The organism is Sphingobacterium sp. Ag1 (genome assembly GCF_000988325.1).
Taxonomy (GTDB): Bacteria; Bacteroidota; Bacteroidia; order Sphingobacteriales; family Sphingobacteriaceae; genus Sphingobacterium.
This window is the reverse complement of sequence record NZ_LBGU01000040.1, coordinates 115,344-230,686: the sequence shown is the minus strand read 5'-3', so window position 1 is coordinate 230,686 and position 115,343 is coordinate 115,344. Positions and strand designations below refer to the sequence as shown.

The 115,343-nt window shown below is 41.9% G+C and carries 101 protein-coding genes (2 of these 101 cut by a window edge); 58 read left to right on the top strand and 43 right to left on the bottom strand.

Going from position 1 to position 115,343, the window contains the following annotated elements; all coding sequences use genetic code 11:
• The 10 genes from AAW12_RS14525 to AAW12_RS25620 form a co-directional block, all read left to right on the top strand.
• On the top strand, positions 1–1,283 hold the 3' portion of the coding sequence (locus AAW12_RS14525; RefSeq protein WP_046674326.1) for an RHS repeat domain-containing protein. It extends 2,713 nt beyond the left edge of the window; 1,283 of the gene's 3,996 nt are visible here — the last part of the coding sequence; its start codon lies off the left edge, out of view; it ends in the stop codon at positions 1,281–1,283.
• A gap of 5 nt (positions 1,284–1,288) precedes the next feature.
• Positions 1,289–1,711 (top strand): hypothetical protein, encoded by a 423-nt coding sequence (locus tag AAW12_RS14520; protein ID WP_046674325.1) that lies wholly within the window; start codon positions 1,289–1,291, stop codon positions 1,709–1,711.
• 439 nt (positions 1,712–2,150) lie between these two features.
• Positions 2,151–2,567 carry a type IV pilin protein gene (locus AAW12_RS14515; protein WP_046674324.1) on the top strand — a complete coding sequence of 139 codons (417 nt, stop codon included), beginning with the start codon at positions 2,151–2,153 and terminating at the stop codon, positions 2,565–2,567.
• Between the two features lies 1 nt (position 2,568).
• Entirely contained in the window at positions 2,569–3,072 is a 504-nt protein-coding gene (locus AAW12_RS14510; protein WP_046674323.1) for a hypothetical protein, read from the top strand.
• A 38-nt stretch (positions 3,073–3,110) separates the two neighbouring features.
• The gene (locus AAW12_RS14505; protein ID WP_231585274.1) at positions 3,111–4,538 is read left to right on the top strand and encodes a GspE/PulE family protein; all 1,428 of its coding nucleotides are present in this window, start codon (positions 3,111–3,113) and stop codon (positions 4,536–4,538) included.
• Between the two features lie 32 nt (positions 4,539–4,570).
• Positions 4,571–6,505, top strand: coding sequence for a secretin and TonB N-terminal domain-containing protein (locus tag AAW12_RS14500; RefSeq protein WP_231585273.1), 1,935 nt, complete (start codon positions 4,571–4,573; stop codon positions 6,503–6,505).
• Between the two features lie 3 nt (positions 6,506–6,508).
• The gene (locus AAW12_RS14495; protein ID WP_046674322.1) at positions 6,509–7,744 is read left to right on the top strand and encodes a hypothetical protein; all 1,236 of its coding nucleotides are present in this window, start codon (positions 6,509–6,511) and stop codon (positions 7,742–7,744) included.
• The gene (locus AAW12_RS14490; RefSeq protein WP_046674321.1) at positions 7,722–8,264 is read left to right on the top strand and encodes a hypothetical protein; all 543 of its coding nucleotides are present in this window, start codon (positions 7,722–7,724) and stop codon (positions 8,262–8,264) included. Before AAW12_RS14495 ends, AAW12_RS14490 begins: the two co-directional genes overlap by 23 nt.
• A 66-nt stretch (positions 8,265–8,330) precedes the next feature.
• Positions 8,331–8,990: a hypothetical protein gene (locus AAW12_RS25625; RefSeq protein ID WP_053003723.1), complete on the top strand. Its 660-nt coding sequence runs from the start codon at positions 8,331–8,333 to the stop codon at positions 8,988–8,990.
• A gap of 32 nt (positions 8,991–9,022) precedes the next feature.
• Positions 9,023–9,937 (top strand): hypothetical protein, encoded by a 915-nt coding sequence (locus AAW12_RS25620; protein WP_053003722.1) that lies wholly within the window; start codon positions 9,023–9,025, stop codon positions 9,935–9,937.
• Between the two features lie 159 nt (positions 9,938–10,096).
• Here AAW12_RS25620 and AAW12_RS25615 read toward each other — a convergent pair whose 3' ends face one another.
• Genes AAW12_RS25615 through AAW12_RS14435 form a run of 9 tightly spaced genes read right to left on the bottom strand, consistent with a single transcriptional unit; the run spans position 10,097 to position 16,822 of the window.
• Positions 10,097–11,023: a hypothetical protein gene (locus tag AAW12_RS25615; protein WP_053003721.1), complete on the bottom strand. Its 927-nt coding sequence runs from the start codon at positions 11,021–11,023 to the stop codon at positions 10,097–10,099.
• Positions 11,024–11,071: 48 nt separating this feature from the next.
• On the bottom strand, positions 11,072–12,016 hold the full coding sequence (locus AAW12_RS25610) for a hypothetical protein (protein WP_053003720.1): 945 nt from the start codon (positions 12,014–12,016) through the stop codon (positions 11,072–11,074).
• An 18-nt stretch (positions 12,017–12,034) separates the two neighbouring features.
• Positions 12,035–13,186 carry a type II secretion system F family protein gene (locus AAW12_RS14465; protein ID WP_046674415.1) on the bottom strand — a complete coding sequence of 384 codons (1,152 nt, stop codon included), beginning with the start codon at positions 13,184–13,186 and terminating at the stop codon, positions 12,035–12,037.
• Between the two features lie 11 nt (positions 13,187–13,197).
• Positions 13,198–13,692, bottom strand: coding sequence for a type II secretion system protein J (locus AAW12_RS14460; protein WP_046674320.1), 495 nt, complete (start codon positions 13,690–13,692; stop codon positions 13,198–13,200).
• Entirely contained in the window at positions 13,689–14,066 is a 378-nt protein-coding gene (locus AAW12_RS14455; RefSeq protein WP_046674319.1) for a hypothetical protein, read from the bottom strand. The genes AAW12_RS14460 and AAW12_RS14455 overlap by 4 nt, the downstream gene beginning before the upstream one ends.
• On the bottom strand, positions 14,056–15,306 hold the full coding sequence (locus tag AAW12_RS14450; protein ID WP_046674318.1) for a hypothetical protein: 1,251 nt from the start codon (positions 15,304–15,306) through the stop codon (positions 14,056–14,058). The genes AAW12_RS14455 and AAW12_RS14450 overlap by 11 nt, the downstream gene beginning before the upstream one ends.
• A 4-nt stretch (positions 15,307–15,310) precedes the next feature.
• The gene (locus AAW12_RS25605; RefSeq protein WP_053003719.1) at positions 15,311–15,955 is read right to left on the bottom strand and encodes a toxin-antitoxin system YwqK family antitoxin; all 645 of its coding nucleotides are present in this window, start codon (positions 15,953–15,955) and stop codon (positions 15,311–15,313) included.
• A complete protein-coding gene (locus AAW12_RS14440; protein WP_046674317.1) occupies positions 15,945–16,451 on the bottom strand; it encodes a hypothetical protein in 507 nt (168 codons plus the stop codon). Before AAW12_RS14440 ends, AAW12_RS25605 begins: the two co-directional genes overlap by 11 nt.
• Before the next feature lie 2 nt (positions 16,452–16,453).
• On the bottom strand, positions 16,454–16,822 hold the full coding sequence (locus AAW12_RS14435; protein WP_046674316.1) for a hypothetical protein: 369 nt from the start codon (positions 16,820–16,822) through the stop codon (positions 16,454–16,456).
• A 350-nt stretch (positions 16,823–17,172) separates the two neighbouring features.
• On the opposite strand from AAW12_RS14435, the gene AAW12_RS25600 reads away from it, so the two are divergent.
• The 11 genes from AAW12_RS25600 to AAW12_RS25550 all read left to right on the top strand — a co-directional run bounded on the left by AAW12_RS25600 (position 17,173) and on the right by AAW12_RS25550 (position 26,466).
• Positions 17,173–17,982 carry a hypothetical protein gene (locus AAW12_RS25600; protein ID WP_053003718.1) on the top strand — a complete coding sequence of 270 codons (810 nt, stop codon included), beginning with the start codon at positions 17,173–17,175 and terminating at the stop codon, positions 17,980–17,982.
• A 196-nt stretch (positions 17,983–18,178) separates the two neighbouring features.
• Positions 18,179–19,057, top strand: a complete 879-nt coding sequence (locus AAW12_RS25595; protein ID WP_156167656.1) for a hypothetical protein — start codon at positions 18,179–18,181, stop codon at positions 19,055–19,057.
• Positions 19,058–19,115: 58 nt separating this feature from the next.
• Positions 19,116–19,832: a hypothetical protein gene (locus tag AAW12_RS25590; protein ID WP_053003716.1), complete on the top strand. Its 717-nt coding sequence runs from the start codon at positions 19,116–19,118 to the stop codon at positions 19,830–19,832.
• Between the two features lie 50 nt (positions 19,833–19,882).
• A complete protein-coding gene (locus AAW12_RS25585) occupies positions 19,883–20,533 on the top strand; it encodes a hypothetical protein (RefSeq protein WP_053003715.1) in 651 nt (216 codons plus the stop codon).
• A 121-nt stretch (positions 20,534–20,654) separates the two neighbouring features.
• A complete protein-coding gene (locus AAW12_RS25580) occupies positions 20,655–21,563 on the top strand; it encodes a hypothetical protein (protein WP_156167655.1) in 909 nt (302 codons plus the stop codon).
• 3 nt (positions 21,564–21,566) lie between these two features.
• A complete protein-coding gene (locus tag AAW12_RS25575) occupies positions 21,567–22,442 on the top strand; it encodes a hypothetical protein (protein ID WP_053003713.1) in 876 nt (291 codons plus the stop codon).
• Between the two features lie 10 nt (positions 22,443–22,452).
• Entirely contained in the window at positions 22,453–23,214 is a 762-nt protein-coding gene (locus AAW12_RS25570; protein ID WP_053003712.1) for a tail fiber protein, read from the top strand.
• A gap of 1 nt (position 23,215) precedes the next feature.
• Complete coding sequence (locus tag AAW12_RS25565) at positions 23,216–23,992, top strand: hypothetical protein (protein ID WP_053003711.1); 777 nt, start codon at positions 23,216–23,218, stop codon at positions 23,990–23,992.
• A 5-nt stretch (positions 23,993–23,997) separates the two neighbouring features.
• Positions 23,998–24,744, top strand: a complete 747-nt coding sequence (locus tag AAW12_RS25560; RefSeq protein ID WP_053003710.1) for a hypothetical protein — start codon at positions 23,998–24,000, stop codon at positions 24,742–24,744.
• 4 nt (positions 24,745–24,748) lie between these two features.
• Positions 24,749–25,672 carry a hypothetical protein gene (locus AAW12_RS25555; protein ID WP_053003709.1) on the top strand — a complete coding sequence of 308 codons (924 nt, stop codon included), beginning with the start codon at positions 24,749–24,751 and terminating at the stop codon, positions 25,670–25,672.
• Between the two features lie 11 nt (positions 25,673–25,683).
• Positions 25,684–26,466, top strand: coding sequence for a hypothetical protein (locus AAW12_RS25550; RefSeq protein ID WP_053003708.1), 783 nt, complete (start codon positions 25,684–25,686; stop codon positions 26,464–26,466).
• A 281-nt stretch (positions 26,467–26,747) separates the two neighbouring features.
• Here the strand turns inward: AAW12_RS25550 and AAW12_RS14375 are convergent, their stop codons facing one another.
• A complete protein-coding gene (locus tag AAW12_RS14375) occupies positions 26,748–26,984 on the bottom strand; it encodes a hypothetical protein (protein ID WP_046674315.1) in 237 nt (78 codons plus the stop codon).
• 500 nt (positions 26,985–27,484) lie between these two features.
• Between AAW12_RS14375 and AAW12_RS25545 the strand changes: the two genes are divergently transcribed.
• The 7 genes from AAW12_RS25545 to AAW12_RS14340 all read left to right on the top strand — a co-directional run bounded on the left by AAW12_RS25545 (position 27,485) and on the right by AAW12_RS14340 (position 40,573).
• Positions 27,485–28,321, top strand: coding sequence for a hypothetical protein (locus AAW12_RS25545; protein ID WP_053003707.1), 837 nt, complete (start codon positions 27,485–27,487; stop codon positions 28,319–28,321).
• Between the two features lie 47 nt (positions 28,322–28,368).
• On the top strand, positions 28,369–29,325 hold the full coding sequence (locus tag AAW12_RS25540; protein WP_053003706.1) for a hypothetical protein: 957 nt from the start codon (positions 28,369–28,371) through the stop codon (positions 29,323–29,325).
• A 284-nt stretch (positions 29,326–29,609) separates the two neighbouring features.
• The gene (locus AAW12_RS14360; protein WP_046674314.1) at positions 29,610–30,110 is read left to right on the top strand and encodes an OmpH family outer membrane protein; all 501 of its coding nucleotides are present in this window, start codon (positions 29,610–29,612) and stop codon (positions 30,108–30,110) included.
• A gap of 128 nt (positions 30,111–30,238) precedes the next feature.
• The gene (locus tag AAW12_RS14355) at positions 30,239–30,673 is read left to right on the top strand and encodes a hypothetical protein (RefSeq protein ID WP_156167654.1); all 435 of its coding nucleotides are present in this window, start codon (positions 30,239–30,241) and stop codon (positions 30,671–30,673) included.
• A 12-nt stretch (positions 30,674–30,685) separates the two neighbouring features.
• Entirely contained in the window at positions 30,686–36,163 is a 5,478-nt protein-coding gene (locus tag AAW12_RS14350) for a DUF5977 domain-containing protein (RefSeq protein ID WP_046674312.1), read from the top strand.
• 13 nt (positions 36,164–36,176) lie between these two features.
• Positions 36,177–40,148 (top strand): RHS repeat domain-containing protein, encoded by a 3,972-nt coding sequence (locus AAW12_RS14345; protein ID WP_046674311.1) that lies wholly within the window; start codon positions 36,177–36,179, stop codon positions 40,146–40,148.
• Between the two features lie 2 nt (positions 40,149–40,150).
• The gene (locus AAW12_RS14340) at positions 40,151–40,573 is read left to right on the top strand and encodes a hypothetical protein (protein WP_046674310.1); all 423 of its coding nucleotides are present in this window, start codon (positions 40,151–40,153) and stop codon (positions 40,571–40,573) included.
• A gap of 77 nt (positions 40,574–40,650) precedes the next feature.
• Here the strand turns inward: AAW12_RS14340 and AAW12_RS14335 are convergent, their stop codons facing one another.
• The 8 genes from AAW12_RS14335 to AAW12_RS14300 form a co-directional block, all read right to left on the bottom strand.
• Positions 40,651–41,685 (bottom strand): leucine-rich repeat domain-containing protein, encoded by a 1,035-nt coding sequence (locus AAW12_RS14335; protein WP_046674309.1) that lies wholly within the window; start codon positions 41,683–41,685, stop codon positions 40,651–40,653.
• 246 nt (positions 41,686–41,931) lie between these two features.
• Positions 41,932–43,329, bottom strand: coding sequence for an alpha-L-fucosidase (locus tag AAW12_RS14330; protein WP_046674308.1), 1,398 nt, complete (start codon positions 43,327–43,329; stop codon positions 41,932–41,934).
• A gap of 17 nt (positions 43,330–43,346) precedes the next feature.
• Positions 43,347–44,804 carry a hypothetical protein gene (locus tag AAW12_RS14325; protein ID WP_156167653.1) on the bottom strand — a complete coding sequence of 486 codons (1,458 nt, stop codon included), beginning with the start codon at positions 44,802–44,804 and terminating at the stop codon, positions 43,347–43,349.
• A gap of 273 nt (positions 44,805–45,077) precedes the next feature.
• A complete protein-coding gene (locus AAW12_RS14320) occupies positions 45,078–45,431 on the bottom strand; it encodes an Ig-like domain-containing protein (RefSeq protein ID WP_084823191.1) in 354 nt (117 codons plus the stop codon).
• Positions 45,432–45,455: 24 nt separating this feature from the next.
• A complete protein-coding gene (locus tag AAW12_RS14315) occupies positions 45,456–47,411 on the bottom strand; it encodes a RagB/SusD family nutrient uptake outer membrane protein (RefSeq protein ID WP_046674306.1) in 1,956 nt (651 codons plus the stop codon).
• An 11-nt stretch (positions 47,412–47,422) separates the two neighbouring features.
• Complete coding sequence (locus AAW12_RS14310; RefSeq protein ID WP_084823190.1) at positions 47,423–50,950, bottom strand: TonB-dependent receptor; 3,528 nt, start codon at positions 50,948–50,950, stop codon at positions 47,423–47,425.
• A gap of 155 nt (positions 50,951–51,105) precedes the next feature.
• Positions 51,106–52,299: a FecR family protein gene (locus tag AAW12_RS14305; RefSeq protein ID WP_084823189.1), complete on the bottom strand. Its 1,194-nt coding sequence runs from the start codon at positions 52,297–52,299 to the stop codon at positions 51,106–51,108.
• Positions 52,300–52,379: 80 nt separating this feature from the next.
• Positions 52,380–52,919: an RNA polymerase sigma-70 factor gene (locus AAW12_RS14300; protein WP_197084045.1), complete on the bottom strand. Its 540-nt coding sequence runs from the start codon at positions 52,917–52,919 to the stop codon at positions 52,380–52,382.
• 320 nt (positions 52,920–53,239) lie between these two features.
• Between AAW12_RS14300 and AAW12_RS14295 the strand changes: the two genes are divergently transcribed.
• Entirely contained in the window at positions 53,240–53,629 is a 390-nt protein-coding gene (locus tag AAW12_RS14295) for a membrane protein (protein ID WP_046674303.1), read from the top strand.
• Positions 53,630–53,783: 154 nt separating this feature from the next.
• Here the strand turns inward: AAW12_RS14295 and AAW12_RS14290 are convergent, their stop codons facing one another.
• The 5 genes from AAW12_RS14290 to AAW12_RS14270 form a co-directional block, all read right to left on the bottom strand.
• Positions 53,784–54,722, bottom strand: a complete 939-nt coding sequence (locus AAW12_RS14290) for an ABC transporter permease (protein ID WP_046674398.1) — start codon at positions 54,720–54,722, stop codon at positions 53,784–53,786.
• 5 nt (positions 54,723–54,727) lie between these two features.
• The gene (locus AAW12_RS14285) at positions 54,728–55,678 is read right to left on the bottom strand and encodes an ABC transporter ATP-binding protein (RefSeq protein WP_046674302.1); all 951 of its coding nucleotides are present in this window, start codon (positions 55,676–55,678) and stop codon (positions 54,728–54,730) included.
• A 32-nt stretch (positions 55,679–55,710) separates the two neighbouring features.
• Positions 55,711–56,493 (bottom strand): NEW3 domain-containing protein, encoded by a 783-nt coding sequence (locus tag AAW12_RS14280; protein WP_197084044.1) that lies wholly within the window; start codon positions 56,491–56,493, stop codon positions 55,711–55,713.
• A 291-nt stretch (positions 56,494–56,784) separates the two neighbouring features.
• The gene (locus tag AAW12_RS14275; RefSeq protein WP_046674301.1) at positions 56,785–57,078 is read right to left on the bottom strand and encodes a hypothetical protein; all 294 of its coding nucleotides are present in this window, start codon (positions 57,076–57,078) and stop codon (positions 56,785–56,787) included.
• A 78-nt stretch (positions 57,079–57,156) separates the two neighbouring features.
• Positions 57,157–57,603, bottom strand: a complete 447-nt coding sequence (locus AAW12_RS14270; protein ID WP_046674300.1) for an Hsp20/alpha crystallin family protein — start codon at positions 57,601–57,603, stop codon at positions 57,157–57,159.
• A 660-nt stretch (positions 57,604–58,263) separates the two neighbouring features.
• Here AAW12_RS14270 and AAW12_RS14265 point away from each other — a divergent pair.
• The 9 genes from AAW12_RS14265 (at position 58,264) to AAW12_RS25530 (ending at position 69,920) form a co-directional block, all read left to right on the top strand.
• On the top strand, positions 58,264–58,515 hold the full coding sequence (locus AAW12_RS14265) for a hypothetical protein (protein WP_046674299.1): 252 nt from the start codon (positions 58,264–58,266) through the stop codon (positions 58,513–58,515).
• A gap of 56 nt (positions 58,516–58,571) precedes the next feature.
• Complete coding sequence (locus tag AAW12_RS14260) at positions 58,572–59,174, top strand: hypothetical protein (RefSeq protein WP_046674298.1); 603 nt, start codon at positions 58,572–58,574, stop codon at positions 59,172–59,174.
• 277 nt (positions 59,175–59,451) lie between these two features.
• Positions 59,452–60,018, top strand: a complete 567-nt coding sequence (locus tag AAW12_RS14255; protein ID WP_046674297.1) for a sigma-70 family RNA polymerase sigma factor — start codon at positions 59,452–59,454, stop codon at positions 60,016–60,018.
• Between the two features lie 69 nt (positions 60,019–60,087).
• Complete coding sequence (locus AAW12_RS25535; RefSeq protein ID WP_197084043.1) at positions 60,088–61,206, top strand: FecR family protein; 1,119 nt, start codon at positions 60,088–60,090, stop codon at positions 61,204–61,206.
• Positions 61,207–61,236: 30 nt separating this feature from the next.
• Positions 61,237–64,644: a SusC/RagA family TonB-linked outer membrane protein gene (locus AAW12_RS14245; RefSeq protein WP_046674296.1), complete on the top strand. Its 3,408-nt coding sequence runs from the start codon at positions 61,237–61,239 to the stop codon at positions 64,642–64,644.
• A 3-nt stretch (positions 64,645–64,647) separates the two neighbouring features.
• Positions 64,648–66,135, top strand: a complete 1,488-nt coding sequence (locus AAW12_RS14240; protein WP_046674295.1) for a RagB/SusD family nutrient uptake outer membrane protein — start codon at positions 64,648–64,650, stop codon at positions 66,133–66,135.
• Positions 66,136–66,140: 5 nt separating this feature from the next.
• Complete coding sequence (locus tag AAW12_RS14235) at positions 66,141–66,911, top strand: DUF4843 domain-containing protein (protein ID WP_046674294.1); 771 nt, start codon at positions 66,141–66,143, stop codon at positions 66,909–66,911.
• A gap of 11 nt (positions 66,912–66,922) precedes the next feature.
• Positions 66,923–68,392 carry a PKD-like family lipoprotein gene (locus tag AAW12_RS14230; RefSeq protein WP_197084042.1) on the top strand — a complete coding sequence of 490 codons (1,470 nt, stop codon included), beginning with the start codon at positions 66,923–66,925 and terminating at the stop codon, positions 68,390–68,392.
• 58 nt (positions 68,393–68,450) lie between these two features.
• Positions 68,451–69,920 (top strand): TlpA disulfide reductase family protein, encoded by a 1,470-nt coding sequence (locus AAW12_RS25530; protein ID WP_053003701.1) that lies wholly within the window; start codon positions 68,451–68,453, stop codon positions 69,918–69,920.
• A gap of 120 nt (positions 69,921–70,040) precedes the next feature.
• Here AAW12_RS25530 and AAW12_RS14220 read toward each other — a convergent pair whose 3' ends face one another.
• Entirely contained in the window at positions 70,041–70,430 is a 390-nt protein-coding gene (locus tag AAW12_RS14220) for a VOC family protein (protein WP_046674292.1), read from the bottom strand.
• Positions 70,431–70,504: 74 nt separating this feature from the next.
• Here AAW12_RS14220 and AAW12_RS14215 point away from each other — a divergent pair, with 74 nt between their 5' ends.
• Positions 70,505–71,689, top strand: a complete 1,185-nt coding sequence (locus tag AAW12_RS14215; protein WP_046674291.1) for an MFS transporter — start codon at positions 70,505–70,507, stop codon at positions 71,687–71,689.
• 4 nt (positions 71,690–71,693) lie between these two features.
• Positions 71,694–72,443, top strand: coding sequence for a DeoR/GlpR family DNA-binding transcription regulator (locus AAW12_RS14210; protein ID WP_046674290.1), 750 nt, complete (start codon positions 71,694–71,696; stop codon positions 72,441–72,443).
• A 91-nt stretch (positions 72,444–72,534) separates the two neighbouring features.
• On the opposite strand, the gene AAW12_RS14205 is transcribed toward AAW12_RS14210, so the two are convergent.
• A complete protein-coding gene (locus AAW12_RS14205; RefSeq protein WP_046674394.1) occupies positions 72,535–73,089 on the bottom strand; it encodes an SMI1/KNR4 family protein in 555 nt (184 codons plus the stop codon).
• Between the two features lie 232 nt (positions 73,090–73,321).
• Here AAW12_RS14205 and AAW12_RS14200 point away from each other — a divergent pair, with 232 nt between their 5' ends.
• Positions 73,322–73,846 (top strand): hypothetical protein, encoded by a 525-nt coding sequence (locus AAW12_RS14200; protein WP_046674289.1) that lies wholly within the window; start codon positions 73,322–73,324, stop codon positions 73,844–73,846.
• An 11-nt stretch (positions 73,847–73,857) separates the two neighbouring features.
• On the opposite strand, the gene AAW12_RS14195 is transcribed toward AAW12_RS14200, so the two are convergent.
• Together AAW12_RS14195 and AAW12_RS14190 are read right to left on the bottom strand one after the other, a co-directional pair.
• A complete protein-coding gene (locus AAW12_RS14195; protein WP_046674288.1) occupies positions 73,858–74,772 on the bottom strand; it encodes a helix-turn-helix domain-containing protein in 915 nt (304 codons plus the stop codon).
• 83 nt (positions 74,773–74,855) lie between these two features.
• A complete protein-coding gene (locus AAW12_RS14190) occupies positions 74,856–75,695 on the bottom strand; it encodes an SDR family NAD(P)-dependent oxidoreductase (protein WP_046674287.1) in 840 nt (279 codons plus the stop codon).
• Between the two features lie 211 nt (positions 75,696–75,906).
• On the opposite strand from AAW12_RS14190, the gene AAW12_RS14185 reads away from it, so the two are divergent.
• The 3 genes from AAW12_RS14185 to AAW12_RS14175 all read left to right on the top strand — a co-directional run bounded on the left by AAW12_RS14185 (position 75,907) and on the right by AAW12_RS14175 (position 77,937).
• The gene (locus AAW12_RS14185; RefSeq protein WP_046674286.1) at positions 75,907–76,368 is read left to right on the top strand and encodes a redoxin domain-containing protein; all 462 of its coding nucleotides are present in this window, start codon (positions 75,907–75,909) and stop codon (positions 76,366–76,368) included.
• A 2-nt stretch (positions 76,369–76,370) separates the two neighbouring features.
• Entirely contained in the window at positions 76,371–76,880 is a 510-nt protein-coding gene (locus tag AAW12_RS14180) for a DsbA family protein (protein ID WP_046674285.1), read from the top strand.
• Between the two features lie 235 nt (positions 76,881–77,115).
• On the top strand, positions 77,116–77,937 hold the full coding sequence (locus AAW12_RS14175) for an alpha/beta fold hydrolase (RefSeq protein WP_046674284.1): 822 nt from the start codon (positions 77,116–77,118) through the stop codon (positions 77,935–77,937).
• Positions 77,938–78,012: 75 nt separating this feature from the next.
• On the opposite strand, the gene AAW12_RS25525 is transcribed toward AAW12_RS14175, so the two are convergent.
• From AAW12_RS25525 to AAW12_RS14120, 12 genes are all read right to left on the bottom strand, one after another.
• Positions 78,013–79,644 carry a sigma-54 interaction domain-containing protein gene (locus AAW12_RS25525; RefSeq protein WP_053003699.1) on the bottom strand — a complete coding sequence of 544 codons (1,632 nt, stop codon included), beginning with the start codon at positions 79,642–79,644 and terminating at the stop codon, positions 78,013–78,015.
• Positions 79,645–79,658: 14 nt separating this feature from the next.
• On the bottom strand, positions 79,659–81,035 hold the full coding sequence (locus tag AAW12_RS14165) for a sigma-54-dependent transcriptional regulator (protein ID WP_046674283.1): 1,377 nt from the start codon (positions 81,033–81,035) through the stop codon (positions 79,659–79,661).
• Between the two features lie 10 nt (positions 81,036–81,045).
• On the bottom strand, positions 81,046–83,268 hold the full coding sequence (locus AAW12_RS25520) for a histidine kinase dimerization/phosphoacceptor domain -containing protein (protein ID WP_053003698.1): 2,223 nt from the start codon (positions 83,266–83,268) through the stop codon (positions 81,046–81,048).
• Between the two features lie 81 nt (positions 83,269–83,349).
• On the bottom strand, positions 83,350–84,015 hold the full coding sequence (locus tag AAW12_RS14155) for a YoaK family protein (protein WP_046674282.1): 666 nt from the start codon (positions 84,013–84,015) through the stop codon (positions 83,350–83,352).
• Positions 84,016–84,019: 4 nt separating this feature from the next.
• The gene (locus AAW12_RS14150; protein WP_046674281.1) at positions 84,020–84,493 is read right to left on the bottom strand and encodes a Dps family protein; all 474 of its coding nucleotides are present in this window, start codon (positions 84,491–84,493) and stop codon (positions 84,020–84,022) included.
• A 4-nt stretch (positions 84,494–84,497) separates the two neighbouring features.
• On the bottom strand, positions 84,498–84,932 hold the full coding sequence (locus AAW12_RS14145) for a DoxX family protein (RefSeq protein WP_046674280.1): 435 nt from the start codon (positions 84,930–84,932) through the stop codon (positions 84,498–84,500).
• A 12-nt stretch (positions 84,933–84,944) separates the two neighbouring features.
• On the bottom strand, positions 84,945–86,828 hold the full coding sequence (locus AAW12_RS14140; protein ID WP_046674279.1) for an amidohydrolase: 1,884 nt from the start codon (positions 86,826–86,828) through the stop codon (positions 84,945–84,947).
• Positions 86,829–86,839: 11 nt separating this feature from the next.
• Entirely contained in the window at positions 86,840–87,604 is a 765-nt protein-coding gene (locus AAW12_RS14135) for a M17 family peptidase N-terminal domain-containing protein (RefSeq protein WP_053003729.1), read from the bottom strand.
• A gap of 4 nt (positions 87,605–87,608) precedes the next feature.
• A complete protein-coding gene (locus AAW12_RS14130) occupies positions 87,609–89,006 on the bottom strand; it encodes an alginate export family protein (RefSeq protein WP_053003697.1) in 1,398 nt (465 codons plus the stop codon).
• 37 nt (positions 89,007–89,043) lie between these two features.
• The gene (locus tag AAW12_RS14125; protein WP_046674278.1) at positions 89,044–89,679 is read right to left on the bottom strand and encodes a hydrolase; all 636 of its coding nucleotides are present in this window, start codon (positions 89,677–89,679) and stop codon (positions 89,044–89,046) included.
• 102 nt (positions 89,680–89,781) lie between these two features.
• Positions 89,782–89,937 carry a hypothetical protein gene (locus tag AAW12_RS26275; protein ID WP_156167652.1) on the bottom strand — a complete coding sequence of 52 codons (156 nt, stop codon included), beginning with the start codon at positions 89,935–89,937 and terminating at the stop codon, positions 89,782–89,784.
• Positions 89,938–90,311: 374 nt separating this feature from the next.
• On the bottom strand, positions 90,312–91,721 hold the full coding sequence (locus tag AAW12_RS14120) for an alpha-L-fucosidase (protein ID WP_084823185.1): 1,410 nt from the start codon (positions 91,719–91,721) through the stop codon (positions 90,312–90,314).
• A 130-nt stretch (positions 91,722–91,851) separates the two neighbouring features.
• Between AAW12_RS14120 and AAW12_RS14115 the strand changes: the two genes are divergently transcribed.
• The 4 genes from AAW12_RS14115 (at position 91,852) to AAW12_RS14100 (ending at position 95,650) form a co-directional block, all read left to right on the top strand.
• Positions 91,852–93,273 carry a sensor histidine kinase gene (locus tag AAW12_RS14115; RefSeq protein WP_046674277.1) on the top strand — a complete coding sequence of 474 codons (1,422 nt, stop codon included), beginning with the start codon at positions 91,852–91,854 and terminating at the stop codon, positions 93,271–93,273.
• Positions 93,254–93,964: a response regulator transcription factor gene (locus AAW12_RS14110; RefSeq protein ID WP_046674276.1), complete on the top strand. Its 711-nt coding sequence runs from the start codon at positions 93,254–93,256 to the stop codon at positions 93,962–93,964. Before AAW12_RS14115 ends, AAW12_RS14110 begins: the two co-directional genes overlap by 20 nt.
• A gap of 25 nt (positions 93,965–93,989) precedes the next feature.
• Positions 93,990–94,574: a Crp/Fnr family transcriptional regulator gene (locus tag AAW12_RS14105; RefSeq protein WP_046674275.1), complete on the top strand. Its 585-nt coding sequence runs from the start codon at positions 93,990–93,992 to the stop codon at positions 94,572–94,574.
• Between the two features lie 266 nt (positions 94,575–94,840).
• A complete protein-coding gene (locus AAW12_RS14100) occupies positions 94,841–95,650 on the top strand; it encodes a helix-turn-helix domain-containing protein (protein WP_046674274.1) in 810 nt (269 codons plus the stop codon).
• A 2-nt stretch (positions 95,651–95,652) separates the two neighbouring features.
• Here the strand turns inward: AAW12_RS14100 and AAW12_RS14095 are convergent, their stop codons facing one another.
• Positions 95,653–96,777, bottom strand: coding sequence for an MBL fold metallo-hydrolase (locus tag AAW12_RS14095; RefSeq protein WP_046674273.1), 1,125 nt, complete (start codon positions 96,775–96,777; stop codon positions 95,653–95,655).
• A gap of 383 nt (positions 96,778–97,160) precedes the next feature.
• On the opposite strand from AAW12_RS14095, the gene AAW12_RS14090 reads away from it, so the two are divergent.
• The 7 genes from AAW12_RS14090 (at position 97,161) to AAW12_RS14060 (ending at position 107,669) form a co-directional block, all read left to right on the top strand.
• Positions 97,161–97,721 carry an RNA polymerase sigma-70 factor gene (locus AAW12_RS14090; RefSeq protein ID WP_046674272.1) on the top strand — a complete coding sequence of 187 codons (561 nt, stop codon included), beginning with the start codon at positions 97,161–97,163 and terminating at the stop codon, positions 97,719–97,721.
• Positions 97,722–97,786: 65 nt separating this feature from the next.
• Positions 97,787–98,746 (top strand): FecR family protein, encoded by a 960-nt coding sequence (locus AAW12_RS14085; RefSeq protein ID WP_197084041.1) that lies wholly within the window; start codon positions 97,787–97,789, stop codon positions 98,744–98,746.
• A 252-nt stretch (positions 98,747–98,998) separates the two neighbouring features.
• Entirely contained in the window at positions 98,999–102,412 is a 3,414-nt protein-coding gene (locus tag AAW12_RS14080) for a SusC/RagA family TonB-linked outer membrane protein (RefSeq protein ID WP_046674388.1), read from the top strand.
• A gap of 11 nt (positions 102,413–102,423) precedes the next feature.
• The gene (locus tag AAW12_RS14075; protein WP_046674270.1) at positions 102,424–103,917 is read left to right on the top strand and encodes a RagB/SusD family nutrient uptake outer membrane protein; all 1,494 of its coding nucleotides are present in this window, start codon (positions 102,424–102,426) and stop codon (positions 103,915–103,917) included.
• A gap of 5 nt (positions 103,918–103,922) precedes the next feature.
• Entirely contained in the window at positions 103,923–104,660 is a 738-nt protein-coding gene (locus tag AAW12_RS14070) for a DUF4843 domain-containing protein (RefSeq protein ID WP_084823183.1), read from the top strand.
• A gap of 10 nt (positions 104,661–104,670) precedes the next feature.
• Positions 104,671–106,182, top strand: a complete 1,512-nt coding sequence (locus tag AAW12_RS14065) for a PKD-like family lipoprotein (protein ID WP_046674268.1) — start codon at positions 104,671–104,673, stop codon at positions 106,180–106,182.
• Between the two features lie 17 nt (positions 106,183–106,199).
• Complete coding sequence (locus tag AAW12_RS14060) at positions 106,200–107,669, top strand: TlpA family protein disulfide reductase (protein WP_046674267.1); 1,470 nt, start codon at positions 106,200–106,202, stop codon at positions 107,667–107,669.
• 63 nt (positions 107,670–107,732) lie between these two features.
• On the opposite strand, the gene AAW12_RS14055 is transcribed toward AAW12_RS14060, so the two are convergent.
• The gene (locus tag AAW12_RS14055) at positions 107,733–109,334 is read right to left on the bottom strand and encodes a sulfatase (protein ID WP_231585272.1); all 1,602 of its coding nucleotides are present in this window, start codon (positions 109,332–109,334) and stop codon (positions 107,733–107,735) included.
• 33 nt (positions 109,335–109,367) lie between these two features.
• Positions 109,368–111,197 (bottom strand): right-handed parallel beta-helix repeat-containing protein, encoded by a 1,830-nt coding sequence (locus AAW12_RS14050; RefSeq protein WP_053003695.1) that lies wholly within the window; start codon positions 111,195–111,197, stop codon positions 109,368–109,370.
• Between the two features lie 121 nt (positions 111,198–111,318).
• Between AAW12_RS14050 and AAW12_RS14045 the strand changes: the two genes are divergently transcribed.
• Positions 111,319–111,513, top strand: a complete 195-nt coding sequence (locus AAW12_RS14045; protein ID WP_046674265.1) for a hypothetical protein — start codon at positions 111,319–111,321, stop codon at positions 111,511–111,513.
• Positions 111,514–111,610: 97 nt separating this feature from the next.
• Positions 111,611–113,866, top strand: coding sequence for a GH92 family glycosyl hydrolase (locus AAW12_RS14040; protein ID WP_084823182.1), 2,256 nt, complete (start codon positions 111,611–111,613; stop codon positions 113,864–113,866).
• Between the two features lie 251 nt (positions 113,867–114,117).
• On the opposite strand, the gene AAW12_RS26270 is transcribed toward AAW12_RS14040, so the two are convergent.
• Positions 114,118–114,321, bottom strand: a complete 204-nt coding sequence (locus AAW12_RS26270; protein ID WP_197084040.1) for a hypothetical protein — start codon at positions 114,319–114,321, stop codon at positions 114,118–114,120.
• A gap of 428 nt (positions 114,322–114,749) precedes the next feature.
• Between AAW12_RS26270 and AAW12_RS14030 the strand changes: the two genes are divergently transcribed.
• A protein-coding gene (locus AAW12_RS14030) for a SusC/RagA family TonB-linked outer membrane protein (RefSeq protein WP_046674262.1) crosses the window boundary here: on the top strand, positions 114,750–115,343 show its 5' portion. Its footprint extends 2,520 nt past the window's final position; the window shows 594 of its 3,114 coding nt (coding positions 1–594); its start codon is at positions 114,750–114,752; its stop codon lies beyond the right edge, outside the window.

Here is a 115,343-nt window from a genome sequence, read left to right as displayed (position 1 = left end):
ATTATGATGTTACCGGTAAGGTAACGTTCATTTATAGCGATGCGACTAAGTCTACGATAATGCTTAGCTTTGTTTATGACAACGGTGGTAATCGAATTATGAAAAAAGATCATCGCACCAATGCGGTTACTTGGTACAGTTATGATGTTTCAGGTACATTGATGGCCGTTTTTGAAGGAACGAGTGGCTCATCGTTACAATTGACCGAGCAGCCGACATATGGTATGGGAAGATTGGGCATGTTAAATAGGTTGGGAAATAGCTATAGTTATTCCTTGACTGATCATCTTGGCAATGTACGGGCGATCATTAATCGCAATAAGGCGTCTGCTACCCTTGCGGAAGTACTCTACTATGCAGATTATTATCCCTATGGAATGGAGGTGCGTTCGGGCGGGATAAACAGCAGGTATGGTTACCAGGGTTTATATGCGGAAAAAGACAAAGAAACGGGCTGGAACAATTTTGACTTGCGTAATTATGATGCTGGAATTGGCCGCTGGCTGAACGTTGACCCTAAGGGACAGCATGCCTCGCCGTTTATTGGTATGAGGAATAATCCGATTAGTACGATTGACCCCGATGGTGGTTGGGATTATTTAACAGCCTCATTCAAAAGGATGGCCGCAGTTATTGCTGGTAAAAATCCGAGTGAGATTATAAAGTATTCAAGTGGACAATATGGTTATAGTGTCGTTTCCGATGACCTGACAATAAATGCCTATGGGGGTAGCTCAAAAAGTGGGAATTTTTCAACAAGTTTTGCTAATATGGCTGCAAATCAGTCGAAGGTATCTCAAAAACAATCTCAATCATGGTTCGAAAGAGCATATAATTCATTTAGAGATTATGGGGTTGACCACCCGTATTTTCATGCCCCCAGTAGTGGGCAATATGGTCCTTATATACCGGATGGGATCGGAGTATCTGGAAATGTTATGATGGGAGGATTTACAGTCGGATTGAGCTTGGTTATTGATGAAAAAAACAATATTGGCTTATTCCTTTCCGCGTCGGGACAGATGGGATATACTGGTGTATTAGGAGCGGGATTGACATTGGATCTTTATGAGAACAACGGAGTTGGAAAGACTGTTTTAGATGGAGTAGCTGGCGAAACTCAGGACTTCTCTTTTGGAACTGGAATTATGGGAACTTATTCAAGGCCAATAAAGGCCGACGGCAGAATAGATCCTGTTGGAGTACATAAGGTTTCTCTCGGGGAAGGAATTGGTGCAGGTTATGGTAAAACTACGACCATCTCGTTATTTCAAACAAAATAATAAAAATGAAAGCAATTTATAGTATCCTAGCTTTATTAGTTATTGGATGTAGTGATCCAAATAAATGTGAAGAAGTTAAACAATATGCTGAAAGTCCCGAGGCTAATATTATTCTGCTAAAAGAACCTAAGATTAAGTATAAAGATTTTATCCTTATTGGAGTTGATCCTATTACCAAAAGGGATACCGTGCAGTTGCTGCCCGGTAGGTGGTTTTTCCAAGTGACCTCTTTTTGTGATATAGGTGATACCATTGTTAAACGGAAAGGCATTCCCATAATTGAAGTTCATAAAACAAAAATGAAATATGATACCACGCGATTTGACATAGAGGTAACTTGCGACAGTTATCTCATCAATGGAAAGACGATAAGACGATGGAAAGAACTTCTGGAAAGTTATGATAATAATAAGTATAATTCACAGTAAGAACTAATCCTTATAAACCCTTATCTATTTTGGGTAGGGGCCTTGTTTACTTAACTATAATTAATGGTGGCTTTGTAAGTATAAATTTCGTTAAAACTGTGTTATGAGATGTCGCTTTTATTGTACTTTTAAGCTGTTTTAGGCTTGCAATTTTTTCTTTTGTTTTTATGTCTGCACATAAATAGATGAGATGTGAAGAAAATGATACATTATGTTTTTAAAAATAACTATAATGTATCATCTGTTATTTCAAAGCGTAAAAAATTATTTTATAAAGGTTAACCCAAATGCGTAAAATCTTTTTTTATTTCCACTATTTAATCCGTTTTAAAAATTAAAAGTTTAGAAGAATTTCCAATAGTGGATAAGAAGTACTGTCAGAGTTAAACGAAAATATTTATATTAGCGCTGATTAAATTAACTTGGGAAAGAAATTGTTATGAAAAGATTCTACAAAAAGCGGTTAAAGGCCTATAGTCTCACGGAAATCCTTGTGGTTATGGTGATTATCGGTATCTTGGTGTTGTTGGCGTTACCTAACCTGATGCCATTGATTACCAAAGCCAAAAGCACCGAAGCCAAAGTACAGCTTCAACATTTGCAGACTCTGGAGAAAAATTATTTTTTCGAAAAGTCCAAATACAGTGGCAACCTGGATGAAATCGGTTTTGTACAGGAAAAATTAAGTACCGACGGGAAAGACGGAAAAGCCAATTACCGCGTCGAAATTGTGCGCGCCGATCAGAACACTTTTCTAGGAAGAGCAACTGCCGTAGTGGATTTCAATGGCGACGGCAAGTTTAATGTGTGGGAAATAGACCAAGATAAAAACCTAAAAGAGGTTACCGCAGATTAAGATGTGGTGGACCATATCCATTGCTGTTCTTTTAATCAGTATAGCTTATCAGGATTTTAAACAACGTGCTGTAAGCATTGTTCTCTTTCTTTTACTAGCGATACTGCTTTTGGGACTTAAGTTGACAGAAAATTATTGGGAGGACTCTTATCCGGATATCTTGGCCAATATCTTGTTTTTGACTTTTCAGATGGGTGCCATTCTGGTCTATTTCAGAATCAAAAAAGGGCAATGGGGACGGATCATAGATCGAAAGCTGGGCTGGGGGGATATTGCATTTTTGCTCTGCATATTGTTGTATATGCCCTTTCTGAACTTTTTTCTTTTCCACATCGTCAGTTTAATCATCGCATTGTTGGTTGCTATGGTCAACAAAAATTGGCGGGATCCGCAAAAAGGTATTCCACTGGCTGGTTGCCAGGCATTACTTTTTTTAATGTATTTTATTGCCGAACGGATGAATTGGATTGATTGGGATTTGATCGGTCAATCGTTTATGTCATAGCATAGAAAAGTATAACAAATTATTAACAAAGAAGCATTGTGGGGACAGGTTATCATTTTTCAACAGATATACTGCATGCAATCTCCCGGGATATCGCATGGCACTACCGTATTATTCCATTTGACCGGAATAGTAAGGAAATTCATTTTTATACAGATCGGTCCACGGACCTATCCGGGCTGGAGAATGAGTTGGCTATCCTCTTTGACGAGCATATTATCTTGGAGATTACTTCATCGGCCCAGATCGAAGAGTGGCTCAATAAACATTACTTTGGCGAAAAACAGTCGGAAGGAAATGAAGCTGTCAAAAACTTGGTCTTCAATGCAGATTTTCTTGATAATTTGATCTACGAAGCAAAACAGCTCAAAAGCAGTGATATTCATATCGAAACTTATGAAAACCGCTGCCGTGTCCGCGTTCGTATCGATGGAATGATGGTAGAGCGTTATGTGCTGAAAAGAGAGGACTATCCGGCTTTGATCAATAAGATCAAAATCATGTCCAATCTGGATATTGCCGAAAAACGCCTGCCACAAGATGGACGTATCCATTACAGACGTAATCAGGATCAGTTTGATATTCGGGTATCTGTACTTCCTACGCTCCATGGGGAAAAGGTCGTGCTGCGTCTGCTGAACAATAATGCCACCAATATCCAACTGGATAAATTGGGGATGTCTCCGGAGGATTATGAAAATTACCTTCACGGTGTGAAAAAGCCCAATGGTATTTTGCTGATCAGCGGACCGACTGGTTCGGGTAAGACAACAACTCTGTACGCTACACTAAAACACTTAAATAAGACCACAAATAATATTTTGACCATCGAAGATCCTATCGAGTATACGCTGGAGGGTATCAACCAGGTGCAGCTCAAGGAAAATATCGGGCTGAGCTTCGGTGCTGCACTGCGTACGTTCTTGCGTCAGGATCCGGATATTATTATGGTGGGGGAGATCCGTGATCCCGATACCGCCAATATGGCCATACGGGCAGCTCTAACGGGACACTTGGTATTGTCTACCATCCACACGAATTCGGCATGGGGAACGGTATCGCGTTTGATCGATATGGGGATTCCCAATTTTTTGATTGCCAATACCCTGAATACTTCCGTCGCTCAGCGTTTGGTGCGCACGCTTTGCCCCAACTGTAAACGGGAGGAGGAGCTAACTGCTGATCTTTATCCAAGACAATTTAAACCTTATTTTACGGTGCATAGGCATGCGGTTGCCGTGGGTTGCGCATCATGTTATTTTACGGGTTTTAAAGGGCGAAAAGCGGTCTATGAAATTATTCCGATGGATCAGGGGCTGGTGGACGAGATCAAAAAAGGGAATATGCGGGTGGACGAGCACCTGAAAGAACGAAAAATAAAAACACTTGGCGAAAATGCATTTGAGCTTTTCGCTGCCGGGGAAACAACGATAGAGGAAATCTATCCATTACTATTCAATTATTGATGATGAGTTTGAGAACATTATATTTAACCTTTTTGCTATTACTATCTTTTAGCATCAGCACTTTTGCTCAAAATGCGACAGAAAACTATGCGCGCGTGGAACAACGGCTGGAAGCGTTGGCAGGAACAGTGCCTGGACTACAAAAGAAGGTGAAACTTTCCGTTTCGGGCGTTACGGCACAGGAATTTCTACGTGCCCTAGCGCAGTCCAATGATTTGAATATCAATGTGGACCCTACGTTGAGTTTTTCCATTGTCAATAACTTTACAGGCGAAACTGCTAAAAACGTACTGCTATTTCTAGCGAAAACATATGGCCTGGATATCGATGTGATCGGTTCGATTATGACGATCAAAAAATTACCGGAACCCCAACCTGTTCAGATCGAAAAGGATATCAAGGTACAGTACAATACCTCAAGCGATGGACTAGGCTATGAGCTGCAGAATGATCCCTTGGGTAAGGTGGCTCAAAAAATCAGTTCACTATCGGGCAAAAACTTGATCGTACCAACACCCTTGCTCCAGAAGACCGTGACGGGATTTATGGCTGAAGCGCCATTTGAAACGGCATTGGAAAAGTTGGCCTATGTGAACGGATTGAAATACCGCAAGACCAATGACAATGTGTATGTATTTGAGTCCTTGATCCCCGGAGAGGAACTGTTTATCAATGACGATCGGCAAACGGATGTGCGCTTTAGACCGGACAATGCAAGTAATCCTGCAAATGGAGCGAATGGAATGAATCCGGGCATGGGGGGCGGGCAACCGGGTAACTATGCACTTTACGGAAAAACGGAAGCGGGTGGCGGAAAGCGTTTTACGATACAAGCAACCAATACACCAATTATCGAATTGATCAAGCGTGCTTCAGAAGAAGCTAATGTCAATTATTTTATCTATAGCCAGATTGACGGGAATATTACGACCAATGTAAAGGATATTTCTTTTGACCAGTTCCTAACCTCTATTTTTCAGGGAACACCGTATACCTTCCGGATGGATAACAATACTTATCTGATCGGTAACCGTCGCAATGAAGGGTTACGAGATAATAGAATTGTCCAGTTACAGCATCGTTCTATAGATACCATTATGATGATGATTCCGATGGATTGGCGGAAAGATGTCGAGATCAAAGAATTTAAGGAGCAGAATATGTTGCTGCTTTCGGGATCGGGACCACAGATCCGTGAAATTGAAACTTATGTGAAGCAGCTGGATAAATTGGTGCCGATGGTATTGATTGAAGTGACTATGCTCGATATACAGAAAGGAAACACCATTAAGACAGGAATCAAAATGGGGGTCGACTCCATTTCTCCTAAAGTGGGGGGAAGCCTTTCCGATGGTTTTACCTTTGGATCCGGATCTATTAACCGTTTTCTTTCACAGCTCGGAAAGAACAATTCCTTTAATCTCGGGCGTGTAACCCCTAATTTTTATGTGCGTCTACAGGCCTTGGAGGAGAACAAGAATGTGGAGATGAGATCTGTTCCTAAGCTTTCTACATTAAACGGCCATAAAGCGGTCTTGAGTATTGGAAGTAAACGCTATTACAAGATTGAAACACAAAATGTATATCCGGGGCTGACAAATACCAATGTTTTCACTACACAGTACAAGGATGTGGATGCGGATATGAAAATCGAAGTTATACCAGTTGTTTCAGGCGATGACCAAATTACCATGAAAATCAAGGTGGATATTTCGGATTTTATAGGAACGGTTGGAAAAAATGAGCCACCACCAACATCAAATAGTAAGTTTGAGTCCATCATCCGTGCCCGTAACGAAGATATGATTGTATTAGGTGGAATAGAGCGTACCGAAAACAGTAATAGTGGGAGAGGGTTACCACTTTTATCCCGTATTCCTATTTTGAAATGGCTATTTAGCAGCCGGGAGAAAAGTACACAGAAAGTCGTCTCAGTCGTCTTTATTAAACCAACGATATTGTATTAGTCCATGTTGAATAGGATCAAGGAAAAATATCGATTAAATACTTGCGTCGGCGTTTCTCTTCGACAGGATTCTGCCGGTCTTTCCATTCGTTGTTGCAAGGTCAAGTTGGAAAAAGACCAACTTGAAATTGAAGATACCTGGGAGGTAGACGACTGGGAACTTATCACAAACAACAAGTACAAAGATACACCTGTTGCACTTCACCTTGATTCGAGACAGATCCTTATCAAAGAGACTACACCGATGGATCTGGATGAGGAGCGGTTGAAGTCTATATTCCCCAGCTATGATGCGGATCGTTTTTATCATGGGCAGTTGCAAGGGGAATCAAAGCAATGGGTGGCTTTTGTGCGAAAGGATTATATTGTGGAGATGATCGACAGATTTGCTGTCAGCGGATATCAGGTTATCAAAGTGTTTATCGGTCCCTTTGTGCTCGACGCGATACTTGGTCAGATCAATAGTTACGGTGATGCCTACACTTTTGACGGACATTCCATACGGATCAGTGCCGAAAACAAACAATGGCAAGAATATCGGTATGGGCAGGAGTTCGAGAGCCGATTTGCCTTAAAGATTGGCGACCATCCGATTAAAGCGCAGTATGTGACCGCTTATGCAACAGCTTTTTCAACTTTGATGGCCGATTATATCCCAGAGTATGGGCTGTTTAGTCCCAAAGTGGAGGAACAGCGTCAAAGCTGGCTCGAAAAACAAAAGTTCAAAGTGAACTTGGTGATACTAGTTGCTGTTTTTTTTATTTTGCTGTTGGTGAACACGGTTTTATTTAGTCATTATTATCAGGAAAATATGGTCTTGCGAGACCGGGTAAGCAGTCAACAGAGCACGGTGCAGGATTTAGGAAAGTTAGAAGGAGGAATAAAGAACAATGAGCAATTATTGGCTGAACTGGGATGGAATGGTGGTGTTTCCAAAGCCTGGCTGCTGGATCAGATCGGTTACTCCATCCGACAGTTTACGCAGATCAGCCTGGCACAGATCCAGGTCAACCCGCAATCAAAAGGACTGGGAAATACAGTGATCCAACAGGCTGACCAGATTATAATCAAAGGGAATAGTCCAACTTTGGAAATGCTCAATCTATGGCTGCGTGAACTCAAGAATAATCCCTGGATCGCAAAGGTCAGTATCGAGGAATATGGCAACAAGCAACAGGATGAAACGATGGATGCCTTTACCATAAAGATAAACTACAATGATAAAGTGGAAGGAAATTGACTATAAAAAACGCAACAAGCTATTGTTTGTAGGTGCCGGGATTCTCCTAGTGCTTGCTTGGTTTTTGGCCTTCCAAAAGACCTATCTGGCCTATCGTGAAAATACGCGTCTGAATGGATTGATCGGTAATGATATCAGCAATAGTACACAGTTTGATTTTACACGGAAGAGTAAAGTTTTGGATAGCCTGAGTAAAGTTTATCAAAGTGACTCGGCAACCTGGAACGATAATTTCCTTTCGGAAGCTAGCCGTGCAATTAATTCGCCCCGTATTCAGGTCTATTTTAATAATCTCCCTAAGAATGCTATGCAGGTGGATAGTGCTGCTGTTAAATTTAAGAGCTTAACCTTAAAGGGAGACTATCGATCTATAGTCGCATCCGTTGCCGAACTGGAAAAAATCAATACATTGGGATATCTGAGCACAGTGACCTTGAAGTTTGACAATAGGAGAGTATCGGCCAACGAGCGTAAAGTAATTGAAGGAGAAGTGGGGTTTAAGGTGAAGTTGGAGAGGTAGAAGAAAATATAAGTTAACGGAGCTGAATAGCTGAATAATAGCTGGATATTTTACTAAATAAATAATATGAAAAGAAATTTTGTAGCAACGTTATTATTAGCCTTGCCAATTGCACTATCGGCACAATCATCTGATCCAAATATAGAGCTCAGCTTAAATGAACCTGCATTTGGAGTGAACATCAAAACCAATTTTCCAGGTGGAAATGGAATATGGGCTAGAGGTTACCGCGTTTCTAATCAAAACGGTAGTGAGAATTTTATACAGCTCGGTTCTTATGGTTACACCACAAATGGTGTGACGAAACAAACTTATTCTTTTATCGGTTTGGGTTATGATCAGACTTTTCTCTCCTTTTTACCGACGGGTAATGTAGGGATCGGAACTATTTCACCGAAAGAAAAGTTGTCTGTAAACGGAAAAATTCGAGCTCATGAAATAAAAGTCGAAACCACTAATTGGCCAGACTATGTATTTACCGATGGGTATCAGTTACCAACTCTGAAAGAAACAGCAGAATTTATTGAGAAGAACAAGCACCTGCCGGGTGTACCCAAAGCTACTGAGGTTGAGGAAAATGGACTTTCTCTAGGCGAAATGAATAAGATCTTAATGCAAAAAGTGGAGGAATTGACTTTGCATCTGATAGAAAAGGATAAGAAAATTGAAAGGCAAGATGAAATCCTGAACGGTGTGCTTGAGCGTTTGAAAAAACTGGAGAAATAACTATATTTATATTAACCTATTATAAATTGATTATGGAATACCGAAATACCTATTCTGAAAATTCGGGAAGAATTATCGAATTTTCTAAACTTGTTTTCATTATACTATCATTTGCTTTGACGAATATATCTCAAAGCCAAGCGCAGGTTTATCCAGATATTGTTCGTTATATGACGAGCACTACTCCCGTAAATGGTCTGAAAATTAAAACAAATATTCCCTTTGTAGCTGCGTCGGATATGGTTTCTTTGGAGATAAAGGGATATAGTTACGGCATCACTTCTGCCTTGGATCTGCATCTCTGTTTTTATATTTATTATAATGCGAACGGTCCTTATGTATATTATCCTGTAATTTCATCTTCCGGTGCGCATACGCCAGACATTAAGATAGCGAACGAAAATAATCTAGTGGTGATCTATTTTACGGATAAAGTATACCATCAGAAAATATTCGTGAATGCTTTTTCAGGAATGAATAAGCCTGTGACATATTATCAAGGCTGGACAATTGTAGATGAGCCTTTTACTGGTACGATGGTGGCGGATGCCATTTATAAAAATAGCTTTAGGGGAGAGATTACACTTCCTGGAGGAAAATGGACGTCTGCGGGCAATGTGGGCATTGGAACAGATGCTCCAACAGAGAAATTGTCTGTTAAAGGAAAGATACGCGCACAGGAAATTAAAGTGGAAACAGCCAATTGGCCAGATTATGTATTTGCCGAAAGTTATCAATTGCCAACACTAAAGGAAACTGCCGCATTTATCGAAAAGAATAAGCACCTACCTGGGGTGCCAAAGGCTACTGAGGTTGAAGAAAATGGACTCTCTTTAGGGGAAATGAATAGAATTTTGCTTCAAAAGATTGAGGAACTGACTCTTCATATGATCGATAAGGATAAGCGAATAGATGCTTTGGAGAAGAAGCTAAGTGGAATTCAGTAAATCTACTTGTACTTAAGAAGTATAAGCAATTACAGTTATGGCATCTCTACAGATTAAACGCTTAGGATAAATCAATATTGCCTATGGATTTTTTAGGTCTCAATAGAAAGAGCGAATACTAATATTCTTCTATTCGCTCTTTTTTATTTGTCATGTAAATTAACGTCGTTGCGCTTTTAAAGCCTGAACTTCATTTTTCAAACTTTTGATTTCTCTGCTTTGATCAATTAAATACAAAGTCATCTCTTCAATTTTCTGAAGTAGCTGGCGGTTTAGCTCTCCTAAAGCAACACCATTTTCTTCGACTGATTTTGCAGGAGCTATATTGGGTAAATGCTTATTTTCTTTTACAAAACTTGCAAGTGAATCCAAGGGCATCAGCTGATGATCATCATTGAAGACATAGTCAGGCCATGGATTCGCTTCGACCTTGATTTCTTTTGCCCGAATTGTTCCGCTTACGGCTAGTTTTTCCGTAGGATTGGCTGTACCTATGCCAACATTGCCGTTGGAAGCAGCCTTGATGGCTAGAATACCTTCTGAAGACATATAATTGTTGCCCACAATGAGATCCCAATCATATGTCATGGGAAGCAATTTTATAGCATTGGGTTCATTTCCGTAAATAGGTGTCGCATATTTATTATACCCCAAATTGAAATTGACAGAACGGATTTTTACAGACACATTTAACGCGGTTTCAATACCCAATGTATTTATAGCTCTTATCCTAAAAGCCTTGGTATTTGGGTTGTGATCAACGGTGAAATTCACGCCGCCGCTTGTGTAAACATTGTTGTTTATACGTCCTGCTTCTTGCCATCTTGAACTATTGGCATGCGTTGAAGAGGCTATGTGTGTTGCAGCAGCTGCCACATTATTTCTTGTGTAGGCAATGGATATTTCAAAATAGCCTGAAGCTCCGACGGCAATCGGCTTGGCGGAGGCAAATTCAATATAATCGCCTATTTTGAAATCTACTGGAAAGACGACGACCGTTTCCAAATAATCATTTGCATTTTGTGCCTTTACAGTATAGCCAAATCCTGATAAAATCAGAATAATGAATAAATTAAATTTGTTCATAAAATATACTTTAATTGTGGTTAAAAAACTGGACTTAACAGAGGTATTTTATCGGTTCATTTTTAATACATCAATTTCTTTTCTTAAACTTTCAATTTCTTGGTTGAGCGTTTTCATGCCCTTATTTTGTTGAATCAGGTACAAAGTCATTTCCTCAATTTTCTGTAGTAGCTTGCGATTCATCTCCCCTAAGGCGACACCATTTTCCTCGACTGATTTTGCAGGAGCTATATTTGGTAGATGTTTGTTTTCTTTTACAAAACTTGCAAGTGAATCCAAGGGCATCAGTTGATGATCTTCATTGAAGACAAAGTCCGGCCAGTCCGCAGCAGCAGTCGTCACCTTGATCTCGTGCGCGCGTATTTTACCGTTAACCGATAGTTTGTCCAATGGGGCGCTAGTTCCAATACCGACGTTACCGTTGTTAGCGGCATGTATGGCAAGGATACCGGGGATGCTTTCAATGGTATTTCCTACAACTAAACTCCAATTGAATGTCATGGGCAAAAGTCCTATTGCGTTTGGCTCATTGCCAGTTGTAATATAACTGTTGTAACCAGTGTTAAAATTAATAGAACGAATTTTTACATCCACAGCCAAAGGTGTCGCTACTCCTAAGGTATTAGTTGCTCTAATGCGAAATGCTTTTGTACCCGTATTATGATCAATCGTAAAATTCACGCCTCCAGATGTGTATACGTTATTATTTATACGAGCAGCTTCAAGCCATCTCGTAGGATTGGAGTGTGTGGAAGAAACGATATGTGTGGCTGCAGACGCTACGTTACCCCTCGTGTAAGCTATTGAAACTTCATAATAACCTGACGCACCTACTGCGATCGGTTTGGCTGAAGCGAATTCTATAAAATCGCCAACCTTGAAATCTGCAGGAAAAGTAACTGTAGTCTGGAAATAGTCATTCGCATTTTGCGCTTTGGCACAGTAGCTATATCCTAAAAGGAGCAGGACAATTGAAAAAATAAGCTTGTTCATAAAATATATTTTTTGTGGTTAAAAACTATTGCTCATTTGGAACATCGGGAGGTACATGGCGATGAGGATCAATCCAACGACCAAGCCCAAGAAGATAATAATAAAAGGTTCAAGCAAACTGGAGAGCGTAGAGGTCTTGTATTCGACTTCTTCCGTCAACTGCGTGGCAATCTTTTCAAAGAAAAAATCCAGCCGGTTAACCTCCTCGCCAACACGGATAAGCTGGACGGTCTTGGCCGGATAAAAAGGATATTTGGAAAGTGCTGCGTGCAGAGATTCGCCCTGTAGGATTTCTTTTTCGGCTCCTTCCAAAGAATGTGCTATCGGGTAAAAGTCGGTCATCTGCTGCACCAATTGGATAGACTGCAACAGCGGCGTATTGGTGCTGACCAATAGACGCATGGTATTAGCGAAACGCGCCAAATGGACCTTGCGAATAATATCGCCAAATAGTGGAAGTCGCAACATAATCCTGGAAGACCACTTCCGCCACCACAGCTGCTTCTGGTTGAAACGGATAAATACAATAAGACCGACAAGGACTAATACACCCCACCAGAACGTACGGTCCATAAATTGGGAGACTTTTAAAATAAACGCTGTAATGGCCGGTAGTTCGCCACCGAAACGTTTGAAAATATCCGAAAACATCGGCACCACAAACTTGAGCATAAACAGTACCGCCCCCATCGAGGTGCTTAACACAATGACGGGATAGGTGAGTGCTGAAATAATCTTGCGACGCTGCCCAATCTTGCTTTTATAGAAAGAGGCCAATTCTTTCATGACCTCGCCAAGTTTCCCGGTCTCTTCCCCAATCCGTAAACTGAAAAACTCGTAATTGCTGAATTTTCCACTTTTACGGATGGCATCTGAAAGGCTATCGCCTACGAGGACATTGCTCTTGATTTCTTGGAACAATTTGTTGTCCTTGCTGTTTTTCTGATCCAAAAGGACGAGATCAAAAGCTGTTTTAAGGTCAACTCCAGATAAGAGCAGGGTGCTGAATTCGACATAGAACTCTTCTTTTTTCTTGTCGGGAAGCTGGCCGTTGCCAAAGCTGATGTCTTTGTTCAGAAAGGCCAAAATATCGCCAGCCCCTTCTTTTTTCTTAGGGGAAGTTGGCTGTTCGGGCTTCTTCTTATATTTTGAGATATCAATTGAAGGCATAGACGAATACATTAATTAGTGATCCCCGATTCAAGCTGTAAAAGTTGCTGAGCCGAATAGATCTTATGGTAATCAAATTGATGTTCTTTATTTTCAAACCGGATATTCAGGTTAATATGGTCTGTCAGTTCTTCCGATGGAAGATGCTGTATCCTTGGCGTCATATCCAGATTGACAGTTTGAATTAGAAAAGTATCTTTATGCACGATGTTATGATTTCTCACAATGAATTTAGGTGAAAACTCATAACTGATATTTCCAAATTCATTTTCGCAGATCAGACCATTTTCGCTTGTTTTTAACCAAACCGATCTATTGATGTCCTGTTCCAGCAGATGTTTGAAGAGGCTGTAGGAGAAGCGCTCCTGTCGTTGCTTTTGCTGCCGTAGGAAGAGCTGTTGAAAATATTGAAACATATAGAAAGCCATACCGATACTGATGGCTGAAATCAGCATGGCAATGGTAAGTTCCATGAGGGTAAAAGCCTTTAACTTTTGTTTTCTCATTGCTGACCTCCTACGGTTGTTTTATTTTCAATATAGCGTATCAGGCTATCGATTACTTTTCCTTCCTCAGAGATCGCATAAACAGCTAGACGCGAACGGTCGGGATGCCGTTCAGCTTCCCTGAGCTGGTAGCCCAATTTTATACTATCCTGCAAGCTTTCCCCCTCGGTGTTACCATCAAACCCATTGGCTTCTAGCTGGCGGCTCCAAAGCATCATCTGCTCCGTTGTGCTCTTTCGTGTTTCACTTCTGGAGGCTTTGGTCAGGTTGACGAAAATCAACATGCCGATTCCAAATATGATCAGGATAATGACCATGGATACAAGTGTTTCCACCAGGGAGGAGGCTTTGAGCCGAATCATTTTATCCCCCATAGCTATACCACTTTAAAGGTTTATTAACCTGTTTTTTTTGATCCGCTATCTGTAAATAGGAACTCAGGAAGTGGGGGGATAGCTTGCTGCGGTCAAATTTGATATTGACTAAAAAATTCTCGTACATAGACGAAGGGCTTTTGTACAGAAACCGGTAACAAGCTGTTCGCCCTATGACCTGTAGACCTTTGCTATAGTCCAGAAGACCATATACAATAAGGTCTCCCTGAATAGTGCAGTCTTTTCCAAGGCTCGCAGCTGATGGCATATCGGAGCGTTTGGGCTCGTATAAGAGTACTGTTCCGGCAACGTTGCAATTGTTGCCTATTCTCAAGCTAGTTCGTTTACCTTCGGCACCGATAACTGCTGCGGTCGATGGATACTGAAGGGAAACATTATCTTCCAATATCAATGAGTCGGTGGCAAAGAACTGCGCAGCGCCTTTAAATCCTTTTTCAATACGAATACAGGGGGCAATCACTAAGATATCTTGTAAAAATGCTGTCGCAGGAATGATGATTGTTGTGTCCGATAGCAATTGAATATTACCCATCAGACTATCACTGATCTGTCCCTGACCTGCAAGGAGATGATAGCGCAAAGTGCGCTGATGAAAGGGATTTTTGTTTGTGGTACCCAGGGGCAGCGTCTCGCCCTTCAGACTGTCTTGTTTGAGTAAATCCTGCAATGCTGTTAGACGTTTGGTATTCAGTGCCTGCATCTGTCGGTCGCTGTCTTTGCTCTTCCCTTCGACGATCTTCTCATTGCCTTTAAAGTATTCGCCGTCAACATAGGATGGTCTGACTCCAGATTTCGGGATGAACGCAGTTCCTTTAATGACTGTTTCACCACTTACTGAAACTGGCCGGTCTTCATCTGTGATATACAGTACCGTTGAGTCGGTGGGGATTGCACCTAATAGAGCCGTTTTCATCAGGGAATCCTGTAGCATATGCGTGCGGACAACGGCAATATCATAAAGTCCCCATTCGTATTTCGAGAGATAGACCGAATCCCCCTGCTGGGTGACATTGGTCAGTGCGGTATCCAGTGCGTAGGGGAAATTGGTGGAGGTAACCAGACTATATCCGGCATCAACCTGCTGTCTCAGCTGTTCTTTCCGGTTAAAACGGGCATCCTGGTCCCGAAAAAAGAAAGCAAGATAGATCAAACTTCCCAAAAGTACCGATACGATAAGGGAAATGACCAACACCAGATATAATGCTGCCGCCTTGAGCATAGTTTTAGGAATTAGGGGTTACCGGTTCGGGCTGATTCTCTTTCTTTTTAAACCATTTATTGATCTGGTCACCGATCAGCTTTCCAGTCTTGCGGAAGATATTGTTGTTTTGAAAAGCTTCTTTGGAAATTTCCTTTCCCAGGTCAAAATATTGGTAACTAATGATATCGCTTGTTTTGTTCTCTATGCTACCGTGCAATTTACCTTCTTTTAGATAGCCGCGTTGGATCCAATTTCCCTGCTCATCGTAACGTACAAAGGGGCCTTCTTCAATGTTCGCCATCCAATTAGATTCACTTTTGAGATTTCCGTTTTCGTACCAATGGCGCCAAACGCCTTGTTTGAGTCCTTTTACATATAATCCCTGTTCGGATAGATTTTTATTGGGGAAGTAGTGTGTAAACTGCCCATTGAGAAGTTTTCCCGAATAGCCACCCATAGTTTTGTGCAGCTGATTGCTTTCGTACCAGACATAGGTTTTATCGCTATTAGGACTGATCTTAATGTTGTCGGCATAGCATATGGTCTTGCTTCCGTCATTGAACGAAATGGTGAATCTCCGAAAGATGGCGAGTTCTTTAACCTGTGCCTGACAGATGATGGAAATCATGAAAAAGAAGATCGTATACAGAATTTTTTTAGTTGTCATTTTTAAATATTGTCTTGTTTTTACCGTAAGCTTTGATGGTAATCTGCTCTTGGTTAATAGCTGTCAATTTAACCCCATGCTGTTCATCGCCGACATTCATCATATATTGTTTGTCCATGATGGCGACGATGGCCGTAGGTTTCTTGTCGTTTAGATTTTCGATAAACCCGATATAGCGCACATTGATTTGCGGTTCGGGCTGATAAGACTGAACCGGTGGCGCGACATAGTTGTTTACGGCGGGCGTTACCGGTGCTGAAGGGACGGTATCGGCAACGACATTTTTTAACATGGGATCAGGATAGTTTAATAGCAAAGCGGTTGTTTTCTTTTGATTGTAAAAACTGAGGTCGCTCACATTTTGGACAAAGTTCTTTTGTGCCTGTCGAGGACCCTGATCATCATCAGAAACTGCTGCAAAAATCTTATATATAATATAGCCCCAAAGTCCAACGACCAAGGAAAGCAATATATATGTCATCGCTTTGTTTTTCATCTTTATTTCAAGCTCGGCAAAATGGTGATCTGGCGTTGTTTGAAAAGACCTACACTGCCCGAATTTTCCGGTCGCACGCGCCAGGTATATTTTCCTGGACTTACTGTAAGATTAAGGTGATCCAATGTGGTTACCGTGTCTACTATTACTTTTTGAATAGAATCAAAGTTTGGACGTGCAATTTGAAGCCGATATTTGTCTGCGTCCTGGTGATTTTTCCAATAAAAGCTCACGACACTGTCTTGTGTGGAAAGGCTGTCCATCGGCGCCAATAGTTCGACACTTTCTTTCTCCAAAGGATATTCTATAAATTCGGAACAGGCAGCAAAGCAGCAGGAAAATAGTAGAAATATAGCTAAAAATCTTTTCATGTAATATTAATGCGTTAAGTGTTGTAAATCTACACAAATTTTTACTTAAAGGTGTGATGATGGGGATAAATAGATCGTTCTGCCTTTTAAATACAGGTGATAATTTTTAAGCATAATTGGCAATAAGCTTCATATAATTAATTTAAAAATAATAATAAAGTATGTTTGTGAATTTATAAATTTGTATTTATAAATATATCAATAATTTATTAACCTGTAGCGAGTTGTGTTTGTTTGAGGGAAAGTTAAGGTCTATTGCATTAGGCTGAGAAGAGATGACAGGGGGCAATTGCCGGAATCGGCGGGTGATCCATTTCGCATGACTTAAGCTAACCGAAATAAAAAAATGTATGAATAAAATTCTAGGTTATCAGATTATTTTCCTGTTGCTTTTCCTCGTTGGTATTTCCAATTCAATGGCACAGACATCAACCTTTATCAAGACTGTGAGTGTAAGTGCTACGGCCAAGGTTGAACTTACAGATGCGGGTGGGCAACCATTGAAGATCGGCGGCCTTTACCGTGTAAAACTAGCTGTCAGTCCGACAGGTACGCGCACCGGTGCTGAATATCTGGTGTGGTACGACTCCCCGACAACAACTTGGCAAATCAGGGCAGTGGCACTCGCAGGTTCAACGTCAAATCATCCTTTGCTTATCGTGGAGGATAATGTTGTTAAAGTGTATACGAATCATGCTAACGGGTATGCTGTTAAAGCATTTGTTGAATTTTACGATACAGGTAATGGTACCGTTGTGCCGCAATTTTTTGGTTCATCTTTTCAGTGGCAGCGAAATGCCGCTAGTTTATTTTATTTGGATGGTAACGTGGGGGTTGGAACAGAATCGCCTACAGAGAAACTGTCGGTCAAGGGTAAAATAAGGGCGCAGGAAATTAAAGTTGAGACGGCCAATTGGCCGGATTATGTGTTCAAGAAAGATTACGGATTAAGAAGTTTAGATTCATTGCGATTGTTTATACAAGAAAATGGTCACCTACCGGAAGTGCCTAATGCGGACAGCGTGGAAAGTGAAGGGATATCTTTAGGCGAAATGAATAAGATATTGTTGAAGAAAATTGAAGAGCTGACCTTATATTTATTGGAAAAAGATAAAGAAATAGCGGAAATAAAAAGTGAGCTTAAAAAGAATAAAAATTAAAAATTTGTGAAGTATGAAGAATCATCATTAAAAATGTGGGTGACTAAAATTTTTATACCATTATACCTGTAATTTAACAAGAAAATAATTTTGCATATTTTGCTAAATAGTTTAATTTTGATTTGAATAGATTCTCTTGGTGGCCTTATGAGAATGTGTTTCTCAGCTTAAAATTAACTTATTTTATTTTCGAAACGTGATTACCAGGTATTTAATTGCTCTTTTGAGTCTACTGGTTTCCTTACAGGTGGAAGCGCAGCATTTTTTTGAAAAATCATTTCAAACTTCGTTTAATCAGGGTGTCTCCAATGAGGTTTGTTATATACGGATTCCTCCAAATATCAATATTTACGGAACAATGGAGATACAAATTACAGGAGGATACAATAACCAGCTAAATAGGGGTGTTTTAATAAAGCGCATTGATATAGTATATAATGGTAGTTCCCAAGGCTATCTAAACCAATCTAGTGAAATTACAGAATCTTCAGAACCCTTGTCGTCCTATTGGGCTATCGGAGATTTTGATCCGGTAAACTCGCGAATACCGATATATCATCTCAACGCAATACACAACGATATTAGTGTAAAAGTAAAGATGCAGTTGTTGCATGAGGTTTCTATCCCCGCTTTACAAGCAGGTGTCACCTTGTCTATTCCCGTTGTTGGCGCTGGGGGAATTTCGCGACAATATAGATATTTTAATGACGAACGTATCGGAATAGGCACTACTACTCCTGAGTATAAATTGGATATTGTCGGGACAGCAAGAGCACATGAAATTCGTGTGAATACCCAAAAAACAGCTGATTTTGTGTTTGAGCCCGACTATCAACTTCAGGCCTTAGACTCTGTAAAAACGTTTATTCAGCAAAATAGACATTTGCCCGGGATTCCAAGTGCTCAACAGATGGAAAAAGAAGGTATCAATTTGGGTAATCTACAGATTGATCTACTTCAAAAAATTGAAGAGTTGACTTTGCATCTTATTCGGGCAACAGAGCGGGCCGAACATCAGGAAAAAAGAATTGCGGAACAAGAAAAACGGATCAAGGAATTGGAAAATCGACTGTAAGTATTTCTACAAATCTTTGAGATTTATAAAAATATATAACCAATTTAATAATAAGATAATGAATAAGATGGTATTGCTCGTCCTAAGCTTGATAAGCTTCCAGTACGGTAAAGCACAAAACAATAGTTTTCCAACTACAGGTTCAGTGGGGATCGGCACGACCACACCGCTGTCCAAACTCGAAGTAAGGGGTGGCAATTTTTTAATTAAGAATCTATCAAATACGGCCGGTGAATCTGTACCCATGATCAGTCAGTCTTTGAGTTTTGGCGATTACACGACGTATGGTACTTCAATCAATACGTTTACGGAAAGTGCTGATTATAACGCCTACGGTTTACAAATACTCACTCAAGAGACGTATGCAACCGGATTAACTGAAAAGTTGAGGGTGATGCCCAACGGAAATGTTGGAATAGGCAGTAAAAACCCACTAGCCAAATTAAGCGTAGACGGAAATATATTGGCTAAAGAAATCAAGATTAAAACAGATATTAACGTTCCAGATTATGTTTTTGAACCCGATTATAAGCTAGCCAGCCTGCCAGATGTAGAACAGTATGTAAAGTTAAATAAACACTTGCCTGATGTGCCATCCGCTAAGGAGATTGAGAAAACTGGCTTGGACTTGGCTGCAATGAATCTCATCCTATTAAAAAAAGTGGAGGAGCTGACCTTGCATCTCATTGAGAAGGAGAAGGAGATTAACGGGATCAAAGAAGGTTATGAATCGTTAGCCAAGCGGCTTGAAAAAATGGAAAACATGAAGAAATAGATTCTATTGGATCATAGTAGAAAACCGGTGAAAACGAATTTAAATAGTATATGAAAAAAATAATAAAGGGAATTATGGCGATTGTTGGTTTGTGTTTAACTGCTGACAATGTTTATAGTCAGGATGCACGTATTCTTATTGGATTGGATGGTCCTGCTTATGGGGTGAAAATCCTTTCCAAATTTCCCACCGGTACAGGTGGTTTTGCGCGGGGCTATAGCATCGCTAATCAGGATAATTCGGAAACCTATATTCAGCTCGGAACATTTGGAAATTATTTCGGCGGTATTTCAAATCTAACATATTCATATATTGGTCGTGAATATAACAATGCGTACATGGTGTTCAGACCGAATGGGGATATTGGTATTGGAACAATTAATCCTCAGGACAAACTTTCTGTAAACGGAAAGATTCGAGCTCACGAGATCAGGGTGACAACTGCTGCTGCTGATTGGCCCGATTATGTTTTTAAAACGGATTACAAGCTACCGAGTTTATCGGAAACGGAGCAGTTTATCAAACAGCATGGTCATCTGCCCGAGGTGCCTAAAGCATCGGAGGTAGAAGCAGATGGTGTCTTACTTGGTGAGATGAACAAGATCTTGCTGAAGAAGATCGAGGAATTGACTTTGCAAGTGATTGAATTGAATAAGAAGGTTGACCGTCAGGAGGAGGGAGTTAAATTGAGGCAAGATTAAAGTTGATCAGTTCAAGGTCTAGTTTTCCAGTTGAAACGCCCTCGTATAGTATTTTTTTTTAAACCACATATTAATTGCATAGTTTATGGTGAATATAAAACTATTTTTTATTTTCATGTATATGATGAGCATTAAGGCGCTTGTTTTTGCACAAACGGAAGTTATTGTTCCTCCCTCTAACCGTTCTGTATCTTCTTTGGAGAAGAATCTTCTTTTCTATGCAGACAAACGTTATAAAGTAACTCAATCAGGAAGTGTTAGCCTATCATTACCAACACTTTTTGATGGACAATTTTTTCCTTTCTATTCAACAGTTGGAATAAATCCGCAAAACCCATATGTTATTCTTATTGAAGATATTCCTGATTATGATGCACAGGAAGGAACATGGATCGGCTTGACTACACGTTATTATATGCCGACAAAATTTAAAATTGAAGTTTATGATGTGTTTGGAGGTGTTAATCAATGGCGTACTATAGCAGATGTAAACAATAATGCAGCTTGGCACTATATGGCTAAAATTTCACCTGGAAATATAAGACCTTCAAAAATTCGTTTCACTATTTATAACACCAATGATACCCAAAATCGTTTGGGAATTTCAGAGCTGTTTTACATTCAACCAGAAGTGACAAAAGCCTATGATGGACTTATGGTTCAATATAATAAGGACGGTAATGTTGGTATTGGCACTGATTCGCCTATGGCTAAATTAGCAGTTGATGGAAATATATTGGCCAAAGAAATTAAAGTCAAAACAGATATCACCGTTCCGGATTATGTATTTGAACCGGATTATGAACTTAATAGTCTAGATTATATTGCCGATTATGTAAGAACTAATAAGCATCTTCCCGAAATTCCTTCAGCAAAAGAAATTAAAAAGGATGGTTTGGATCTGGCTGAAATGAATCTGCTTTTGTTGAAGAAAGTAGAAGAACTGACGTTGCATGCTATCGAGAATGAAAAGAAACGGAATGAACTAGAGGCAAAGGTATCTAAACTGGAGCAACTTTTAACCAAATAAAATATGAAGAGCTTTTTTTGTTTAATTATACTATTAGGTGGGGCTGGTTTGCTCAATGCCCAGACGAACGTTTTTCCGACCACAGGGAGTGTTGGGATCGGCACAACCAGTCCTGCCGATAAATTGGAGGTCGCAGGTGGATTTGTGAGATCGGGTAATTCTTCATTTGGAAACTTTAATTTCCAATCGCCGAAAGGCTTTGTAAATTTTGGAGGGGATAATCATGGATCCCTGATTGTTGGGTCAAACATATACATCGATAATTCTGTTCAGTTAAGCACAAATTTGCGCATCGCAAATACTCACCCAACAATGGCGGGTGCTGGAATTTTACTGCCTGGGAATGGACAGTATTTTCAAGGATCCATTATTTTTCATACCAGCGAACCCGGGCCTACTACGGTAGAGAAACCATTTTATAGTCCAAGGATGATCGTTCATGCCAATGGAAATATTGGGATTGGTACAATGGTTCCACAAGCCAAATTAGCAGTCGATGGGAATATATTGGCCAAAGAAATAAAAGTCAAAACAGATATCACCGTTCCGGATTATGTATTTGATCCGGATTATGAACTCAATAGTCTAGATTATATTGCTGATTATGTAAAAACTAATAAACATCTGCCAGAAATTCCTTCAGCAAAGGAAATAAACAAAGATGGTCTTGATTTGGCTGGAATGAATTTGCTCTTGTTGAAAAAGGTGGAAGAACTAACGCTTTATGCTATTCAACAAGATAAAGAAATAAAGAGCCAGAGTTTGCGATCAGTAGAACAGAAAAACTTGTTAGAAGAGCAGCGTAAGGAAATTGCAGACATGAAGCGAATCGGAAAACTTTTGGAGCAACGTATCAGTCAATTAGAATCAAAAAAATAATTAAATAATAATGAATAAATATCTCAGCCTATTCTCTTTTCTGTTTAGCTTTTCAGCATTCGGTCAGACCAATACTTTTCCTGCCAGCGGAAATGTGGGGATTGGCACTACTGCACCACTGAACCCCTTGACAATCGCAACTCAAGCAAATAGTACAACAAGTGCTATTAAGATTGGCAAGTCAGGCGATTCGGGAAATATCAATGTGCCTCTGGGGAGCACCACCGGTGGGTATAATCTAGATTTTACGACATGGCGGGACTATAATCCAGATTACGTTGGTGCTCGAATTCGTGCAGAGAGGATTAATACATGGATCGCCAATAATGCCTTAATTCAATCGATGGACCTTGTTTTTTCAACGGGTGGTCCGGTTGATTATAGCCCACTTGCAGAACAATTGCGTATCAAATATAATGGTAATGTGGGGATCGGTACTCCTAATCCGCCAGAGAAACTCTCTGTCAAAGGTAAGATTCAGGCAGAAGAGATCAGAGTAACCACAGCAGTTACTGATTGGCCGGATTACGTTTTTGAGGAGGGGTATACGCTGCCAAACTTAGCGGAGTTAGAATCGTTTGTCAGGTCAAAAAAACACCTTCCCGATGTGCCTTCAGCTCAGGATGTTCAAGAAAAAGGTATTGAACTAGGTGAAATGAATAAGGTTCTTTTAAAGAAGATTGAGGAGCTCACTATGTATGTGATCCAACAACAAAAGGAAATTAAAGACTTACAAACCAAAATATCAGCTAATCCAATCATAAAAAAGTAATATGAAGAGAATTAAAATTTTGTTTGCACTATTGGCTTCCATAGTCGTTTTTACAGCACAGGCTCAAAATACATTTCCTACAAATGGAAATGTTGGTATTGGAATTCCCATGCCTGAAACATTTCTTCATCTTAAAACGAATGGAGCTGCAGCCTATCCGTCAAAATCTAGTCGTGGCAATATTATGCAGCTTTTCCAAGCAGATAACAATGATTTGGAAATAGGTGTATCCAATGCCCTTAATACCCGAAAGGCATGGCTCTTGGCACGTCATCTCTCTATTCCAGATTATGGACAGTATTATTCCACGCTACATTTGCAACCAAAAATCGACGAAATGGGTTTTTATCGAGGTGTAGCAATCGGTTATGAGGCATATGCCGACGTCCCTTATGGGGTCGGCTTGGCTGTGGAGGGAAATGTTGGCATTGGAACAATCAATCCTCAGGATAAACTTTCTGTCAACGGTAAAATACGTGCACATGAGATTCGGGTAACGACCGCAGTAGCGGATTGGCCAGATTATGTTTTCAAGTCGGATTATAAAGTGCCTCTTTTATCGGAGACTGAACAGTTTATAAAGACATACGGCCATTTACCCGAGGTTCCGAATGCTGCAGAGGTTCAAAAAAATGGTATTTTATTGGGCGAAATGAACAAAGTTCTTTTAAAAAAGATCGAAGAGCTGACGCTGATTATTATTGAAAAAGATAAACAGCTGAGCTCGCAACAGGAGCAAATAAATGAGATAAAGAAATTTGTAGGATTAAAAGATTAGTTTAAATGAACATCAAATCTATTTTATTGACCTTTTCGGTTTTAACTTTTTGTAGCGCACAGGTTTATTCCCAATCGAATACATTTCCTAGTTCTGGAGACGCGGGGATAGGGGTGCTTAATCCCTCTTCCTATTTTCATGGTGGGAACAACAGAGTTATGGAAATTTTTAACAATAATACTACTTTGCATAGTCAGTCCCATATTGTACTGAGCTCTGGTGCTTTGATGCGGGAAAGTTCAATCGGTTCTATTTCTTGGGTATCTCGAAATTCATCCGGATTCAAAGGTGTAGCTTATGTTTCTGCTTTACAGGCAACGGATGCAGCAGCAAATGCTATGGGGAATTTGGTATTTGCAACCTCCAACGGTTCATATTTCAATAAAATCACTATGGATTCCAATGGTAATTTGGGGATCGGTATCGAGGCGCCAAAAGAAAAACTTTCGGTCAATGGGAATATCCGTGCGCGAGAGATCAAAGTGGAGACTAGCAACTGGCCTGATTATGTTTTTAAACCGAGCTATAACTTAATCTCATTACATGAAACTGAGCAATTTATTCTGACAAATGGACATCTTCCAGATGTTCCCAAAGCGGAGGACATAGAATCAAACGGTCTATCGCTTGGCGAGATGAATAAAATATTGTTGAAGAAGATCGAAGAGTTAACCCTGCATGTGATCGAATTGGACAAATCGAATAGAAAACAGCAGGATCTTATTGAAACACTACAAAAGAAAGTTAAATAGCAATATGAAATATTTGAAGTTTAGATTTTTTATCCCCACGATAGTCTTTACATTATTTTGGAGCGTTCTAAACGCGCAAGTTACGACGCTTTATGGTGATTACATCCATAAGGTGATTAATTCAACTGAAAATGCAGACTATACCAAATCGTTGATTCTATTAAATGAAATTTATGATGGCACGCTGCTTTCCGATAATTATTTGATCGGTACAATTGCAGCCCGACGAGGTAGTACCAGCGCAGGAAATAGACTAAATGTGGCTAATATCAATAGTTCGTCAGCCTATAGCTCGACCTATGCTAACCTCATCTCGAATGATGAGGCTGATTATCTGTGGAAGCTTAAAACATGCCGATACAACGGTAAAAAATATCTTGCTTTGGAAGTTCCTTATTTGGCGGCCTATCATCAGAATGGATTTCAGTTTGTTGGTTGGGCGAAATCGTCGGGTCTTAGCTTAGAGTTTGTTGCGTATGAAAAAAATGGAATAGCACAAAATACCAGCATTTTGAAAGAGATAACAGATTTTGTTCCGAATAGAAAGATCAGCAATCATGTGTCTCGATTTAATGTACTGGGAAAGGTGGGGATAGGGACAGATGATCCACAAGCTGATCTCGCAGTAAATGGTGATATTTTAGCGAAACAAATAAAAGTTAAGACGGATATTTCGGTGCCTGACTACGTATTCGAGCCTGGGTATAAAATGAATACGTTGGAGCAGATCGAAGAGTTTGTTAAAACACATAAACATCTTCCAGAAATTCCGTCTGCCAAGGAGGTAGCGGCCGATGGTTTGGATTTGGCAAAAATGAATCTATTGCTTTTAAAAAAGGTTGAAGAACTGACTCTTCATTTAATAGAAAAGGAAAAAATGCTGTACGACGTCAATCGAAGATTAAAGAAAATTGAAAATAAAAACTAGAAATATAGCGTATGAATATCTGGAATATGATCATCCTTCTACTGGTTACAAGCTCTCTTCCATTTTTTGGAAAAGCACAGACAAACGCATTTCCGACAAATGGAAATGTGGGAATAGGTACAATAACACCCCTATTCGGTACTGATAACAATGGAATACAAATACATAAAGGAGACCACAGTAGTATTTTGCTCGGTGATCCTATAGAAAGTGGATATGGTGGAATAATTCAAACTTCGGATGCACGACACCGCGTATTTATCGGGGCCAATTTATATGATGATGTGAATAAAAGCTGGAGCGGTTTTAAGACAGGAAAGGGAAGTGCAGGGATTAGTGTAATTGCTGATAAAGGTGGTTGGGGGTCATCTATATATTTTTATGTCAGTGATAATGATAAGGATATGAATCCAAAGCTTGTCATGAACGCTTTGGGTAATGTGGGAATAGGTACTGAAAACCCTCTAGCTAAACTCGCTGTCAACGGGAATATATTAGCTAATGAACTCAAAATAAAAACGGATATTTCAGTGCCTGACTACGTATTCGAGCCGGGGTATAAAATGAATACGTTGGAGCAGATCGAAGAGTTTGTTAAAACGCATAAACATCTTCCAGAAATTCCGTCTGCCAAGGAAATTGAGAAGGAAGGATTGAATGTGGCCGAAATGAACCTATTGCTACTGAAAAAGATGGAAGAAATGACTTTGCAAATGATTCAGATGAATAAGACATTAGTGAAGCAGTCTGAGGAAATCAGGCAATTGAAGGAGAATGGTTCTATGGCTCGATAGATAATCCAAGGGCTTCAAACAGGTTTGGAACCCTTGGATTAGTCAATGATCATTGGAAACCAACAGGTTAATTAGCTGATTTCGCGGTGAGATTATTATTGATTAATTCTTTTAATGCACTGATTTCTTTGTCTTGTTGCTCTATGTGCTTCTTTGTTTCAATAGCATGAAGAGTCAGTTCCTCTATCTTCTTCAATAATACTTTGTTGAGTTCACCCAATTCGACTCCGTTGGATTCCGCTTCGCTGGCAGTTGGAACTCCAGGTAAATGTCCCTTGTTTTTAATATACTGTTCGATTTCGTATAAAATCTTGGAAAACTTCCACGATCACATTTGCGCCATTTTGCCAGTGATGGGTATTGTAAGATAGGTCAAACAATTTGAATTCGCGTGCCTGGTTATCAGAAGACGAAAAGTCACCTAGGTTCTTTGTTTTAATGCCAGATTCTTGACCGCTTAAGGTATTAAGGCAAATGAATAGTGCTGATAATAGTGTTAAAATGTTAATACTTTTCATAAAATGTTAATTTTTACAAAGATATATAATTGTTTTTCTCTCTATTGTTTTAGTTTAGTTGTAATTATCTTGTGGAGAATATTTTTTGTTTTTTTTGTTGTTTAATCCGCTTTGTTACACTGTTTTGTGTATTTTATGCCTTTTCTATTTGAGTGTCTTTAATTTCTTTTATAATATCTTTATGGTTTTTTAATAAAAACTTTTTAATTCTTAAGGATTGTTTGTTGGGAAATATGTAATTTCGGCCATTCGTTTAAAATACTGTGAGAAATATTTTAATCGGACGTTAGCTTAACTATTAACTTATGATATTATCTTTTTTTGATAATGTTAGCTATGTGCGTACTTGACGTTTTTAAATCTAAATAATTTCAATTCAACCTGTTGAAGCCGATTAATTCTTTAGGATTTTTGCGTAATAAAGGCTTGTATTTCCTAATTACCTTTTAATAGTAGCTATCAGTGGAATAAAAGAAAATTAGCTATATAAATGCCAACATATGAAAAGAGTATTAACCTTATTGGCTGCCGCGTGTATGGCAGTTTCTGCCTATGGACAGGCGTATGAATTCCGTTATAACGGTGCTGCAGATGTAATTTTTTCCTATCCACCACGAGGATCAGGGGGCAGGGCATTTGTGCATGATGCTGGTAATGTTCTCACGATCAATTATGAGGGAGATTTTACCAACGGTGTTAAAATGGGAAACTCATTTTGGGTTGCCAATAATGGTACGCTAAATACGTTAAGTGATGCAGGTATAGGGACTTCGATTATAGAAAATAGTGAAGGTTGGAACAGGGTTTTGCAAGTTCAGGGAATTGGACATGCAAAAGCTATTGTAACCACAAACAACATTCAGAGTGGGCTTTGGTCCCATGATGTGGGTTGGTATGGTGCTCTCGCCGGTGGTATGGTCGGTACCCGTAGCAATCACCCCTTTTCTATCATTACCAATCAAATAGCTAAAGTTACAATTCTTCCCAATGGAAATATGGGCATAGGGACGTCAAATCCGCAGGCGAAGTTGTCCGTGGACGGCAATATTTTGGCAAAAGAAATAAAGATTAAGACAGATGTGAGTGTTCCTGATTACGTTTTTGAACCTGATTATGATTTGAAAAGTTTGGCGGAAATTGAAAGTTATATCAAAGCAAATAAACATTTGCCAGAGGTACCTTCGGCTAAACGGATTCAAGCGGATGGACTGGATGTGGCTGCTATGAATCTACTTTTGCTCAAAAAGGTGGAGGAGATGACTTTACATTTAATTGAAAAAGATAAAATAATCAATCGGGTTATGGAAAGACTTGAAAAACTGGAATCCGCTAAGTAAGTAAACGTATTCATAAAATAATCAAAAAAATAATAAGAAGTTCAATTATGAAAAGAAAATCGTTGCTCGCAACGCTATTGGCTGTTGCTGGTTTTCAGCTGAGTCAAGTTCAAGCGCAAACCTCTTTTGAAGGTATTAATTTGACGAATGGACGAGATCTATTTTTTAAAGGTGCTAACGACAATCCTTCGGACGCTGGGGATATTGTGTTTCAAAAGACAAACGGAGAAGAATTAACCCGTATACGAAGTCATTTTGATGCAGGAACTGGTTTAGCTTCAATTTACTTTTCGAGTACTCCTTTAATTAAATCGACTTTTTTATTTACGGGTGAAGGTAATCTTGGCATTGGCAGTTCAGTTCCCCGAACTCGATTGGATGTTCAGCCACCAATAGGAAACATTTCAACTGGAGTTTTCCGTTCAAACGGTGAGCAGTCTTGGGGACATGCCTTAGCTTTGGTAACCGACAAAGCGGCTGGTGATGATCCAAAGTTGCTATTCAGTTATCGTAACCGCACAAAACAATGGTCCATTGGCGGAACTCAGAATTCGACTACGTTTAATATTATGGAAGATGGAGGAGATGGTTTTCATGGAAATGGTTTCGGGGCTGCTAGATTGACCGTGATGCCTGGTGGAAATATAGGTATCGGAACTAGTAATCCGCAGGCTAAACTGGCTGTTGAAGGCAATATTCTTGCAAAAGAGATCAAGATTAAGACCGATATCAATGTACCCGACTATGTTTTTGATCCTGATTATGATTTAAAGAGCTTAGAGGAGATTGAAAGCTATATCAAAGCAAATAAACATTTGCCTGAGATACCCTCGGCTAAACAGATCCAAGCTGATGGGCTTGATTTGGCTGAGATGAATTTACTCTTGCTCAAGAAGGTGGAGGAAATGACTCTACAGCTTATTCAAATGAATAATGAAATGAAAAAACAGGCCGAGAAAATTGATAGGCAAGCGGAGAAGATACAGTTGTTGGGAAAAAGATGATGATGATCGATTTCATAATGTGAATAGATTTGTTTATTGTAAAAATAACAGTATCGGGTTGTTTTTTGTGGTCTGGTGAAAATAGATTGTCTTTTTATGATATGTGCTGTTTTTTATTGTAAAATTAATTCGCTTATTATTAATATGTTGAGTTATGTTTCTTTTACTAATTCTTATTGTTTGTAAATTAAGTTTTTGTTTTTTTTATTTTTGAATTAATATTTAGTTGTTTGAGTTTTTCATCTAACTAGACCTATTTTTAAAGTATTATAGTATATCATTTTATGAAAAGTATCCAAGCGCTATGGGCGTGTTTTATCCTCGTATTGGGATTATGTGTTTATTTGTTGTTCTTCAAAGGTGAAAAGATTGCTTATGTCGAGTCTACCCGTATATTTCAAGAATATAAGGGAGCAAAAGTTGAACGCGAGAAACTTGAAGCAAAAGGAAAAGAGTTTAAACTTAAAATCGATACGCTGAATTTCGAAGTGCGTGAGGCGATTATTAAGTATGATGGCCAATCAGATAATAATGCCAAACAGATTATTCAGCTTAAGCAGAAACAGCTTAATGATTATCAACGTAGCGTACAGGAAAGTTTTCAGTCGGAAGAATCAGCGGTAATGGCAAAAGTTGCTGCCGAATTAAATGCATTCCTAAAAGATTATGGTAAACGCAACGGATACAAATTTATCTTTATTGCCAACCCATCAGGTACCATCGCCTATGCAGCGGACGGAACCAATGTCACCGACGATGTTCTGAAAGAGATCAACAGTAAGTAAACCTCATCATGCGAAGTTTATTCATTTTATTTATTTCCTTGGCTTTTTTTAGTTGTGGAAATCCTCCAAAACAGTTTACTACCGTTAACGATGGTCTTCAATATATCTCTGAAATTAAACATGGTTTTGTGAAAGATACACTTTTGGGGAATGGTGTGGAAGTTAAAATACAGTTACTACCAGCATCTCTCGTCCAAAAAAACAATAATCCCGGTAAGCAAAAGTATTTCAGTATACAGTTTTCGCTGAAAGGACATGAGTTGCTAGCGCAGCTACCGCGGGAAGAGTATGGCGCCTATGTACAGCTTTTTTCTTTTGGCATGGAACGATATATCTTTCTTCAGTCAGAATCAGGGAAGGAATATCCTGCCAGTATGGTCAGTTATCAACCTACCTATAACATGGGTAAAAGTAATGAGCTTATAGTTGTTTTTAACGAAGATTTTTCCTCTTGTAAAGCACTTAAATTAGTCGTAAAAGAATTTGGATTAAATATTGGGCAAATTGATTTTCCGCTAGATCTGGCAAATTTTAATTATTCGCCTACTATTGAACAATTATAATATTAACCGAAAATGAAATTTATTCAAATATTAAATAGGCATACACGAAAGATTGCAGCTATATGGGGCGGTGTATTTCTTTTCGAATTGATTAGCCCTATGGCAGCGATGGCGTTGACGGCAGGGCCGACAGCACCAGAAGCCACGAGTTTTGAACCTGTGGATACCACAGACATGGTAAATCCATTGACAGGAAGTTTTACCTATAATTTACCACTATTGGAAGTTCCAGGGCCAGAAGGAGGATATCCACTCTCGTTGTCCTATCATGCGGGTATACGCCCAGATGTTGAAGCATCTTGGGTTGGTCTAGGTTGGACACTCAATCCGGGAGCCATTAATCGAAATGTTGCCGGATTACCTGATGATTTTAATGAAGTAAGTTTGAAGCGTAGAGATTATTGGGGGGGAGGAAATAGTAAGGAATACGGACTTCAGGTGGGATTTGCAAGCGTGGTCAATGTCGGATTGGTATTTGCGAGTGACACATATCAAGGATTTGGTGTAGGTGCTACCATAGGATACGGGATAAAGGCTGGTCCGGTAAACCTTGGTGTTGACGTCGGGATTGGTCCTTATGGTGGCGGGTATGTAGGGATGGATATATCTTCCGGTATAAATGTTGCAAATGGAATCGGAGCAGGTGGAAAAATCGGATTCTCTACTAATTTCCAAAGCCTAAGAAGTGATGTAGGAACATCTTTGTCTAGTCATGGGATAAGTCTTATATCAGCGTCTATGAGTTCCTCTTCAAATAAACCAAGTCTTTCGATATTGGGAGCTACTGGATCGGTTTTCAATAGAAATGGGCATAAGATTAGTACAAGCAGTTCAGGTTTTGGTTTTACTATTCCTTTAGGCATCGTTAGCATTGGAGCTTCTTTTAAAAGTAGGCGTTATTGGACCGACGAAACATCACAGGGATTAAATTCCGGAAGCTTGTACTCGCCCATTATTCCTGTTAATACCACGTTATCCTATTGGGATGATAAGAATTATGATAATTATAGATTACTTCCTGACAATATCAACATTGCAGATAATCCTCAGGATTATGAGATGCTTGGTGGCACCTTTCCTGAATATGACAATTATTCAATTACTGGCCAGGGGATAGGTGGACAGATTCGTCCTTTTCTTTACCAGCGAGTCCTCTATCTTCAGAACAGTGAATCTGGCCAAAGCTCTGCAAAGATGAATAATGGGAACGCATTATTGAAGCAAGGCGTAGGTTTTCGTTTTGTTAATGATTTCTCTAATTCCTTTGACCAAGGGCTTGATGATGTCGTTGATCAATCCGGAACGCCGCAGGATCCCAATACACTACCTTTTAGCATGGGAGGTAAATCGGACACGCGAATAGGCAATGAGCTCGCAGCTTCTAAATTTATAAAGTACTTCACAAATGACGAGATCCGTAGCGGAAATGCAAAGACCAAAGGCTTTATTGACGTTGGGAGTACGACAAAAGGATTCAATAGAATTACAAATGGTACATCTTTTGGAAATGCCACAGCTACCAAAGGTGGGAGTCAGATTGGTGGATTTATGGTAACGAATGAATCTGGTGTAACATATCATTATGCATTGCCAGTTTATTCTTACAACGAATATTCTTATAATTATACACCTAAAGATAATGTGAGGTTTACAGAAACAACGCGTAAAGAACCTTATGCCTATACATGGTTGTTAACCGCTGTGACGGGCCCTGATTACGTAGATCGAAACGGCAATGGTCTGGTCGATGAAGCGGATTGGGGGTATTGGGTTGCCATGGACTATGGTCAATGGAGTAGCAATTATGTGTGGAGAACTCCGGCCGAAGGTGTGGATAAAGATCTCGATCAGAATTATTCAATGTATACCTCCGGGCAAAAAGAGCTATACTATATAAATAAGATCAGGACACGTACACATACTGCTATATTCGAAAAGGAGGTTCGATTTGACGGTAAAGGAAGTTCAATTAATGCGCTAACCCCCAGGTATTTTAGTGGTGGCCTCCCATTGTTTGATGAAACATCTAGGAAGAGTCTTCGATTGAACAAAATATATCTAGTAAATAATTCGGATGCTAATATTGTCTCAGAAAGCAGCGAAACAATAAATAGGGGCGAGAACGGTGATTTCCACTATAATGTGATAGATAATTTTGATTTGGAAAAGATAGGCCGAAGTGTAATTGAGGCAAAGAGTATTCGCGTTATTGATTTTGGGTATAGTTATGATCTAAGTAAAAAAACGTCAAATAGCTTTAACTCGCGAAAGCCAGACATTAAGCTTGGGAAGTTAACCTTAGATGGTGTGAAATTTAGAGGTAAGGGCGGTGTAGACCTACTGCCGGCGACCCAGTTTGCTTATAAACAACCGGGTGCGATTCAATTCGATGCTACTAGAAGTGCAAATAATGAATTTTCAGCAGACAATTCTACCGCGCTACAGGTCGGAATGATGATTGAAAGCGCGGATGAGAACCCTGTGTATTATGGTATGATTACCGCAGTCAGAAGTGGTGGAAGAGGTAAAATTTATACATTGATGAATGGTGAGGTATTGGGTGATCATATCACGAATATAACACTGAGGGAAACTAAAAATCCTAATTATTGTAGGGAATGTCAAGATGTATGGGGATTTTATAAAGGAGACCTTAACTGGTCTCAATTGTGGGTAAATGCTGACCTAGCAAAACGTGTAACGACAACATCGGCAAAAGGTACTGACGCATGGAATCTACGTACAATAAGCTCTCCTACTGGAAATTCGATTGAATTAAACTATGAAAGCAATGAATTTAAGGAAGCAGTGTTTGAACGCTTTTTATCATTTCCAATTAAAATTATCCAAAGATTGGATAATCGAAGGTATGAGGTAGAACTTCCTTTCAGCGTCGCGGAATTGGAGGAGCGTTATAGTGCAGGAAATACGATCAATGGCTTCTTTTTAGGGCAAGCCGGTTCTATGCCAATAACAATTATAAAATCGGACAATGGGAATCCAAGCTGTTTTTATGAAGGTCGACAAGGAACAAGTAACACGAATATCATTTTGCGTTTTAATCAGGATATTCTTACTCTTACAACGGGTAATATTCGATTACCTCTTAACTCTGTAGTCAATAATGGAGGCGGAACAAGGATTAAAAGCATCAGCAATAAAGTTCTAAATGGCGTTACCTATACAACGGAATATGGTTACCGTCCCAATGGAATTTCTTCTGGTGTAACCTCTTATCTACCTTATAATATGGAGACAGGTAATCTCAATGATATTACCGGAGACTATTATAAACTTTGGTATAAGAAAGCCCTTAACCAAGATATCGAAAATATTCTCAAAATTGCGAGGGAAATTCCTGGGCCTGGAATTATGTACAGCAAAGTGCAAATTCGAAATAAGGTAATACAACCCAATGGAGATAGTCAGAATGAAGGATATACGGAAAACGTATATCGAGTTTTGGATAAACGAATGATCAATAGGGTGGTTACGCAGGATATGCCGGGCAGAACTGGATATGCACATGGAGTAAACTTACGTATAAGTGATTTTACAACAAATATCGGCGATGTTTTGTATATAAACTATTTTGATGCCGAAGATCGATTGATAAAACAGACAAAAAACAAATATTTATATGACGAGGCGACCGAATCCAGCGATTTGAGAACAAAGTATAGAGATATACTTGGTAGTAGGTTCAATTCGCAGGGGCTTATTACCGAAAGATTTGCTGAAGCTCGTTATCACTATGCCAAACAGTATAGTAACCGCACCAATATTATAATGGCAGCACGTGAGCAATACCCTTCAATACTATTATCTTCGACAACTCAGGATTTTGTTAATAAATCGTCTGAAAGCACTGAAAATCTTGGTTTTGATTTCTATAATGGTCAACCTAATAAGGTGTTAAAGAAAGATTCTTATGGAAACAGATTCCTCAGTGAGACGGGATATGCGTATCTACAGTATGGAGAGATGGGGAACAGACTTGTCAATATCAATAACAAAAATATGTTGACGCAGGTTTATAGTCAGGCTTCCTACAAGGTTGACAATAATAATGTGAAGGTTGGTGTTGTCAGCGGGTCTAAAACAATCTGGAGTAAAGAAGTCAATGTGCTTGCGCCTAACGGCACTATCGTTAAACAGAATAGTGCTGCAAATGGCCAAGTTTGGCGCAAAGAACGTGAAGAGGTTTTAGAAATTCCTGACAATTATGGTAGTTCAGGTATTCTTCCAATCGCTCAATTCACGTTTACTAATGGATACTGGAAACTAGTTAATGGAATTAGAATGTACAATGTATATTCTAAAGCGCTGGAAGACTACGATCGTAACAATAATTATTCTGCAAACCGCTATGGATACAACAATGGTAAGATCATTGCTGGAGCGAATTTTGCAAAATACGGTGAACTTGCTTTCAGTGGGGCTGAGGATGAGCTGATGGGAACTTCAGTGTCGGGAGAGGTTTCCAAGGGGCAGGGTACAGTATCTACCGGAGCATTCCATACCGGAAGCAAAAGTTTGTCCTTGGCAGGAGGAGCCACAGGTTTTGAATACAGTGTCCCGATCACCAATCTCACCGCAAATAGGACCTACGTTGCAAGTGTTTGGGTGAAAAATGTAACAAATGGTAAAGTTGGTCTTTACTATGATGTTGATGGTGTTGCAACAGCAGCCCCGATAAATTCAGCACAGAGCACGAAGAAGTCTGGTGACTGGAGCCTTGTAAATATTGAGATTCCGATTTCAGGTGGTACTCAATTAAAGGTGTACGTAAAAAATGAAGGTACAGTTTCAAGTTTTGTAGATGATTTTCGTTTTCATCCCAAGAATACAAATGCCATGGCCTATGTCTACGATAATTTCTCTGGCGAGCTGACCTATATTTTAGATCACTTTAATCTATATACCCGATTTGAATACGACGGAATGGGTCGTTTGGTGAGAACTTATAAAGAGCAATTCGGAAGGACGCCTTACAAAACCAATGAGTATCAACAAAATTATGGATTAAGCAGCAGTCTATTTTACAATGATCAAATCACGGAGGATATTCGTAAAAATGATTGTACAACCGGTGAAGGTACGCTGGTGGGATATACTGTGGCACAAGGGAAGTATAGTTCAAGTATTAGTAAAGGAGATGCAAATAGTAAAGCGATGGCAGAAATAAATCAATTTGGCCAACAATATGCAAATACTAATGGACGCTGCGTTAGCTGTAAACGGTATAAAGTGAAGATTCACCGTATGGATCTCCAAAATTTAAACTTATATGTTAATTATCGTGATTGTTATAATGTATATCAGTCATCGAGCTACCAAAATTTTCAACAAGAAGCGAATACTGGAGTGTATTTAGTCTTTTATGTGTGTGTAAATACCTCCGATCCTAGTATTCGATTTAGTCATGGGCAAAATCAGCAAAATATCAATTTGTCTGCTGAAATTGAATTAGTAGGTGACTGTAATTAATTAAACCATGATAATGGAAAAGAAATTTTTAGACAAGAGTCTCAGGAAATTATCGGCGTTTGTTCTATTTGGCTTATCGCAATTAGGTATTGCTCACGGTCAGATTACTAATCAGAACGCTATCGTGTTGCCTTCTGGCGGTACAACATCTTTTGTGGTGGAATCTGGTCAAAGCTATAGTGCAATCAGTGCTGTTGGAATTACACTCAAACCAGGAGTTCACTTTAAAAGCGGATCCAATGTAGTTCTTCGGATCGACAATAATATGACAGGTCCAGCAGCACCTAGTAATCCTAATGACAACCTAGAACTTAATTGGACCCTTGCGCGGTCATTTGATGCGAGCGGAGCAGTAATCGGCGAGACGAAAACATTTTTCGATAAAATGGGCAAGCAGCTTCAGACGCAGACGCGTAATATAGAAGCGGGGCATGTTCTTGCAGTTCAGCCCTTGTACGATGTTGGCGGGAAGCAGATAGGATCGACCATGTCAGCTCCGATCAACAATGCTGCCTTTAGTTACAAGGCTGATTTCACAACACTAAATTACCGCAATTACGGTCGTTTTACCAGCACATCGGGTCAGCCGGATAAAAGCTTTGCTCCGGATGCGCTTGATACTGCAGGGAGTTCGATAGGAAGTCTGGCATATTATTACAGTAGCCGCAATGCTTGGGAGCGCCTGCAGGATCATACCAATATGCCTTATAGCACGACGGCCGGTGCCAAGAACGGAACCAACATTTACACAGTGAGTGGAGGAGTTGGCCAGGTAATGAAACTGGGGGGAGGACATGAGGTACGACAGTTCAATGTTCCGGTGAACAAAGAGCTTGATTTTTACAATCTAGTTCGTCGCACCTATTTTTCTGTATCCGATATCGGAGACACAGTATTGGTATCCAACGGTCAAAAAATGATGTCCGTTAGCTTTGATGCAGACAGTCGGGCTTCGGTAAATATCAGTATTGATGGACGTACGGTGATGACAGGACGCGGCGGAAATGAGCTGATGTTAAAGGGCACGCTTCTTATCGATAGCACCCAAACGGGCTATTTCGGGATAGTCACGCCACAAAATGTGAGTTTTACCTCCGGAATGCTAAAGGACTATTTTCGTTCTGAATCAGAAACTGGAGTGTTTGGTACAAAAGCACTACAGCCAGGTTTATACCAGTTTACAAACAATGCAGGGAATTCTGTGAATTATCAAATAGGTCTTTCCGATGTAAGCTTTACATTCTATGATCAACTTGGACGGGTAAAGGCGACAATCCCGCCAGAAGGGGTAAAGAAATTATGGACTAGCGGCATTGGTAGTTATGCAACCTTGGCGAGCATCCCATTTGTGAAAATATTCAAGTACGATGGTAGAGGCAATCTGATCGAGAGTACAGATCCCGATGCAGGTAAGGCCGAGATGAAATACAGCAGTGATGGCAAACTTCGTTTTTCACAGAACGCGCTGCAGAAACTGACAAATAAGTTTAGTTATACGAACTATGACAGTTACGGACGTAGTATTGAAAGTGGAGAAATTACACCATCAGGTACACTTAGCTTTGGCACCGTCAGCACAGCTGGTCTTGATGCTGTCGGTACTGCGGCTTCGAGTTACCTAACGGGTACCCGTACAGATGTTACGGTGATCAATTATGATAATTCGGAAAGCATTCCAAGTCCGGCAGGCTATGTACAAGATAGTTATTTTCTTTCAGGAAGCGCAGTTTCGAGTAAAGCAAAATACAGTGGAGATCCGGCTATAACTTCCAATCTGGTGAGCAAAACCTGGTATAATTATGACGGGGATGGTAATGTTGTGTGGACGGTCAAGTATGTTACGGGGCTTGGATACAAGACGATGGATTATGTGTATGATGATCTGGGCAATGTTACCAAGAGCATTTACCAAAAGGGCACAGCAGCTGAGACGATGGTCCATTATTTCGAATACGACAAGAATAAACGATTAGTTGCCGCATATACCAATACAACGGATAACGAGAGCACTAAAGTCCTTCATGCGAAATATAGCTATTACCTACATGGAGATCTTAAACGGGTTGAACTTGGGGATAAGTTACAGGGGATAGATTATGTGTATGGTATTGATGGTAAGCTCAAGAGCATCAACAATGCGAATGCAGCTAAAGATCCTGGGGGTGACGGTGGCAATGGTTTTGCTGCGGATGTTTTCGGGATGAACATGGAATATTATTCAGGAGATTATAACAACCGTCAGGCCGGAATACCAACGATCCAGAATGGTGTCGGCACTGCGAGCTATGGTGGGCTGATCAATGGGATAAGCTGGTTTTCGAAGAAGCCGAATTCTACAGATATCGCGCCAGTGATGAATTCATATAGTTATGACGCGATAGGGCAATTGACCGAAAGCAGATGGGGGGCACCAAACTTTACGGGATCATCTTTTGTCGCTGGAGGTGAGATCAACAGGGAGCGTGGGCTTAGCTATGATGGTCATGGCAATATCAAAAGCCTTATACGTACCAATGGTGCTGGCGGAGAACTGGGTAATTATACATATAACTATCAGGCAAACAGCAATAAATTAACTTCAGTAACTGGATATGCTACTTATACCTACGATGCAATCGGCCAATTGACATCCCAAATCAAGGGGAGCGCTGGAATGTATTTGGATTATGATGTTAGTGGCAAGGTCACAAAAATCTACAGTGATGCAGCTAAACAGACAATAATTCTTAGCTTTGTTTATGACGAGGATGGTAGCCGTGTGATGAAAAAGGATCATCGGACGGGAGCCGTTACTTGGTACAGCTACGATGGCAGTGGGACATTGGCAGCAGTCTTTGAACAGCAGGGAACTGGCGCGATCCAATTAAAGGAACAACCTGTTTACGGGTCTGACAGATTAGGTACTTTTTATAGGCTTGGCAGTAATTATCAGTATACGATCACAGACCACGTTGGCAACACCCGTGTTGTGATCAACCGCAATAAGACAGCAAGTGGCGGTGCTGATATCGTATATTATGCAGATTACTATCCATTTGGTATGGAGGCACGCTCTGGAGGTATTGAAAATAGATACGGTTATCAAGGCCTGTATGCGGAGAAAGACAAAGAGACGGGTTGGAGTAATTTTGAGCTTCGTAATTATGATGCTGCTATGGGGCGGTGGTTGACAACGGATCCTTATGGTCAATATCATTCACCTTATGTTGGGATGGGAAATAATCCGGTTAGTGGCTTTGATATAAATGGTGGATGGAGTGGAGGTCCAAAACCAGGGGGGCCAATTGCATATTTTGTTAAGTTAAATGAAGTAGTTGTCAATGGAATTAGATCTACAAAGAATTATTTTAATAATTTAACATGGTCGCGAGCTTGGGATGATTTTCAATCAGGTATTCCTGGGCATCAATATAGTCGTTATGTGGTTGCGGATATACAAAGAGGGAATTATGTTGGGGCGGCAGCAGGTATGGCTAATGCTACAGCAGATATATTTACATTAGGTATAAGCTTCACAACCAAGCCAGCTCAGCTTATAGTAACTGAGAGTTTAGTTTCTACTAAACAAATTGCATCAAAGGAAGTGCAAGAGGTGGCAAAAGAAATGCGAATTACTTCGGGACGGGAGTTAAGTAAGATAGGTAATCAAGCAGCGAAGAAGGTATCAGCTTGGGATGCGAGTCTCGCCGAAGAGGTGATGGAATTGAATATTAAGGCGGATGAGCGCATAGATTGTAGTGATATTGCATCTAGATTAGCTATTGGCCAAAAAGACGGTTATATTCTTGAATTAACACCTAAAATAGGAAAAACTTTTAACGGAGTTGAATACGGCGAAAAAGTTCCTTTTTATTATCATCAAGTTTTTATTAAAGGAAAGTATGTATATGATCCAATGTTTGGAAACAAACCTGTATTAACTACGGACTTCTTAAAAACCTACCAAAAAATGAATCCAAATGGAATTAAATTAATAAGACAATAAATATGGAAAATACGGAATTTGAAACAATAAATACAATTTTGTTTTTAACCCTGAATGATATTTATCCTATCGCGACAGGTAGGGCGGGTATGCTAGCCTCAAATAATCCATATGTGTCATTTCCCTTTTTAAGATTCCGATTTAAAGACAAAGGCAAAGACGATCAGATATATGGTCAAATTCGTGAAACTGTAAATAGTTTTAAAGGGCTATTGTCATGGGAAATGATAACCTTTGATGATGTGCCAAATTATTTAATTTTGCCTACTTATGTCTATAGTGACGGAAGGCCGACGAGCGGTGGTTTAAATGAGCATTTAATAGCAAAATATGGCGAAAATTTATATCGACAAATGATTGATCAAGCTATTGAGGATATACCCAATTTAGCAAAAGCAATCAAAGATAAATTTCATGCGCAATAATTGTATCGCGTGTTATTTAAACGAATAATTTCGAATGTAAGCCCAAAAATTATCTTTTGGGCTTACTTTAAAAGGGTTTAATCATTCATCTCATCATAATAGACATCCGTCTTGCTGAGGATCCGCTGTACCTGTTCGTACTGTTTTTTGCTAAGCCCTGTATCGTTCAAAAAGAAGAGACCGCTCCATTTTATTTTTTTTACGGAAGCCAAAAATGCTTCCCATTGCAGGGGATTATTCGTAAATGGTACAAAAACCAGTTTGGGATTATTGTACAATGCCGCTGGGAAGTTTGTAAATTGATTGAACGAAAAATTGGCCTTTTCCAGTTTTTTTAATGTTGCAATAGATTTGGGCAGTGTCGACAGCCCGGCATGCTCTACCCCGAGTTCCTTCAGCTCCGGTATGCGATCAAATTGATCAGGCAGATCCGTCAGTTTGGTTTCGCCCTTATATTTGCCCGAAAGGTAAAGGAAGGATAGCTTGTCCAAACTAAAAATTTCCTCAGGAAAAGTGTTGAACACATTCCCGTTAAGCCCAAGCTGTTTTAAGTTTTTGAGTTGTGCAAAGGATGCTGGCAAGCTTGTCAAGGGATTATTGCAGTCGAACTCTTCCAGTGCTGTCAGATTGGAAATACTTGCGGGAAGTACACTGAGCTCATTTTTACTTAAAGTGATCTTTTTTAGCTTCGGATGAGTGGTCTTTATCTCAGGAAATGTGTCGATGTCCAGGCTGCTGATTTCCAGTGACTCCAGTTGACTGCCCTCGTCCATAATCTTTTGCAGTATCTCGCTGCTGAGCTTCTTTCCAGGTATGGAAGAGTTTAGGGACATGGTTTGTACCTGGGACAGATCTGTATTGACCAGCTTTTCGATTTTCTCCAGATTGAATTCTTGCCCATCTGTCTTTTTGATGCGCACCTGATCGACCGCCCGCATGGGCATGGATATCATAACAGGCATGCTTTCCGAAGTACCTGCCTGTTCGATCACTTTTGGTGGCTCGGGAATAGGTTTTACCACTGGTGGTGGACCCTGTTTCTTCTTTTTCTTCTGCGCCGAAACGGTTAACGTAAGTATGGATAAACTGAATACAATAATATATTTTTTCATGTGTGTACTTTGTCTTTTGTCGTTAAAGCAAAGATGCACATTTTAAGACGAGTCTTTTATATCGGATTTATATCCGATCATTTTGGCTTATGATTCGCTGCATCTGAAGCAATAGTGTTTTAAAATACAGTCCGAATGAGGTGTCAACGTAAAAAGAGCGGTTGGATTGTAAGAGCTCCCCGATCAATCAATGATCAGGGAGCTTATTGTTAAAGGGAGTAAGACGGTTTGCGAAATAGGCGTGGGCTATCTCGCTTCGATCTTGTATACGTAAATCGGGATTTCTGGGTTCTTGACAGTGGGTAAAGACAGCTGTAGCGTATCTCTTCCTTGTGTCCATTTCACCTTGGAGGAACTGCCGAGAAGCGTTAAACTTTTGATGTCGAGAACACTTTTTGCGAGCTCAGGGATGTCTATTGTAGCCGTCGACGGACTACGCACAAAAAGATAAACACTTTTCCCTTTCTGCGTAAAGCGATAGTCCGAGACTATTTCTTTCGGTGTCGCATCATTCACGGCATCTTTCATGCTCGCTTTCTCCTTTTCGGCTACCTTGTTGTCGGCCTGTAGGGTTTGCGCGGTTTGTTTGGCGCCACCCCAAACCGTGGTGCCGTAAATCGCTTCGCCGTTGGTCTTCATCCAGCTTCCGATAGCATGTAGGTTTTCCTGGCTTTCAACTGGCCAGGTGCCATCACCTTTGGGGCCGACATTGAGCAACAGATTGCCGCCCTTGCTTACCACCTCAATTAGGTTGCGGACCAGCAGCTCCGGACTTTTCCATTTGGTGTCATGTCTATTATAACCCCAGTTTTCACTCATCGTGATGCAGGCTTCCCAGTTCTTCCGCGCGGTGGAAACCAGCGACTGCTCAACAACGGCATAATCGCCAAGTCCATTACCTATCCGGCTGTTGATAATACAGTCTGGCTGGATGGAATGGATCAGATCTTTGATTTCCTGACTTTGTTTTTTGGTGATCAGCTCAGGTGTATCAAACCAAATAATACCGATAGGACCATACTGTGTCAGCAATTCGCGCAGCTGCGGTTTGACCTTATTTTCAACGTATTTGTTGAGGTCTTTGGCATCTTCATCGGGATAGTCCCAGGTATTGCTGCGCCCGGCTTTGACAGGCCAGTTGGTAGGCACATCGGGGTTTTCCCAGTCGCGGCCAAGGGAATAATAGAAACAGAGCTTGAGACCATATTTCTTGCAGGCCACCGCAAGCTCCTTCATTGGATCTTTTGCCCAAGGGGTACGCTTGACGATGTTATAGTCGCTTGCAGCCGAATTGTACATCGCAAACCCATCGTGGTGCTTGGCCGTGATCACCAGGTATTTCATGCCGGCATCGTGGGCCATCTGAGCCCAGCGGTCGGCATCAAAGCCTGTTGGGTTAAACTGATCGGCAATCTTTGCATAGGTCTTGACGGGTATGCGTTCGTAGAGCATAAAATGCTCACCACCTTTGGTGGGATGGCCGTCCCAGTCGCCCGCAGTCTGGGAATAGAGCCCCCAGTGTAGAAACAGACCGAATTTCCCGTCGGTAAACCAAGGAGCGGGCTGCGCCTGCAGGTTCAACCCGACCAACGCTAATAGCACAACAAGCAATGGCACTGCGTTCCTTAAAATTAATTTATGCATTGTATTTCCCAAATCTTTTAACGGTTTTGTACTTTCATGGATGAAACCTTATCGTTGAAAGTCGAAAGATAAGAAGAGGATGATGTGACGACAAGACTGTCGCCTGTAAAATTATCGTTATTGTATAACGTCACTTTAACATTGGCACCAACTTTAATGGAAGAGACGCTATTGTCTGTCACACCTTTGGCCAATAAGTCTGCGGAGGTATATTGTCCTTTACCAAAGCTTCCTTTCACACCGGCATAGGACGCATTGGAATAGGTATACACCGAATCCTGATTGGTCGTCATGAGCCCGTTGACATAGTTGAATTCGTAAACATTGGATGTTGTGTAGCCATTTTGCAATAATAATTTGACCTTAAGTTCGTAAGGTGTATTGCCTTTGTAGTAAAGTTCATTGAGATCTATAGTCCCTTGGATGACACCAGAGGAAACGGGGGCAAATTTCCAGGTGACTGCATTGTAATCTTTGTTGGCTCCTGTACCTTCATTGTTCACATTGGGATCCATATAAACCAATATCTCACTCACAGGCAAATTGGACGTATAATTTCCAGTAATAAAGATTTTTTGTTGACTGTTGTCAATGGCAAATTGAGGTTGAACAGAATATGTAGGTGCCTGGTAAGGGGGAGCTGTCGCTACTGCAGGTTGAAAAACTTCATTTCTGTTGAGAATTGCTGCATCAGAGCCCGTTAGGAAAGTAGGCTGCCCCTTGCTAAAACTCACATTGCCGCTTCCCATCAATGATGTGCCCAATGTAGGTTCTTCACTGACATATTTAGCGCGGTTATGCGGCAAATTTAATCCATGACCCAATTCATGCAGCATGCCGCCGATATAGTTTGAGCTAGGGTTTGGAATTCCATTGACAGACATGGAGGAATTATCTACTGCAAAGCAGTATTTTCCATAACCATAGAAGGGTTGGCTGTTATCGCCATCTGTTCTTGCGGGCAACAGCACTAGATAGTGATTGTTGGATGAAAATTGGCTTGGATGGGCAGCTCTGTACGTATTGATCTCATTTATAATTTTACCAGCGGATACGGCTGAGCTATAGGGGTAGTCCGCTTGAGCTCCTGCGGCAGGGATTTCAATGATGTTAACTAGGCCTGCAGAATCTTTTGCCAGACCCAGATAACTGCTGTAACCATAACGTGCCATCTCATTGTGCATCCAGTCCTGGAAATGGACAAATAGCTGAGATAACCGTGTTTTGTAGCCGGGTAAGGCTGGATTGTCTGTGGGGACAAACATGACGATATTGAGATTTACGGGATTAGTCACAAATGTGAGATTGGCCAGGGATGTGTCAATAACGCCATTTGATGACGCCTTTAATCGTAGCGTTTCTGGTGCATTTTGCTCTACCAAGGGCTTGGAGCACGCGAAAAAAAGGAATAGGACTGTGGTGGACAATGCAAGTCCTTTCATGATTTGCATCCATTTTTTTGTTTGTTGTGTCATAATTTTTGAAGTAAATAATTTATAATTGTTCATGTATATTGGTGGCTTATAATTATTCAAAATACAAGCCTATAGTAAGAAATTGGGTTTGTTTTACTGCGGTTTACAATTAAGTCAATCGTTTTTATAATTTGAAAAACGGTAAAATGAATAGATGTTATTTTGTCAAAAGAAGACTACCAGACGGGTTTGTCTGATAGTCTAAACTAAACACTAAATAAACAAATGGTCATCTCTTACCATTATTTTTTCGAGCATGGTGAATGCCGACTATTACTTGGTTACATTGACTATATACCATACATTCAGTTCGCCAGATCGTATGGTGACGGTATCTTTGCCGACGGTTAAGCCGGTAACCAAGCCTGTACTGCTATATGTTGCAATTTCTGGATGTTTGTTGGTATAGGTCGCCTGTGTGACGCTGCGGTTTCCCGGATTGACCGCCAGATTAATCTGAAGCGGCGTTCCGATTTTAACAGGAATCTGCATGAAACCTCCAGAAAGTACAGCTTCCCGAACAGTCAAATTGTCTTTAATAGGCCCCAGATCCTTTTTGCATGCGTTCAACCCCATAGTTACACATAGGAGGCTAATCAACAGGTAGATATATACTTTAATTTTCATGATGTTATTTCTTTTTTATTCATATTATTTTGCGCCCAGCCATCCTGGATTCTGAACCAGCTGATTACCGTCCAACGTGAGATCATATAAAGGTAACGGCCAATAGTATCGGTAGTCGGCCCATAAGGCGACACCATTTGTAATGTTGGCACTCCGTGGATAAGCGATGATAAACCCGTTATTATCCAAAAAGATGTCTTTATTGACTTCTTCTTTTAGGGCGATAATAGGTTTGGCGGTATGTGTCCCATCGTACAATTTTCCTTTTTCAGCTGTAAATTTCATGCCGCGTAAGGGCACTGTCATCAGGTTTCCCGCTTTCCAGCGCATCAAATCTTCGTAACGACGGTCTTCTAACACCATTTCAATACGGCGTTCGCGTCTGATTTCACGGATGATGGGGCTAACGGCATAATCAAGTTTTGCAGCATAGATCTCATCAAGCCTAGGATCAGCAGGAAGGTTGCCAAGCTCGAGTTTGCTGCTCGGATATTTCGCAAAGTCAAATCCCGCGCGTTGGCGTAACAGATTGATTGTTCTATCTAGGTCATTCTGCGTTAAAGTACCTAAAATGGCTTTTGCTTCTGCTAACATCAGCAATACCTCTCCATATCGGAATTCAATAGCCGTTTGTTGTCCGTTTGTCGTGGCTTCATTCTCGGTACGGTCACCCATCCAGTGCTTAATAGGTAAGTAACCAGTTACGGTGGTACCACCACTGACATTGTAAGATAGCCGAGGATAGGTGATGCCATTTTTTTCGAGGCTGGTCGTCCCATCTGTTCGATTAAACAAGGAGCGATTTTCACCGGGATAATTAATGGTCTGTTTCAACCGTGGGTCGCGGTTTTCCAGCTCGGACCATAGTCCATCGTATCCCTTGAAAAGTGGATTGGGCGTATAGTTTCCTGCGGATCCTGCTGTATAGATCGGTTTACCGTCAATACACAGATATTCATCGATTAGGCCTCGTGTTGCACCGCCAGCTGGTCGTCCGCCAGAAATACTGTTGTTTTGATCCCAATAGCGCTGAGTGGCATGACCTACGACCGTGCCATCATAAACGCGTGCCAGGATAGCCTCTTTATTGCCATCGGAATTTGGATCTTTTTTAAAGGTAAATAGTTTCCAGTATGGTGTTTCACCCGTAGCATACAACTGGTATCTTCCGGAAGCAATGATTTTTTCACAGGCATCCACAGCTGCTTCTAAAAAGGGCTTCGCAGTGCCTTGTAAGGATAGCTCGTTGTGATAGGTGCGGAAGGAACCTTCGAACAGGCCTATTCGTGCTTTTAAAAATAGCGCCATATCCTGATTGATACGGCCGTCTGGACGGCCAGTAATACCTTCTAGACCAGCAACAGCCAGATCGATGGTCTTCATTAACGAGTCGGCAACCACCGTTCGTTTATCGCGTGGTTTGTATAATTCCTCGCTGTTGATGTTGAGGTCGCTCGAAAGCCAGGGCACATCGCCAAACAGCATTAATTTGCGGTAATAATCCATCGACTTAAAGAAATAGGCTTCACCGATATATTTGTTCAATCGCATGGCATCATTATTCACCGCCGGCAATGCATTGCGGTAGTTTTTGATGAAATAATTGACGGAGCGTAGGTTTTCCCATGTCCAGTCCACTGAACCACCTGCATTGGGCGGAATAAAGGTGTTGTCCATCATACTACTAATGTTGCCGTAGCGGACCATATTGTCAGTCATAAAGTCGGATGCCAACAAATGGCTGCCACCAACCACATTGGGGTTGACTTTGGCATCGGCCCAGCCAGAACCATGTCCTAGAATATAGCGGTTATAGAGATTATTGAGGTATAATGTCAGCTCTGTTTCGGTATGTAAGGAGTTGTCGTTCGATAGTTCAGTTTCGGGACTTAGCTGTAAAAATTTATCGTTACAGGACTGTAGCAGCACCAGGGACGATGCTGCAGCAAGGACGATTAATCTGAATATATTTTTTTTCATAGTAGTATGGGTTAAAAGACAATTTGAGCTCCAAAAGCAATGGATCTTTTTTGTGGATAGTCGGCAGATATCTGATCGACATCAAAAATTGTTGGTATTTTTGTGATTTCAAAAAGGTTATAACCGGCCAAAGTGAAACGTAACCGCTCGATACCAATTCGTTTGGTCATCTCTTGCGGTAGGGTATAGCCCAATACGGCCTGTTTGAGTCTTAGGTAGGCCCCATTGATCAGGTATCTGTCCTGTACATTGACCGAAGAACCATACATCGGAAACTCGGCATCTGTACGATCTGGTGTCCAGGATCTTTCGTACATCCATTTTGAACCTGCGCCACCGCCCCAGTAAGAAGATAATCCGGCCCAGATATCACGTTTCAGTACACCTTGGAACAAAAAGTCGAGATCGAAATGTTTATATTGGACATTTCCAGTGATACCAAATCGATAACGTGGTGTAGAATTTCCAATAACGACACGGTCGCCTGGATTTGCCAAGGTGTTCAGTCCGGCATCTATCTTTCCATCAGGAATTCCCTCCGGCCCGCCAAGGTCCTGGTACCAGATATAACCTGGATATAGTGTGCCCTGGTAGGCTCCGTTGTAGATCCAGTTGCCATTGCTTTGGTTTCGTCCGGCAAAATCACTTTCTTGGAGGATGCCCCCCGTGCGGTAGCCCCATATTTCGCCAATTGTTTTGCCATCATACATGACTTCCCGGCCCGAAGAATTGGTAATCATCATGCTGGTATTCGCGGCATAATGCTGTACTTTGGTGAGATAGTCGGATAGATTGAGGCCTACACGGTACCGTAGATCGGGATTGATGGTCTGTTTCCAGAGGAAAGAAAGTTCGAATCCTTTTGTTTCCAGAATGCCCGAGTTTTCCAGCGGTGCGGCTGTTCCCAATGTCGTCGGAAATGACGCACTGCCATCGGTAAGGATGTCGGTGGTCTTTCTGTTGTAATATTCAAATGTTACATCGAGCCTGTTTTTGAGAAATGTTCCATCAAATCCGACGTTCCAGGTTCTGGCTTTCTCAAATGTGAGGTATGGGGAAACGAGTCCTGGAGGGTCAATATAGACTATTTGCTGCCCGTTGATTAAGTAAGGAGCCTTGCCGGTATTCGTTGTTGCCTGATAGGGATAGATGGATGAAGGCTGATTTCCTAATTTCCCCCAGCTTCCGCGCAGTTTAAGTTCGTTGAGCCAGTTCTTCGTTCCGGCCATAAAATCCTCCTGCGATATGCGCCAGCCGGCAGAGAAGGATGGGAAGGTGACAAATCGGTCTTTCTCCGTAAATTTGGCACTTCCATCATAACGTAGGTTACTCTCAAAGAAATACTTCTCAGCAAAGTTGTAGTTCACACGGCCAAATACGGCACGTCCAGCCAGGGTGTATGCATTTCTGGATACCGTATGTAAAGAAGGATCCTCAGCTGCATCCGGGTTCTGTATATCGGGCGAGATCAGTTTGCGGAATGTATTGGTAATCTGATTAAATTTTGTCTGTTCCTGATTGTAACCCACTACGGTGGAGAAATTGTGTGTCTCGGCCCAGGTCTTCTTATAATCTGCATAGATGTTGACCAGGTATTTATTGGTGTTATTATTGTCAAAATAGGCCCGGTTTTCTGCCGCCTCGGCTTGCTGCGATGTATATTGCCAAGAATCCACGACCTGGTTGAATTTGGGGCTGTATCGGCTCAAGCTATAAGACTGGGGCTGATAACTGAGGTCGGCCTTTAATTTCAGTGCATTCGGAATCAAGGTGAATTCGGGGGAGATCAACAAGGATACTCTTCTATCCATCGACTGGTTGTTTGCACCATAACTTAACCAGGCAAGGATGTTGTCGGTATAGGTATTGGGCAATGGGTCATTTGGCCCCGTTTGGATAGGCATATTGATGTTTTTGTTTGTCTCACCCATCATGGCGGACCAGATGCTTCCCTTACCGCCGACGATATATGGACTATTGAAATTTGTCTGGTCAAAACCTATTTTGCCAAAAACGCTGAACCAGCTATTTACTTTGGCATTAATGTTCATCAACGCATTGTAGCGTTTCAACTTATCGGTGTTGATCTTGTACATGCCCGATTGGTTTTGTAATCCACCGGAGATATAGTAATTAATAGACTCGGCACCACCGCTCAAGTTCAGCGTATGTTTTTGCATCGGCGTCCATTTTTTGACGGCTTCCTCAAATGGGTTAACGTTAGCCACCCAAATAATGCTGTTTCCTTCCTGATACCAGGCATTTTCGGGTGTGGGATTGTCCATATATTTTTGGATCATCTCCAGTTTTTTTTCATCTGCGGTGCCAGGTTTACCATTTGTCCACAAAGTCCGGTCCATGCCCGATTTTTGAATCTCATAGGCGTTTAAAATGTCAGGCAGGCCAGATGGCGTATCAAAGTTGGAGTCGAAGTTATAGGCGATCTTGCCTTTTTGATTGAATTCACCACGTTTAGTACGGACCAAGATGACACCATAAGCTGCTTTTGTACCATAGATGGCTGCCGCGGAGGCATCTTTGACAAAAGACATATCCATGATGTCATTCGGGTTGAGCTGGTTCAGGGCACCGGTAGAGCTTTCTACTCCATCTATGATCACCAAAGGATCACCATTGACGGATTCGAATACACCTGTATTGCTATTGTAACTCATGGATGTACCACCCCGTAGGTTAAAACCCGGAGTACTGTTTGGCGAACCATTTCCGAAGGTGATATTCAGATTGGGCACCAGGCCTTGCAAGGCCTGTCCGATATTGGCAACCGGCCGATTCTCAAAGGCCTCTTTGCCAACATGTGAAATGGCTCCTGTTAAATTGACTTTCTTTTGTGTACCGAATCCGACAACAACAACTTCCTCCAATGCACTGTCGTTCTCTTCTAAGGTTATTGTCAAAGCACCAGCTGTCGCACTGTTAAACCTCAAGGTCTGTGGTTTAAAAGAAAGGTGCGAAATGCTCAGCGTACCCTCGGCTTGGACTGTTTGTAGTGAAAAGTTTCCTTTGCTATCGGAAGAGGTTCGACTGTTGCTGCCGTTGATGCTGACCGTTGCGTTTTCGATGGGTTTACCGTCTTTTTTGGAGACCAATTGCCCTTTTACCGTATACTGTTGTAGCTTGGGCTGCAGGGGGGCTTTCGGAGTGCCCGGCAAGACGATGATATGATTTTTATGCAGTTCAAACTGCAGGGGCAGTTCGTTTGAAAGTTCTTTGAGTACGCTTTCCAACTTTTGGTTGTCAACGTTGACATTCACCTGCTTGAGATCATTAAAGAGGCTCTCATCATAAAAGAAATGATAGCCGGTCTGTTTTTTAATTTCAGTAAAGACCGATTTTAAGTTGCCCTTATTGATATGTAAGGTGACCTGCTGGGCTTCGGTTTTACCATAGACACCATAGGTAAATAGTAAACCTAGAAACAAGGTTGCTTTCACCTTTTTTGAAAGGAGTGGGGCAAAGCTGGGCTCGTCCATTCGGTTCCCGAATAGGTAATCTTTACATTTGATAAAGTAATTCATATTTTCAGTAATAGGGTTGGTTTTTTTAGTTTTGATTTTTCTGGTACAGATGTTATTAAAGCCCTCTGAAAAGAACAGCGGGATTCGTAGTTGGTCAGGTAAATCTTTACATCATAGTGAGTTCTCCTTTGGTTTTTAAAAATTGGGTTATCGTCTTAGTTCCTACTTTTTACTAGGACGGTTTTTCTGTCGATTTCAAATTCAAGGCCGGCCCCGCGTTTTATCAATTCCAGTGCTTCGGCCAGACTTACACTACGGCTCATGCTACCGCCAAATCTTTTCTTGGTGATTTCTCCTTGATAGATGACTTTAAGATCATACCAGCGTGACAGCTGTTCCATGATATCCTGAATCCGGTCATGTTCGAAATAAAAATAGCCATGTTGCCAGGCGGTTTCCTTTTCAATATTTGCCTTGGCGACGCGCATGTTGCTGCCATCGAATTCAACTTTCTGTCCTGGTACAACCTGTCTGCTGTGCTGATTTTTATCGGTCAGTTGTATGCTGCCATTAACCAATGTGACATTGGATGCTGTATTGCTGTAGGCTGTCAAATTAAAGGCGGTTCCCAGTACTTTAATATCGCCATGTATGGTGCTGACGATGAAAGGTCTATCTTTTTCGTGAGCCACTTCAAAATAGGCCTCGCCATGCAATTCTACCCGGCGCGTCGATTTACCAAAAGCTAAGGGATAGCTCAGCTCAGAAGCCGAATTGATCCATACTTTAGTTCCATCGGGTAATACCATACGGTAGAATCCCGATTCAGGTACTTTCAATGTATTTTTTAAATCGGCAAGTTCGGGCTGGTCACTACTGGGACGATAGCGCAGCTGTCCATCGCTGATGTGAAGCTCCTCGCCGTTCTTTTCTTTAACGGTTGATTGTTTTTCCGAGAGAGCGACAATTCTACCGTCGGACAGGGTGAGTGTGGCCTTTTGTCCACCGGGTAAAACGTCATTTTTATAATGGTATACTTGATCGGGCACAAGTTGCCTGTCTTGGCTTGCCGTTCGAAGAAAGAAGGTTATGCTAATAAAAATAAGAAGGCTGGCGGCTAAACCTGTATAAATACCGATTTTCGGCATATTCCGGACAGCGTATCTTGGGGTAGGGCTACTGGATTGTCTGGCCAGGATATTGGCCCGCGCCTGATCCAAATCCAGTTTATTCCAGAGCTGTACATCGCTAGAACTGATACCCTGACTGGTATATCGCTCCCACTGATGACGCAAACTTGGATCCTCATCAAAGATCTGTTGTAGGGCTTGCTTATCGATCTCGCTCAGCGTCCCGCTGAACTGTTTTACTAAGAAATCGACAAGTACATATTGGTCGTCCTTCATCATATTCAATTGGCTGTATAAAGAGAAGAGCCACAAGAAATGGAAAAGGATGGAAGGAAAAATGAAAAAAATGTAAGATTTTGTTATTCAGTAAGTAAAATTAACAGAAGCATCAACAGACGTGCATCCAAGCGTGTTCGGAGAAGCTGGATGGCTCTTTTTTTTTGGCTTTTTACGGTATTGATGGAAATGGACAGATTGTTGGCAATTTCATCGTTGGTAAGTTTTTCGAAAACAGCGAGCTGCAATACCTGCCTGCATCCTTGGGGGAGCTTATTGATGGCCTCCATCAGTTGGTTGATGACTTCGGCCTGTATCATGGCATCCATGATGGTCTGCTCTTCGATCATGTTCTTGTCGAGCTGGTCGGCATATTTATTCTTTGTTTTTTGGCTGCGGATCTGCTTGAGACAATTGTTACGGACGGCAATGAAGAGATAGCTTTTACGAGCATTCTCCTCTTCGGGCAAGGTATTGCGCCCTTCGCAAAGCCCGGCAAAAAAACTCTGCACAACATCCTCGGCTTTGGCTTCATCGCGAAGAATATGGTTTGCAAAAAGACAAAGCTGTCGGTAATATTGCTGAAAAAGAGATTCGATATTGTAAGGTAAAGCTATCTGCAAGTTTTTCAACCGGTTTAATCACATTAAGAAATCGACATAACAAGCTCCAGGAGCGCGGTATAAATATAGGGAAATATGCTTAGCTTTTGGAAGGACAGAAGGTCTTCACTTATTTATTTCTTCGAAAACGATTGAGTGCCGGCGGCTGTTCAGCTGTTGACATCGATTCGGTCTATAGGCGGCGCCCGAAATAAGGGGCGTACCCTATGTCTATCTGAAAAAGCGGCCTCGCACTTACGCGGTAGGCCGCTTTTTTTGGATTCTTTTTGCTGCCCGAACAAACAATTTCCTCGACATGAATGTACTCTTCATAAAAGACTATGGATAAATCGCCTATGCAACATATTGCACGAGTGGGCTTAGGAGCCTTTTTGGTCGTCGCGGGTATTGGCCATTTGACTTTTGCCCGAAGGGAATTTCAGGCACAGGTGCCAGATTGGGTCCACATCTCTAAAGATGATACCGTTGTGTATTCGGGCTTTGCTGAAATCGCCTTGGGTGCTGCACTGATTTTGGCGCCGGCCAAGCAGCGTTCCAAGGTTGGAAAAATCGCTGCAGCATTTTTTACGGCTGTGTTTCCAGGAAATATTGCACAATACAAAGACCGCCGCGATGGCTTTGGATTGGATAGCGACGGAAAACGGCTTGCGCGCTTGTTCTTCCAGCCGTTGCTGGTAGCATGGGCATTGAAAAGCACCGAAAAAGGATAATCGGTGATAAAAGTTCCTATTTTTATCCCTATAACACATAAAGGTTGCTCGAATCTATTCGGAGCAACCTTCGTTGTTTGTAATCCCGTGGAGATAAATGCTTGATCAGTGCGGGTTACAGCTTTTAAACCTGTTTTTTTGATGATGTATGCACCTAACTGCGAATTTCCCTGCGCATAAAGATGAAATAAGACCAGGCAAAGCATACCATCATGGCTGCGGTAAGGCCACTGATCTGCGGCCATACCATCAGAAAACTCTCCCGAAAAGAAAGTGGTGCCGGTATGGCGCCGACCATCTGTTCCATAGCAATAGGACCAAGGCTGCGCACTGAAGGCATTAACAAGGTTGTGGTAGCGTCGGTATAAAGCTGACTGGGTGATAGGCGGAGTAGATTGAGAATAAGCTCATTGTAATGCAAATATTCCTGTTCTGAAATGTAATTGGGATTGGGCAAAAATGGCCGGATGGCCAGATTGACGAGAATCGGGAAAAACACCGTAAAAAATAACCAGATGCCGATCGCGGTCAAAGCCGAAGTCGCGGGTTGCCTAAACCGAATGGAAAGCAATATTGAAAGGCTTAACCAAAAGGCAACGTATAGCACGCTGATGAAGGTGAACCCCAGGATGCGTAAAAGTTCCTGAGGTTCTATCCGTACGCCCGTACCAAGCAATCCGCCTCCGATCATGAGCAGCACCAATGCGACAAAAAGAGTGCCGACCACCATCAGCGGCGCGAGAAACTTTGCAATCAATAGACTGTCCCGATAGATGGGTTGGGCCATCAGTCGTGTTAAAGTGCCCGCATTATATTCTGCATTTACGGCATCAAAGCCAAGAGCTATACCTAAAAGGGGAGCCAAAAAATTCAGAAACACATGGAATGGAGGGATAGAGTTATCTGTCGTGGTCAGTAGCTTAAGGTACAGAAAGGACTGGTCAGGATCTTTCATATTGCCGACCGCTTCTTTCAGCCCTGACGATGAAACATACAGAGATGCGCCAAAAGTCAGTACAATCAGCAGGATCAGCACGATAAAGCGCCAGCTACGAATATGCGTGGCAACCTCCTTATTGATCAATACATTCATCATTTTTATCGTTTACTGTTTTCGAAATACATATTATAAATGTGGTCAAGGGCATAGTCACTGCGCTGCACGGAAACAATGTCCGCGCCATGCTGCACCAGGATGCGGACAGCCTCGGCTGTTGCGTCTTGCTCAGTCTTTAATTCGATGCTGTGTCCATATTGGGAAAGTGCCCGCAGTCCCGGAAGTTCTTTGAGTGGCCCCTCAAAGCGTTTGCTGTTGCCGCTATTATTTTCAAGGACAATGACTGTGGTTACGCCTTCCTTTTGCTGGAGCTCGTGGGCAAGATTATCGATAGAACCTTCGACGAGCAGTTTGCCGCCTACAAAAATGCCTACCCTATCGCAGACACGCTGCACCTGATGGAGGTGGTGCGAGGATAGCAATACGGTGAGGTTCTGTTCCTTGCTGAGGCGTTTGATCAGTTCCAGGAATTCGTCCACGCCCTTAGGGTCGATGCCGAGTGTAGGCTCATCCAGAATGGCAACTTCAGGTGTTTTGATGAGCACTTCAGCGAGGCCGAGCCTTTGTTTCATCCCCCGCGAGAAGGCCGCTGTTTTTTTTTGCATTTCTTTCTCCAATCCGACGGTTTGGAGCATCTCCTGTGCTTTCCTGCGGGCCTGGGGCTTGGGCTGTCCATTGAGTTCGGCTATGAGACCCAGATTCTCCAATGCGGTCATTTCGGGGTAGAAACCGACATTGTCGGGCAAATAGCCTACCTTTCTTTTGACGGCGATCGGATTCCGTGTGGCATCATGTCCACAGACGTATGCTGTACCCGAGCTCGGCTCGGTCAGCCCGAGCATCATGAGGATGCTGGTTGTTTTACCAGCTCCGTTTGGCCCCAAAAGACCGAATATTTCGCCAGGGTAAATGCTCAGGTTCAACGTGTCCACTGCTTTCGTCTCGCCATAGCTCTTTGTCAAGCTAGATAGCTGAATAATAGGATCCTTCATGTTGAGAGTCTTTTGGATTTTCAGATCAGGATTTATCTTCTTCCATATTTGCGGATGAGGTAATAAACCAATCCGATTGCCAGGAGGATCACCAATAGGCCAATCCAGCCGGAAAGCAGGGAGGTCTTAACAATGATGCGAAACGAAAGATCTGTATTGCTGTTGGCGGACTTCACCTCGAACTTAGCGGCATAGTCCCCAGCGATGGTTTTATCCGGAACTTTGAGACTTACCTTGACATCAGCCGATTTTCCCGCCTCGAGCTGCTTGATGGTCGATGGTGTGAATGTGGCTTCCCAGCGGGTAGGTAATTGCGATCCAAGCTCCAATGTATTGAGCGGCAAACTACCTGTATTTTTTAGCTGCAGCACGATTTCCTTGCTGTTGCCCGATACAACTTCATCACTGAGTCTGCCTGTGGGCGTGGTCATTTCAAGGGCGTAGGACCCTTTTACAACAGCTTCCAGTTCCAATTGGAAATTGTCTGTTGGCGAGGTGGCTTTGACAGGTATTTTATATTTATCGGGCTTTGCAGTAATGGGGCAGCTGATTTCGATGGCGATTTCCTGTACTTTACCCGGCTGCATCTGAATGGAGGTGACCAGCGATCCATCCACGCGGTAGCTGATCTGCCAGCCTTGTGGTAGCTGGGCATTGAGGTTGTAAATAAGGGTCTGACTACTTGCGTTGGTGAGGGTTGTGCTGTAGCGAAAAGGTTCATTGCTGGGTGCTTCGATATTGAGCAACCTGGCTTCGAAGCTCGATCTGCCGGGAGCTGCTGTTTGTGCTGAGAGATAAAAGCTGTTGGCGAGCACGATGAGTGCGGCGATAAAAGGCCTGATAGATACTTGTAGGCGCGGGCTTGTAATTAGTAAATCTGTTAACATGATCCAATAACTAAAATTTATGTTTAAATAGAATATTAGCTTTCAAAAAATGCTTGTTCGGGCTCCTAGGAACCCTTTTAAAAAAAATCGCTTCCAAATTAAAAATCGGTTTGAAAAAAATCAAGATCTACCTGAAAATTTATTGTAAAAAAGATGTTTGAATCTGTGTTGCCGAAAAAACAGCCCAGTGTTAGGCAGTCTGGTGCCAAGTCTATGGCCTTATTCCAGATTCAACGTCCGAAAGGCCTTTTTGATAATTGACCTGGTGTTGTCTGCGAGTTCATCCAGGGTACAGTTAATGGTCCGGAGCGGGATTTTAATCTCGGCCTCCGCATGAAGCAGCAAGTCGATGCGCAGCAATCTGTTTGCTGAATGATCAGTCGAACCGAGCAGTTCGCTGAATAACTCGTTGACAATCTTTGGACAGGTTCCAAGGTCAAAGGTTGCAAGTACGATGTAACTATCCTTATAGGGGATATGCACCTCTATCGTATAATAATTCGATCTTTTCATGACGGGATAAGTTTATAAAACAAATGAGTTGGTCTCCCGAACGGAGACCAACTGCATACGAGTGTAGTATTATAGGACTTAGGATATGAAGATCGTTCGAGCTTCCTTTTGTTTGGCTTCCTCTTTTTTGGGAATAGTCAATTTAAGTATCCCATTGTCATAATGGGCCACGATATTATCCTGATCTACGACATCTCTCTGCAGTTCGAAGCTCCGCCGAAAAGATTGATAGCTGAATTCCCGACGCGTATAATTGTCTTTGGTTTCTTCATGCTGTTCTTCTTTTGCTGAAGAGATGGAGAGCAGATTGCCATCAAGGGTAATTTTGAAATCCGCTTTGGACATCCCGGGCGCTGCAACTTCAACTTCAAATGCATCGGCATTCTCCTTGATATTAACTGCCGGGACCGTGGTGCTTGTTGGCGAGTAATTTTTGTTGCCCCAGTTTAAAAGTTCACGGTTAAAATCATCAAACATGGGCGAAAACATTGAAAAATTGTTCCAGTTTCTTTTTGCTAATTTCATGATAACCTCCTTTTAATGAAGTGAACACAATTTATTAAAATTTGTCAGTCGGTCGACTGTATTATAGGTACCGCAAAAAAAATACCGTTGTGAAAAATCTGAAATTTTTTCAGGTAAGCTGAAATTTTTGCATTTGGACTGACAAGGTTTACATGAAAATTGGACGGATTTAAAAAGAAAACAAACCATCTGCCTGCGGCTGTTGTCCTATAGGTATCCATGTAAGGAGTAACTTAGTTAAAAGGTCGGCTGTTCCATTTTCATCCGGCCTTTTTGTTGGTTCCCAACATTTTTTGCCATTAATATCTTTTTTGAGACACCAAACCTAAACGATCTACCCGATGGATGGCGGAGAAAAGAGCAGGTTTGTTCTTTATACCAAATTATACCTAACCACAATATTCAACCAATTTTTAGACAGTGATAAGTCACTGCTTATTCAGTTTACACTGAGTAAGCACTGAACAAGCACTGAACAATCACTGAACAAGCACTGAGAAAATGCTCAAAGAGATAGTAATTTGGTCACTCTTCGATCCTGATTTTTAACACCTAAATATTAAATTTAACGGCTATTATTTTTCATTTTCTTCCTATCCGTTTAAATAATTATATTCGCATCAACATACAAAGTAACTAACCTATAAAAGTACAGACCTGATGGAAGAAAAGAAATTAAATGAACTCAGTAATGAAGAGTTGTTGGTTCTTAAGAAGAAAGCCAAACCCACGAAAATCATCAATGCATCGATCATTGGCTTTTGTTTAGGGATAGCCGCCTACAGTGTATTCGTCGCAGGCATAACCTGGCCGACAATTTTTCCCCTGATTCTGGCGGTCCTAGCCTATAAATATTTTGGTAAAAATGAAAAGGCTGTTGATGCGGAGTTGAAAGCGCGGAATCTCAAATAGAAAAAAGCAAACCATTGCAGTTGCGCTATTGTTTCTTTTTAAAAGAATAGCAGAACATGAGAAGGGAACAAATAGACGCATGGATAGCCCAAGGCTACAATGTACTGGAGCAGAAGAAACCTAAAGTCGTGCAGGGCGATATCTGGGAATACCTCAACCGCTGTGACGGACAAGGTACGGAGGTGTATGCCTTATCCGAGCTGCAAAAATGGTCGGATCAGGAGCTTGCGCAGATGGAACTGAAAAAATATGCGGACCAGTATGGACAGATGGGCGAGAAGCTGTTTCTACGGAATGAAGCAATTCGAAATAAAGACGTTGAAAAGTATGAGGCATTTTTGCTGCTATTTTTTCCGGATAGCGTTGAAAAAGAGCTGGAGGAAGCCCGTTTTTTGGCCGATCGTGTAAAACGTGTCAGTAAGGAAGAAATGGAACAATGGGTCGTATCAAATCGTGTCAATGTGCTGATGTCGGATCTCCATTGCCTGGACTATGGCTCCATCATGAGTGGCATGGTACTTCCCTCCGAAGAGGTAGTCAGTTATACCGACGAAGGGCTCAATGATACGATTGATTGTCATGTCACCCCCATGGAGTTCTTTTCCCATACCGACCACGACTACTACTGGATCGATCCTGTCATAAAAAATCGTAATTGAATTCCTTAAATAGGTCTTTTGGACTTTCTTTTCATACGGATAAGGTAAAGCATCTCGAACACAATCGAGATGCTTTATTTTTTTTGAATAATTTGGGTAGCACGTAACGCAGTTAAAAGTATACTTGTTTAGTAGTCTTTATTGGAATTTTATTATTTTTGCACAGTATTAATCACATTTTAGGATTTAGATGTGATGAAAATGTGGAGTTTTTAGAAAAATAATAATTACGTAAGATATTTATAGTAATAACTATATTTGTCCAAATCAATACATCATGCCTAAGTTGGAAAGTTTGAGTGACGAGGAACTGCTTCTTTTGGTTGCTAAGAACCAGGATGGGGCGTTTCATATGTTGTATGAACGGTATAAGGCTGCTCTACTCATTTATGCGATCAAGAGAGTTGGCGAAGATGTGGGTGAGGATCTTGTTCAGGATGTTTTTATCCGTACCTGGAACAACAGGTATACCATCGATTATCAGGACGATTTCAAAGCTTATCTTTTTACAGCCCTACGGCGGCGTATCATCGATTATTTCGCCAAGGAAACGAATGCCCAGGGCTATCTCGAGGATTTAAAGTCTTATGGGAATGAATTTGCTTTTGAAGAGGCCGATGAATCTATCCGTACGCAGTCTTTTAGCGATTCTATATTTGCGGTGCTCCATCGCTACGGGCCACAATATCAGGCCATTTTAAAATTACGGCTACAGGGCTATTCCAACCCCGAAATAGCGACCTTATTGGGCCTTTCGGAGAAGACCGTGCGCAATCAATATTCATCTACTTTAAAAATCATCAGGTCCAACTTTTCATCGTTTTTACTTTTTTTATTTTTCTAAGGGACAATCGTCCAGTAGCGCCGTTTACCTTAGTATAGCACCATTAGGGCTGGACTAACAATTATGACTATGAAGATTGACGATTCACTATTTGCAAGGTATCAGGCTGGGCAATGCTCCCCAGAGGAGATGGCTGTGGTTGAACGTTGGTTGGACCAACTTGATAAGTTTCCGGAACCCGAAGATGCTCGGATGCTAAGCTTATTGGAAAGGCTGGATGAAAAGATGCCTTTCATGAAAAAGCCTAAAAAACAAGCGACATGGCCGTGGATCGCTGCAGCGAGTATACTGGTCTTATTGACAACGATGCTGTATTTATTTTGGCAGAAACAGTCCGATCGGATTTTATTTGCCAGCATTCAGGAAATCAAAGCCCCGTTGAAATCAAATGCCATCGTCGTATTGGAAAACAACGAAGAGTTTGACTTGGATAAACTCAAGCGTAACGACACTTTGCAGGCCATGGGTTACCGTATTGTGCGGACTGCAGACGATCAGATTACCTACCTTACTGATGCGGGCAATACTTCAAAAGTGATCTACAATACCATTCGTACAAAGACCGGTGGTACAGCCCATGTACAGTTGGCCGATGGGACGAAAGTTTGGCTGAATACCAATAGTGAACTACGTTATCCGATCTATTTTGAAGGCAATATCCGCGAAGTGGCCCTCCGGGGCGAAGGTTACTTTGAGGTGGCCAAGCAGGAGCGGAATCATAAACGGGTACCATTTTTTGTACGTGGTGACCAACAGACCATTCAGGTGCTGGGAACGAAATTCAATGCCAATTTTACGACCAACAATGAAACAGCTTTGCTTGAGGGGGCAGTGGCTTTTTCTGATCGGGGATCAAGTCTGGCGCAAGCGCGCGAAGAGAAATTCACTGTGCGCATCCGGCCAAATCAGGTTTACAATGGCAAAAAGATTACTGAAGTAAAAGATATTGAACGTTACATCGACTGGAAGGAGGGGTATTTTGATTTGAATGAGGTCAATGTAGAGCAGTTGTCGCGGAAGTTGAGTGCCTGGTATGGCATAGAGATCCGCGTAGATGCCAGTGTGGCCCAAGTACAACTATTCGGTCGTGTGCGACGCGACAAAAATCTCAAAGAAGTGCTCGATCTCATCGCAAAGGTGCATCCGATGAAATATACCATGGAAAATAATTACATATACATCAAATAGAAAAACGACAGACTAACAAAAACTAACCTTATGAAATTGAACGTTTACCATTTTGAAAAAAAAGTGGCGGCTACCGATTTGCCCAAAGATGTCGGTAAGTACCTGTCTAAATTAGTGCTTAGTGGACTACTTTTATCGGTGACCATGGGGGTATCACATGCGCAGAACATTACACTAAAGGAGCATAAAAGTTCGATGTATCAGGTGCTGGAGAAGATTCGTAAACAGGCAAATGCTGATTTGATAGGCGATTTGGCTCTCCTCAAGAATAGCAAGCCTATTAGTATTCAGGTGGATAGCAAAAATATTATTCAGGTACTGAAAGAGATTTCCGAGAATCAACCTGTCGACCTGTTATTTCAGAACAACACCATTTTGGTACGCAGAAAGCAACCTCCCTCAACAGGACCGGTCAGCAATCAGCGTTCTCGGCAGGGAGCTGAAAGTTTGGTAGAGCAACATATCAGGGTAAGGGGCCGTGTTCAGGACAATACGGGGAAACCCCTTGTCGGTGTGTCTATCAAAGTGGTGGGTAGCGCCAATAGTGGTGTTCTGTCGGGAGAAAACGGTGTTTTCTTCGTTGTCATTTCAAAGAAAACCGAATTACTTTTCTCCATGGTGGGCTATGAGAGCAGGCGCATTGAGGTTTCTTCGCCGGATCCATTAACGGTAACGCTCGAGCAGGTAACCAATAAAATCGAGGAAACCGTAGTGACGGGTTATACTAAAGTACGCCGGGACAACTTCACGGGGGCAGCTACGATGGTGACTCGGCAGGACCTGGAGAAGTTCAATTCAACCAATATTTTTACGGTATTGCAAGCGCTGGATCCGTCCTTTAAAGTGGATGAACGTGTCACTGCAGGCTCCAATCCCAATGTGATGCCACAGATCAATATTCGTGGGGTATCGAGTGTCGGTGAATATGCTGTAAATGCACCCCTGATTATTATGGACGGTTTTGAGGTGCCCCTAACCACACTGTATGATATTGATGTCAATCGGATTGAATCGATTTCGATTTTAAAGGATGCCAGTTCCACAAGTTTGTATGGTTCGCGTGGGGGGAATGGGGTGGTGGTCATTGAAACCCGCCTACCCAAAGATGGTAAGTTTACCGTAACCTACGATATGAAACCTTCGGTGGCGATGGTCGACCTCTCCGATTATAACCTAATGAATGCTGCCGAGAAGCTGCAGTATGAAAAATTGGCCGATCTTTATACTTCCCGAAGCGGAGACCCTTCCTGGGATCTGATCCAGCAGGAAAGCTACAACAACCTGCTCGCCAAGCGGGAAGAGAATGTAGCCGCGGGAGTGAATACGTATTGGTTGAAGCAGCCCGTGCGAAATACGCTTTCCATCAACCATAGTCTGCGGATGGAAGGTGGTGGCAATGGAGTCAGGTATAGCCTCGAAGGTGGTTATTTTGACAATAAAGGTGTCATGAAGGAGTCTGGAAGGACGCGTGGTAATGCCGGCTTTACATTGATCTATCGTATTCCCAATGTGATCACCTTTCGCAATGTGGGTACTTACCTCTACAGCAAGGCCTACAATAGTCCGTACGGCGACTTTAAAACTTATACCGCACTGAATCCTTATGAACGGATCTACGATGATCAGGGGAATTATAATATCCGCTTCGGTGAACTCGGGCAATGGTATAGCTGGGGGCCGACAATGTACAATCCATTGTATAATGCAGGACTTGGTTTTCGTGATGAACAGGTGAGCCAAACGCTACAGAACAATATGTCGATAGAGTGGTATGCACTGCCCAAGCTGATTGTGCGTGCATCGGGAACAATCGTTCGTACCATTACAGATCTAGACCGGTACAAATCGCCATTCCACACCGATTTTGCTACCGTCACCGACGCTAATTTGCGTGGATCCTACACTTTTGGCAACCAAAACTTTACCAAGTATGAAGGTAAAGTGGATATGCAGTATTCCAATAAATTTGGTAAGCATCAGCTCGTGGCCAATGCGATTGCCGAAATCAGAAAGCAGAATACTGTGGGTAATCTCAATACAGTAACGGGATACGTGGACGATCGTTTTATGACTCCTCAAATGGCCTTGCAATACGCCGTGGGATCGCTGCCGAAGTCAACTTCATTACCGGTTCGTTCGGTGGGCTTCCTTGGTTCGCTTTTCTACACCTACGACAACAAATACAATGTGAGCGGTACGCTGCGTTCGGACGGCGCTTCGATCTATGGAAGTCAAAATCGTTTTGGAACATTCTGGAGTACCGGATTTTCGTACAACATGCACAATGAGGAATGGTTCAAAAATAGCTTCCTGACCAAACTGCGCTGGTACCTGAATGCAGGTACATCAAGTACCGTAAGCGAATTTAATGTGGGTATGGTGAGTACTGCGTATAACTTTTTTACGGGACAGAACTACTATAATCAGTATGCGGCCATTTATACAGGGCAAGGAAATCCGGCGGTACGTTGGCCTGAACAGCAGCAGCGAAGTATCGGTGGAGAGTTTGGGATTAAAGGCGATCTACTAAGATTGGATGTTTCCTATTATGATCGGATCACCAATCGTATGATTTCTACGGTGAATGTCGCTCTTTCGTTTGGTTTTTACAAAGACAAGTTCTTTCAAAATCTGGGAAAAGTACAGAATAAAGGGTTTGAGGCTATGGCCAATCTCCGCGTGTTGAACAACACAGTAAAGGATTTTAGCTGGTACCTCTCTGTCGGGGCAGTACAAAACAGGAGTAAATTGAAAGAGATATCCAATGAGCTGCGTACCCTCAATGAGTCGCTTGTGAAGAAAGACAGCAAGGGCAATGTGATCCGTCCATCGCAATTCTATCAGGAGGGCCAGTCGCTGAGTGTTATCCGGGCGGTATCATCGCTGGGGATTGATCCGGCCAATGGTCGTGAGCTGTACCGCGATAGAAACGGGAATGTGACCTATCAATGGGATGCCAATAATCAAGAGGTGGTGGGTAATGCGGAGCCGACATTGTATGGGAACTTAGGGACAACGGTCAATTACAAGGGCTTGTCGGTACAAGTTATCGGCAATTATTCTCTGGGAGGAGATATCTATAATCAGACCTTAATGGACAAGATCGAAAATAATTCTGCTTATCTCAATGCCGACCGAAGGGTGTTGGAAGAACGTTGGAAACAACCTGGAGACCTCAGCCGATTTAAGGCCATCGGCGATCAGTCAGTAACGCAACCTTCCAGCCGTTTTGTGCAGACGGAGTCTTTTTTGCGTCTTTCCACAATCAACGTCAACTACTCATTTAGCAATGCTATCCTCAAGCGGTATAAGCTGGAACGCCTTCGGCTCAACTTCTCCATGAACGATATGTTCCGTTGGAGTACGGTGCGCATGGAACGGGGGATAGATTATCCATATGCCCGTGAATTTAATTTTGGTGTAATGGTTCAATTTTAAAGCATGAAAAAGTTAATAATCGCCATCGCTGTGCTCTGCATACTGTCGGGCTGCGAAAAATTCTTAAATGTCAATCCCACTGATAAAGCGTATGAGGAGGATCTGCTTACAGATCGATCGGGCTTTAGTGCAGCATTGGCTGGTGTATACGAAACCATGAATACGGATACACTCTATGGCCGTGAAATGAAATATGGTTTTATGGAAAGCCTGGTCGGATCGTATAATGTGACCAATTCGGGGCACAACTACTACAGGTCCTTTCGGTATGAATACAATTTTGATATACCTAAGAAAACGATTGCCAACATTTGGGGTAAATTTTACCAATGCATCAATCAGACCAATATTATTCTGGCGAATGTAGACCGTATCAAGACGGATGAAAACTACGATCTGATCAAGGGGGAGGCCATCGGTCTGCGGGCATTTTGCCATTTCCAGCTGTTGAAATTATTTGGTCCCGCTATTTCGAACGAAGGGGCTTCGGCAAAGGCGATCCCATACCGAGACGGGGTGACCTATTCGGCGACGAAGTTTTCTACTGCAGCCGAGGTGATCACCTTATTGGAAAAGGACCTCGGGGAAGCTCGTGCTTTGCTAGAAAAGGATCCGATCCGTTCTAATGCACGTGATGCTAATTTAAACCAATATGCTTACGAACATTACAACAGCTTAATTGATTACCGTGGTATCCGAATGAACTATTACGCAATCGTGGCGCTGCAAGCGATGGTCGCGCAATGGAAGGGTGATCTGGTTGGCGCGGGCAAGTATGCCGAAGAGCTGATTACGGAGCTCAAGACCACGCAGAGCGTTAGGTTGACCCTCGATGGAGAAATCGCGCCGGGTGCTTTTGCGCGTATGCCCATGGAAAATATATTTGCACTGTTTTCCAGTAAACTGGGCGTGATGGTAAGTTTGGTTTTTGCGCAGCCAGATGCGACTATTTCTAGCTCGACCTCACCCTTTTTATTCCCTAATTATTCGTGGTTGCGAACGAACCTTTATAACAGCACGGTGCATGGCTCGCTGAATGATGCCCGTCTGGCCAATTGGTTTACACAGCCCAATACCGCGTATCCCTGGAAGCTTTCGAAGTACCTATTTGATCTCAAGCGATTGCCTTCGGAGGTCAATTATCGCCCGGCTTATGAAAACAAGATCATTGGACTGCATACCATCTATATGATTGCGGCCGAAAGTAATGCTGCTGCTAATCCAACCAAAGCAATGGAATATCTCAACCTGGTGCGCAAAAGCAGAAACATCAGCACTGATCTTGTCCTCAACGCAGATATGACACCCCAGAAGCTCAAGGATCTGATCTTTGACGAGATGCGCAAAGAGAATATTGGCGAAGGTTACCTGTTTACAGAATATAAACGTCTGTATAAGGCCATTGATCGGCCTACACTGGTACAGCCTAAAAACGAAATATTCAGGCTGCCAATTCCAGATGATGAATTGTTGTATAACCCTCAAAACTAACCGAAATGAAAAGATATATTTTGCTTTTTTGTGCTGCCGTTATACTGGGTGCCTGCAATAAAAACGACAATATGCTCCAATTTGACGATACCCAGAGTTACATCTATTTTGCCTATCCAAATGCCAATACCAGATCTGTAGAAAAATTTGCAGATAGTGTCTATTATGGATTTGCGTTGGATGCCGATCTGCAACGCAAGGAAAAGACGATTGCGATTCCGATCGGTATCGGGGGAAGGGCAAGTGCGAAAGACCGTAACTATACGTATGTATTGGAAGATTCGTCCAAATATGATCAGGCTGCCGTGAAATTTTCAGCACCGATGATCGGAGCCAGCCGCTATGTGGATACCCTCTTTGTCACATTTCAACGTACAGCAAAAATGAAAGCTGAGCCCACGGTCTTGTATCTGCGCATGGAGCAAAATGAGGCTTTCGCTCCCGGAAACCTATACAATCAAAAAATACGGATTGTGGTTGACGATATACTGAATGAACCGGCTTGGTGGAATACGTGGAAAAATTATTTTGGCCCTTTTCAAAAAGAGGTGTTCCAGCAATGGATGCAGGTCTATCACCTTGGCGCCGACCCTTCACCAGATCTGACGACAGGGGCGCCGGGGCCAATATATTATTGGAATAATATGCCTACTTCGGCTATTGCAAGCTGGTATCCTGTCACCTTCAATTATATTCAGGTGCTCAAACAGTATTTTATCGATCACCAGGTCTATCCTGATGGCGACAGTACAAAAGAACGTATTCTATTACCTTAACGATGAAGCAGATGAAATTTATAAACCGATCTTTTATCCTGTTCCTGGCTCTTCTGATTGTAGGAGGCTGTTCTAAGGATCTAGGTAACTATAATTACAAGGACGTGAATACGATAACAATCACGGGCCTGCTGGAAGCTAATCATCCGACGGGACGAATTTATGAAATCCCGTTTAACGATACGATTCGGTTGAATCCAACAGTGGTGGGGACGCTTTCGGCTAGTGACACGACACAACTCACCTTTGAATGGAAGGTGGACTCTGTTGCAGTCAGTAAATCGAAAAATCTATTTTATGTGGCCAATAAACGTTATGGTAAGATCTCGGCCGAGTTTACTGTAACGGACAGGTCTACGGGAATAACAAGCAGCTACAATTGTTTTTTGAATATTGTGAACCCGTATAAATGGGGGTACTATGTACTGACACAGGATAAATCGAAAGCGGCATCATTGTACTGCCTATCGAGCATTACCAAAAAAGCTTCCTTTGATCAGGTTTTATTGCCCAAGTTAGGTAAGCTGGGCCAGAATCCGCTGTCGATCAGTGGCACCAAAAAGTATGGCGCTTCGTCAACAGACTTTTATAACGTGTTGACCATCGGAATTCAGGATGCTGTAAATCCTGTCGTGGTCATTGATTCCAGGGAGTTTGTGCCTACGCTGCTGTACAATTCTTCCAGCTATGTCGGTGGTGGCAATTTTGAGCTTCGTCCAAGCCAGGTGATGAACGACCGATACAACGACGTGATCTATGTGGTTAATAAAGGTAAGTTTCATGTATTGCGGAAGGGCGCTATAGCGCTGCCTGCTTTTATCAACGATCCGACGGATTACCAGATTGCACCGAATGGTGTGGCCGCCCCGCTGGGCAATGGTAGATACTTTATGAGTGTCTACGACGAAAAGAATAAAAAGGTGCGGGTGTGGGATAATGGTATTACGGCCAATGAGTATGTTTATATCAATGATTATAAAGATATCCTGGGGCAGGAGCTCATGAATGGAAAGGTATTTTTGGCCTGTAGTTATGCCAATATCCCTTCGATCAACCATATCTACCTCTTTAAACAAGACAATCAATTGTATTCTTATCGTTTGGATTACGCTGCAGATTATAAACCGAAATCGTTCAGTCTACTGGGCTCCGGTCCAATGCCGACAACTGGTTCAATTGGTTATGTCTATTTTGATGGTCCTACAAGCCGTTGGTTTATGGCTATTGGCAAGACCATTTATATGGCCTCCTACCTCGGTGTCGAATTCCAGAAATATGTGCAGCTGCCTGAAAATGCCACTGGAGATATTGTCAAATTTAAGATCCTGGATGGCAAGCTGATGATAGCCACCAATGATCTGACCGCCAGTAAACCTGGGTCCATCTATATTTATAACGCAAACACCATGGTCTTGGAACAGTCTTTTCCACATGTGGTTGACGAGATCGTCGACCTCCATTTAGGGATATTGACGCAATAAAAACTGTTAGCTCTTAAAGCATAATATCATTCATTTAAACATGTATAAATCTTAAAATATGAATTTGAAATCAATAAAATTAGCCATTCCGCTACTACTATTGGGAAGCCAGGCTGCTTTTGGACAATTAGCTGCAAAAAAAGGAATTACTCAGGAGGAGCTATATAAGCACCTCAATGGCTTGTTTCAGAAAGGGACAGATGAATCGAAGGCAGAAATACTGAAAGAAGCTGAATTTCTGGCGAAATCGAAAAGAGAGGAAGGCCAACTGCTGGCAGGACAGATCTACAATGGCTTGCAAAATGCAGATAAGGCCGATGCGATAAAGGCGGGTATCGCCAAAAAGTTTCCAAAGGGAATTACCGCACGAAATGAAGCTTTCGGTAAACTGTTTAAAGCGGAAAATCAGACTGGGGCACAATTAGAAGAACAGTATACTAGCTTAATTAAAAAGTTTCCGGAAAATAGCTATGCTGAAAAAAATAGAGGAATCTATGGTTACGGCATGGGGACTATTGCACAACAGTATGCAAAAGAAAAAAACTTGGATAAGGTCAGTTATTATTTGGAGCTATTGAAACCCAAAGACAATTATGCAAACGCTGTTTTTGCGATCGGACGCGAGTTAAACCGGCAAAAAGAATATACTTTTTCACAAAAGATGCTTGAACCGGTCTATGTCAATCTAAATCAGTTGAAATCTGAAGGTAAGAAAACTGCGGGTGGTCAATATCTGGGGGCTATCGGCCTGCAGTATGCGGATGCTTTAATGGGCAACAAGGATGTGGATAAGGCGCTTGAAGTATTGGACAAGGTGCGCACAGAATTATCGTCCGAATCGGCAACGATCGCGTATGCCAAGGCGCTTCAGGCAAAAGGACGCGATCTGGATGCTTTTCAGCTTATGGAAAAGGAAGTTGTCAAAGAAGGGAAAGATCCCAAAATGATGGAAGTACTCCTGCCTTTGTACAGTAAGCTGAATAGTGGGCTTTCGGACACGACGGCTTATCTCAAAGCGCTAAATGGACGTATTGACGAAATGCTGGTGACAAAACTGAAAGCTGAAATGATCAAAAAAGAAGCACCTCAGTTTTCGTTGGTGGATCGTTCGGGCAAGGAAGTATCCTTAGCCGGTCTGAAAGGAAAGGTGGTTGTACTTGACTTCTGGGCAACCTGGTGTGGACCATGTAAAATGTCATTCCCGGGCATGCAGGCTGCGGTCAACAAATATGCAAATGATCAGGAGGTCGCATTCTTGTTTATCAATACCTGGCAGAAGGAGGAAAACTATAAGGAACTTGTCAACAACTTTATCAACGACAATAAATATAGTTTCCATGTCCTATATGACGAGATGAAGGAGAAGGATAAGTCTGTCGTTTCGGCCTACGGTGTCAGTGGCATCCCTACAAAAGTGGTGATCGATAAAGATGGTTTTATTCGCTTTCAGTCATCGGGTAGTGGTTCGGATGTCGAAAAGATCGTTAACGAAATTTCAAACAAGATCGAATTAGCCAAGAAAGGTTAAGGTATCCTCCAAGCTAGAACTGCGATTTGGCGGTCAAAAATAGGAAGGATAATATCCCAGAAAGTCCATAATCTGCCAATGTTCAAGTTTGGCTGATTATGGACTTTTGTTTGTTTGGTTTTAAGCTACAATTTCTATTGGATTTCCCTCTGGATCAAGTATGACACTTTCATAATACCCATCGCCCGTCGTACGGGGTTCACTTTCGATAATATATCCATCCGACCGTAATTGCTCGGTCAACTTATCGACAGCATCTTTTCCACCGACGCTTAGGGCTAGATGGGTATAACCTTTGCTCAGGCTTCTGTCAGCTGCTGCTGCAGTGATATCAATACGGTTCATAATCTCTAAACGTGCGTCTGACTCGCGAAATTTAAGAAAGTAGGATGAAAACCCTTTCTTCGGGTTATGGTATTTTTCTCCGCTAACAGTACCAAAGTATTTGGCGTAAAAAGCACGTATTTTCTCGAGGTCATCGACCCACAGGGCGAGGTGTTCTATTCGCATGGCAAATCTTTTTATCTAATTACATTGCAATATTATGCAAATTTGCATAATATTGCAATGTAAAATTTATCAGGATGTTGAACAAACCGATCATTAACGAATCGATAATTAAGGCAAAAACAGCGACACAGGTTATGTTTTTGATATGTGGTCTCGCGCTATCAAGCTGGGCACCGATGGTACCTTTCGCCAAGGACCGTCTTGGTCTTAACGATGGAGAACTGGGGCTTTTACTGCTGTGTTTGGGTGGTGGTGCACTATTAACGATGCCTCTCTCTGGTTTTTTTATCGGGAAACTGGGGAGTAGACAAGTGATTTTGATCTCAGGTATAATTGCTGCCGTTGTGCTCCCTGTTCTGTTGATGGTAACAAATAGCTATTTGATGGCCTGTGTTCTTTTTATATTTGGCTGCAGTATAGGTAGTATAGATGTGGCTATGAACGCACATGGTGTGCAGGTTCAGAATGCCATGGGTAAACCGATCATGTCATCTTTACATGGGCTGTTCAGCGTAGGTGGTCTATTTGGGTCGATCGGCTTGGGTTTTCTGATAAAGATGGGGCTAATTCCGATTTATGCGGCAGTTACTATCGCTATCTTTTTAATACTGCTATTGATCTTACAATATCGAAAGCTGCTGGGTTACCATAAGGAAAAAGAAATCATTGTCGAGTTTTCCCACATTGATGAGACTCGGGTTTCCAAAAAAAGATTTCAATGGCTCAGGTGGAGTGTGCTGGTACTTGGGCTGATGTGTTTCATCGCCTTTCTGTCGGAGGGAGCGATGTTGGATTGGAGCGCCATATTTTTGCGGGATCACAAAGGCGTATCTCCGGAATTTACGGGAATTGGATATGCGGCATTCTCCGTAGCGATGGCGGTGATGAGATTGCAGGGAGATCGATTAGTAAGTAAGCTGAATAGTAAAGTGGTGGTGATCGGTGGGAGCCTATTGGCGTCATTAGGTATTTTGATCCTGGTATTTAGTCCCTGGCTTTCTGTTACACTTGTTGGATTTGTCCTGTTGGGACTGGGAGCCGCCAATATTGTCCCTGTATTTTTTAGCGAGGGTGGCCGGATTGAAGGACTTTCACCGACAGTAGCCATTCCAGTTATTTCAACAATGGGTTATGCAGGTCAGCTGGCAGGACCGGCGCTTTTGGGTGCTATTGCACAGCATTTTTCTTTGATCATTGCTTTCGAAACAATAGCTTTACTTTTTCTAGTAGTAGCCCTTATTTATAAAATCAGGAAGTAATAGCATGTTAAAAGAAGAGCGTTTTGAGGTAATCCTCCGCGAATTAGCGAGTCGGAGGAAGGTGAAATTTGAAGAACTGGCGGTATTGTTGGCGGTATCGGAAGATACCATCCGCCGCGACATAGATCTTCTCTATCGGAACGGCTTGCTTTCCAAGACCAGAGGTGGGGCTATGCTTCGCGAAAAAGATCCGTTGACTTTTCAGGATAGGCAATCGTTTCTGACCAAAGAAAAAGATATTATTGCATTAAAGGTACAGCCGTTTCTGAAAGATGGCATGACCCTTTTTGTGGATGGTGGCACTACGACATGGGCCGTAGTGAATGCTATGCCATTGGATATCCGGATTCGGATGATTACGAATAATTTTTCCATCGTGCCGCTGCTCGAGAAGTTCAAAAATGTGGAACTTATTTTTTTAGGCGGTAATTTTGAACCTGATCTGGCGGTAACTTCGGGTATCGCAACCTGTATGGAAGTCGCTAAATATAACGCCGATATCTTTATCATGGGAACTTGTGCTGTAGATCCTGAGCTCGGTGTGTCGGCAACGTCAGCTGCAGATGGCGAAACCAAAAAGATGATGGTGCAATGTGCAAAGAAAACAATAGCCTTAGCCAGCCAGAATAAGCTTTATCAAGGGGAACTGTTTAGGGTGTGTCCAATAGATTCGCTCACGGCATTGATCACCGACCTGGACTCCAATGATTCCGAACTGAATCCCTTTAGAAATATGGATCTGCAGATTATTTAGTCGATCGATTGAAAACAGCATTGATTGTTTCTTCGGAGTAGTGTAAAAAGACCAATTGAATTATAAAAAAAATGAGGGCGATGAGTTTCTGTTAGTCCACCTTAAACCGTTTGGGATATTCGCCGGTGGTATCTAGGCTAAAAAAATCATCGAATTTTTCTTTGGGCGTATGAGCATAATAGTCATTAAGTAGCCCTAAAAAAACTGCGAGGTTTGGTGCAATGACATTGCGGTCATTGTCTTTATTCCAGTATTCAATCAATTGACCTGCCTGTCCCGTAAAGATGCCCCCTAGATCATAGCAGATGTAACTTCCACCGCCGTTGTGGAATATAGGGATCCAACGTTCATTCCACCAGTTTTCGATTTCAAAGTCCATACCAATCATATTGGTCAGTTCCTGCGCTGTATCCAGCGCTTCTCCTAGTGGGATGAAAGTCGAATTGTTCACAAAGACTTCATAACTTGTATTGCATTGCCCATTTTTCCAGCGATAGAGCGCTTTAAGATCTTGAGGTATCTCCATATCATATTGCTGTTCAAGGTCCCTAAACTCTTCTGCCGATAACGGGGATTGTAGATCGGTATACAGCTCAGGTCTTAGATTTTGGATATAACTGTCTAATGTCGCTAGCGTCTGTTGCATAATGGTGGATTTTTGATGCATTCATAAAGTTAGCATAATTGCTTGATTATGCGAATTATCATGTGCGCTATGGATCGTAAGAAAAGGTAAAAATGTTAATAATTATTTAATGGGAATTAGTGTAAATTTATGTCAGCATAACGCTGTAGCTATGTTCATCATTGGATAAAACGATAGCAGATGTTCAAGTGTTATTTATGCAGGTATCCTTTTTATAATTTACTGAATACGCATGAAAAAGATCGAACTAGTCCCACTTGTTGGGATTCAAATTGAAGGTATTGGTCAGGTTAATCTTGGTGCGGGCCTTGCTGAAGTTCAAGGTGTGCTTGGTGCTCCTTCAGATGCGCTGGACGACCAATATTATTATGATGAACTCGAATTGAGACTTGATTTTAATGATCAGGGAACATTGGAATTTATAGAAAGCATCAATGGACCCTATCCAGAAAAAACTGAAATCAATATCTATGGTGTTAATCCATTTCAGGTCGAAGCAGCTGAACTGGTCAATCTCTTAACGGATAAAAATCAGGGTGAGGTTGATGATGCCGAAGCGGGATATTGCTATACATTTTTAAATAGCTCTGTGGGCGTCTGGAGACAGATTACTGAAGAGGATGTTCAGGAGGAGATTGAGGAAATCAAAGCCGATGGCGAATACGAAGACAATGCGGATATGCTGCTGGAGGACCTTAAAAAGTCAAAGTTCTTTTGGACGATCGGTATTGGGGTAGCGGGATATTACGCGGAGTAAAGATAAATAACCTATTGAAACTGCTGCCTAAATTCCACGGGACTTTGTTGGGTATTCTTTTTGAACACTTTACTGAATGACTGTGGATGTTCGAAACCCAGTTCATAAGCGATTTCACTGATGGAGAGGGAACTCGTGCTTAGCCGTAATTTGGCATACTCGATCATTTTATGCTGAATATGCTGTTGGGTGTTTTGTTGTGTATAGATACGCAGCAAACTGCCCAGGTAGTTTGGTGATAAATTGAGCTGCTGCGCCAGGAAGCTGACTGTCGGTACACCATGCTCCACAAGTATGTGTTGCTGAAACTGTACTGACAGTAACTGCTCAAACTTGGTGACCAGTTCTTGAGTCGATCGCTTGCGGGTGATAAATTGACGTTCGTAAAATCGTTCGGCGTAAATCAGCAAGCGCTCGATCTGTTTGATAATGAGTTCGCGGCTAAATTTATCGATATTGGACTGATACTCTTTTTCGATATTCTGCAGAATATCGACAATGATGGCTTCTTCTTTGTCCGAAAGAAAAAGCGCTTCATTGACCTGATATTGGAAAAAATCGTACGAGTGAATATGTTTTGCCAATTCGCTGTTCCAGAGAAAATCGGGATGGATCAACAGGATCCAGCCGCTGGGTTGTGCCTGTACTTGCTGATTGATCTCCACTTGTAGAAATTGTAGGGGCGAGATAAAAGTGAGTACGCCCGAGTCGAAGTCATAGTGCTGCTGTCCATAATTGAACCGGGCATTTACATTTCGCTTTAAACCGATCGAATAAAAATGTTGTATCCAATTCAATTTGCTGTCATTTATGGGGTAATGTACTTGACTATAATCAACCAAGCTGATCAATGGATGTTCGGGCTTAGGTAGTCCGCAAAAGCTGTGGAATTCCGAAAGCGAATGAAAGCGAAATGTATTCTCCATCTTGTAAATTTAATGAATTTCTAATTTGATTATTGTGAGATTTCCTCGGAAGCTTTTTATGCTGAGTTAAGCAATTATTGGGATTATTCAAAACCCGTTGATACTGTATAGCTTTTCCATTTTTCGATCTCGGTCATAAGCATATTGATCTTATTTTTGGCCAGCTCATACGCATCTTCGCCCATTAAAAAATGAACTGGGGGCTGTGCGAGCGTACTTAACTCAATTAATAAGGTTGCTGCTTTCTGGGGATCGTTTGCCTGATTTCCATGGATCTGATGCAGATGGGTAGCTTCGTTTTCTCGGGCAGTGACGTACGCAGCGATCGGATTGGCTGCGGTATGTAAGGATCCCTCCGATAAAAAATCAGTTCTGAAGTAACCGGGATAGACCAAGGTCGTGTGTACGCCAAAAGGCTCCATTTCGACAGCGAGGGCTTCAGTAAAGCCTGCGACAGCAAATTTGGTGGAGCAATAAACACCAAAGGCTGGGTAATTTCCAGCGAGCCCGCCGATAGATGCTATATTGAAAATATGACCCGATTGCTGAAGGCGCATATGGGGAGCAATATGCCGGATGGCATTAAGCGATCCAAAGACATTCACTTCGAAGTTGCGGCGTGCTTCCCAGTCGCTGAGTTCCTCGAGGGTACCGGTCTGACCATAACCGGCATTGTTGACCAATACATCAATCTTTCCGAAATAATCAATGGCCGAGAGTACTGCCCGGGCAACGTCTTTGTCATCGGTAATGTCCACTTCAAGCGGCAGAAAATTTTCCTGATCGCCAATTTCATCTTCCAGGGCCTGTTTTGTTCGTGATGTGGCAACCACAAGATAACCTTGGGCGAGCAACTCTTTAACAAGACTGAGACCTAACCCTTTGGAAGCACCAGTGACAAACCATACTTTTTGTGATTTCATGTATTTCTTTTTTTAAATAAATTGATGTTACAAAGGTGGCTAATCGATCGAGTTTGGATGTAGGCAGATCAACGGATCTTGTAGTCAAATCGTGGATAGCCATTTTTTCCTTAAAACAATTTTAGCTTTTAAGTGCTTTATTTAAAGATGATGCACATCTATTTTAAGGTTGTGCACCTTGAGATGGTCGATAAACTTTAAAGACGTTGATATGTTAAAAGAAAATGATGTTGCCCCTGATTTTACCTTGTACGCGACACCCGATCAAAAAATTAGATTATCAGAATTTAAGGGGCACAATGTGATATTGGCATTTTATCCGGCAGATTGGAGTCCGGTATGTAGCGATCAGATGGCCTTATATAATGAAATGCTCAAATATTTCAAGAAATATGATGCAGAGATAATGGGTATTTCCGTTGACAGCAAATGGTGCCATATGGCCTTTGCGCAATCCCGAAAGCTGCATTTTCCACTTCTGGCCGATTTTGAAGCTAAAGGCGAGGTCGCCAAGAAGTATGGTGTTTACGATGAAGAGGAAGGGGAGTGCAAGCGCGCGCTTTTTGTGATTGATAAGGAAGGGGTTGTTGCTTGGAGTTATCTGTCTCCGACTGCGGTCAATCCGGGTGCAGACGGTATTATCGAAGCATTGGAGAATCTTAAATCAAAATAATTATGTCATTGAAACCGAAGGTCAGCAATGCTGACCATATATTGGGAAATGGCCAGGCCGATCTGACCATTGTTGAATATGGGGATTACCAATGTCCGCATTGTGGTGCAGCTCATCCAATTATAAAAGAAATGATGGCCGAACTGGGAAGCCAGATCAGGTTTGTATTCCGCAATTTTCCGCTATCGGAGATGCACCCCTATGCAAAACCCGCAGCATTGGTGGCGGAGGCTGCAGCACTGCAAGGGAAATTTTGGGAGATGCATGATGCCATTTTTGAAAACCAAAACTTGCTGAGTGAAAGATTGCTGCTGGATATCGCCGAGCAACTGGATTTGGACATGCCAAAGTTTAAATCTGATTTGCAGGACGAGGCGTTACAGGATCGTGTAGATGGCGATTTTGAAAGCGGTATGCTGAGCGGCGTTAATGGGACACCGACATTTTTTGTTAATGGACAGAAATTTGACGGTGGAGCGGAAGATCTGGTTCAAATATTAGGTGAAAACTGAATATATGAATACTATTTAAACACAGGTGAGCACACCACGAGAAGTCTCTTGCAGGATAATAGATCGTATCGTAAAAAACGAATGAATCTGTTGTATAAATAACGAAATATCGTTGTTTTTAAATTAACGTTTATTTTTCTAATGTACTTAAATACAGTTGTATGTGTTTGTTGGGCTATGAATTGCAATCCGATTAACATATCATGTAAATAATAAAATTCTTAAACTAATCATTATGGCAACATTCAAAGTTCAAGACGGAACAGAAATTTATTACAAAGACTGGGGAACAGGACAACCGATCGTATTTCATCATGGTTGGCCTTTATCCAGCGACGATTGGGACGCGCAGTTGATGTACTTCCTAGAAAAAGGATACCGTGTGATCGCACACGATCGCCGGGGTCATGGTCGCTCGACACAGACGGCAACGGGAAATGAGATGGATACCTATGCGTCGGATATTGCACAATTGGTAGAAGCATTGGATTTAAAAGATGCCATCCATATTGGTCACTCAACAGGTGGTGGCGAGGTCGTTCGCTACATAACCAATCATGGTACTTCTCGGGTTTCAAAAGCTGTATTGATCAGTGCGGTTACCCCCACAATGGCTAAGAGTGCTACAAATCCCGATGGTGTACCAATGGAGGTTTTTGACGAAATAAGATTGAATACGGCAACACGCAGACAACAATATTTTCAAGATTTTACCCTCGCTTTTTATGGCTATAATCGCGATGGAGCAAATGTACAACAAGGTGTGATGGACAACTGGTGGCGGCAAGGGATGATGGGCGGTATTAAGGCACACTATGATTGTATAAAAGCGTTCTCTGAAACTGATTTTACCGAAGAACTTAAAAAAGTCGAGATCCCTGTCTTAGTATTGCATGGTGAAGATGATCAGATCGTACCGATTGATATCACGGGAAGAAGAGCCGCTAAGTTAGTCCAAAATGGTACTTTAATTACCTATCCCGGTTTTCCACATGGAATGCCTACTACAGAAGCGGAGACCATTAATAAGGATATTTTGGATTTTATCCAAAAATAAGATTCTGTTGATCTAAAAATAGTTTTTAAATAGTTGTATAAGCCATTTCCATAAACGGGAATGGCTTTTTTTGTTTTATTCCTTGGAGTAAGAAAACTTCTTGCCAATGCCCAGCTTTTTCATCTTGGATTGAAGCGTTGTGGCTGGAATACCGAGTATGGTCGCCGCCCCATTGGGGCCAGAAATACGGGCTTTACAGTTGTGCAATACCCAAAGAATATACTCTTTTTCAAAGTTTGCCAAGGTTTGTAAACGGAAATCCGGAACCTTGCTTTCTCCTACAAAATCACCGTCAGACAATAGTGCGATTTTTTTTATAGTTGAATCTTCCGTCAATAGAATCGAACGTGCAATAACATGTTCAAGTTCGCGAATATTGCCAGGCCAGGAATGTAAATGGAGGCGTTGCAAAACCTTTTTACTGATTTGCTTAGGTGGTTTTTCTCCGGCATGTTTTAGGAGGAAATGCTGGATTAAATGAGGAATATCTTCTCGTCGTTCACGAAGGGATGGGAGAGTAATTGGAAATGCGCTGATCCGGTAATATAGGTCGGCTCGAAAGTTGCCGGCCTTAACTTCGGTTTGTAAGTCCTTGTGTGTGGCACAGATTATACGGACATCGATAGGAATATTTTTATTTCCTCCCACGCGCTCAATTTCTTTTTCTTGTAACACACGGAGAAGTTTGGCCTGGAGTGTTAACGGAAGATCTCCAATCTCGTCCAAAAAAAGTGTTCCGCCCTGAGCCTGTTCGAACTTGCCGATTTTACGTTTTACAGCACCACTGAAACTACCTTTTTCATGTCCAAAAAGCTCACTTTCGATCAATGTGGGCGCAATAGCCGCACAGTTGACTTTTATTAGGGGACGGTCCGATCTGATTGAAAAATGATGTACAATTTGGGTGGCAACTTCTTTGCCAGTTCCGCTTTCACCTTGAATAAGCAGGTTCATTTCTGAGCGCGCTACTGTTTTGAGCTGCGATTTTATGGCTTGTATCAGTTCACTCTCGCCAATCATCTGCGGCTCCGATGCCTCTGATTTCTGACCATAACCCTCGTTCTGCTGGAGACCCTGAGGCTGTACAGTGAGCTGCGCTTGGCTACTGGCCAGTTTTGTAAAGGCTGCATGTGCCGACCGTTCGTGCATCAGAATATTGCCGACAGTAATACCAAGCTGTGGGATAAAATTTTTTATGCGATACTCAAGCTGAGGATCGATCGGTTCCAGTCTTTTGTAGCCTAGACTTAAGATCGCCCAATGGTGTTCATGTACTCGAAAAGCTTTGGATACAATTGCTTTATTTCCCTCTTGAATGGCGTGGACAAAGTTTGTCGGAAAAGATTTATCCGCTTTTAAAATTTCGCTGGCTCGGAACAGGATGGGTTCAGCGGAAAGGATACATTCTTTAAAGAATTTGTCTTTACAGCTACGTGATTCGTTCTCGCTTGTTTTTGCCTTATTTTTGGATTGAAAAAGGAGGCTATAGTTAACTTCGCGATTATCCGCAATAAATAGCGAAAGCCAATTCTGTCCCAAAAAGATTTGGATTTCGTTTTGGAGCAAATCCAATGCGGCTAGGGTATGAATAGGAGCTATTTTCTGCTGAATAGCCATTTGAGCAAGCTGCTCTATTTCGCGTTGCTGAATGCGATTATAAATCGCTTGCGGATCTGATCCTACGCCTGTATGCTGCATGATGGTCATTTGCTATCTTGTTATCAATAAAAGTCGGATTTAATTCCGAATTTTTTCATTTTGTTATATAAACTGGATGAACTGATCTGTAAGATTTCTGTTGCGCCACCTGGGCCGGAAATTTTGCCCTTACATGATTCAAGTACACGCAAAATATGCTCTCGTTCCATTTCTTCAAGGGAGGCTAATTTTTGAGATGAGAAATCTGAAATTTTGATTTTACTTTCCAGGTGTTCAGTAAATACCATGTCGTTGATGATGGGCTCTTTTGCAAGCAGTACAGTTCTTTCAATAAGGTGCTGCATCTCCCGAATATTGCCCGGCCATGGATAAGCTTGCATATTGGCAAGTGCATGGGCAGAAAAGGCCGTGACGTTTTTCTTGAGTTTAGTGGCGTAAAAGGCCAGAAAATAATTGGCTAGCACCTCAATATCTCCAGTCCGCTCTCGAAGTGGGGGAATGGCAATTGGGAAGATGTTGAGCCGATAATATAGGTCCAGTCTAAAGTGGCCTAGGGCGACCTCCTGTTCCAGGTTGCGGTTAGTCGCAGCGATAATACGTACATTGATCTTGACCGGCAGCTCTCCACCTACACGGTCGATTTCTTGTTCCTGAAGCACACGCAGTAATTTGGTCTGCGCTTCTAACGGTAGTTCACCAATTTCGTCCAAAAAGATGGTTCCCCCGTCGGCAAGTTCAAATTTACCAATTCTTCTATTTTGCGCCCCTGTAAAGGCTCCTTTTTCATGACCAAATAATTCAGACTCCATAAGAGATAATGGTATGGCAGCACAATTGACGACAACCAAAGGCTGCTGCTTGCGCAACGATAGCTGATGTAATGACTGCGCAATCTTTTCTTTACCTGTGCCGCTTTCGCCGAGCAGCAAAACGGAGGTGTCTGTAGGAGCAACCAACTCAACCTGTGAAAGTACCTCATTAAGAGCTGGGCTTGTACCGATGAGCTGATTTTTTAAGCTTCTGTTTTCAATGGACTTAATTTTTGGATCCTCGGCTTTGTTTTCCGAACTGAGCCTTTCATTGGCAATATCGAGCATAATGAAAAGATCCTTTTCGCGAAATGGTTTTGTCAAAAAACCATAGGGTCTTGTCTCTTTAACCGCTTCTAAAATGCCTTGGTTGGTATTGGCCGATATAAATAAGAATGGTAGCTCCAGCTTGTTCAGTTCAATAGCGAGGTCGATACCTGTTTCACTTCCCTTTAATAGGATATCGAGTAGTATCCAATTCGGTTTTGTTGTCGCGATAATTGTCTTGGCCTGCGACACAGAAGACGCTATACCAATGACTTCATAACCGTTTTTTTTGAGGATCATCCTGAGATCATTAGCGACGATAAATTCGTCTTCTACGATTAAGATCTTGTTTCCTTTTTGCATAAAATTCGTCTTAAATTTCGGCTTCTTTCTGTGAAAATTGAATAGTAATGAAAACACCTTGGTCAGATGTCAGTTTAAATTCCCCGTCAAGCTGGGAAGTTAGCCCTTGCATGAGATTCATGCCGAAAGAGTCACTATCATTACTGCTAAGATCTTTCTGTATTCCGATACCATTGTCGGCAATGCTAAGCAAGAGATCGTAAGGTGTAGCTTTGATTCGCCTGAAGCTGATAAAAACAGTTCCCTCCCTTTGAGTAAAAGCATGTTTGATTGCATTATTGATTGCTTCATTGAGAATAAGCCCAACTGGGACAGCTTGTGCAACATCAAGAGTAATCGGATCTACCTGAATCTCAAATTTAACTGATTTTTCGGATTGAAAGCTATCTTTGAGATATTCGGTCAGTTCCTGGATATACCATTTCATGTCAATGCGAGAGAGGTTGTCTGTCTGATATAATTTTTGATGGATCAGAGACATCGCATGCATGCGATTTTGACTGTTTTGAATTGCGTTGATGGCATCTTCGTTTTCAAGATAAGCCGATTGTGTATTGAGCAGACTGATAATAATCTGCATGTTGTTTTTGACGCGATGGTGAATTTCTTTTAGTAGCCATTCTTTTTCAGCGATCAGCTGTTTTAGCTTTTCATTCTGGATATTGATTTCTTCCTGTTTAAGCGTTAGTTTTTCATTACTTCTTTTTTTTATGGCATTTTGGATATACAAAAAGCCCGCGAAGGTCAACAGAACGACAAAGCTGCCTATGAACACGTTTCGTATAATGGCCTCCCGTTCAAGCAGTGATTTTTGCAGTTGACCTTTTTGCTTGAGGAGGACGATATCATGGTCTTTTTTTTCGGTATCATAATCTAATTGTAAGGCCGTAAGCTCCTTGGCTCGCTCTACACTATTAATGGAATCGCTGATCGTTTTGAAAGCTGTCAAGTTTTTGAATGCGGATTTAAAATCACCGCGGGCGGAGTCGGCCAGATAATAAAGTTTCCGCAATTCGGAGGCACGGAGCAGACTGCTTTCTTTGGTCATTGATCGCTCTATTTCTTCAAGGTAAGGATACATCTGCTTGATCTGTCCATCTGCAAAAAGATAGCTAGCGATTCCAATCATCATGATATGCCTTTCCTGTCCGGTGATATTCCCGGTTTTGTAATAGGTTAAGAGTTCCTGATAATAGGGATAAGCTTTTTTTGTATTTTTATTTCTTGTGTACAGCATGGTATACAGATAGGCATAGCGTATGGAGTAGATATCAGACGCGTAATCTTTGGTGACATTATCAAGCAGATTCAGTGCATCTGAAACGCGATTGAGACGGGATAGAATCGTCGCTAAATTGAGTGTTATCGTATGGATGCCATATCTGTCACCTTGACTTTTAGCGATTTCAAATGACTTTTGGTAATTTTCTAGGGCCTCTTTATTGGATTTGAGGTCATAATAGATCAATCCCACAATATTGTACACGGCAGCTAAATTATCTTTGGTTGTCGTCGTGTTTTCGTTTTCCACTACCCGACGGGCTTCGAGCGCATATTTTAAAGCTTCTTTGAGGCGCAGGAGCATCCGAAGATTACCGGCAACGGACACAAGCTCCTTGCTGATATTTTTTTCGCCGGTCTGTTTTTTTAATACAGCAGCTCGATGAGCAGTTTCTATGGCACCTTTATAGTCCCCATAATTGGAAAGGAAGCTGGATTGTTCCATCAGGATTTTGGGCTCAAGTGATTTATCACTTGTCTTTTTGGCTTGTTCTAACGCTTGCTGGAATAAGCTGGTTTTTTGATGATAGTCAACATCTTTAATGTCGTTAGCCATAGACAGGTAAATCATGGCCGAGGCTTTAGCAAGCTGATGGGTGTTCGCAAAAAGTAAACTAGCCTTTTTCTGGCTTTTTGCAAGGTCAGGTTTCCCCATTTCCTCCTGTATACGGGCATCCAGAAGCATATTTAGCGCGGCTTCGGTTTTAAGGTTGACTGAGAGGTGGAGTTTTTGGGATGTCCTATTAAGCCATAAGGCACTGTCTAGGTCTTTTTTTGATTCACCTGGTTTTTCCAGATAACATTTAGCGGCTCCATAAAGCATACGAGCTTTCTGTCCGGTATCCTTTTCCTGCGATATGCTGTCTAGCAGACGATGAATAGTCGTGTTGTCCTGACCGAATGTATTAAAGATCGAAAGGATAAAAAAGCTAAGTATTAGATAGATTCTCATTGAGGTGACTTACGTTATAAGATAAAGCAAGCTATCTTTATATCGGTAGCTTGCTCTATTTGCTTTATGCTTTTATCCTAATTATTGATCCTTGTCGTTCGAAAGGAAATAACAGACGAGCATCGCTATACCTGCAAATATAATAGAAGTTAATCCAAGTTGTTTACCAAAATAGGCTCCCGCCAAACATCCGATGAAAAAACCTGATAAGGTGATCAGCTGCTTCCCGAAGCTGACGTTGGTGTCTGGATTTTTAAATTTATTAGCGATAAGTACACAAAGGTCTAGTGATGCTTGGGTCACATTTCCGGTCATCATGGTTGTTGGTCCGTAAGTTGCTTTGGCAAATAGTTTTCCGAATGCATTTTGCATGCCCAAAGCGAATACGACGAGCATAACCAGGCTATACATCACGGTTTTGGAGGCGTCTACCGGAAGAATAATAGCCAGCAAACCTGCAATCACAAGTAATAGGGCTTCGGCAAAGAGGACGGTATTTTTCTTATGGGAACGTGAGGTAAGCCATCCGCCGACCATCACAGCGGTGACAAATACAGGAAAGGTTGCCAATTTGATCCAGGCCGTGCTATCTCCACCATTGATAAGCTGATAGGCGAAGACGATAAAGTTGCCTGTCACATGGGCCGAGAATATTTTGTCAGCTGCGACAAAGGTAACAGTGTCACAATACCCTCCAACAATTGTGAGAACAAGTGTTGTTAGATGTGCTTTGTTTTGATTTTCCATGGTTTTATGATAAATGCGCACGTAACATCCAAGCCATTTTTTCGTGAGTTTCCAGAAGTCCAGTTGCATAGTCGCTTGTTCCAATGTCCTTCAGTGTTATGGCAAAGTGGTCGATGTTTTCGCGCAATGAAACAATAATGCTTTCGTGGTCCATTAATAATTCTTTGATATAACCAGCACTATCATTGCCTGACCTTTTATGTTCGGTTAACTGTGTCAGCGCTAGAAACTGATTTAGGCTGGCAGGTGCATAATGCCCTAGGTTGCGGATGCGTTCAGCAAGACTGTCAATCAGCTCATCGAGTTCGTTATACTGCGCTTCAAAAAAGAGATGTTTGTTATAAAAATCGGCTCCCTCAATGTTCCAATGTGCATTTCTTGTTTTCGTATAAAGCAGGTATTCATCGGCTAACAGTTTAGAAAGAATCTGTGCCGATTCAGCTAGGTGATTGTCGTGTATTCCGATATGAGGTTTCATATGTTTATTTTGTGAGTAGTTGATAAATGTAATGATCCATTGAATAAGCTCCAGGGCCAGTGAGCAAGAGGAGCAAAAGGCACAGCGTGTACATAAATGGAACATCGCGTACTTCGCGTGAATCGTAGCGATGGACGACGAAATAGCCAACTGCGGTAACTCCTATTGTCGGTAATAGCGCTAACCTTCCAAATAAGCCAAGCGCAATAAAAAAAGGTACAATGGTGTCAGCAAACTGGGCCACAGCGGCGTTGAGTTTTTCTGGCAGCTGCAAAGGATTCGGGATATGTTCAGGTTTAGCCTGTGGGCCTTTTTGTATTTTTTTGAGGCCGTGAACGGTGAGCAACTCCCATGCTAACAAGATACGAAAGATCAATATAGCTCCATTGTTGACTGTATTTCCCAGATCTGTGTAAAAAAGTTTTTGAAGTATTTCCATCTTTTCAGTGTCTTAAAATGCAAAACATGAACAGCCTAGGGCTCCCCAGAATGCGGTGTAATTGTTTATCGCGATGTTACTCATTCGGGCTTGATTGTGATCGTGTGCATGTACCTGACAGCTGCCGCTACAAAGATGGATGGAATTTACAATGCTGTTTTGAGCTGTTGATGCAGTTGCACTGCTTTTTTGAGCTGTTTTCGAAACACTATAATAACCACTATAGCTTTTTGTAGGTGACCAATCGGGTAGAATGGGGATCGGTGGGGGAGAGAAGGAACTGAAATCACCTTCCGCATAGACAATTTTGCCCGCTACGACAGTAAGTTCGGATTCGATCTCCTTAATCGCTTCATCTTCTACCGTAAAATAGTCATTGTTAAGTACCGTTAAATCAGCTAGCATTCCCAAAGCAATATCTCCCTTTTTTTGTTGTTCTTGTGAAAACCAGGCACTGCCTTTGGTATAGAGCTGTAGCGCAGTCATGCGGTCAAGCTTGCTATCTTGGTATATTTGGAGTCCACCCACAGTTTTTCCTGCGGTAAGCCAGTACATGGACACCCAGGGATTGTAGCTGCTCACGCGGGTTGCATCGGATCCACCTCCTACAGGAACTTCCATGGCCAGCATTTTTTTGACAGGAGGTGTTTGTTCAGCCGCAGTAGAGCCATATCGATCTGCAAAATATTCACCTTGATAGGCCATACGGCTTTGGATGGCAATACCACCACCAAGCGCTTTGGTGCGTTCGATATTACGTTCGTCTATCGTTTCGGCATGGTCGAAAATCCAGGCCAGTCCATCAAACGGAATGTCGCGATTGACTTTCTCGAATACGTCCAAAAAGCGGCTGATACTTTCGTTGTATGTGGCATGTAATCTGAATGGCCATCGATTACTCACGAGTAAACGAACAACTTTTTCGAGTTCGGCTTCCATATTTTCACCGAGATCGGGCCTTGGTTGGAGAAAATCCTCAAAATCTGCTGCCGAAAAAACAAGCATTTCACCAGCGCCGTTGTGGCGGTACATGTCGTCGCCTTGGTGGAGAGGAACGCTGTCTATCCATTGCTGGAAATCTTCGTATTCGTGCTTGGGCTTTTGTGTAAAGAGGTTGTAGGCGATACGTACTGTAAGCTGGTCTTCACGATGTAAGTCACTGATGACTTTGTAGTCGTCGGGGTAGTTCTGAAAGCCTCCACCGGCATCGATGACGCTGGTAATCCCAAAGCGATTCAACTCCTTCATGAAATGGCGAGTCGAATTGATCTGTTCTTCGTAAGGTAAAGTTGGGCCTTTTGCTAAGGTTGAATATAAGATCATGGCATTGGGCGATGCAATCAGCAATCCTGTGGGATTACCATGGCTATCGTGTTCAATGGTTCCTCCTGGAGGGGCAGGTGTGTCTTTGGTATAACCTACGGCACGCAATGCAGCAGCATTTAGCAGTGCGCGGTCGTAGAGATGAAGGATAAAAACGGGTGTATCAGGTGCTAGGGCATTGATCTCAGCTAAAGTTGGCATGCGACGTTCTGCAAATTGAAATTCGGACCAGCCACCAACGACACGAACCCACTGCGGATGTGGTGTACGGTCGACTTGCTCTTTAAGCATACGCAGTGCATCAGCCAATGATGGAACACCATCCCAGCGCAATTCAAGATTATAACTGAGTCCGCCACGGATCAGGTGGATATGCGAATCGTTAATGCCCGGTACAACACGTCTACCGCCTAGGTCAATCAATTTTGTCTGTGTGCCGGCAAGCTTAAGGACATCGCTGTCTGAACCGATGGCAACAAATTTACCATCTTGGATCGCTACAGCTGTAACAGCTTCCTGGTTGTAGCCGAAATGGGTTATCTTCCCATTATATAGAATAAGGTCTGCTTTCATGGGGCTATTTTTTAGTTTTGTAAGGAGAAAATGGCTTTTTTGATACCTTCACCAGCCGTTTCAAAGAATGCCGGTCCGGCTAATAACGTGATCTTGTTTAATACCGGTTGTTGATCCATATTTTTTTCGCCCAACCATTTTTGGGTTCTGAAGGCATCTATACATCCGAGAACAACATTTTCGGCAACTAAGGCAGTCGGCGAATCCACACCTGCATCTTTGAGATCACTCGCAAAACTAAAATCCTTGACACCTAATCGAAGCGCTTCGCGCATGGCAACATGGGCTACATCCTTCATCAGTTCAGCATGGAAGTCCTCCCGTTTGCCAAGCCCAATCAACAATAGTTTTTTACTTGCGAGTGTGCTCTTTTGGCTTGGGGTTAAGAGGATGGTTTCGAGTGCATGGCCCTTAAATTTTCCTGTCTTACGTATTTCAGTTAACGTACCATGTAAAGCTTCATCTAAATGTACAAGACCGTTCAATGCGGCAGGCAATGCCGGAGGGGAGATAAAGATATCGCCCTCGGTATATTCAAATACACAGGCCACCTGCAGATCACTTGCAGCTGCCGAAGGACCTTGAACGAGGCCTTCAATAGCCAGTCCATCGACATTGCCCCAGATGGTACTTGTGCCTATTGCTGTAGTTTTAATAGGAGCTGACGCCGTTACTTGCGCATAGGATTGTATCGGAGTAGCTGCAAGTGTGCCAAGCAAGGCGACTAGTGTCCATTGACATGTTTTCTTTAGAAAGAGTCTCTTTGTTGTTTTCATGTTTTTAGAATTTAAAGGCGATTCTGCTATTGAAGAAAATTCCATTCTTTGGTATGCTAATGATGTCTTCAATGAAGGCGCCGGTCTTGAAATATTGGATACCTGTTACCAGCGACAGTTGCTTACTGGCTGTGTAGGCGAAATTGGCTAGATAGGCCGTGCCGATATAGCGTTTACGCGAAGCAGATCCAGGTAGGTTGAAAGATCCGCTTGGCCTGTATAAACCGTCTTGTAAAGTATGTCGCCAGTTGAAAACCACGTCAACCTGCATCTTGAGATTGGAAAGAAGGTCTAGCGTGGCATAAGGGTGAATGTCAATCAAGTTGACGGGACCGATCTGTGGACTAAAACCGAAATACCCACCTTTGGGGTAAATGGGATTGAAGGTCTGCAGATTGCCATCTCCAGCCTTTTTGTCCCCTGAAATATAGTCGTTACGTAGATTGATGGATGGCTTGAGTACCGTATTTTCAAAGAGGTAGCCGATATCGACGGAAGCAGTCCATGCTGATATCTTACCCTGGCCAAAAGATCCAAATTGATAAGCCCCTTCAAGATTATAAATAAATCCACCGCCATATTTCCAGATCCGGGCTCCTAGGGTATGGCGGGTTTCCTGTGATATCCCCTCCTCGAAAACCGAATGGTCGCGATAGATACCGATGTAATATAGGTCGAGATTGGCCTGTTGAGGAATAATAAATTTACCGTAAGCTCCCCACAGGTTTACTTGTTTGGAAGGTTTGTTGTCAAATATGCCCGGTCTAACGGTATCTGCCATCATGGCAAATGCTTCAATATTCACTTTGCTGCTGTTATAAGCTAGCTTTGCTCCAGTGAAATATCTTCTGGCATTTGGGCCTTCACCTACGGAGATTAAGCGGCCGGAGCCATAGTCAAGCTCCTGCCTGCCAAGGCGAATCAATACTGATTTATTATTTTGTTTGAACAGCGTTCCATCTATAAATAGGTTCTGTACATTCAATTGGTCTTCATCGATCTGGCGTGAACCATTTTTGCGGCCATGCTGCAGGGCTGAGCGGAGCTGGGTGAAAAGACGGAGGCGCGTCCCGAGATGTAAATCGGCATGAAGGCTATAGCGTTGCAATAGAAAGCTGTTATGCCCAAGCTGTACGCGTCCCCAGTCCTCATTGTTAAAATCGACATATTCCAACCGTGCCTCGCCACCCATCGAAAGCCATAATTTGCCGTCACCGGATAAAGGGCTATATTTGAGCTTTTGATAACCATGACGTGTACTGTCTGCGAGGGCGCTATAGTCTTCCTCAAAACGCATTAATTTGTAGGTTTGACCCTTAGAAAAATGCGGGAATAGGCAGAGTATCGACAATACGACAGCCGCTTGACGGAGATAGTTGAATATGGACTGTTGCTGTTGCACGAGGTACGATTTTGAATGAATATTTTTTACAATTAAATTAACCGTGTTTTAGCATATTGTGAGCATAATGAATCCCTAAGCCATAGCTGCCACCATGTTTTTTCATGAGATCTGTGACAGCTACATAGGTTTCCTGACGGGCCCAGTCGCGTTGTAATTCCAAAAGGTATTGTACAGCAGTGATGGGTTTTGCACCTGTATGAATCATTCGTTGCATAGCACGCTCATGCGCCTCTTGACTTACATCACCACAAGCATCGGCAATAACATAAACTTCATACCCTTCCGCGAGTGCAGATAAGGCTGGTCCAACGATACATACACCTGTCCATAGGCCGGCTAGTACCAATTTTTTCTTGCCTGTGCCTGTAATTGCTTGGTAAGCAGCCTGATCTTCCCAGGTGTTCATACTGGTCCGGTCGATATAATCTGTACTGGATTGCGGATAATATGTCTCAATTTCTGGAAAAACAGGTCCTGAAAAGCTTTCTTCCGCGACAGTAGTTACGATGGTCGGCACATTGAAAATCTTGGAAGCACCGCAGATTACGGCGACATTATTGCGGAGTTCTTCCATAGTAATACTTTTTGTGGCAAATGCCATTTGGCCTTCGAAGTCGATCAATACCAGTGCATGGTTGCTTGGCGACAATAGTTCTAGTGATGGTTTCATAAATATGTATTTTAATGTTGTTTGATAATCGTTGATATTCAAATCTTTTACCTTTTTTCTTATTGTTTTGATATTTAGTTTTCTACGGTATTTTGTTGGTTTTTAAAATTGACGATATATCGTTAATTGGTTTTTCTTGCTAAAGTAATCCGATAAATCAATGAGCAATTCATCGCTTTGACAATGCTGTTGTCCCTTAGAGATGCCCAACGCATTTGTTGTATATCCAAATTTAGGGATGTTAATTTTGCTGTTCATTGAACTAGTTTAAGAAAAACAGGGAAAGAAAAAGTGCACTAAACAATGGATATTGTGGAATCCCCTCATATTGCATGGGGTCTTTTGTTTAATCCCAAATCATATATCTATTTGGAATAAAATCATCTTAAGTAAGTTTATGCACTAATAACTTAGTTGAGATATTAGAAATTAGCTTACCGGATTATACTGATCACTTGGGGCTACAGGCGTCATGGGAACCTGGATTCGAATTCCCTTGAAATGAACGCTGTTCCGATGATTTAAAAAAAACTATAGCGATCATGAATACCAGTTTTCCCCTATAAAAGTCGACGGATATAGACTTTTATAGGAGAAGAATAGCAAATATATTTTTGATTCTTTGTGTTGTGTTAGCGCCTTTCTTGGTAAACGCCAATCTCGTTCACGACCGCATGACCTTTTTCGGGTTTGAGGCTAAAACGTAATTTTTGTCCCAACACTTCATTAAATCGGAAGATCTTGATACGGCCCTGTTGTACCGCTGTAACCGCGATAGGATACCATTTTCCATCTTTCAGATAGGATAAGTTATACTGTGAAGGATTGTCTTTTCCTTCGGTAATAACAACACTATTGAAAGCCTTACTACGTTCAAAATCCAATTCATACCATACTTCACCTTTAACTGCCGGATTGGAAACCCAGGCACTGCCAAAGTTATCGTCATTGGCGAAATCCATAATATTCATGTCATCGCTCCAGCTACTGTATGAAGGTACTTGTTTGGCCATATTGTGGTCGACTATAGGTGCCTGATAACTTGGTAATGAACTGTAGTTGGGTTTATTTTTGTATAATGTACCAATTGTCTTCAATGCATCAAGCGCATTTTGATCCATCAGACCATCACTATTTGGGGCTACATTGAGCATAAAGTTGCAATACGCGTTGTTGTACGGAATGACAAATTTCTCGACCAATTCATTGACGTTTTTAACTGGGGTGTTCGGAAACGATGTTTTCCAGAACCAATTTTGCTGTAAGGGAAGACAGGCCATTGCCGGCAATTTGTTATGCTCCTTAGAAATAAATTGACCCGCACCTTGTTCATAGGATTTAATATCGGTGTAAAACAACGCATCACCTGGGTATTTTGCTGAATTGAGATCCATCAACAAACATTTCGGTTGAAGTGATTTGACAAGATAATAGATGTCGTCGAAAGGAACATCATCGTACGAAATACGCGACCAAGGGGCATCCCATCCGTCAATAACCAAGGCGTCGATTTCACCATATTGCGTTAGCAATTCTGTCAACTGATCTTTGATTAATTGGATGTGGGCTTTGGTAATGGTATGTGGACGTATGCCTTGATGCATATCCAAAATGGAATAATACAGCATAACACGCAAACCATTTTTGCGGAAAGCATCCGTAAATTCTTTAACAACATCACGATGTAAAGGCGTATTCATCACATTATAATCTGTTGTTTTGGTATTCCAGATCGGAAAGCCACTGTGATGTTTGGTGGTTAGGCAACCATAGGTCATGTTGGCCGATTTGGCCGCTTTAGCCCATTGATCTGCATTGAGCTTTGGCGATTTGAACAGTTCAAGTGCGGCATTGGGATCTGACCAATCTTGTTCCATAAACGTCGGCATGCCATAATGGATAAACATACCGAATCCAAGATTGACAAAGTCGAGCTGGCTCTGCTCGAGTACCTTCTTTGATAAACCAGATTGTGCAAATAGCGTGTTGCCCAGGAAAAGAAAAGATAGGCAGTAAAGTAGGGACTGTGAAATTTTGGACATAATTTACGAAGTTGTTATCCTGCAAAGGTAGGCCATCGTTGTGTTATTTAAGCCTAATGGAAACCTAACGAAAGCCTAATAAAAGCCTAATAGAAGTCTTGGTTCGAAAAATTGATGCTATTTTTAAACCATGCAGCGTACCGGTAAAAATTTATATCCTTGGGCATTTGGAACGAGCTTCTTGATCTTGACCGTTTTGATCGGTTTTCTAATTTTCAACACCTATAAGCTTGAAGATAAGAATTATCAGATCGGACAGCTCAATCAGATTCAGAATGCTTATGGCGCTGTTATTATGGATGATAAGATATTCCCCGGTGGGGATGCCATCTTTCAGACAACGTTAGTGCCCTGTTTGCCGATATGGTATGAAAAAAAAATCACGAAGTCCGCAGATGCAGACCAGTACGGTAAGCATTGTATGAATGGCTTTCTTGATGAGATGCGGAGTCGGCAGTCATTGGACAGTATCTTTCGTCGGATTGTACATCAACAAGGGCTCGATACGACACTTGTTTACCTGTTCCATTTTGATAAATTGGAAGTATATAATGAAAGAGACGGTACCTGGACGACTTTCTTTGCGTTAGCCGCTGATGATCGTGCAGGTTTAATCAGTGGTACACTCAAGAGCGTAACTCATAATAATAGGGTTTTTGAACTATCTGTCAGTGATAAGAACCCGATTCCTTATCGTTTTACCTATAGCCTGTATGTGGATTATGAAAATAGGAACTGGCGTATCGTCCAAGATATGGCACCTGTGTTTTTACTCTCTTTAGCATGTATCGTCGTGATTGTGCTCTTAAGTTATCGAACCTACAGCAATTGGATCAACCAACGTAAATTGGTAGACCTGAAAACAAGTTTTCTAAATCATATGCGGCATGAATTTAATACGCCACTGACGACGATTTTGATCAGTGCACATAGTCTGGTCGACAGTGAAGCGGGTAAGGAAGACGTAGAGGTGGTACAACTCGGCCGCATTGTGGAAAGGCAAGCCAAACGACTCAAAGCTTATTTTGAACAGGTCATGGGAGCAGTTGCGTTACAAGAACAACAGGCTAAAATTGTATCCGTTTCTATTGATCGGTTGACACAGCAAATACTGAGTGAGCTTCATTTGCGCTACCGAGGAGAAATTGAAATTCAATATGAACCTTTAGCCGAAGATGCAGAGATAAACCTTGATGAAGACTATTATTATTCAATTTTGGATAATCTGGTATCTAATGCGATAAAATTTAACGATAATAGTAAGAAGACGATTCAGTTAAGCTGGGAGCAGAGAGGTCCTCATTGTAACCTCAAAATAGTGGATAATGGGATTGGGATCGCCGCTGCGGATCAAGGAGCGATCTTTACAGCATTTTATAGAGGGAAACTGTCCGGCAACAAGCCTGGACTGGGACTGGGACTTTATTATGTCAAATCTTATTTGGACAGGCTGGGTTGGACAATCCATATAGCGGAAGATAAGTCTGGTTCCGGTACGATTTTTTATATTTACATGGGCAATGCGGCACGCAATGGTAAAAGACAAGTTTGACATTCTTTTGATCGAAGACGAACCCGATTTGGGGGAAGTTTTTTCGCGTTATTTGCAGTATAAGGGCTATACTGTACTTTGGGAAAGTACAGCACAAGGAGGTTGGTCTGCTTTTCAGTCCTATGCTGTCCAATTACTTATTATTGATGTGCAGTTGCCCGATGGCAACGGTTTTGACCTGGCGCAACAAATGATACAATTGAATCCTGGACAACCTATTTTCTTTTTGACAGCACTTCATGAACGTGCATCGCGGCTTAGAGGGCTTAGTCTAGGTGCTGTTGATTACATTGCTAAACCTTTTGACATGGACGAAATATTGCTTAAGATCCGCAATTTATTGACTGTGGCAAATGCACCCGAGGTGCACCCCAATTCGGAAATCGAGCTCGCTATCGGTTGTCTGGCACTCAACATGGAACGCTATAGCCTGCGCGATGGAGTGGGCGGTATACAAAAGCTCACGGTCCGTGAAGCTGAATTGCTACGACATCTGATTCTCCATAAAAATCTATTGGTCAATAAGAAAGATCTATTGCTGAAGTTTTGGGGTAATACGGATTTTTTTAATGGTAAAAGCCTAGAGGTTTTTATCTCCCGACTTCGTAAATTGCTGCAGATGGATCGCAAACTTCATATCGAAAGTATCTATGGAGCGGGTTATATTTTACACGAAAATGAAGGTAATTAACGACCTGATCTATTAAAGAAATACAATGTTATACGAAAATATTCTTAAAAATGTGTCCAAGTGCATTACTTTGACAATTGAAGAAACCAAACAGTTTACTGGTTTATTGACAACAAAGAAGATTCCTAAAAAAACGATGCTATTGGAGGAAGGGGAAGTATGCCAGTTTGAAGGATATCTTCAAAAAGGTTGTGTCAGGATTTATTACCTGGATGAAAATGGTTTTGAAGTAACGCTGGCGTTTGCTATCGAAGATTGGTGGATTAGCGATATTGCTTCATTTCATTACCATACACCATCTAGTTTATACATGGAAACATTAGAAGACAGTGAGTTCTTGATGTTAACACCAGATACGAAGGAGAGATTATTAGAGACTGTTCCAAAGTTTGAGCGAGTTTTTCGTATGTTAGTGCAACGCCGGCTTGCTGTTCTGCAAAATAGGCTGATCCATACAATGGCTAAACCTGCTGCCGATCGCTATCTTGAATTTATTGAACTATATCCGACCATTTCCCAAAGGGTACCGCAATACTATATTGCATCCTACCTAGGGGTTTCACCCGAATTTGTCAGTATTATACGTAAGCGGCTTGCTGCAAAGAAATAGTAATCAGTCCGAATGGCTCCGTAATGAAATACAAATTTTTAATGGACGAAAAGTGTCTTGATTGAACAGCAGGCTTTATTATAATTGGTGGATTTCTGTATAGCATTCTTTGCGATTTGATTTGAGCTGTGCGGCAAATATATTTTGAGCTTTTGGACAACTAGACTTTGTAAAAGGTATGAGATATTTGCTACCTTTAGACTGGGACTGATCTTAGCTATTGGTACCCATAGTCGCACAGCCATTTAAAATAAATCGTATTGAGCATGGAAGAGAGAGATTTTGGGAATGCCTTTTTGTATTCCTGTTATGTCGAGAAAGCATTTGGGCATGAACAGTTTATTTCCGAACATGTCGTTTTTTTTCAGCTATCTGGTGAAACACACCTGGATCATCAGAAAGGAAAATTGGTGGCGACAGAAGGGCAGATTGTAGTTGCCCGTAGAAACCAATTGGCCAAAGCTTTTAAATACCCCGCAGAAAATAATGTTTACAAATCTGTTTCAGTATTACTGGGGGCTGATCGGCTGAAGCAATACGCAATGGACCATCACCTCAGTTCGGACAAAAAGTATCAGGGTGAGTCTAATGTTGTACTGGAAAGTAACCTGTTTATAAGAAGTTATTTTGAGTCATTGACACCCTATGCGGAAGCCATCGACCGTGTGAGCCCACAGATGGAAAATATCAAGATCTACGAGTTGATCACCTTGTTGTTGGAAAGCTATCCACAATTAAAAGACCTGCTTTTTGATTTTTCAGAGCCGCATAAAATTGATCTCGAGCAATTTATGGTTAAAAACTATCGGTACAATGTGCCTTTGGAAAATTTTGCGAAGCTAACAGGGCGGAGTTTAGCAAGCTTTAAACGTGATTTTGAGAAAATATTCCAGACGTCTCCCCGAAAATGGCTGCAAGAAAGACGTCTTTCTGAGGCCTATTATCTAATTGAAAATAAGCGTCAAAAGCCCTCTGATTTTTATCTTGATCTGGGCTTTGAAAACCTTTCTCATTTTTATGCCTCTTTCAAGGAGAAGTTTGGGATAACACCAGCGACCATCAATTCCGTTGCTTAAAATTATTTCCGCCACCAATAACTAGGTGTTAAAGGGGGCTGATCGAGGTCGATGACCTGACCGATCATGGGGGTAAGCAAAGGCTGTTGTTGTCGTATTGCTTCCTTGGAAATACGTTCTAGAGGTTCATTCCAGGCATGATTGGCCAATACAAACTTGGACGAATGGACGGGGAAAAGTAAGGACGCTTTGAGATCATGTGCCGCTTGGACAACCTCCTCCGGCATCATGTGTATGTGTTTCCAACTGAGGTCGTATTGGCCATTTTCTAATATAGCCAAGTCAAAAGGACCCAATCGATTACCTATTTCTTTGAAGTGGCTGTCATAACCGCTATCCCCGCCTAAATAGAGTTTCATTGAAGGGGTCTGGAGGACGTAGGAGGCCCATAGGGTATTGGCAGAAAATATGCTGCGGCCTGAAAAATGTCTGGCGGGCGCAACTGTTACACTGAAACCATCACCCAAGTTAAATTCATCCCACCAATCTTTTTCGATGATCTGTTCAGGACGATATCCCCAATATTCAAGATGGGAGCCAACACCAAGACCAACAATGACTTTTCCAACCCGGGGTTGCAGCGCTTTAAGCGTCTTGTAGTCCATGTGATCGTAATGGTCATGTGATATAAATAGATAGTCAATCGGCGGTAGGGCAGATACGGTAGAGACATCGGCTCCTTTAAACGCTTTTACACTTCCCGGAATAGGGGAAGCACTGCCACTAAGGACAGGGTCGACGAGTATGTTCTTACCATCGATACGAAGGAAATAAGAGGAGTGACCAAACCAAACAAGCCCATGAGGTTGACCTAACAACTTTTCCCAGTCGATATCCACTGTTCGTATAGTATGTTTGGGACTTGTTTCGTTCGATCGCTTAAAAAAGTAATCGTATAGGGCCACGGTCCAGGGTTGTGTAAGCTGGGGTGTAGGGCTGCTATTCTGAAATTTACCGTCCCGATATTGCTTGGATAACTGTATGCGTTGAAGTCTTTCACCCGAGGGTCTTTTGCCGAATTGTGGATGCATCATATATAGTCCGATAAAAGTGATGAGAACTGTCAGTCCTAGGATTGTTATTTTCAAAAATATAAGCCATTTCTTCCTGCTGTTTCTTGTTGTCATCTGCTTGTTGTATGGCAACAAAGGTATGGCTGCTGAGGCAGATTTGTTTTTGTTGACAGCTCAAATTTATGTGCTGTATGGCTCATCTAATGGTTTTTAATAGGAGCGGAATAAGCATTGTGAAAAACCTGTAATGGATGATAATTTTATTAATTTGTGCTTTTAATTGTAATTTTTATGGCAAAAGACTTTTTTATCTGAAATATTTCTTGAAATTTAGTCCTTAATTCTTTTTTCTTGAAAGTTATCGTATGTTTAGGTAAGAATAGATGAAGAGATACAAAATCGCTGAAAATAAAATCTATTGATTTGGTAGATTATAATAAGGCAATTTGTATATTTGACCAGTTTCACAATGACCTAACTTTAAAAATACTGCGGATATGGAGGTAGCAGATTTAGAAAAGCATTGGCTAGTCTCTTTGCAACAAGGTGATAGACATGTTTTTGCGGATATTTATGATTTTTACTGGAAAAGATTGTTAGGCATTGCCTATAACCTAACGAAAGACAAACAAACAGCAGAGGAAATTGTACAAGAGGTATTTGTTTCACTATGGAATAGACGTGAGGATGTGCAAATAAACTTGCTGTCCCAATATTTAGCGACAGCTGTAAAATTTGCTTCTTTTAAAGCACTGCAACGTGCCAGGCGACATGAGCAAATCCTGAACACTGCTGTCGTTCAACCTATGTTCCAGCAGGATCAGAATACAATTGATGCACGCTTTTTACAAGAATATCTTCATGAAGTTGTTGAAACACTACCTGATCGTTGTAAGCTGGTCTTTCAGCTGAGTCGCGAAGAACATTTTTCCAACCGTGAAATAGCCGCCGAACTCCAAATTTCGGAAAAGGCTGTGGAAGCAAATATTACGCGTGCCCTGAAAGTGTTGCGTATGCAATTGCGCAAGGTTGGCTTTATCTTTTTATTTTTTATTTAAAAAAAAGCAATTTGAATATAGGGGTACCCATAGTCATGTGGTACTATCATATAACGGACGATTTCATGGACAATAGTAATTTACAGCAACTAATCGATAAATACCTTCAGGGAACAATTTCTGTAGAAGAAAAAGAGCGTTTACTACTGTGGTATCGTCAGCAGCAGGAAGAGGAAAACATTTGGGAACTAGCGCCAGGAGAAACAGAGCAGCAGGTCGGTGAACGAATGAAAGCCAATATTTGGGCGCAAATGGATAATACACCTGTGCGTAAGCGTGTTTACTGGCCCTATGCGGCTGTAGCGGCGACGCTATTATTGTTTTCTTTTTCCATTTTGATGTGGAATAAATCTACTTCGAATGAACAGCAGGTGGCCTTTTCCAAATCGGAAGGATCGGCGAATCGATTTATCCTATTGCCAGATAGTTCACGTGTTGTTTTGCGGGCAGGGAGTAAACTTTCCTATCCCAATACCTTCGATGATGCAACACGTGAGGTTAGCTTGGAAGGTGAAGCATATTTTGATATTAAACATCGGAATAATCAACCTTTTATTATTCATACAGGGGAGATTAAAACAACTGTCCTGGGTACGGCATTTACAATAAAATACCCGGCTGACAGTAAGCAGATCGAAGTCCTTGTCGAACGAGGAAAAGTAAGGGTAGAAAATGAAAAGCAAGTATTTGCCGAGCTTGTGGCGGATCAGAAAATCGATCTCAAAGAATCACAGTTGAAGGGTAAGGTTGAGAAAGTAAATTCCGCATCGGCATTAAGCTGGAAAAGACAGGATATGTCTTTTGACGCTCTGGCTTTTGGTGATATCGCTAAAAATTTGGAAAAACGGTATGGAGTGGAACTACATTTTATCAATCCAGCTCTAGAAAATTGTCCCGTCAGCGGGAAATTTACCGGAAGCGAAACGATCGAAGAGGTCTTGTTGAATATCTGTGCTACGCGCAATGCGACCTATCGTAAGACAGCTGATGGTCAATATGAAATACAGGGAGAGGGCTGTCAATAAAAAATGGAGTGAAAAAAACTAACATACATTAACTTAAAAATCAACGCCTAATGAAAACGAAAAAACAAACTTAACAGCAAGTGATATAGTAAAAACTCCCTGGCCGTAGGAAGCAAAACAGGGAGCTGAGCTTATTCGATTATTGACAAACAATTAAACCCAATACAAATAATGCAAAAATTCTTGTTTTTTGCAAGTGGGGATTATTTTGCCCACTTTAACCCTAAACATCGAAAAATCTTTCTATCTACCATGAAAGTAAATTTGATCGGGGGCTTGTTGCTATCCAGTTCGCTACAATTGATGGCACTGCCCGAAACGTTGGGTCAACGGATGAACACAGTGAAGATTCACATGGAATCTTCGTCTATGTCATTAAAAAAGGCTCTTCAGGAACTTGAAAATAAATCGGGGATTACTATTTTCTACCCCAGTGATCAGGTGGAGCAATATATGGCCCCTACATTGGATAGGCAATCGCGGTCTGTCGCCCAGACTTTACAGCTTATGCTTCGGCAAACCAATCTGAGTTTTAAGGAAACTTCTTTGGGGGTCGTTCTTTTTGAGGATCACGACAAACAGCGTAAGGTCAAAAATGAGCGTGAACAGCCTCGCCGTATCGGCGGGATAGTCTTAGATGACCAAGGTAAGCCCATTGCCGGTGTGACTGTTCTCACCAAAAATGGAAAGGAGCAGGGGGCACCATCGGGCAATAGTACTGCAACGGATCAAAATGGACATTGGGGATTGCCTGTTACTGGACCGGTGTCTACCCTAGTTTTTTCAATGATCGGCTATGAAACACAGGAGCTTGCACTCTCCGGTAGATCCGAATTTAAGATCGTGCTAAAAACGCTTGAAAATAGGATTGAAGATGTAGTTGTCACCGGGCTTTTTGAGCGGCCAAAGGAAATGTATACGGGTGCTGCGCGATCATTTACCAAAGAGCAGTTGCAAAATGTGAGCAGCGACAATGTGCTATCGGCAATCAAATCACTTGATCCATCTTTTCAAATGCCCGAGAACCTCAACTTGGGTTCTAACCCCAATGCATTACCCGAGGTCACGTTGCGTGGAGGAAATAGTCTTATCGATCCAAATAGCAGCGGAAGCAATCCTTTCAATTATTCGAATAATCCAAATACCCCCTTGTTTATTCTGGACGGTTTTGAAGTATCGTTATCCCGGATCAATGATCTCGATCTGACGCGTATCAAAAACATCGATCTGCTTAAGGATGCTACAGCAACATCTATTTATGGGTCCCGCGCGGCAAATGGCGTCGTGGTGATCGAAACGATTCGCCCAAAATCAGGCAAGCTCCAGGTCACCTATACAGGTAATATGACCTTGGAAATACCCGATCTAAAGGGGTATGATGTACTCAACGCGGCCGAAAAACTCGAGCTTGAGCGACAGATCGGCGTATACGACTACAGTTGGAATAGTACCGATCAACAGTTAAAAACTATTTATAACAACCGATTGGCTGCGGTACGTTCTGGTGTCAATACCGATTGGCTGGCACAACCGGTACGCACCGGTGTTGGGCAAAAGCATAATCTTTATCTCGAAGGAGGAAGGGAGGAAATTCAGTATGGAATCAACCTCAACTATTATAACAATGCCGGTGTAATGAAAGGATCTAGTCGCCAAACGATGACTGGAAACACATTTTTGGCCTACAGATACAAGAACCTCATCTTCAAGAATGATCTGACTTTAGTGTCTAATAAAGGTACCAATTCACCTTATGGTTCATTTCGACAATATACACAGCTAAATCCCTACTGGACCCCATATAATGCTGATGGATCTTATAAGGTATATCTCGAAGATATCCTTAATGAGGAAACTGGAAAACGCCTGACGAACTTTGATAGCTATGACAATCTCACTGGTTATGTGGGCAGACCGGTAAATCCGCTATATGACGCGGCATTGAACTTAGTTGATCAGACAAATTACCATAGTATAATCAATAATTTTGCCTTGGAATGGCAGGCGTACAGCTGGTTAAAATTAAAGGGAACTTTTGCTTACCTCTATCAAGCCGACGAATCAGATCGCTTCTTGCCTGCACAACATTCATCCTTTACCAATGTAACAACCTTTGAAAAGGGTTCTTACACAAAAGGTTATGGTAAAAATCAACGTTATGAGGGTATATTCTCTGCCAATTTCAATAAAACCTTTGACAAGAATTTGATTTTCGCAACGTTGGGTGCGAATATTAGTCAGGAAAACAATCATACTGAAACGTTCAAAGTGGTTGGTTTTCCAAATTCGAGCATGGACAACATGAGTCAGGGACTTCAGTTTGCAACCGGTACAAAACCAGAAGGAACGGAGAATATCAAACGTTTGGCAGGTCTGTTTTCTAACCTTTCTTTTGCGCACGATAACCGCTACTTATTAGATTTTTCGTTTCGCCTAGATGGATCTTCCCAATTTGGTAGTGACAATAGATTTGCACCATTCTGGTCCGCAGGGGCTGGGTGGAACTTGCATAAAGAACATTTTCTAGCACAAGCCAAAGGAATAGACCGGCTTAAACTGCGCTATTCTTTCGGTTACACGGGATCACAAAATTTTGATTCTTTCTATGGTAAAACAACCTCCCAGTATTTCAATTCCACAGACTACCGTGGGATGATCGGGACTTATTTACTCGGATTTGGAAATAACGCTTTGGCTTGGCAAAAGACACAGAAGAATAATATAGGATTGGATTTGACACTTTTCAAGCGTTTTGATCTCACAGCGAACTATTATATCGAAAAAACGGAAGGTTCTATCGCGAGCATATCCACAGCGCCATCGACTGGGTTTGACCAATATAAAGAAAATATGGGCGATCTCGAGGCGAAAGGCTGGGAACTTTACACCCGTTACAATATTTTGGCAAACAGTGCCAACCGGAATAACTGGTCTGTTTTTGTTAACCTCTTTTCGGTCAAGACCAAGATTACCAAAGTCTCCAATACCATTGCTGCACTAAATAAATCGGCCAATGAGAAGCTATCTTCTCTTCCGATTACCCGTTATGCAGAAGGACAATCGCAAACGGCGATCTGGGCGGTACCGTCGCTAGGGATAGATCCCGCATCGGGTTATGAGATTTTTAGAACAAGGGATGGCAAATTGACCAATACATACAATCCACTGGATCAGGTAATCGTTGGAGACTCGCGCAGTGATGTAGAGGGTACTTTCGGAACCAATTTCGAATACAATGGAATTGGGTTTAATGCATTTTTCCGATTTAGGCTGGGTGGACAGGCTTATAACCAAACACTCGCAGATCGGGTAGAAAATGTCAATGCACGTCTCTACAATGTGGATAGAAGAGTTGCCGAGGAGCGATGGATGAAACAAGGAGATCATGTATTCTATAAGGGATTGATCGATGCCGATGGCTATGCGATCAGTACGCCTACCTACGCAACTTCCCGATTTGTGCAAAATGACAATTTACTTTCCCTGGAAAGTGTTTCAGTCTTCTATCGTTTCAAAGATCAATTGACCAAACGCTGGCGTATGAGCAATACTAAAATATCGCTGTATTCCAATGATGTTTTTCGCATGTCTTCGATACGTCGGGAACGTGGCCTTGACTATCCTTTTGCACGCTCATTTACACTTCAATTATCCACCAGTTTTTAAAAGCAACACAGATGAAAATCATTTACAACAACAAGGCTTATAGTGTATTGCTTGTGATAGGACTGGGTATTTTAACTCAATCCTGCAACAAATGGCTAGATGTACAGCCCAGTACACAAACAACCGAAGAAAAGCAGTTTTCGTCCGAACAGGGATATAAGGATGCTCTGATCGGAATCTATCAGAAAATGGCGCAGGCAAACAGTTATGGTAAAGAGCTTAGCTATGGATGCCTGGATGTGCTGGCACAGCTCTATCAGAGTAAATCCAATGCCAATACCGATACCTACGGGCAAATGGCAAGATATAATTATACTGACGCTACAGTTAAATCTACATTGAGTAGCTTATGGACGACACAATACAGTACCATCGCTCAGGCCAATTATATCCTCAAAGATATTGATGCCGATAAAGGACTTTTTACCGGAGTAAATTATCAGCTAGTTAAAGGTGAGGCTTTGGCGACCCGGGCGCTACTTCATTTTGATCTGCTGCGTCTTTTTGCTGCGTCACCAGTAGGAAGTCCTACGGAGGATAGTCCAAGCATCCCGTATATGACCGCATTTACGGTCAACCCGGGCAAGGTTCTCCCGCGAGCCGAAGTACTTGCCTTATTGGAGAAAGATCTGAAAGAGGCAGAAGCATTATTGGCCGTATATCCGACAATAGACCAGATTAAAGATAATGCTGCGAATACCTCTTTGGAGGTCTTTACCATGTTTCGTCAAAACCGACTGAATGTTTGGGCTGTTAAGGCCTTGCTGGCAAGGATCTATCTGTATCGGGGCGATAAGGTCAATGCGCTTAAATATGCCAAAGAAGTAATCGATAGCCAAAAGTTTGAATTTGTGAACGGCAATACCAACACCGTGAATGCAGCAAGTACCACTTCCAATGCGATTTTTAGCACGGAGCATATCTTTTCGATTTACAAATCCAACCTAAAAGAGCTATCGGACCGTTATTTCAAAACAGAAGCGGGCGCTCCTGAAAATGAGGATTTATTTACCACATTGACCAACCTCAATAACTGGTATGAGATCGCTGTTGCCGGACATGCCATTGATATCCGTGGGCCACAAGCTTCAAACAGCCGTTGGAATCAATTTAATGCCACAACAGTTTATAATACGAAGTATTATGTCGGCAACAATGTGACAAATGTTAATCAAAAGCTGGTTCCTGTGATTAAGCTTTCGGAGATGTATTATATTGCTGCAGAGGCGAGTGAAACGTTGGAGCAAGCATTGAGCTACCTCAATAAAGTGCGTACAGCACGTTTGATACCGACTTTATCTGCGAGTACCATCAGTACGCCTACATTGCTAGAAGGTGAATTATTTAAAGAATATCGCAAAGACTTTTATGCTGAAGGGCAATTATGGTACTACTATAAGCGCAAAAACTACAGCACACTACAAAATAGCGTTGGGGGTACCATGGATAATAGCAAATATGTTTTCCCCTTACCGGACAATGAAATTGAATTTGGCCTGAACTAGACAGCATGATGAAAAGATTACTCACCTTTATTGGAGCATGTGCTGCTCTGCTGTTCACTTTACTCGGATGTAAGGAGGACGATAAATTGATGTTCGATGACAGTGATCCCAAAGTTTATATAGATAAGCGTTATGCAGGGACACGGGTAGATAGCGTAAACTATAGCTTTGCCTTTCAATCGAAAGATATCCTTACGGATACCGTTCAAATTCCACTTCGGATTATTGGCTTGCCCCGCAATATTGACCGTCCCGTAGCCATTGCACTGACAGCAGGTTCTACAGCAAAAGAAGGTTATCACTTTAAGCTTGAGCATGCTGTAATTCCGGCCAATGCATCTGATGGTCTTGTGGACGTCATATTTTTTAGACGTGCAGGGCTCAAGGATAGCGTTGTTACGGCTGAATTAAAAATTATAGCAAATGCTGACTTTAAACCTGGATATAACGATAAGGCCGTATCTGCAGTGCTCGACCGATTGACCTGGCGTTTCACCTTAACCGATAAACTGGAAAAACCAAGCATTTGGGATTCCTATTGGAAAAATCTGTTTGGAGACTATTCCAATACGAAGATCCTGTTTTTGACACAGTTGCTCGATTATACTAATTGGAACCAGGGAGGATTGTTTCCACAGGATAGCAATCGGATGCTGGCTCAGGCACGATTAGGTATTTACGAATATGAAAAGGCCAACGGCCCGATGTTCGATGAAAATGGTAACAGGGTGATTATTCCCTAACTGAAATATTATGAAAAAAATAAAATTATATCAGCTATTATACCTGACTCTGATAGCACTGTTAAATTTCTCCTGTGCAAAAGATGAGGGTAACTACAGTTATACTGTGCTGGATAAGGTTAGTTTTCCTGAAGAAAAGAGTGACACGACAATCTTTATCCAACAGGGGAAGGCTTTGACGCTTTCACCACAGGTTACATACGATGGGGATGCGAATGACCTTTCCTATGAATGGTTTGTCTACCTTAATTCGGCAAGTGCAAGTTATGTACAGGACAGTACTTTGATTGCTAAAACAAAAGCGCTGAATTATACGGTTTCTCCAGATATTTTTGTACTGGGTGAAAATTACAAATTGACTTATAAAGTGACGAATAACAAAACCGGAATCGCTGTATTTCGTTTCTATCAGCTTGCGGTTCAGGATTTATTTACGCAAGGCTGGATCTTTTTGGAAGACCGCAATGGAAAAGCTGATCTTTCCATGATTTTGCGGAACGGTACATTATACCATGATATCTATAGTGGAAGGAATGCAAATTACCCAATTGCTAATCCCAAAAGCTTTAGCATATCGCCCCAATCCATCTCAGATGGAGTGGCACAGGATGGTAAGAAATTCTATATCGTTGGGGCCAATGATGCCATTGAATTGGATGGCAATACCATGAAGAAACGTTTTGACTATGCGTATCTATTTTTCCAAGCTCCAGCAACGATCAAACCTGAGTATATTGCTTGGGGTGGAGCTGGGGGTAACAATCTTGGACTTTTGATTAACGACGGTAAACTGTATCCCAATATGGTCGGTGGATTTCCCGGAGCCAAAAAATTTGGAGCTGAAATGAAGTCTTCAACGCATGAATACACGTATAATCTAGCCGCGCAACATATATCGGGTGCCAATTATTCGGATACCTACAATGTCTTTGTATTTGATCGGTTGAATAGGTGTTTTTATGCAGTTACTTCCAGCAACCTCAATGCTTTTGATGCAGCTTCACAGAATACGGCACTCTTTGACATGAATAACGTAGGCATGGATCTGATTAAACTGGATTCCTCCAATGTAAGTACTGTCCGCAATGCAATTATGCGCACGACAGATGGTTCTGAAGCCTATTTGCTGCAATTTCGAACCACGCGAACCGCTGCTGAGCCAACTATAAATGTGGCCAAACAACACTTGGACGCTCCAGGTTTGACCAAAGCAGCCGATCTCAGCTGTTCTACTTTATCTCCACATATCTTTTATGTAGCCGATGCAAAGCTCTATCGGTATGAGGTGACCTCTAATAGTTATACCGTGGAATATCAACTGCCGACGAATGAAACTGTCAGCAAAATAAAATTTGAACGGCATGGCTATGGTCAGGGCTTGCCGCGGTTGATTGTGGCGACTTGGAATGGGACAGAAGGAAAAGTCTACTATTTTAAAGTGAGCGCGACAGGCGCCATCCAGTCACTGGATAAGACCTTCACGGGGTTTGGGAAAATCATTGACTTAGCATATAAATACTAATTATACAACAGATTAACATGAAATTTAAATTGATGATAGGCCTTTTGTTGGCCTCGGGAACAGTGCTTGCCCAACAAGTGGACCGTACTAAAATGGAACGTTATTACCAGATTGCCAATGGTGGAAATGCCGAAAGGAAAGACTCCTTGGCAAATGCCTTATTTGCTGAATCAAAAAAATATAATTCAGAAGATGAATACCGTACGGCAATCAATGTCCTACGAACACTGGAAAAGGAAGACAAACAGCTTGCTTTGGAGAAAATTGCGACTAAAAAATATCCGAAAGGCAAGATTACACGGGAAGCATTTTTGACAAATGTGTTCTACAAAGCAGAAGAAACTGCGGCTAAAGAAAAGGCTTACCTAGAGTTGATAAAAAAATGGCCAGTGGCTAATTTTCCTGGTGATGAACTAACCTATGATTATGTGTTGGGATCTTTGGCGACTTCTTTTGCAAAAGACGGTAACGCTAAAAAAGCAACGTATTATTTAGGTGAAATGAAAGAGCGTTTCTGGCGAGGAAATGGTTATTTGCCAACGGGACAAGCGTTATTAGCTGCTGGAGATACAGCCGCTGCCGCGCCAATTTTTAAGACCGCAATGGATGATGCTTATTACTATATCAGTTTGCCGGAAGAACAGAAAGATAATAAAGCCAGATTTGCTTCCATGGGCTATGCCAGCGCGATGTCGGCTTACGTCAATATTTTAGTTGGACAAGGAAAATATCGGGAGGCACTTGACTATATTGATAAGGCTTTGGTAGCAGCACCTGAACAAGCCGATGGGTTGGCGAAAGTGCATGCAAAAGCGCTATTAGGCGTCAACCGCAAGCTTGAGGCCTATAATATCTTATCTAGGCTCTACGCCAAAGGTCAATTTGAGACTGAGGCCGAGTTGAAGAAATTGTACGGCGAACTCAATGGTACTTTAGCGGGTTATGAGCAATATAATGCCACTCTTAAGGATGAGCTTGTTAAAAATATTCGTGAACACATCAAAGGAAATGAGGTTTTCAAGAAGGCACCTGATTTTGAATTGTTAAACTTGAAAGGTGATAAAGTCAGCTTGGCTAGCCTCAAAGGAAAAGTTGTCGTACTCGACTTTTGGGCAACCTGGTGTCAGCCCTGTGTACGTTCGTTTCCAGGAATGAAAGCAGCGCAGGAGCTCTATGCGAATGATAAAGATGTACAATTTATTTTTGTGAATACCTGGGAACGCGATAAAAATTACAAAGAGAATGTTGCGAAGTTTATCGACAAAAATCAATATCCTTTTGAGGTGATTTTTGATGATCAGAAAGATCCGGAAACAGGAAAAGTGTTGGCGGGTAAATTGGGTATAAACGGTATTCCTTCCAAATTTATTTTGGATAAGGACGGTAATATTCGCTATATGCTAACAGGATCGACCCCTAATGTTGATTACATTAAGTTAGAAATGCGTGAGCTGATCGAATCCGCAAAAAAAGAGAAAAAAGGATAAACAAACAAAGCCCCGATATGTATTGTCGGGGCTTCGTTGTGATAAATCACCAAGCAGCCCTCTTTAATCCATCAGCTTAATTTGATCGGGATAGGGGATCTGCTGTCCCGTAGCTTTGTAGGTCGGCAACTGTGCCCTCCAGGTCCGGAGCTGATCCGAAAGTAATTTGCTGAGTTCGCTGGTTTTACCCGTCATTTTTGGGGCAAGGTTGTTGAGCTCACCGATATCTTGCTGCAGGTTGTAAAGTTCAAGCTTTCCATTTTTCATGTCGTAAAGCAACTTATAATCACCTTGTCTTATTGCCGAGAAAAAGTTAATTCCAGGGCCGTCTGGCACGGTCCACTTGTTGGGGATATTCCATACCAATGGACGGCTGTTCCAATTGTCGGACCTATTGCCTTCCATTAATGGCAAAAGATTTTTTCCATCTGGTTTTTCCTGTACGAGCTGATAGTGCTCTATTTTGGCTAAGCTGAGAATTGTTGGAAAGAGATCTTCGACCATAACAGGGCTAGCTTCTGTACTTGCAGGATGTTTCTTGGCCTGTTTGATTAACAGCGGAACCCGGATTCCTCCTTCGTAAACCGACCCTTTACCGGCTTTTAAAGGGAGGTTCTGTGTATGGCTTGGTCCGGTGCGCATCGGGCTGAGGCTAAGTCCGCCATTGTCGCTCAGGAAAATAATGACGGTATTATCGTACAGGTTTTTGTCTTTGAGAAATTGTACGATATCACCCATACTTTTATCATAACCTTCGACTAGAGACGCGTAAGCAGCTTCAGTAGAATCTAAGCCGCGGTCGAGGTATTTTTGTACAAAACGTGGATCTGGTTGGATCGGCACATGCACCGCATAGTTGGAAAAATGAAGAAAAAAAGGTTCTTTACGGCGTATAGGTTCTTCGAGTGCCTTGAGGGCTTCCCGAGTCAGCGCTTCGGTTAGGAATGTCGAAGTACCATGATATTCCATCAAATCAGGCACAGCTTGATAACTGGCTTTACCAGGCATATTACCGTAATTCTGCTCGCCATAATAGTTTTGGGGGTGCCCAGCGGAGTGGCCTGCAATATTGACCATAAAGCCCAAATTCAACGGACTGGCACCAGGTGTTCCGGCAGATCCCCAATGTGCTTTGCCCACATGAATGGTATAGTAACCATTGGCCTTGAGGATGCTTGGAAATGGAGTGGCATATATCGTATGTGGTATATTGGGCACAGGGCTTAGTCCGTTGATATTCCAATCTGGTGGATTCAACAATTCATCTTTGCTATCTGTTGGTGTGTCAGCCTTGGGATGGGTCCAATTGGTGACACGATGATGAGCTGCATTTAAACCGGTCAGAAAACTCACTCGGGAAGGTGTGCACACTGAGGTTGCATAGGCATTGGTAAATTTAATGGCTTCTTTGGCCAATGTTTCCAGATAGGGGGTATGAAACTTTTCGTTGATTGGTGTTTTGACCTTGTAAAATGGTTCGGACATGTCCTGCCAACCGAGGTCGTCCACAAAAAACACGACAATATTGGGGCGTTCTGTTGTGGATACCGATTGGTGCTTTTGCTTAACTTTAGTTCGGTTGACAGTTTGCGCATGGCCGCCTACATACATGCCCATAAATAACACCGCAAGGGTGAATGATAAATTGTTTTTGTGAAATAACATAGGGACAGCTTATAGTTTAAATATCGGGACTTATTATTGATCCAACCTTTGTAAATCACTTTGTTTACCATTTACAGTATTGTTGGAAACGCTACTATTTGCGACACGTTCAAAAAATAAGGGCTTTTTATTCCAATGAAATGCAGGATATTCCTTATTGGTCTTGATTTGGTTGTTGCGGAAGACCAATCCATCGACCGATTTGGCATAAAGAATAGGCTTATCGAAGGTTTCAAAGTGGTTGTCCTCGATGATGATGTGGCTATGGAAGTATTTCTGCTGATTTTTTAAATCCGGAATTTCTGGATAGATCGATATAATCGCATTGGTAAATTGGAACATATTGGTCAAGGCATTGATAAACGTATTTTTTCGGATGCGAATATCGTGGCAGCTGCCAGTTTCATACCAACCATTGGCATCGCCACACAGGAGAATAGCGGTACCTGAAGTATGATCAAACAGGTTGTTTTCTACCAGGGTCTTTTTTGGCGTACTGAATAAAGCGCCCCGGGCTCTATTGTGACGAATGGTATTGCCGCTAAATAGTACACTGGGAGTCCATGTGAGGTTTTCGATGCCAATATCCATTTTTGTTGGGTCAATAGCTGGATCCAAAGCAGTACTTAAGGTGATTTTGAATTCGCGGATTGGATCTGAGGTTTTCTCGCGTAAAACGCTAATGGATTGGATCTTATTTTTTTGGTCCCAGAGTTCCATGGTACTGGATCGTATAAATTGGACAGTATCCCCTTTGTAACCCCAGTCAAATCCGTAGGATTGATCGTGCATGTAACGGCCAATCAAAGTTTTGTCATCCAGTCGTTTGGTGATCTTGAGGTAAGTGCCGTGGATGTTGATGGCATCATCCATCATATTTTCGTAGAGCCCATTCTTCGAGACAATGACTCCCTTGCAGCCCGAAAAATGTGTAGCATCAGCCTGCGCTGTAAAATAACGTGGATCCTGATCGTTGCGAAGAGCAATTCGGAAACCTTCTAAGGTGATATTGTCCGTTAATTGAGCTAACAAGCCCATGCCTTCGGCATAATGGACGGAGATATTTTCTAGTCTTATATTTTTTCCTTTATGGACAAACACGCCCGGGCTGGGACGAAATCCAGCGCGCATGGCAACGACAGTGCCCGGTATAAGTTTGCTGTTCTTCCATTGCTGAGCTTGTATTACGCCCGGAGAAAGTTCCTTTACTTTGCTGGTGCCAACACGGATGTCGCTGGTATTATAAACAATACGCTTGGTCTTTTCTTCAAAGGCAATACCGGATGTTGGTTTTAATTCCCAACCTTCACCGGTATTGTAAAATATACTGTCCTTAATTTTGTAAGTTACCCAGGGAGCAGTCTGATACGTGATTGTACCGTTGATGCTATCATTTTGTAGGATCTTAACCTGGCAGATCTGAGGACGCTCAAAATCGATGTGGATATTTTTCAGCGTTAAGTTCTTGTTTTCAATCAATGCAATAGGCAGCATCCTGCCATGATAAATAAAATCTGAACCCTGTCCATCGATTGTGATGTTATCGCAATTTTCAAATGCCATGCCTACCGTCTTGGGGTTGTCCTGATCGTGATTGGAAATGTAGTATTCGCGGACTAGCGCTCCTTCTGGATGAAAGTCATAGCGCCCCTTTTTGAATTTTAAAATAATAGGTTCTTTCTTGCCAATCTTGCTGAGAATAGACTGAATGGCCTTATTGACCAATGCAGTGCTGTTGTTGCCTGTATTTGGAAGCACGCCATAGTTTGACAGATCGATGATCTTTGGATTAAGCTGTGCCTGGCTGTGCATGTGAAAAAAAATAGAGATAATGATTAGCAGGTAGGATTTTAGGATATTCATGATAATCACATTAGAATAAATTGGTGTATGTTGTGCTTTTCCTTGTCGGATTAGGCTTGTCGAAGATAGGTAATATCCCTCAACATAGCAATTATGGTGCTGAGCGTAGCGATATTTTTACGTGCTTTATCAATCGACATTTATCCTAAAGTTTACAGGTAAATGGTACGCTTTCTACCATAACAGTGAATTGTCACAAAAAAATGGCGAATTCAACGATTGGCTTCGTTCCATCTGCGTAGACCGCTTGGAGTTCAATAAGGACGGCAGTATTAAGAAGGTAAAGCAGACTGGTGTACTGACAGGCCCCAAATAATCGATGGACACGAAGACGATATGTTGCCAAAAAAAATTAACTTTAAGGGCGGAACAACTGTTTCGCCCTTAAACCATCGAACACTTAATTGTTTAAAATGCTAACGAAGAATATCAAACGTAAAACCAATACATTGTTACGCACAATATGTTGCTGTTCTCTTCTTTCGGTCAGTATGCTAAAAGGTTTTTCCCAAGCTAGAATGACGAAAGATTATGTTGATTATGTTAATCCATACATGGGGAACATCAGTCATTTATTGGTACCGACCTACCCAACGGTTCACTTGCCAAACAGCCTTTTGCGCGTTTATCCCGAGCGTGGAGACTATACGTCAGACCGTCTGTTCGGTCTGCCGCTTATCGTTACCAGCCATCGTGGAAGATCGGCATTCAATCTTAGTCCAATGGTAAAATTGCCAAGCGGTTTGAAACCGGTACAATTGTACAGTTACGATCAGGAGGAAATTCATCCGTATGCGTATTCCGTGTTATTGGATCAAGAGAATATTCAGGTAGACTATGCGTTGTCGCATCAGTCGGGGATGTATACCTTTACTTTTCCGTCAACTTCGACAAAATACCTGCAGTTCAATTCACAGGAGGGGAAACTTCAATGGGACGGTCAGGGACTTTCGGGTATGCAGGATATTGGTAATGGCACGCATGTGTATATTTATGCCGTTCCCGAATCCAAACCTGTTGCCGTGAAGCGAATGCAAGGCCAACAATTGGAAAATGCCACTGAAGCTGCTGGTAAGAATTCTTGTCTGGTACTGGAGTTTAATCAAGCAGGGACTAGCTTACGTATGAAATATGGTGTTTCATTTATTGATGCGGCACAAGCAAAAGCCAATTTGAAGCGTGAAATCAGCGACTTTGACCAAAAGAAGCTGGCCGAAAAAGGACGTAAAATATGGAACGATGCTTTAGGTAAAATTGCTGTAGAAGGCGACAATGAGTCCAATAAGCATGTGTTTTATACGTCTTTGTACCGCACTTACGAAAGGCCTGTCAACATTTCTGAAGATGGTCGCTATTACAGCGCGTTCGACGGAAAGGTACATCAGGACGAAGGTAAACCTTTTTTTACAGATGACTGGATCTGGGACTCTTACCGGGCACATCACCCATTACGGGTACTCTTGGATCCCAACACAGAGTCCATGATCCTCAATTCTTTTGTCCGGATGTCCGAGCAAATGGAGCAGCCATGGTTGCCTACTTTCCCTGAGATTACCGGCGATAGTAGACGGATGAATTCCAATCATGGTGTAGCAACTTTATTGGATGCTTATCGCAAAGGAGTGCGCAATTTTGATATCAAGAAAGCGTATCTGGCTGCAAAAGGTGCAATTACAGAAAAGACTTTGGCTCCATGGTCCGGTAAGGCCGCAGGAAAACTAGACGAATTTTTTAAGGAGAAAGGCTATATCCCAGCATTGTATCCAGGTGAAAAAGAAACCATACCCGAAGTAAACGGTTTTGAACGGAGACAACCGGTCGCAGTAACCTTGGGTACCTCTTACGATTTATGGTGCTTGGCACAGCTTGCGCAAGAATTGGGTATTCAGGCTGACTATGAGTTATTTATGAAGCAGTCTTTCAATTATAGAAATCTTTTCAACGAGCAGACCAAATTTTTCCATCCCAAAGATGACAAAGGAGATTTTATCATGCCTTTTGACTATGTGTTTTCTGGTGGACAGGGAGCACGGGAGTATTATGGTGAAAACAATGCCTGGATCTATCGCTGGGATGTACAACACAACATTCCGGATCTGATCAAATTGATGGGTGGGAATGAATTGTTTGTCAAGTATCTCGATGAGATGTTCCAGCAACCTTTGGGTCGGTCAAAATTTGATTTTTATGCGCAGCTTCCAGATCATACAGGTAATGTTGGACAATTTTCCATGGCGAATGAGCCGGCTTTGCATATTCCTTATCTCTACAATTACGCCGGACAACCTTGGATGACACAGAAACGGATACATAAGCTGATCGGTGAATGGTTTAGAAACGACCTAATGGGTGTGCCGGGCGATGAAGACGGTGGTGGGATGTCGGCTTTTGTGGTATTTTCCCAAATAGGTTTCTACCCTGTAACACCGGGTTCGACTTCCTACAGCATCGGATCTCCATTTTTCCAGAAGGTGAGCATACAGCTTCCTAATGGCAAATCTTTTGTTATTATCGGCAAGAATGCATCTGCAAAAAATAAATACATTCAGTCGGCGAAATTAAATGGACAGCCACTGAACGTTCCACAGTTGACCCATGCCGATGTGTTGAAAGGTGGTACCTTGGAGTTTGTGATGGGGGATAGTGCAAATCGCAATTGGGGAAACTAACAACGCTTGCTTACCAGCATGCGTATGTCAGAAAGTAAAAAAGGTAAAAAGCGCTGTTGATCATCGATCAACAGCGCTTTTGTTTATATACAGCTGTTTTCTATGGTCTATTCGGGCTAGGAATTTTCGTTACGTTAAATCGAATGAACAAAATGTGGCAAGTAGCTCAACAATGGATGAATGCATACTTATTGAAACATTTCGGGGGTAATCAAGACTGCTGTACCTTTTGTTCCATGCCGTTCGATCTGTTATCGGCATAGCTGATACAGACCGGACCAGTACTGCTGGGTAGGATTTCGGCGGCTATCATAGGTCTTTTTATATGCGCTGACGTCGGGCCAAAAATCGATATTCGTAGAACCAGGTTGGAATCCGTTTTTTCCACGGTAATGATACCATCCGCGGTCTGCACCATCGGTAGGACTATTGAACCAGCCTTGGTAGCCAGCCATAATGAGGCCGTTATAGGAGTCGTATTGTTTTGTGGGAATAGCGGGCCTACCGAAAAAAGTGGGCAGATGCCAGGAAGATGGAATTTGAGCCTTTGGGCGATCATATTGATTTATAATTAAGTTATCCCGGTAAATATCGATTAGCCCAATTAATAGTCTATTAATAAAGTATTAATGGAACATATAAGTATTTGTTTTTAAAATAACAATAGCGTTCCAGTTTGGATGCAGTCGGTTGCATGCTTCTTTATACTAAAAAAGTTACAATGTGAATTTCAATAAATAAAAGTCAATCGATTGCGCAAATAACGCAATCGATTTCGTGCTACCGCTATTTTGTTCCCATAAAATATCCCTCTAATTTAATTGGCTGAACCATGTCAATCTAATACTAAACTGACAGATTCAACTTTACTAACTATTTAATTATGATTTCAAAATTTACAAGTAACCAAAAGGTAAGCCTGCTTGCTATTGCTCTTCTTGCTGCGTCTTCGCAAAGTTTGTGGGCCTCAGAAATGCCGATTGCATTTAAACATACAGCAAACGAGGCCATTCAGAACCAAGTTACCGGGAAAGTAACCGCAGAAGATGGTCCTCTTTCGGCTGCGACTGTTTCGGTCAAAGGCACCTCGATATCGACATCGACAGATGCAAAAGGGACATTTACAATTCGAGCGAAAGCGGGTGATATTTTGCTTGTTAGTAGCGTTGGTTATAAAACTAAAGAAGTAACTGTTACAGGGGCGACCCTGTCAATTCAGCTGGAAAGTAACAATGAAGCTTTGGAAGAAGTGGTCGTTGTGGGATTCGCCAAACAAAAGAAAGTAAATCTAACTGGTGCGGTACAGGCGATCACGTCAAAGGATTTACAGGACCGTCCCGTTACCAATGTATCTTCGGCGATCCAGGGTAAATTTTCGGGTGTAACAATTACTCAAAATTCGGGACAACCCGGTAAAGATAACGGTACTATCCGAATCCGTGGTCTAGGTACTATCAATAATGCAAATCCGCTTGTT

Excerpts from the sequence above, each read along its gene's own strand:
- AAW12_RS14520 (WP_046674325.1), top strand. The coding sequence starts at position 1,289 with ATGAAAGCAATTTATAGTATCCTAGCTTTATTAGTTATTGGATGTAGT.
- AAW12_RS14515 (WP_046674324.1), top strand. The coding sequence starts at position 2,151 with ATGAAAAGATTCTACAAAAAGCGGTTAAAGGCCTATAGTCTCACGGAA.
- AAW12_RS14510 (WP_046674323.1), top strand. The coding sequence starts at position 2,569 with ATGTGGTGGACCATATCCATTGCTGTTCTTTTAATCAGTATAGCTTAT.
- AAW12_RS14495 (WP_046674322.1), top strand. The coding sequence starts at position 6,509 with ATGTTGAATAGGATCAAGGAAAAATATCGATTAAATACTTGCGTCGGC.
- AAW12_RS14490 (WP_046674321.1), top strand. The coding sequence starts at position 7,722 with ATGATAAAGTGGAAGGAAATTGACTATAAAAAACGCAACAAGCTATTG.
- AAW12_RS25625 (WP_053003723.1), top strand. The coding sequence starts at position 8,331 with ATGAAAAGAAATTTTGTAGCAACGTTATTATTAGCCTTGCCAATTGCA.
- AAW12_RS25620 (WP_053003722.1), top strand. The coding sequence starts at position 9,023 with ATGGAATACCGAAATACCTATTCTGAAAATTCGGGAAGAATTATCGAA.
- AAW12_RS25615 (WP_053003721.1), bottom strand. The coding sequence starts at position 11,023 with ATGAACAAATTTAATTTATTCATTATTCTGATTTTATCAGGATTTGGC.
- AAW12_RS25610 (WP_053003720.1), bottom strand. The coding sequence starts at position 12,016 with ATGAACAAGCTTATTTTTTCAATTGTCCTGCTCCTTTTAGGATATAGC.
- AAW12_RS14465 (WP_046674415.1), bottom strand. The coding sequence starts at position 13,186 with ATGCCTTCAATTGATATCTCAAAATATAAGAAGAAGCCCGAACAGCCA.
- AAW12_RS14460 (WP_046674320.1), bottom strand. The coding sequence starts at position 13,692 with ATGAGAAAACAAAAGTTAAAGGCTTTTACCCTCATGGAACTTACCATT.
- AAW12_RS14455 (WP_046674319.1), bottom strand. The coding sequence starts at position 14,066 with ATGGGGGATAAAATGATTCGGCTCAAAGCCTCCTCCCTGGTGGAAACA.
- AAW12_RS14450 (WP_046674318.1), bottom strand. The coding sequence starts at position 15,306 with ATGCTCAAGGCGGCAGCATTATATCTGGTGTTGGTCATTTCCCTTATC.
- AAW12_RS25605 (WP_053003719.1), bottom strand. The coding sequence starts at position 15,955 with ATGACAACTAAAAAAATTCTGTATACGATCTTCTTTTTCATGATTTCC.
- AAW12_RS14440 (WP_046674317.1), bottom strand. The coding sequence starts at position 16,451 with ATGAAAAACAAAGCGATGACATATATATTGCTTTCCTTGGTCGTTGGA.
- AAW12_RS14435 (WP_046674316.1), bottom strand. The coding sequence starts at position 16,822 with ATGAAAAGATTTTTAGCTATATTTCTACTATTTTCCTGCTGCTTTGCT.
- AAW12_RS25600 (WP_053003718.1), top strand. The coding sequence starts at position 17,173 with ATGAATAAAATTCTAGGTTATCAGATTATTTTCCTGTTGCTTTTCCTC.
- AAW12_RS25590 (WP_053003716.1), top strand. The coding sequence starts at position 19,116 with ATGAATAAGATGGTATTGCTCGTCCTAAGCTTGATAAGCTTCCAGTAC.
- AAW12_RS25585 (WP_053003715.1), top strand. The coding sequence starts at position 19,883 with ATGAAAAAAATAATAAAGGGAATTATGGCGATTGTTGGTTTGTGTTTA.
- AAW12_RS25580 (WP_156167655.1), top strand. The coding sequence starts at position 20,655 with ATGATGAGCATTAAGGCGCTTGTTTTTGCACAAACGGAAGTTATTGTT.
- AAW12_RS25575 (WP_053003713.1), top strand. The coding sequence starts at position 21,567 with ATGAAGAGCTTTTTTTGTTTAATTATACTATTAGGTGGGGCTGGTTTG.
- AAW12_RS25570 (WP_053003712.1), top strand. The coding sequence starts at position 22,453 with ATGAATAAATATCTCAGCCTATTCTCTTTTCTGTTTAGCTTTTCAGCA.
- AAW12_RS25565 (WP_053003711.1), top strand. The coding sequence starts at position 23,216 with ATGAAGAGAATTAAAATTTTGTTTGCACTATTGGCTTCCATAGTCGTT.
- AAW12_RS25560 (WP_053003710.1), top strand. The coding sequence starts at position 23,998 with ATGAACATCAAATCTATTTTATTGACCTTTTCGGTTTTAACTTTTTGT.
- AAW12_RS25555 (WP_053003709.1), top strand. The coding sequence starts at position 24,749 with ATGAAATATTTGAAGTTTAGATTTTTTATCCCCACGATAGTCTTTACA.
- AAW12_RS25550 (WP_053003708.1), top strand. The coding sequence starts at position 25,684 with ATGAATATCTGGAATATGATCATCCTTCTACTGGTTACAAGCTCTCTT.
- AAW12_RS14375 (WP_046674315.1), bottom strand. The coding sequence starts at position 26,984 with ATGAAAAGTATTAACATTTTAACACTATTATCAGCACTATTCATTTGC.
- AAW12_RS25545 (WP_053003707.1), top strand. The coding sequence starts at position 27,485 with ATGAAAAGAGTATTAACCTTATTGGCTGCCGCGTGTATGGCAGTTTCT.
- AAW12_RS25540 (WP_053003706.1), top strand. The coding sequence starts at position 28,369 with ATGAAAAGAAAATCGTTGCTCGCAACGCTATTGGCTGTTGCTGGTTTT.
- AAW12_RS14360 (WP_046674314.1), top strand. The coding sequence starts at position 29,610 with ATGAAAAGTATCCAAGCGCTATGGGCGTGTTTTATCCTCGTATTGGGA.
- AAW12_RS14350 (WP_046674312.1), top strand. The coding sequence starts at position 30,686 with ATGAAATTTATTCAAATATTAAATAGGCATACACGAAAGATTGCAGCT.
- AAW12_RS14345 (WP_046674311.1), top strand. The coding sequence starts at position 36,177 with ATGGAAAAGAAATTTTTAGACAAGAGTCTCAGGAAATTATCGGCGTTT.
- AAW12_RS14340 (WP_046674310.1), top strand. The coding sequence starts at position 40,151 with ATGGAAAATACGGAATTTGAAACAATAAATACAATTTTGTTTTTAACC.
- AAW12_RS14335 (WP_046674309.1), bottom strand. The coding sequence starts at position 41,685 with ATGAAAAAATATATTATTGTATTCAGTTTATCCATACTTACGTTAACC.
- AAW12_RS14330 (WP_046674308.1), bottom strand. The coding sequence starts at position 43,329 with ATGCATAAATTAATTTTAAGGAACGCAGTGCCATTGCTTGTTGTGCTA.
- AAW12_RS14325 (WP_156167653.1), bottom strand. The coding sequence starts at position 44,804 with ATGACACAACAAACAAAAAAATGGATGCAAATCATGAAAGGACTTGCA.
- AAW12_RS14320 (WP_084823191.1), bottom strand. The coding sequence starts at position 45,431 with ATGAAAATTAAAGTATATATCTACCTGTTGATTAGCCTCCTATGTGTA.
- AAW12_RS14315 (WP_046674306.1), bottom strand. The coding sequence starts at position 47,411 with ATGAAAAAAAATATATTCAGATTAATCGTCCTTGCTGCAGCATCGTCC.
- AAW12_RS14310 (WP_084823190.1), bottom strand. The coding sequence starts at position 50,950 with ATGAATTACTTTATCAAATGTAAAGATTACCTATTCGGGAACCGAATG.
- AAW12_RS14305 (WP_084823189.1), bottom strand. The coding sequence starts at position 52,299 with ATGATGAAGGACGACCAATATGTACTTGTCGATTTCTTAGTAAAACAG.
- AAW12_RS14295 (WP_046674303.1), top strand. The coding sequence starts at position 53,240 with ATGGATAAATCGCCTATGCAACATATTGCACGAGTGGGCTTAGGAGCC.
- AAW12_RS14290 (WP_046674398.1), bottom strand. The coding sequence starts at position 54,722 with ATGAATGTATTGATCAATAAGGAGGTTGCCACGCATATTCGTAGCTGG.
- AAW12_RS14285 (WP_046674302.1), bottom strand. The coding sequence starts at position 55,678 with ATGAAGGATCCTATTATTCAGCTATCTAGCTTGACAAAGAGCTATGGC.
- AAW12_RS14275 (WP_046674301.1), bottom strand. The coding sequence starts at position 57,078 with ATGAAAAGATCGAATTATTATACGATAGAGGTGCATATCCCCTATAAG.
- AAW12_RS14270 (WP_046674300.1), bottom strand. The coding sequence starts at position 57,603 with ATGAAATTAGCAAAAAGAAACTGGAACAATTTTTCAATGTTTTCGCCC.
- AAW12_RS14265 (WP_046674299.1), top strand. The coding sequence starts at position 58,264 with ATGGAAGAAAAGAAATTAAATGAACTCAGTAATGAAGAGTTGTTGGTT.
- AAW12_RS14260 (WP_046674298.1), top strand. The coding sequence starts at position 58,572 with ATGAGAAGGGAACAAATAGACGCATGGATAGCCCAAGGCTACAATGTA.
- AAW12_RS14255 (WP_046674297.1), top strand. The coding sequence starts at position 59,452 with ATGCCTAAGTTGGAAAGTTTGAGTGACGAGGAACTGCTTCTTTTGGTT.
- AAW12_RS25535 (WP_197084043.1), top strand. The coding sequence starts at position 60,088 with ATGAAGATTGACGATTCACTATTTGCAAGGTATCAGGCTGGGCAATGC.
- AAW12_RS14245 (WP_046674296.1), top strand. The coding sequence starts at position 61,237 with ATGAAATTGAACGTTTACCATTTTGAAAAAAAAGTGGCGGCTACCGAT.
- AAW12_RS14240 (WP_046674295.1), top strand. The coding sequence starts at position 64,648 with ATGAAAAAGTTAATAATCGCCATCGCTGTGCTCTGCATACTGTCGGGC.
- AAW12_RS14235 (WP_046674294.1), top strand. The coding sequence starts at position 66,141 with ATGAAAAGATATATTTTGCTTTTTTGTGCTGCCGTTATACTGGGTGCC.
- AAW12_RS14230 (WP_197084042.1), top strand. The coding sequence starts at position 66,923 with ATGAAATTTATAAACCGATCTTTTATCCTGTTCCTGGCTCTTCTGATT.
- AAW12_RS25530 (WP_053003701.1), top strand. The coding sequence starts at position 68,451 with ATGAATTTGAAATCAATAAAATTAGCCATTCCGCTACTACTATTGGGA.
- AAW12_RS14220 (WP_046674292.1), bottom strand. The coding sequence starts at position 70,430 with ATGCGAATAGAACACCTCGCCCTGTGGGTCGATGACCTCGAGAAAATA.
- AAW12_RS14215 (WP_046674291.1), top strand. The coding sequence starts at position 70,505 with ATGTTGAACAAACCGATCATTAACGAATCGATAATTAAGGCAAAAACA.
- AAW12_RS14210 (WP_046674290.1), top strand. The coding sequence starts at position 71,694 with ATGTTAAAAGAAGAGCGTTTTGAGGTAATCCTCCGCGAATTAGCGAGT.
- AAW12_RS14205 (WP_046674394.1), bottom strand. The coding sequence starts at position 73,089 with ATGCAACAGACGCTAGCGACATTAGACAGTTATATCCAAAATCTAAGA.
- AAW12_RS14200 (WP_046674289.1), top strand. The coding sequence starts at position 73,322 with ATGAAAAAGATCGAACTAGTCCCACTTGTTGGGATTCAAATTGAAGGT.
- AAW12_RS14195 (WP_046674288.1), bottom strand. The coding sequence starts at position 74,772 with ATGGAGAATACATTTCGCTTTCATTCGCTTTCGGAATTCCACAGCTTT.
- AAW12_RS14190 (WP_046674287.1), bottom strand. The coding sequence starts at position 75,695 with ATGAAATCACAAAAAGTATGGTTTGTCACTGGTGCTTCCAAAGGGTTA.
- AAW12_RS14185 (WP_046674286.1), top strand. The coding sequence starts at position 75,907 with ATGTTAAAAGAAAATGATGTTGCCCCTGATTTTACCTTGTACGCGACA.
- AAW12_RS14180 (WP_046674285.1), top strand. The coding sequence starts at position 76,371 with ATGTCATTGAAACCGAAGGTCAGCAATGCTGACCATATATTGGGAAAT.
- AAW12_RS14175 (WP_046674284.1), top strand. The coding sequence starts at position 77,116 with ATGGCAACATTCAAAGTTCAAGACGGAACAGAAATTTATTACAAAGAC.
- AAW12_RS25525 (WP_053003699.1), bottom strand. The coding sequence starts at position 79,644 with ATGACCATCATGCAGCATACAGGCGTAGGATCAGATCCGCAAGCGATT.
- AAW12_RS14165 (WP_046674283.1), bottom strand. The coding sequence starts at position 81,035 with ATGCAAAAAGGAAACAAGATCTTAATCGTAGAAGACGAATTTATCGTC.
- AAW12_RS25520 (WP_053003698.1), bottom strand. The coding sequence starts at position 83,268 with ATGAGAATCTATCTAATACTTAGCTTTTTTATCCTTTCGATCTTTAAT.
- AAW12_RS14155 (WP_046674282.1), bottom strand. The coding sequence starts at position 84,015 with ATGGAAAATCAAAACAAAGCACATCTAACAACACTTGTTCTCACAATT.
- AAW12_RS14150 (WP_046674281.1), bottom strand. The coding sequence starts at position 84,493 with ATGAAACCTCATATCGGAATACACGACAATCACCTAGCTGAATCGGCA.
- AAW12_RS14145 (WP_046674280.1), bottom strand. The coding sequence starts at position 84,932 with ATGGAAATACTTCAAAAACTTTTTTACACAGATCTGGGAAATACAGTC.
- AAW12_RS14140 (WP_046674279.1), bottom strand. The coding sequence starts at position 86,828 with ATGAAAGCAGACCTTATTCTATATAATGGGAAGATAACCCATTTCGGC.
- AAW12_RS14135 (WP_053003729.1), bottom strand. The coding sequence starts at position 87,604 with ATGAAAACAACAAAGAGACTCTTTCTAAAGAAAACATGTCAATGGACA.
- AAW12_RS14125 (WP_046674278.1), bottom strand. The coding sequence starts at position 89,679 with ATGAAACCATCACTAGAACTATTGTCGCCAAGCAACCATGCACTGGTA.
- AAW12_RS26275 (WP_156167652.1), bottom strand. The coding sequence starts at position 89,937 with ATGAACAGCAAAATTAACATCCCTAAATTTGGATATACAACAAATGCG.
- AAW12_RS14120 (WP_084823185.1), bottom strand. The coding sequence starts at position 91,721 with ATGTCCAAAATTTCACAGTCCCTACTTTACTGCCTATCTTTTCTTTTC.
- AAW12_RS14115 (WP_046674277.1), top strand. The coding sequence starts at position 91,852 with ATGCAGCGTACCGGTAAAAATTTATATCCTTGGGCATTTGGAACGAGC.
- AAW12_RS14110 (WP_046674276.1), top strand. The coding sequence starts at position 93,254 with ATGGTAAAAGACAAGTTTGACATTCTTTTGATCGAAGACGAACCCGAT.
- AAW12_RS14105 (WP_046674275.1), top strand. The coding sequence starts at position 93,990 with ATGTTATACGAAAATATTCTTAAAAATGTGTCCAAGTGCATTACTTTG.
- AAW12_RS14100 (WP_046674274.1), top strand. The coding sequence starts at position 94,841 with ATGGAAGAGAGAGATTTTGGGAATGCCTTTTTGTATTCCTGTTATGTC.
- AAW12_RS14095 (WP_046674273.1), bottom strand. The coding sequence starts at position 96,777 with ATGACAACAAGAAACAGCAGGAAGAAATGGCTTATATTTTTGAAAATA.
- AAW12_RS14090 (WP_046674272.1), top strand. The coding sequence starts at position 97,161 with ATGGAGGTAGCAGATTTAGAAAAGCATTGGCTAGTCTCTTTGCAACAA.
- AAW12_RS14085 (WP_197084041.1), top strand. The coding sequence starts at position 97,787 with ATGGACAATAGTAATTTACAGCAACTAATCGATAAATACCTTCAGGGA.
- AAW12_RS14080 (WP_046674388.1), top strand. The coding sequence starts at position 98,999 with ATGAAAGTAAATTTGATCGGGGGCTTGTTGCTATCCAGTTCGCTACAA.
- AAW12_RS14075 (WP_046674270.1), top strand. The coding sequence starts at position 102,424 with ATGAAAATCATTTACAACAACAAGGCTTATAGTGTATTGCTTGTGATA.
- AAW12_RS14070 (WP_084823183.1), top strand. The coding sequence starts at position 103,923 with ATGATGAAAAGATTACTCACCTTTATTGGAGCATGTGCTGCTCTGCTG.
- AAW12_RS14065 (WP_046674268.1), top strand. The coding sequence starts at position 104,671 with ATGAAAAAAATAAAATTATATCAGCTATTATACCTGACTCTGATAGCA.
- AAW12_RS14060 (WP_046674267.1), top strand. The coding sequence starts at position 106,200 with ATGAAATTTAAATTGATGATAGGCCTTTTGTTGGCCTCGGGAACAGTG.
- AAW12_RS14055 (WP_231585272.1), bottom strand. The coding sequence starts at position 109,334 with ATGTTATTTCACAAAAACAATTTATCATTCACCCTTGCGGTGTTATTT.
- AAW12_RS14050 (WP_053003695.1), bottom strand. The coding sequence starts at position 111,197 with ATGAATATCCTAAAATCCTACCTGCTAATCATTATCTCTATTTTTTTT.
- AAW12_RS14040 (WP_084823182.1), top strand. The coding sequence starts at position 111,611 with ATGCTAACGAAGAATATCAAACGTAAAACCAATACATTGTTACGCACA.
- AAW12_RS26270 (WP_197084040.1), bottom strand. The coding sequence starts at position 114,321 with ATGGCTGGCTACCAAGGCTGGTTCAATAGTCCTACCGATGGTGCAGAC.